This is a genomic window from Liquorilactobacillus ghanensis DSM 18630 (assembly GCF_001435235.1).
In the GTDB taxonomy this organism is placed as follows: domain Bacteria; phylum Bacillota; class Bacilli; order Lactobacillales; family Lactobacillaceae; genus Liquorilactobacillus; species Liquorilactobacillus ghanensis.
The window spans coordinates 57,672-147,235 of the sequence record NZ_AZGB01000003.1 but is presented as its reverse complement, the minus strand read 5'-3'; the positions used below and the strand labels follow the sequence as shown (position 1 = coordinate 147,235).

Sequence of the window (89,564 nt, the reverse complement as noted above, 5' to 3'; positions counted from 1 at the left end):
TTTAATTTTATGGAGAAAGGGCAATCCCTTTTTACACAAACTTCTTGACACTCCCTGCCTGTTTGATCAAAACTCAAAACTAAATGATATTTTTTTATCTTTTTTTTGATGTAATCAATGTCTTTAGCAATTGAACTTTTTGAAACCATATAATGATTAGAAAGAAAACTGTAACTAAAATGTTGATCATTAATCACTAATTCGTATAAGATATCCAGTCTACGATCATTTACTGAAAAATCAGTCTTATTTTTCTGATAGTTTCTAAAAAATAAACTCTTAATATCAATTGGTGAGGTTAATTTGATTTTTGAATTTTCAATAATCAGTTTTTGGGTACCATAAATAGAATTTATTTGAACAATATCATTCCGAATTGTCTTTTCACTGACATTGAAAGCCTTAGCAATTTCTGATAAATATAAATTCCATTTATTCTGAATTTTAAGGATCAGTTTTTTTTGGCGTGAATTCATATTTTTAACCTCCTTTGACTTTCATCGTAATCGTAATATCCATTCTTTAAAAGACCATTTTTTTTCACTCAAATACAGCAAAAAAGTAAACACTTTCAGAAGCAAAAACAACTCTGGCTTTATTATTAAATTCAAATTTAATTTCACTCAAATCCTTGTTTTTCAAAAAATCCAAATATACAAACCAATATTTTGGTTCACTTCATTTAGAAAAGTTCTGATAAAATTGATAATTTTAAGCAAAGTACTTTTATTGCAAAATAAAGAAGCCCTCCATAGAGGACTTCCAATTTTTATAACTTCAAATTGCGAGTAAATTAGACCACAATTAAAGATAAGTAAAACTAATCTTTAATTTACTTCCTGGTAAAAAAAGATAAACCCTATGAGTTTCAAGACATTGCCTTTAAATTCATTTAACTTAGCGACTAAATGATGTTATTTTTGTCCTAAGCTAGTATCAGTTATGAATAACAGAAGAATAAAGTTACCAACAAAAGTCAAATAATCTCAATAATGAGATTACTGCTGGTAATTTTAAAATTAGCATTACACAGACCACCAATTTAATAGAAAAATGAAGAATTAAGCCAGTTTAGTAAAAACGTTTTCACTAAATATATTTTTTATGAACATATATTACTAATATGATCAGTAATCCTAAAATAATAATAAAATTCTCGCTTTTTGATTTCATTTATGTTTTTAATGTGAGCGAATTAATTCGTCCCTTGAAGAACTTTAAACCATTAGCTTAATCGTTTAGCTTTGATCTTAATATTATCTTTACTTTACATTCATAATATGTAAAATAGCCATCTAATAAATATACAACGTACTTATTTCGTGTTATTATAACTATGAGGTGAGAATTATGTTAGATACGGGTGAAAAAAAAGTTTCAATCTCCGTCAAAACTAGTCCAGCAGATAAAAAACGAGCTGCTGAAATCTTTGATAGCTTAGGTCTTAACCTTTCAACTGCCATTAATATTTTTATTAAAAAGAGTATTGCTGAAGGCGGTTTGCCATTCGAGGTTAAAGATCCATTTTATAGTGAAGCCAATCAGGCAGAACTTAACCGCCGTTTCAAAAAAGTAACTAACAATCAGAATGTCCATCCCCATCAGCTTTTGGACAATGAGGAACAATAAAGTATGTCAATTGAATTCCTAGATGAAGCTTGGAATGAATATATTGCTTGGCAAAGTGAAGATCGAAAAACCTTAAAGCGAATTAATAATCTTATTAAATCAATTCAACGAGATGGTTTAGAATTGGGCTTGGGAAAACCAGAGCGTTTGAGATATCAAGATGGTTGGTCAAGAAGAATTAATAGCAAAAATCGCTTAGTTTACACAATTAGCAATGATCATTTAGTTATTGTCGCCTGCAAAAATCATTACAAATGAAGTGCATTTTAAAAAGTGCACTTTATTTGTGTTAACCAAAATCACTCGGATCTAACGTTATTAATATTTTAATTTCATCCTGTCCATAACAAGTTTGTTTTCGAATCTTTTTTTCAAATACCGATAGCTGTGACAGCTTTCCAACTTTATATTTAAAGTGATTAGGTCATTTGATTTACGACAACCAGTCAGTTATTATAAAATTATAAAAGGAATATTGTTCAACTATTATGGTCAGAATGAATTTATCCAAAGGAGAAAATTAAGATGTCAAAAATAAAGCACTTTTCTTCTTCGTTGATCGTGGCAATTATTTTTTCAATTTTAAGTTTGTATGTTTATCTAGCTGGTGGAAACACTGCCAATGCTTGGTTTGAATTAACTAATAATCCTAATGAAACAAGTATTAACGTTGGTTCTTCGTTTTTGCTACTTTTTCTAATTGTTAGTCTGGTAGCTTGGATCAATACTGGAGTTACCTATCTGAAACACAAAAAGAGCTGAACTTAGAAACAAGCTATTGTTTACCAAAAGCAAACACCCCTAATACATAAGTTATTAGCGGGTGTTTTAATATTTTGTTCCTAACATCAATGCTCGGAATATATATTCAGCAATTTTTTGCAACCGCTATCATCAACCACAAAAAAACAATCCACGGCTTCAACCATGGATTGCGCAATGCTACTTATCTTCAATCTGGCTCATAAATTCATGCAGGGCATCTTTCCACATTGGAAACTTGAATCCCGTCTCCTTAGCCAGGTGCATGACAGAATAATGCGGACGAAAGGCAGCAGTCGGGTACTCATCAGAAGACACCGGCAAAACTTTTACCGGCTGATCTTTCAAAATCTCGCAGGCAAATTCATACCAGGAACATGTACCATCACTACTGCACTGGTAAACTCCGTAAGCAACTTGATTGTCTACCAGATAGGTTATAAATTCGGCTAAAGTCCGGGTCCAAGTCGGGCGGCCAACCTGATCTGAAACTACCGTCAACTTATCATGCGTCTTGGCCAGATTCAACATGGTATAAACAAAGTTATGTCCCCACTGACCATAGACCCAAGCTGTCCGAACAATATAATACTTGTCGCAATACTGCTGGACTGCCTGTTCTCCTAATAACTTAGTCCGACCATATTCGTTGCGCGGACCTTTGGGATCATTCGGCAGATATTCGCCGCTGGTTCGCGTGCCGTCGAAAACATAATCAGTACTGATATAGACTAATAATGCATTGTACTTGGCACAAGCTTGAGCAATAATCTTAGTGCCGACTGCATTGACCAACTCATCAGTCTTTTTTCCTTCGCCTTCTGCCTTATCAACAGCAGTATAGGCAGCACAGTGATAGACGACCTCGGGACGATTAGCTGCAAAATATTGTTCCACCTGCTCAGCATTGGTAATATCCAACTGTTTGACATCAGCAGCTTGATACGCGATCTGCCGTTCATCCAATAAATGCTGCATTTCCTGCCCCAACTGACCATTGCCGCCGGTAATTAAAATTTTCACGTTGCTTCCTCCATTTTCTTTCATTGATAAAAGGCAACCAGTCGCTTGCTGCAGACCGCTTGCCTTCAAATTTATTATTTCAAAGCAGCGCGTTCCTTTAATGGACGCCACCATGCCTCGTTATTCCGATACCAATCGACCGTTTCTTTAATACCGCGGTCAAAGGTATACTCCGGCTTCCAGCCTAATTCAGTCTCGATCTTAGTCGGATCAATCGCATAACGCCGATCATGACCCAAACGATCTTTGACATATTCAATTTCATTTTCACTCAAACCTAATTGCTTAATAATCAAATGCACGATTTCATTGTTGGTATGCTCATTATGACCGCCAACATTGTAAACTTCTCCCGGACGACCCTTGTGCAATACTAGATCAATCGCTTTGCAGTGATCAGAAACATGCAGCCAGTCGCGGATATTCTTGCCATCGCCATAAATCGGCAGCTTTTTGCCGTCCATACCGTTAGAAGTCATCAAAGGAATCAACTTTTCTGGAAATTGATAAGGGCCATAGTTGTTGGAGCAGCGGGTAATATTAACATTCAAGCCGTAAGTCTCAAAGTAAGCACGAACTAATAAATCGGCAGATGCCTTGCTGGCTGAATATGGTGAGTTAGGTGCCAATGAGGTCGTTTCCTTGAAGTAGCCCTCCTGACCCAAAGTACCATAAACTTCATCAGTCGATACTTGTAAATATTTGCCAACGTTTAACTTCTTAGCTGTATCCAACAATGCTAAAGTGCCTTGAACATTCGTCTCAACAAAGACTTCTGGATGCAGAATCGACCGGTCAACATGACTTTCAGCCGCAAAGTTAACAATCGCATCAATCTGATACTGCTTGATCAAATAAGCGACTAATTCACGATTGACAATATTGCCCTTAACAAAAATATGCCGTGAGTCGTCTTTCAGATCATCTAAATTATGAATATTGCCAGCATAAGTTAATAAGTCCAAATCAACAATCTGCAAATCAGCATACTTATCCAGCATGTAATGGATAAAGTTGCTGCCGATAAAGCCGGCACCGCCAGTGACTAATAAATTCATTACATTTCCTCCCCGTAAACAAAGTTCAAATCAGCATCTTTTAAATTAGGATGGTGTTTGTCTTTTTCTGATAAGATCAAATGATCTAATGGCATTGGCCACTTGATACCGACATCTGGATCGTCAAAGGCAATGCCACCGTCAGCTTTAGGTGCATAGTAGCCGTCTACCTTGTAAGCCACATTGACATTCGGTGTCAAAGTAACAAAACCATGCGCAAAGCCTTTGGGAACTAATAACTGACGATGATTGTATTCACTCAAAATATAGCCTTCCCACTTGCCGTAAGTTGGTGAGCCCTTGCGAATATCAACCAAAACATCATAAATTACTCCGGTAACTGCCCGCAGCAGCTTAGTTTGCGCATGCGGTGCCAATTGATAGTGCATACCCCGCAAAACACCCGGTTCAACCGAAAGTGATTGATTGTCCTGAATAAAATCAATATCAAGTCCAGCTTCATGGAATTTGTTCTTAGTAAATGTTTCAGTAAAAAAGCCACGATGATCACCAAAAACATCCGTTTCGACGATCTTGACGTCCTGTAAATTAGTTGAAATAACTTTCAATTATGCCACCCCTTATTAATTTTGCTGTGCTAAACGAATTAAGTACTGACCGTAGTCGTTTTTCTTCATTGGCTGTGCCAACTCCAATAACCGTTCTCTATTAATATACCCCATTCGATAAGCAATTTCTTCCAAACAAGCAACTTTTAAGTTCTGCCGCTTCTGAATAGTTGCGATAAAACTGGAAGCTTCCAACATCGAATCATGTGTCCCAGTATCCAACCAAGCATAGCCGCGACCCATTAACTTGACATTGAGCTGACCATTAGCCAAATAAATCTTGTTGAGATCAGTAATCTCTAATTCACCGCGAGCTGACGGCTGCAAGTTGGCTGCATAGTCGACCACGCGATTGTCATAGAAATATAACCCGGTTACCGCATAATTACTCTTAGGCTGAGCCGGTTTTTCTTCTAATGAAACGGCCTGCATCTTGGAATCAAATTCAACTACCCCGAAGCGTTCCGGATCATTAACATGATAACCGAAAACTGTCGCCCCAGTTGTCAGCTTAGCAGCATCCTGCAGCATGTCAGCCATGCCGCTGCCGTAATAAATATTGTCGCCCAGAATCAGACAAACTGAATCATTGCCGATAAATTCACGTCCAACAATAAAAGCTTCTGCCAAACCATTCGGCTTTGCTTGGACGGCATAGCTCAAGTTGATACCAAAATCAGAACCATCGCCTAACAACTTTTCAAACATCGGCGTGTACTCCGGTGTTGAAATAACTAAAATATCATGAATTCCCGCTAACATTAAAGTTGATAACGGATAGTAAATCATCGGTTTATCATAAACCGGAATTAATTGCTTGGAAATACCGCGGGTAATTGGATAAAGACGCGTCCCACTGCCACCGGCTAAAATAATACCCTTCATTTTTTTGGCTCCTCTAATCGTTTAAATTGTAATTCCCTTTAATTTTACTATCTATTTGATAAATATGCACTCTTCAAATTAAAATTTGAGGCATAATTTTGAAATCATAGTACAGTTTGAAATATGAGCTGATTCAAAAATCACAGCAGCTAAATCATCTATGCCACAACAACTAATTGAACATTATTTAAACATCACCTTGATCAGTATGCAAAATCAGTTGTTCATTGGTTGTCATTACCAACTACCTAGTCCAAGGTACGCAGCACCAAATCTGTATTCATCGTCCTGCTAAATGAATATCTAATAATCAGTTTAGAATGCAAGTCAATAATCGTTGACAAATCCTGACTAAGGAGATTAGATTGCTCCTGCGTTGTCTCAAATTATACTAATTCTAATATACAAGTAGTAGTTCTTTTTTCTCGTTAACTTTCTAGTTATGTTCCTTTCTCAATTTTTTTCTTGGATCATTACCCAAAATTACATTTGAATTGTCATTAAAATAATAAATCAATAACTCCTCTAATTTTGCCACTGTAAGATCCTTTGAAAACACCATCGGTCACATCGATTAATTTACGCAATTGCAATGGATATCTTTGACCATTCTTTTGATCAACTCGATCATAGATAATCGTGTAATCGATAAATTGTATCCGATCTTTGCTGTATTTCAATCACTTTGCTTCCTTGATTCAAGTAATAAATTTTTCCAACGGAAACAAATACAAAAGCACTAGTTTCAATGTACTTTTTTGCGCAAATAATGTTTTCGATTAATTAAAATATCAGAATAAAAATTAAATTAATAAACGATTAAAAACTTTTACACCTAATTTTCATATTTTTTATAACTACCACTCTCCAACATAAACATACTCTTATATTTTCTTACGTCTAATTATTTTTTTGACATAATTTAATATTTCAAATAAGAGCTTTTTATTTATTGCCAGTTGCACAATTATTAAAATTAAACAAAATATCATGTAAAAATAAATATTTTTTTCAAAAAATAACAATAAAACAGCTACTGCAAATATAATGTGATTTGCTAAAAGATTGAATATATTAGCATTCAATTTATCAGCACTATGCATATCTCTATACCTTAAAACTGAAACTACTAAAAAAGAAATAACATTTGCAAGCGCTGCTCCATTTATTCCAAAAATTTTTACAAATATTAGACTTGCAATTATGTTCACTATTGCACCCACTAAAGTTGTTAAAAAAATAGGCACTGTCTTTTTAGACGCCGTATACATTGTTCCGATGAATGCTGAAAAACTAGAATAAATTACAGCTAACAACACTAGAGGTGTAACTTCCCAGGCAGAATAATAACTACCATTAATAAATAACCTAAAGATCGGTTTTAAAAGGGCTAGTATTCCAATTGAGCATAAAAACATAAAGCTTACAAAATAGTTAAAAACATTACTAATGAACTTTTTACTATTATCTTCATAAAATTCATCAACAACTGACATCTGCCATGATTGAAAAAAAATGTTTGATAGCATATTTAAAATATTCGGTATCTTATTAGCCATAGCATATAAACCATTAGCACTAGCTCCTATGAAAAAAAGAATAAAGAATCTATCAGATGAAGAATTTAACCACCACGCTAATGCATTAGGAATTAGCGGAATACTATAGATAATCATTTCCTTTAAAGTGAGCAATGAGAACTTTGAAAAGGAAAATAAATTCTTAAAATTTAACACTACCAATAAATATATACTAGAGATAGTTAACCCTAAAATCATTGATAACAAGTATCCAGTAACTCCCATTTTCCAAACTAATAACATTAATACATTTAAAACGCCTATCGAAAATGTATTCAAAATTCCCGAAACAGCAAATTGTTTTACATAATTTGCTGCCCTGGCATAATTTGAAATTAAAGATGATACCATTGAAACTATTAATAAAATCAATGCAAGTAGATATTTTTTTAGTGGAAAAAACAAATTTATACCCAAAAAGAAAAGAAATAAAAAAATGGAAATTCCAAAAAGAAATATTATTCCCGAGTTAAAAACTTTTTTTTTGTCAGCACTTCTATCAAGAGCATAACGAAAAACAGCGTCATATATATCTAAACAGACCAAAGGAGATAATAAAGAAACTAACGTTGTCAAAACATCTACTTCACCAAATTGATTTGTCGTTAAAGTATAAGAGTAGAGAGGAACCAAAATAAATTGTAAAGCCTTACTTCCAAAGTTCCCAATTGCAAATATCAGTGAATTATTAACTAATTTTTTATACTTATCCATTACTACTCCAAAATAATTATTTATTTATTTCATCTTTGATCTTTTCGTATTCATCAAAATTAAAAGATTCTCTAAAGTTGTCAAGCTGTTCTATATTTGACAATTCTCGATATGCACTCAAAACAGAATTAATATCATCATCTTTTAAAAGCTTTATATAATTTAAACTCTTAATCCATTCATAAGATCCAATAATCTTAGTATCCAGTGATTTCATAACTATACAAGGAGTTTGTGTAATTGCAGCAAAAATCATTCCATGTAGCCTATCAGTTATAAAAAGTCTTGCCCTAGAAACTTCCCTCAAGAAAGAACGTATTTCCAACTCTCTAGTCAAATCTGGTATTTCCCGATTCACTGTTGTGTCAAACAAGAACAATTTTTCTTTAAAAACTTTTTCTAAGTCATGTAGAAGAATAGCGCGTCCCGAAATGCCCAAATCAGTTTCCCTATCTGCACGTAAACACACAGTTATCTTTTCATCGCCTTTCGAAATTCCAGAATTAAAATATTTTCCCAACAAAAAAACTATATCAGGAACAAGAACTACTTTACAATTGAAATTTTTTTTAATAAATTCATATGAATACTTTTCGCGAGCAAAGAAAACCAATTTCTTATTACTGTTGTAAATTTTTTTGGATTTTTTTAACTCCTTTAAACCTTTTTTATCTGTTGAAAAGAAAACAGATTGAGGCATTGAAATTATTCTGCATTTTTTTAAATTTTTTATAACAATCCTTCTTGCTTTTTCTTCCTTCCAATATAAAGATCCAACATTTCCTCCTCCAGGCAAAAAAATTAAATCCTTTTCAGTACAATTTTTCTTTAAAAAATCTATCATTCTATAAATATCATTGAGATGGATATTCACTATATTATATTGAGGAAAGTTTTCCTTTATATAATATAAAGTACTTAGTACAATTGCTTGATCACCCATATTGCCATATTCAGGAATATTTAAATAAAATATATTTTTCCCCCTTTTTAAAGGAAAATCATTTTTTTTTAAACTATACATTATTCTATCAAAGTCATCTTTAATAATCTCTTTTAGTTTCAATAGTAATTCGGCCCCTTTCTAAAATAAGCAAAGCACAAAACAACTAATATTAATTATAATAAATAATTTTATCGCTTTCTACATACATTCATTTCTAACTCGGAGATAAGTTTATTTGAATAATTATCATCTATTTTTCTGCAAAAAGGATATCCGCTTTTAATAATCTCATCAAAATACTTCTCATTTAAAAATCTTATAGAACCTCTCCCAACATTTTTTCTAGATTTATCTTTCTTACTAGTAATTCGTATCTTTTCTAACAATTTTGGAATTCTAATTTCCTCACCACAGTTAAGAAAACTAGAGTCTAAAAATGTGTAATTAAATAAATTCCATTTTGGACTATATTCAACTGGTCCACCTATTAAGTTGTTCATACCAAACTTTGAATTAAAGATTATAGTGTGAAAAAACATTTCATCAGGTGCCAAAGAATGTTTGAAATAATTAATCAATTGTTTGTTACTTACCTTTGAGAGAACATACTTAGCGCAATCATTTGTAATTGCAAACCATTGTGATCCAAAATAAACTTTCAGTCTTTTTTTGCCAACTGAAATAAATGAGTTTTTCCTTTTTCTTCTGTATACTTCTGACATAAACAAATTATATATTCTTGAGAGAGTTTTAATATGATTCATATGATCAAAAAAATAATATTTTGTAATTTTAGAACTGCAATGGACACACCCATTATTCGTCATGCAATATGCATTAACTAGTTCTTTATTACGATGTGAAGAAAAAAAACGATTTATCTTTTTTCCATTCCATACTGGATAATCACTTCCAGAAAGGAAAACATAATGTGTATAGTCAGCATTTTTATTATACGCCGCTTTTAATAATGCAATCATCGCTTTAACCATATTAAAACCACCCCAAGAAATGTTAAAACGTTCCTTAATGATTTCAACATTTGTAAATTCATTTATTTTTTTTAATGTGTTGAGATCACTCTTTTTGTCTACATGCACAAATACATCTCCACCTGAAGTTTTCAGAACTTTTAATAAATCTATTAATGAATTACTTGATTTATACATAATTAATAAAAACGCCTGTCTGTACATGTAAAATTCCTCCCAAATACAATATAAAGCCCTTGACAATGCATTAATGCCTACTTATATTATTTCTCCAAAAAATTCAATTTTTATAGTTCAAATAATACTTAACATAACAAATAGGCACTAACTTCATTAACGTATCATTTAAGTTTTTATTAAAAACAATCTAATTATCATTGATTTATATAATTTCAAACCACCATCATGAAATTTTTGCATTTTTTCTGATTAGATTAAATGAAATTCAAGTCGATTTTACCTCATTTCAAAAAGTATTAAATAATCAACTAGAGAATGAATTCATTTATAATTATGAAACCGAAAAACTTAATCAAAAATCATTACTTTTTTGATGAATGATTTTTTTAATTTCATATTTTTTCATCAATATTTGTTCCAATCGTATAATAAATATTAAAATAAAAGATAACCGGATTAGTTTCATTTCCAAAAAAAAGAATATAATAATGATGGGCTTGTAGAAAAGCTTAAGAAAGCCAAAGATAACACAATTGAATATATAATTTTGAAAAGTATAGATTTATTATTATTATTCAATTCATGAGGAACATTAGACATTAATTCCATCGAAAAAATTAAAAACCAAAATGAAACTCGATACATACCTGTTACATTTAGACTAAGAAATTGAAGAATCACATATGACATCCAACAAAAAATCAAGAACAATGTATGTTTATCTTTCTTATCAGTTGCTAAAATAATTATAATAAATTCAAACACCCACAACAGAACAATTCCATGAATGGTCACTTCAAATAAGTGATTTTCTGTATAACCAGTATATTGTGGCAAGATGATAGCAACCACACGAATAATAAAAGAAAAAAATAAAGGAAAAGCCATCAACAAATAGTCCATCTTAAGAGAAGTCTTCCTCATAAAAGCATACATAATCATAATGAAAAAGAAAATTGCACTTGACTCGTGAATAAAATATGCCAACAAAATTATTAATGATCCCTTGACATATTTTTCATTTTTAAAGAAATTATAAGCATTAATGCAAATTGACATTGCCAAAAATTGTCTTACTAGATTAAAAGAATTCATATACAAACCACTACAAGCAAAGATTAGTGTTGCTATAAAAACATCTTTACAATGTAGATCAATAAAATGAGCAAAGTTTAAACATATTATTAAGGAAGAAAATATAAGTATGGTTTGATTAGAATTAAAAAAACAACTCAAAACCTTATTGATTAAAACATATCCATTTTCAACTAAACCATAATGCCCATATATAGTCATCCTAGGGAATGAATGAATGATATAGGAAAAGCTAAGAAATTTTGAAACATCATACGTATTTAAATAAAACTGAGTATCAGTTCCAACTGTTCCTGCTCTCAATGCTTGAACAATAAACAAAAGAAAAAAAGAAACAAAAAGAAATATTTTTTTACTTAGAAATTTTATTTCATATAGAAATCCACTAAAAAGGATAGAAGCAAGCTCGAAAATATACATTATAAAATCACCCCTTTTTTGTATAAAATACTTCTTACAAGATTAGTTATTAAAACTCTTCATCATACCTTTATGTATACCTTCCAAACATATCTTCATTCTATAGAATGAATTTTTTAATAATATTTGAAATAAAAATTTGGCACCCAACCTAAAAATTAATCTCAACTTTTCCAAGGAAATTACATTTTCATAAAGTATAATATATGTAGCATTCCTGTAAATATAAAACAATCTAAAATCTGGATCAATAGTATGTCCAAACTTTCTATTCACTCCGTTAGTCTCATGATTGAAGTGTATATTAGCTTTGTATAAATTTCTACCCATACTCAATGCTCGCCAGCACCACTCGTAATCTATAAAGTCTATAAAAAATTCACTCTTAAACTGACCAATTTCACAAAAGGCTTTTTTGGAAATCAACATACCAGAACTTATAAGTTTAGACACTTTAAAATATTCTTTTTCATCTGTATCTACATCTTGAATTGGACCTACAGCAACTATATCATGATCTTCTAACTCAATTTTTTTAAACGTATCTAAAAGTTTGTTTAGATTTTTACTTTCCATATTACTGTCCTGATCAAAAAAAATATAATAATCAAAATTTCTAAATACTTCTATTGCTTTGTTTTGAGCATAGCCTATGCCGTAATTCTTTTTTAGTTTAATTAGATGGACATTATCATTTAAATTAACTTTATTAATACTTTTTTCAATAATACCAATATTAGAGGAGCCATTGTCCACAATTACAATATTATATTCCGACCCTATAAACACATTTAAATTATTAACAAAATCATTAATCTTAGGGTTATAAGTCACAATAATAATAATAAGTTTTTCCATTTAATTTTTCCAACTGCTTTCTCGTTTTGATAAGAAACAAATAATATTTTTATCGACTTTAGTATCAAATTTTCTAGCAAACATAAATCCTCTTTTCGAAGCATCAATAAGTTTTTCTTTATCATCAATTCTCCAAATATAGGGTCTTCCTCTATTCCAATCTATATACCTTAAATTTGAGTATTCTAAGGTATTATTAAAATAAAATAGTTTTTTCCGAAAATAATCATTATTGTACAAAATTGTTTGAATAAACAGTTCATCAGACAACACTGCGTTTTTAAAGATTTTATAAACAAATTCTTCCTTGCTTATCAAGTACTCTAAAAATTCAGTATCAACGCTTACCCACTGACTACCATACTTTAAATCCAACTTGTACTTACTAAAAAGATCAATTTTCAGAATTCTCTGTAAATCGGATTCAAATTTTCTATAAATTTTCCAAAAATTAATGCTTACCCATTTTTTGGAACTTTTAAAAGACATTTCAGGCATAAAATGATAAAAAGATACTCTTTCAGTCGCTCTCGCATGTTGAAAGTTTTGTACCGTTTCAAATGCTACAAACTCTTGATTTAAATGGGATTCAAAGAAATTATATATTTCATCAACAGATCTTAATGGAATATCTTTTCCAGAAATAAGATGAAAATAACTATACGTTCCATTTTTTAACGCATACTTAAACAGTCCATATTCACATTTAATCATACTAAGTCCTCCCCAAAAAACATCCATTCTGGGTACAAAAAAGACTTTGCTTTGCTTAGTGATACCATTAAATAGTTTTGTATTAATTTTTGATTTTTTATCAATATGTACATAAATGTCTACGAACTTACTATCCAATAACATTATTAAAGTTTTTAATTGTTCAGCATTCGAATCAGCCATAATTAAAAAAGCTTGCTTATTCATTAATTTACTTCCTTATAGATTATTACAATTGTTTAAATAAAAAACATATTGTAGTTAATTATTAAATACGGTCATATATTGATTCAAAATTCATTATAAGTGATTCAACAGAAAAGTATTTTAACTGTCTTTTTTTTGAATTAATTCCTAATTTTGCAATTTTTTGTGGCGAGGATATTATACTACTTATTTTAAGTCTTAAATCTACTGTATCTCTTGGTTCCGCCAAAAGTCCATTATAATTATCACTTACCATCTCTGTAACACCTCCGTGGGCATATCCAACAACGGGTTTCCCACAAGCCATTGCTTCTAAAACTACAGTAGGTAATGGATCTGGATTAATGCTTGGTAACACTAATAAATTTAAGAAATTTTGAATCGCTGCAACATCTTCTCGAAATGGCAAATAAATAATACGAGAATTATTCTGCTCCTTTTTAATTCTCTTTTTTAAAGCAGACACTCTCCACTCTTGTCCTGAAAAGGCACTACCAATAATAAAGAGATATAGGGTAGGATGTATATCTAACAAAGGAATAGCAGCATCTAGAAAATCATCTTGTCCTTTCCATGCATTAATCCGCCCTATTACACCAACCCTGATTGAATTTCTCGGAATATTTAGCTCTTTAAAAAGATAACGATTTTCAACATTTGAACTAAATTTATTGGAATCAACACCATTATAAATAATTTCAATTTTACCAGATTCTATATTATTAGATTTAAGTAAATGGATTTTTACAGCCTTTGAAACAACTACACATTTATCAGCGTACTTCCCAATTAACCAACTAATAGTTTTAAAAACAAATTTAGGATTAATTATAATTTCATGAACATGCCAAAGTAATTTGGTATTTAATTTTTTCTTTAAATATATTCCCTCAAGAACAGCTGTCGTATTAACATGAATAATATCTATTTTTAATTTTCTTTTATTCAAAAAATCGATTATCCTTCTAGAATATTTAAAATAATCAACACTATAATTAATAATGCCTTTTAAATTAAAATATTTCCGACGTAATATCGGATAATTTATAACATACGTATTTATTCCCTTTTTCTGCAACTTTTCCTTTAAAATACCTTCATTTGGTAAAATAACAATCGGATTAAACTTTGTTTTATCTAATCCCGTGACAAGTTCTAAAAGAATCTTATCAGCACCATACATTTCTGCTCCGGCATGTAAATATAATATATTTTTCATCATTTCTTACCCATAATAGTAAATTCATAATCGTTTATAATTTTTTTCCAAGAATAATAATCTATAACTTGATGTTCAGAACTCTGATCATATTCCGAAATTTCCTTTTCTGTAAATTTAACTGTGATTTCCAGAATATTTTTCAAACTTCCTTTAACTTTATCCCAATATAAAGAAGTATCCCTTGCAACTTCTTGATTGAATCCCACATTATACAATAAATTTACTTTAGTGCTTGCCAAAGCTTCCAGAAGTGATGGGTTCGTTCCACCAACTGAATGACCATGAATATATGCTAAAGCATGCTCTCTAATAAACTTTAATAATTGTTGATCATAAACGGTTCCAACGAATTTTATTCGCGAATCTTTATCAAAATGAGTCTTTTCTTTTAATTCGTCATAAAATTTATTTTTTTCAACATTTGTGATGATAACTAAATCATTTTTAACATTGCTACTCATAAATTCTCTAATCATTGTTTCAAAATTATTTTCTGGAACAAATCGACCAACTATTAGAAAATAATCGTCTAAAATAATACCAAACTTCTTGTACCAATTCTGCACATTCTTATTTTCTTTTGATAAACTGGATTTTGTAATATCAGCACCATATGCAATAAATGTAGTCTGTGGATTATATTTGCTATATTCATCATGAATATATTTTTCAATTGTTCTACTATCACATATCAAGAAATCAGCATTTTTTACCATTAAACGCTCTGAATACTTCCAATACTGTCGAACGGGTTTAGACCACTTTGCCCTTTTCCATTCATGACCGTCTGGATTAACCCAAACTTTAAATCCATACTTATGAAATTTGTCAATATAGTTATGTAAAAATGGACCTATTCTACATGCCAAAATATAGACAATTCCATTTTGCAATTTATTTTCTTTAATTTCTTTCAAAGACCAATTTAAAGCCTTTAAATCATAAATAATTGCTTTTGCCCCGCCAACATTAGGAACACTAATTTCCTGACAATCAGCTCCATTATAATCATACTGTCTAACTTTTTTATTAAATGTCATGCATGCAACATGATATTTAATATCTCTATTGACTTGACGAGAAACTAAATTATCAACAAATGTTTCAAAACCACCATATTTTGCCGGTATCCCTTTTGATCCAACTATGAATACATCTTTCACACAAAAACTCTCCAATCAAATTACTAATTATTTCTAAAAACATCTCGCATATAAACTTTATTGCGTACCTCTTCCAAAACTGAATTATTTCTATTTACTAAAATAATATTACTTTCTTTTTTAAATCGGCAGATATCATTAACAACTTCACTGCCAAAAAAGACTGTCCATTTTTCAAAGTTGGTTCATAAATAATTACCTGTACACCTTCCCCTTAACATTCAAATGATTCATTACGCCTTGAATACTGCTTTGTCGAAAATTATCACTATTTGATTTCATTGTTAAATAATAGACACCAACAGTGATTTTTTTCCTCTACTGGATTGAATTGATTATTCTCTCCATAACTATAATAACCAGCTTTTTGTAAAACCCAATCAGCAATAAAATCTTTTCGGGTATCATTTGATTTTACAATTGCTTCAATCAAATTCTGTGGGACATCTTGATAGTTAGCTAACAATTGCTTTGTATCCTTTGGTAAACAGTATCCTCCATAACCAAAAGACGGATTATTGTCCTGTTTGCCAATTCTTGTATCCAAACAAACACCGTCAATAATTTGTTTAGTGTTTAATCCCTTGCTTTTAGCATAATATCCAACTCATTAAAGTAGCTGACACGCAATGCTAAGTAAGTATTAGTGAATAATTTAACTGCTTCTACTTCGGTAAATCCCATTATCAAAGTATCAATTGCATCTTCTTGCAACAAACCAGCAAAAGTTTCAGCTGCTTGTACCAAAGCCGAATCATTTTTATCAGTACCGACTACGATTCTTGACAGATAAAGATTATCATACAGTGCATGTCCTTCTCTTAAGAATTCTGAACTGAATAAAATCTTATCAGAATTCATTTTTTCACGAATCATTCTTGGTATAACCAACTGAAATTATTGACTTGATGATCATGTAAACTTACGAATTATACTGGTTAACCAATTTAATTACAGCTTCAACAGCTGATGTATCAAAATAATTTTTTTCGCTATCGTAGTTTGTCGGAGATGCAATCACTACATAATCTGCATCTTCATAAGTCAACCTTGCATCCAAACTTGCTTTCAAGTTTAAATTCTTACAACCTCTTCTAATATGCCCCATTTGGGAACACCATAATTTTAATTGTTTTTAACATAATACCTAAATCATATAGAAAGCCACTCTTGCGGATATACTTTAAATCAAGTTCCACCATTTCGTGGAAACCGACATCATTTCTACCACTGACTTGCCATAATCCCGTACAGCCAGGGATTACGTATAACCGCTGTTTATCATACTCGGTATACTCCTTTAATTCACGCGGCAGCGGTGGTCGCGGCCCAACTAGACTCATGTCACCAGCCAGCACGTTGAATAGTTGTGGTAATTCATCAATACTGTAGCGGCGGATAAAACGTCCAATTCTGGTTACTCGGGGATCTTGCTTGATTTTAAACATTGCTCCTTCAACTTCATTATATTTTTGTAGTTCTTTAAGCTTTTCTTCTGCATCAACACACATTGAACGAAACTTAAACATCATGAATCGTTTTCCACGATGTCCGACTCGTTCTTGTCGATAGAAAACTGGACCTTTGTCATCAATTTTGATGGCAATTGCGACCCCAATCAGCAACGGCGATAAAAGAATCAGTCCGCCTACACTTAAAATTACATCTTCCAAACGTTTAAGTGCATGATAGATATAACGATGATCAATTGCCGCTTGATCTAGAAAAGCCCGTCTTTCACGAATTCCGTACCTTAACATCCTCTATCCCCCTGCTATTTCTCACAGAAATTTTCTACAGAAATCAGTCATGGATTTATTATACACTGTATTTATCTGATTTTAAATATTATAATTCACTTTTAATTTACACAGTAATTTTTAAATACATTAAGAAAGTGTAAAATTAATAATAATTTGTTTACGTTCCTATCCATTTTCGATGAAAATTGCTAGAAATCGCTATAAATGTCGACGAGAATATTTTGATATATTAACTTACCTTCTTTTTGGGTAACAAAAAACACCGCCAAATCTTTTTGGCGGTGCTTTCTAGAAAAACTGTTTATGCTTTATTCATAATTCTTTTGTTGTTTTTATAAATCATTACTGTTGTTGCTTAAATTATTCATCAGTATTTAACCACTCCGTATATCGTGCCAGCAGCTCATTGTTATCAAATTGGCTGCTCAACTGATCCACGTGTTCCAGCAATCTCCCAGAACGATACGCTTTAAAACCGACGATCACTAGATCTTTTTGCCGTCTGAGATTGCGTTTGATTTTACGCTTATAGCGCATCAGTGAATAAACACGCTCTTTTTCAACCAGACCATCAGCTGCTTCTTCGTCTTCAGTAACATCCCAAACACTTCTGACCGGCAAGTGATCCAGTTTCAAGTTAAATTCCAATTGACCGATATACTCATGAACTTCATGACAGCTGGCAATTAATTTGTCAGCTTCGTCGTCTGATGGCTCTTGGAACTCCAACATGGCATATTCCTTGCCGTCCGCCATGAAGCTTAAGGCAGCCGACTGCCGGTAAAGCTGTGCATACATAATGTCTCGCCAAAGTGGATTCTCGTAAGTCATTACCAAGTCAGTTGTCAGTTGTTCTTTATTATCCTGCAACTCCATCCGTGGTAAATCGATCCGGTTCTTTTGATGTAATTCGTTAACAGTTTTCTCGTCTAAAAATTTTATTTTAGTTTCTTCGGGCATGATTGGTGTCCTCCTTGGTTTTATATGGTCAACTGCTTAAAACAAATCATACTTGCTGGTAACTTCTTTGTAACGGCGGATAAGCTGTTCGTTAGACATTTTTTCATCCCAACATTCTTTGGAAAAGCTATCCAGTAATTCGAGATGATAAAGTTCCAAGAATTTTTGCGGATGATAGCAATTAAATTCGTGAACTGATTCCAGACATCTGCGAAACAAAAAACTATCTTCCTCGATCCGGAACTCTGCTGCCAAGCAGTGTGCCAGCTGGTACTGCAACAGCATCATCTTTTGGGCGATCTGGTACTGCTTTTTGAAAACACTCTGATTAGCCTTGATCTCGATCAATGGTAAATCCAGTTTGTTTTCTTTAAAATTCAAACGCAATGTTTGCCGATCAGCCGGAAAATAAACTTGGCTTGCTAAATTATGCATTGCCACCCAACTAGTTGAATGTTGGGTAGCCCCACTGAGCGGAACAAACATTGCATTGCCATGAACAATTGCTAATGATTGAACCCGATCCTTTTGCAGAATCAGTTTTTGCATTGCCCGCAGCAATAATAATCCGATTGTTTGCTGCTTGAACCATTCATTCAGCAAACGTTTTGTTTCCTTGGGACTGCTGATTACACCATGGTGGCGGTCTACTAATAACGACTTGCATTTACTTGATTTTAGTCCCCGGCAATCAAGCAGCAGCAGCGTATCATTGCGATTGATCCCAGCTTTAGGATCAAAGTTAGCTCTTTCAAACAGCCACTGGGTTAAATCTTTTGAGGTGATTTCTTTCATCTCTAAACCCCTTTAATGTTTTTTTGGAACATTGACCAGCTTTCTAAGAATTATTATTAATAATTCCCTATATATTAGAATAAATTAAATCTAATTTTTTTGCAACGGCTTTTTTAGTTATAGCAAATTTAATTAATATTTCTATGTTGGCGGTTCCATAATTATTGGTTAACTTAGAGTTGTTCTTGGCCAAGAAACACCTAAATTAAAGGAGTAAATTCTATGTCAGCAGACAAACGACACCACCAGCCAGCACCAAATTATCAATCAGCCAAATTCTCTGCCGCCGATTACAGATTATTACGCGGTGTGATCAAATCGCTGGGTATTTCACCGGCTCGTTCCGACTATGAAGACTTATTGCAAGAAGGAGCTTTGATCTTACTGGAAGCCCGCCAAAGCGCTAAAAAGCTGCCGTATTTATCGTACAAGAAACGACAAAACTACTATTTCAGCCGGATCAGGTGGCGGTTGCTGGATATTTTACGTTCCCAGCAAACCAAAAAAATTACGGCTTTGAGTTTGGAACAAGATGACCCGAACCAAGATAACCAGCCGCTTGAAGCACCCGATCCGCAGGCAGCAGCCTTTGCTGATAATCTGCTGGTCGGTGAGTATGCTAAGCAGCTTTGGCAAATGTGCACGGCCAAAGAACAGCTCTACCTTGCCTACCGGCTGCAAAGCAAAAATATAACTGAGATTGCCCGCCTTTGCGGTGTTACCCGGCCAACAGTCTATCGTTGGAAGGAGGGTGTCGTAGCTAAGCTTAAGCAACTCAGTGAACAGCTTTAATTAAAACCAGTTAAGAACACAATAAGTGACGCAGACTAACTTGTCCGCGCCACTTATTGTATGTTATGACTCATCTTGTCGGCTCTGGTACCTGCAGCTGACGGTTGATCGTTGAACGACCGGTAGCATAATCAAATTCAACGCCCGGCTGTACGTTATAAATATAAACATTAAAGTTCAATGATCCGTCAAGTGAGATCGCCTGTAGGCGTACTCCGCGCGCCATCAATTCATTACTGCGAAAAATTGCCTGGGCAGCATAAATAACCTTTTGACCGGAACGCAGTGCTTCCCGAACCTTTGCTTCATAGATCGTCTGCAGCTTTTGATTGGCAAAGGCTGTCTGCGTGAATAAATTCTTGGGATTATTCTGATCTCCGCTGGGAAGAGTTGGATCATAGCTGCCATTTTGGGCAATTCCCTTAGACAACGAGTAGGCAATCAAATGCCCGCGATTAACAATCGGCTCCCGGTTTAAAAACTTCTGATGCCACCCCGTTGGCTGCACATATTGTCGAACCCGTAAACTGTCATTAGCCAGATTACGTGGTTCCAGATAAGCAACATTCGCGCCGGAAGTCCGGTTAAGGCTGTCAAGATTATGATACTCGACTTGATTCGTCTGCCAATCAGACGACTTTAACGTGCTCTTACCGCCATTTACTTCCACAACAGCTGATTTACCCGAAACATAGGTCAACTGTGCCAGATTGCTTTGCTGCAGCTTCTCAGCCGGCTGTTGGGACGACTGCTGTTGTTTTGGCGATTGTTGCAGTAATTGATTGACTGTTTGCAGCGGTTGAGCAGCAAACGATTTAAGCAACGAATCCGTACCGCCTACCAGCCAAATAACCGCTAAAATCAGTAAAGCTGCCAAACTAGCGGTTATTTGCGGCGTTTTTCGTTGTTTTTTTCTTTTACTCATCTTGTCTTCCTTCACTTAGATATTTCGTTTATTAAGTACTCATGATCAACAAAATGTAAAACTTAGTTTACCAAAAATTCATTAAATATTAATAATCGGTTGCTAAAATGTTACTTAAATTCAACTTATTGAGGTGATTTTATGCAACGATTCAGCGGCTTCTGGTTAACCCTATCCAGTTTGATCTGGATTGGTTTGCTATCGGCTTTTCATACTGATTTTATTAAGCCAATCACTGATATTTCAACGATTTCCAGTATTATTTTGTTAACTCTGACACAAATCATAACGGGTCTTTTTCTGCTAACAAGTCACCAATTTAATTCTTATTTTTTTCGCAGCCTTTGCCTTTTTCTTCTCTGCATCAGCCTAATCTCCATTCCTTTTGGTATCCTTAATGCTAGTCCAGCTTTATTAGTTTACGCTGCTAGTGGTCTGCTGATTAGTTTTTTCCAACTACTAAAACTACGAATCTAATTAACAAAAAACCAATTTCCTATTTTTTTACCCAAATAATTTATTCTATTTCAAGAAAGTGGAATTTTAAAGTTTAGTATTTAATAGCAAACGGGACTATGACAAACATTTGCTTTGTCACAGTCCCGCTTATTAGTTAGTTCTCGTTAAACAGCTAAATTAAAATTTTAAAGTCTGACCAACATAAATCTGATTTGCATTGCTGATGTTATTCAAAGCCGCCAATTGGCTAACTGTCATCCCATGATCCTTGGCAATTTCATACAAGGTATCACCAGATTTAATGGTATACGAGCCCGAGCTGCTTTGAGTTGTCGTTTTAGTCGAAGTTTGGCTGCTGGATGAAGTACTGCCGCTCAACTTCAAGACCTGACCAACTACAATCTCATTTGGATCGCTGATATTATTCAAAGCTGCTAATTGACTGACACTTAGACCGTATTTGCTGGCAATCTCCGATAATGTATCGCCGGACTTGATAGTATAGCTGCCGTTAGCTGTCGAACTGGTCGATTTTGTGCTGGTGCTGGTCGTTGTTGTCTGACTAGCAGTACCGTTTAATTTCAATACTTGACCAACATAAATATCATCCGGATCACTGATCTTATTCAGCGAAACAATATTTGCTACCGTTGTCCCATGAGTTGCTGCGATCCCATATAAGGTATCACCGGACTTAACTGTATAACTGGCTGCACTGCTTGACGTACTGTTTGTGCTTGAACTCGTGCTTGCCGTGCTGCTGGCTGCACCGCTTAATTTCAGCACTTGTCCAACATAAATTACGTTCGGATTGCTAAGGTTATTCAAGGAAACGATATTTGCTACCGTTGTTCCATGGCTGGTGGCAATGCCGTACAAAGTATCGCCGGATTTAACCGTATAGCTAGCCGCACTACTTGATGTGCTGCTTGAACCGGTGCTGGCGGTACCACTGGTTGCTGCCTGGCTTAATTTCAGCACTTGTCCAACATAAATTACGTTCGGATTGCTGAGATTATTCAAGGAAACAATATTTGCTACCGTTGTTCCATGATCGGTAGCAATCCCGTACAGGGTGTCACCCGACTTGACTGTGTAAGTTGCTGCCGTTGAGCTGCTGCTCGAACCAGTACTTGCAGTACCACTCGCTGTTGCTTGACTTAATTTCAAAACCTGACCAACATAAATCAAATTTGGATTGCTGAGATTATTCAAGGAAACAATATTTGCTACCGTTGTGCTATGTGTGGTAGCAATGCCGTACAAAGTATCGCCCGACTTGACCGTATATGTTGCTGCCGTTGAGCTGCTGCTCGAACCAGTACTTGCAGTACCACTCGCTGCTGCTTGGCTTAATTTCAAGACCTGACCAACGTAAATCACGTTCGGGTTGCTGATATTATTCAGCGTAACGATATTGTTGACCGTCGTTGCATGCGTGGTAGCAATGCCAGACAGCGTGTCACCAGATTTAACTGTGTAAGTTGTTGCCGTAGTTGAACTATTTGAACTGCTGCTGCTGGAACTGGTGCTTCCCAATACCTTCAAAACTTGACCAACATAAATTACGTTCGGATTGCTGATATTATTTAACGAAACGATCTTTGGAACTGTTGTACTGTAATTTACAGCGATTTTAGTCAAAGTATCACCGGATTTAACCGTATAATATGTGGTTCCGCCATTTGAAGTCGATGAACCGCCAGTATTATCACCGGTACTATCATTCAAATCAATATCGGTTCCGGTATACTTAAAGGCCAGACTATCCCATGCTGTCAAACCATACTCGTTAATTATTGACATCAAGCTTGAACTATAATTAGGATCAGTTGCATAGCCATCTTGTGAAATCAATTGAGTAGCTGTATTAGCATTTGTCTGACCAATCAAATTACTGTAACGTGAATTATCCAACAAAAATTCTGCATGATCAACAATGCTTTCATTATTGTTATCGTAAGCGCGGAAAGCAGCATAGACCGTATGGTAAGAGCCACTATAATATTCTGATGTTGGAAACATTACGGACTTGCCTGTCCAAGAACTGTCAGCTTTAATTCCGAATAAATTATGATAGTTGCTAGCCAATGATGAAGTACCCCAGCCACTTTCTAAAATAGCTTGGGCTGCTGTCAATGATGGCAAAATCTTATATTTCGTCCAGCTTTCAATTGCGCCTTCAATAATCCCATTTAAGAAATTCGAAACTTTGCTGCTATATTCAGCTGAGTTTTCCTGCTCAATTTTTGCAATTGCTGCTTGTAATTCAGCAGTTGGATCAGTTGTCGTTGTTGCCGTAGTTGAACTGCTGCTTGTTGCTGCTGTAGTTTTAGCCGTTGTTGCACTTAATACAGTTGTTTTGACGGTTGTATTAGTTGCAGCTGTACTTGAACTGCTTGCTGCTTTAGCTGTTGTCGAACTATCAGCTGCTTTGGTCGAAGCTGAGCTACTATCTGCCGCTTTGGTCGAACTGCTGTCTGCCGCACTTGTACTTGATGCTGTCGAACTATCAGTTGCTTTGGTCGAAGTTGAGCTGCTACTTTCATCAGCCTTAGTCGAAGCCGAATCGCTCTCAGCTGGTGTATCAGCCGACATTGTACTTATTGCCGGTTGGTCAGTTGAACTGCTATTAGCGGCCGTTGTACTTGACGTTGAACTATCAGCTGCTTTAGTTGAGCTACTGTCAGTTGCACTTGTGCTTGATGCCGTTGTGCTATCTGCTGCTTTAGTTGCTGTACTACTGCTTTCTGCAGTCGGATCAGTTGCCGCAGTTGAGCTACTGTCAGCTGCACTTGTACTTGGTGCTGTTGTACTATCTGTAGTTTTAGCAACTGTCGAACTGCTACTATCAGCAACTTTAGTTGAATCCGAGCTGCTGGTCGATGCTGAACTTGCCGCTTTAGCAGGCGCTGTACTTGTTGATGATGCATCGGTTGCAGCTGATGAACTGCTGTCAGCATTGGTTGAGCTAGAGCTAGCTGCTGAACTTACTGTTTCAGCTACTGTTGTACTTGATGCCGTTGTACTATCCGCAGTCTTAGTCGCTGTTGAGCTGCTATCCGCTGCCGAACTACTGTCAGCAGTCTTAACATCTGCTGCTTTGGTTACTGCTGTACTTGTTTTGTCAGCTTGACTAGTCGCAGTTTCAGCATTAGAACTAGAACTGTTCGAAACTTGCTGCTCACTGCTTGAAGTTTCACTGTCTGCTGCTACCGATGAGCTGGTTGCTGAGCTGGCTTTATCTGCCGCTGCTGTCGTAATTTTTAAACTACTATTATTAGCTGAATTACTTTCACTTGAGTCTTGACTACTTGAAGCAGCCTTGGTTCCAGCTGCTAGGGTTTGAACTGGTTTAATCTGCAATCCAACGAATAGTGACATTGTCGTGATCAAACCAACCGTCCAGAATTTCCCTGCTTTATACATTTTATAACGGTTTTTTCGTTCGTAAAAATCCTGCATAATGATTAGCTGCCTCCTAATTTAGGATACTCAATTTAAAAATTGAGTCTTAAGTTAAATTTAACATATGTAGTTCGATAATAGTTCAAATTGAGTATGATGTAACTAAGTTGTAATATAAATGGTCACCTGATCATCTGATCATCTGATAATTTGATTTCCCAAATTCAGATACTTTTTCTCGATCATCTTCCAAAAAGTCTGCTGATTTCGGCTGCGATGATAACGATTAAGCTCATCCAATAATTCAATAAAATCCTTAGCGGGCAAACGATACTCTGTTTGTTGTTGCGTCAACCGATTCTTCTTTAATACTTGACGCTGGTTAGAATCTGTAAATAAATCATAATCTATTAAATTAATAATAAATTCATACTTACCCATTGACATTTGACCCCCTTGTAAACTATTTTAGCATATTTCAGCTTAAATTTTCACGTGATTAAAGCGTTTCACCCAGCTTCAATTTTTATTATCAGCTTTCATTGGTAATTGTATTTTTATTACGTTCACTTTTTTACCCGTATTCATTTTTAAAGCATTTAAAAGATTATATACAATTATTGCCTGAGCTTGAAATTTTCAATTAAATTTGCCATCGTCATTATAATTCTGTTTTATATCTGCTACTATAATTACTTTTGCGTAATTCATGCACAGCATAAGATTTTAGATTTTCAATACTTTTTTTCACCCAAAGTGGATTAAACGTGATAAAATATATCCACTGGAGGTGTCAAAAGATGACAAATCATTTTCAAAAGGGTGATCCACTGCAAAACCTTGCAGCACGAATTCGGCAGGATATTGAATTTGTTAATCACCATCATGTAGATTATCTTCTTCTATCCCAAACCATCAATGAAGATTTGTCATGGCTGCGCAGACTTACTGTTGAAACCAATATAATTGATCGCGATCAATTAGGTGAATTTTATGACATCTTCATTTACCAACTGCGGTTTTTGCTGGACTCGCGCCCTACCTTGCAGACTTTGGAACGGTTAGAGGATTTATTAGATGAAACTTTCAAACAACTACATACTTAACATTTGAGTATAATAGTGGAATAAAAATCATTCATCAAATAATTTTTTTAATATTTATTTTACAAGCTCTTATTTATTTTGCCAGCGTTTGAAAGCGCTGGTTTTTTATGTCCCCCTATTATTTTTTAGGCTTCGACTCATTATATAATCGCATTATTAAAATGAAGATCGAACTGCCTTCATGTCCGTATTGATATCATTTGTTAATACGCTGTTTTGAATTGCTTGCGGCAACTTTTGATTGCTTACGATGTAGTCTATTTTTTTCATTGGAGCACTCAAATATATTTGATGCTTATTAAATTTTGAATCATCCACTAATAACATCGTTTTGTCAGAATGTTTAGCTGACGAAGAATATCGAAAATCAGTCGAAAATGGTATTTGTAAGATAAATTATTATTCAGAAATGGTACACCGGGTTGCCCTTGCCGTAAAAGAAAAACTTGAAAAAGAAAGCAGTAACAAGCAACTATTTATTTCTGATGTCAGCATTTGGGAGAAAGAATTAGTCGAAAAAGAAATCAGACAAAGATTACGCGTATTTGGCTCTAGTCAAAAAGCTTAAACAGCAAAAATTCTCTAAGGGGGGAACATAATATGGGGTTTTTGATAGACTTTTTTAGTCAACCAGCAATAATAGCTGCTCTTGTTGTCCTTGTTGGGTTAATAGCTCTTAAAAAATCTTTTACCGAGATTATTAGCGGAACCATAAATGCATTTTTAGGATTTATAATTCTTTTAGTTGGTGCAACAACGATTTCAGGAGCACTTAGTAATTTTGGAAAATTATTCCAAAAAGCTTTTAATATGCATGGCTTAATTCCAAGTAACGAAGCTTCAATTGCTGTTACAATTGCAAAATTTGGTTCACAAGCAACCTTTATCTTTGTTATTGCCCTGATCTTGAATATTGTTATTGCAAGATTTACCAAATATAAATACATCTTTCTTTCAAGTGATCATGCATTCTATATGGCATGCTGTGTAACTCCGGCAATGATTTTGTCAGGGATGAACTTTTGGGAAACAATTTTATTTGGTTCGATCGCCTTGGGCTCAATCTTATGCATCTTCCCTGCCATAGCTCATCCCGCGATGAAAAAAATCACCGGCAGAGATGATATGAGTTTCGCTCATTTTGGGACGATCGGCTACTGGCTGTCTTCAAAAGTTGGTGGATTATTTAAAAAGAATGCCAAATCAATTGATGAGATTAAATTTCCCAAGGGACTTGCATTTTTACAAGATAGCAATGTTTCAGTAATGATCGTAATGGCTATTTTGTTTTATTTAGTCACGATCGTAACCGGCCCACAATACATCAGAACAATTACTTCGACCAATCCTTATGTTTGGGCATTATTACAATCTGCTGATTTTTCTGCTGGAATAATGATTCTTGTAATGGGTGTTAATATCTTGTTAAAGGAATTATCACCAGCCTTTAAGGGATTCAGCGACAAAATTGTTCCCAGCGCTGTCCCAGGATATCCATTTGCAGTGTTATTTAAGGGCACAAGCAATGCTATTATCGCTGGATTCTTGGCTAGTTTAGCAGGTGGAATCTTATCCATGCTGTTACAAATCGCATTTCATATGAATGTCGTAATTCCTGGTTTGGTAACACATTTCTTTTGTGGTGGAATTGCAGCTATTTTTGGTAATGCGACTGGTGGCAAAAAAGGTGCATTAATTGGACCATTTATCAATGGCATCATTACCAGTTTCTTACCATTAATAGCTCTAAGTTTGTTTGGCACTTTAGGATTCAGTTCAACTTATTTCTCAGATAGTGACTTCCTAGTTATTGGAATAATTTTAGGTCTTTGTGCAAAGATAGGAAAATACCCATTGATGATCGCGACTACAGCAATTTTTGTTTTCCCATTCATTGCTACTGTATTCTCCAAACAAAAAGCTCCCGTTGTTGACCCAAATCGGAATGCCAAAACGGCTAAAAAAGAATTCAAAAACATTTAAACTAAGCTTAACTTGGTTTTCAAACAAAAAATCATAGCCATTGCTAAATAGATGGTTATGATTTTTTTACGTTGATAATATTATTGTGTATTTAGCTAATTTTACATGAAATGTCATTTCGAAACGGCTAGTTATAACCATTCCATAGTAATATAGAAGCTTATCACCAAAAATCATAAGCCTGTACTTACTGATATTGCTGAAAAACCCAATCTCAATAAATACAGACTCATTATCTGAACTCTCAAAAAGCAATAAAGAAAGTGATTTCAAATTACCAAATAACAACCATTAAACAAAATTAATTTCTACCTATTATATGTGCCAATTAATATAACTCAGTTCGCCGTTGATCAGCTGTCGGTAATATCTGGCGTACTTGACTAATTCGTTCGCGATCAATAGTTACCACCAATAATTCGTCTTTTTCACCGGCCTGATCTAAGACGACTCCTGCCGGATCAACTACCAAGCTACGGCCAATACATTTATTCGCTGCCGGCTGATCACAGGCTGCTACAAAAACGGTATTTTCCAAAGCACGTGCTGTCGTCAGGGTTTGCCAATGCTGGCGCTTTAATTTGCCTTGATACCACGCAGCCGGAACAATGATCAAATCCGCTCCATGCAAAGCTTGATAACGAGCAATTTCTGGGAATCTCAACTCATAACAGACAAACAACCCGATTCGACCAAAAGGTGTCGCAATTGGTTCAAACAGCTGATCACCCGGGGCTACCGTTTGTGATTCTTGGGCTCCAAAAGCATCATACAAATGTGTTTTATGGTAAACTCCCTGAATTTCCCCAGCGTCATCAACTACCACCACCGTATTTCTGACGCGCGAATCAGTTGCTTGAGTATTCTGTTCGCGAAAACCGAAAACCAGCCATAGCTGCCATTGATCAGCTAATTCCCGCATCGCACTGACAAAGGGTCCATGCAAACTTTCAACATGTCGCTGAGTTTGGGTCAAATCGGCATCCGGTGGTAAAGAACTCATAAAAAGCTCTGGGAAAACCAACAATTGTGCCCCAGTCTTTTTAGCTTTTTTTGCCATTTTGGCTGCCGTTGTCAAATTCTCTTCCTCATCTGTAAATGATTCAACTTGAGCTAATGCCACTTTAAACTTCATCTTTTCACCTCGCAGTCTTCTTTGGTTGCATTTATCATAGCATACCAACCCGCTCATTTCCTGCTAAATTTCCCTTACAATAACATTTTTATAATCAATTGATAACAAAAATGTCACAAATATTGGTCATTAATTGTTAATATATTTTAATAAAAACATGATTAATTTAAAAATGAATAAATTAATTACCGAATAAAAACATGCTGTTATTTAAGAGTAAATAAAAAAGCGGGCACTTCCCCGCTTCTTGTCTATGCCACACGTATTTTATTCTAACTTTAATTTCTAATAAAGGCAAACAATTTTTGCTTATTTGAAATAAAATTGTTTCTAAAATAATAACTTTTATATTTTGCTAATCTTTTAAGCAGTTGGCTTAATTTTTGCAGGAGTCAAGCTCATAGCATTCAAAGCTACTACTACTGTCGAAAGTGCCATTACTACGGCACCAACGGCCGGGTCCAAGACTATTCCAATTGGAGCCAAGATACCAGCTGCCAATGGCAACGCAACAATATTATAACCGGCACCCCACCATAAATTCTGAATCATTTTACGATTAGTCAGCTTAGCTAATGATAAGAAATTCAAAATATCTCGCGGATCGGACCTGACCAGAATTACATCAGCTGAATCCAGTGCAACATCAGTTCCAGCGCCAATTGCTGCGCCAATATCGGCCGCTGCCAAACTTGGGGCATCATTAACGCCATCGCCAACCATCATTACATGCTGATTTTTGGCTTGATACTGCCGAATAATTTTCTGTTTATCAGTTGGCAGCAAGCCAGCATGAAAATCTTTGATTCCCAGTTGTTGTGCGATCTGCTGGGCTGCCTGCTGGTTATCTCCAGTCAGCATTACCGGCGTAATTTGCTGGGCTTGCAACTGTTTGATCAATTGTGAAGCTCCGGTTTTGATTTGATCACCCTCCGCAATCATCCCCAATACTCGTTGCTGAGCATCCAAGAGAAAACTGATCGAATTGCCGTGAGCTGCCAAATCAAGAGCTGTTTTTTCATCAAATGCCAGCTGCTGTTTTTTTAAATAAGCCAAACTGGCGATCATATAGTTCTTGTCAGCAATTTCCCCGCTTAAGCCAATTCCGGGAAGTGTCTTAACGGCTTGTGCCGGAACAAAATTGACGCTTTTTCCCTTCGCAGCTGTTAGGATAGCTTGTGCCAGTGGATGCGAAGATGTACTCTCTAAAGCAGCAAACTTAGCCAGCACTTCTTGTTCAGTAATTCCTTGTGCCGGCAAAATCGCGTTGACTGTAAATTTACCAGCAGTCAATGTCCCGGTTTTATCCAAAAATACATGACTCAATTGTCGACTGGCAGCGACTGCCTGCCGATTGCGCAGCAGCAATCCATTTTGAGCCCCAATAGAAGTTGAACGCGCAACAACCAGCGGAATTGCCACTCCCAGAGCATGCGGGCAGGCAATCACAAAAACAGTTACCATGCGAGCCAGTGCCGTCGCCAACCCTTGCGGCAGCCAAATGAAGAATGCCAAAATTCCGACAATCAAAGCCGCATAGAAAAGATACTTGGCAACTTTGTCAGCTGTTGTCTCGGCCTTGGACTTAGCTTGCTGAGCCTGTGCGACTAGTTTCATAACTTGGGACAAATAACCCGATTCACCGGTACCAGTAATTTTGATGGTTAATGTTCCATTATTGTTGATCGAACCACCAATCACTTGATCACCAACTTTTTTCTTAACGGCGGCGGCTTCGCCAGTTACCAAGGATTCATTAAGTGCTGATGTTCCGGCTGTAATCACTCCGTCGGCCGGAACACTTTCGCCAGCTCTGATTTGAAGCAATTGACCTTCTTTTAACTGTGCAACTGCCATTTCAACAACTTGATCATCGGCTGTAATCACGTGCGCCGTCTTTGGCAACAAAGCTGCCATTTTTTGCAAAGCATTGCCAGCTCCCATCATGGCATTCATTTCAATCCAATGTCCCAGCAGCATAATTAAAATTAAAGTTGCCAATTCAAAAGAAAAATCCATTACCATCGTTGTGGGATGAAAAAAGCTGTTGGCAATAAAAGCATAAATACTATAGAAAAAAGCCACCGAAATTCCCAACGTAATTAAAGTCATCATCGCGGGCTCTTTACTGTGAATCTCTGCTTTAGCACCCTTTAAAAACGGCGCGCCGCCATAAAAATACAATGCTGCATCAAATCCAATAATCAGCAGATTTTTCACCCAAGAGTCTCCAAAATTGAAAACCGCCCGATCCAGTCCCATAATCGGAGCCAATAACAATACTGGCAGTGCTAATACCACTGAGACCCAAAACTTCTGCTTTAAATTCCCCATATGCATCATTTGACCACCGTGCATCATCATATCATGACCGTCCATTTTCATATGATCGTGATTCATTTTGCCCATATCATGGTCGTCCATTTGCATCTGGCTATGATCCATCTTACTCATGTCATGGTCATTCATTTTCATATGACTATGGTGATCCATCTTGCTCATGTCGTGATCGCCCATTTGCATCTGACTATGATGCATCTTGCTCATGTCATGGTCGTTCATTTGCATCTGGCTGTGATTCATTTTGCCCATGTCGTGGTCGTTCATTTTCATATGATCGTGGTTCATCTTGCCCATATCATGATCGCCCATTTTCATATGATCGTGGTCCATCTCGCTCATGTCATGATTGTCCTGCTGTTGCGTCGATTCTTTATCGTGCTTCATTCAGCTTTCCCCCTGATCTGCTAGCATTACGCTGACTATTTATTAATAACTTGCTGATTTTATTGTAGCAGTTTATGTTTACACTTGTAAACATAAATGATTGTTTTACCCAAAATAAATCTTCAACTAATGTTAAACTGCTGTCAGCTGCAATTATTTTTTCAAACTTTTTCAGCTAATTTCTTTCTTTTCATTACTACCGTATAACAGTTGTTACCAAAATGTAAATTACGGTCACAATAGAAGTAATTATAATTTTTGATTTTATGCTAGAATATAGTAGTTAATATTATTTATTTCAGACAACCTTATTTATACATATTGAATATTGGAGGAAAAAGCCGTGACGACTTTTTATCAAATAAAACAGCAACGCAGCAATCTTTATTTGGCCTGCCTAGCTGCTTTTATCTGTCTAATGACTATTAAGCTCAGCTATTTTGTACCGACTGTCTTAACTATGCGGACAATTTATTTCTTCGTTAAATGCCTAGCCGCAATTATTACGCTCAAATTTATTATCCTGGACGACTTTTCAGCTAAAATCAAACTGCTGGTAACCGGTATTATTATCATTTTTTATTTTCTAGCTAAGAAATCTTTAGATTCAAACATTTTTTACTACGCGATATTACTGATTGGTGCTGCTGATGTTGATTTCGATAAAATTTTAAAAACTTATCTATTAACAGTTTCCATCTCGATTTTTTTTATTTTGTTTTCTTGTCTAACCCAGATGATTCCGGAACAGATCGTTGCTCGTTCCAGTCAACTGCACATTTCCAGACTGTCATTAGGCTTCTTGACCCCAACTGATCTGGCTGCCCGCTGCTTTTATCTGATGGCAGCTTACTATGCTTGGCGCGAATTACTATTAAAAAACTGGGAAAAAGTCGTTTTCTTACTGTTTACACTGCTCATCTTTACTTTAACCAATGCCCGACTGGATTTATTAATGATGCTGCTGCTTTGGTTCATCGGGTTTAAACCAAGTTGGTTTAAAAATCTAATCACTAAATTAGAATTCCGCGGTTTGGCAATTTTAACCGCAATTTATATCTGCTTAAATGTTAGTTTGGCCTATTTTTACGATCCGCATAGCAGCTGGTTTCGCATCCTTGACCGACTACTTTCCAGTCGCTTAAGCTTGGGAAATATCGCCTTGCATCAACATGGTGTTCCCTGGTTTGGTCAATATGTAGCTGAGCACAGCAATGGTGGCTTGAGAGTACCAACTAATTATTTTTACGTTGATTCTTCTTATATCCGTTTATTAGTAATCTCTGGTGTCATCATTACTATTATTGTTTTGACCATTATCTTCTACTTGTTATGGAAATTTTGCCAAACAAAATCATACGGTCTATTAGCTTTCTTGCTGCTGACACTTTTAAGCTCAGCTATCGATCAGCATTTAGTTGAAGTTTCATATAATATTGTCTTGTTGGCAGCTTTCGCAACGGTTACTGCTCCCAAACAACCATTGACCTTATATTCACCGGATAGTTTTAATTCGTTTCCGCTTAATTATCGTTAAATTGTTTAGCGGCGGTCGACAAAAACACTTGCCAATCATTTGGAACAAGTAGTTAGTAATTAACAATATACTTGGTACTGATAGAAACAGCTTCTATCTAGTACCAATTTTTTATGGCATAAAAAAAGAAGCTGGAGCGACAACCCCATCTTCAAAAATAAATTCATTTTTCAATTTGTTTTAATGTTTATTTAGTTTGTTGTTTAACTTCTTTAACGGCTTGGGCTACCGCCTGTTGCTGATAAGCTGCAGTTGCTTGTTTAGCAAACTGCTGACTTAAAGCTTGCTGTTGGCTGGTCGACATAGTTGGATCTTTAGCCATGGCAGCAGTTAAACGAGCCTTTACCTGCTGAGCTACATACGTTTTCGCTGCAGCTTGCATTTGCGATTGTTTTTGCTTGATCTGCTTTTGCAAAGCCTTAGCTTGAGTTGTGCTCAAAACAAACCAGTCATTGCCGAGATTGAACGTATACTTGCGTTTGATCAACTTATTGTTATTGTTGGCAATTCCAAACCAGAACTTAGCTGCTTGACTGCGATACTGCCAGCGAATCGTCGTAACTTTAAGCTGTGCTTTCGCATTTTTACGCTGAACAACTTTAACTACTGATTTTTCAGGATCCGGGTTAGTATGCTGAAGTTTTTTTGGTTGATTACTGGTTTTATAAAGATAAGCTTTTTCTTTGCCAGCAGTTCCGATTGATTTATACAACAACATTGACGGTGTTGAACCGGCACTGGAAACCAGTGAATAATTTTGAGTCTGGCTAACACGGCGCATCCCAAAATGCTCGCGATCATTTCTGACCATAAGTACCATGGACAAAACCACCGCTATTGCACACAGTATACTCAAGGTATTTCGCAAAGCGGCCGGCTTAATGGCCGTCATGCAGATAAACAGCAATAAAGCGGCAATGATTACAGCTACAATTATCATTATTTACCAGCCCCCTTTAATGTATCTGTTTCATCTAATTTAATACTGTGCGGAACACGTGAACTGACGAAAAACGACACAACTAAACCAATTGCCCCAAAGACAACGGCTACCCAAAAGGCAGCATGATAACCATTAACGACCGCATCTAAGGCACTATTTTTATACTGCAGCGGCTGCTGACTCAACAAATGATGAGCTGGTTTTTGGTCATTAGTAACGTTTGTCAAGATACTGATCATAATCGCGGTCCCCATTGATGAAGCGACCTGGCGAATCGTATTATTGACCGCTGTCCCATCGCTCATTAAGCGTAGCGGCAAAGCGTTCATTCCAGAAGTAGTAATCGGCATCATCGCCATGGCGATCCCCGCCATCCGAATTGCATAGAGGACTATTACATACACATGTGGCGTGGTTTTAGTCACAAAAGCAAACGGAATCGTACCTGCTGTTAATAGGAACAAACCGGTAATTGCTAAGCGGCGAGCACCGATTCGATCAAAAATCTGACCGGTAATTGGGCTCATTATCCCCATCATTAATGCTCCGGGTAATAATGTTAATCCAGAATGAAAAGCTGATTCACCACGAACTGTCTGCAAATAAAGCGGCAAAACCATTTCGACACCGATCATGGCAATCATTGATAATGAACTCAGTAAAGCCGCAATCGAAAATTCTGGATTTTTCAATACGCGCAGTTCCAAAAATGGATTTTTTAAATGCAGCTGGCGATAACCAAATAAAACAATAAAGATTACGCCGACTACCATTGATCCTAAAACCAGCGGACTGCTCCAACCTTTTTCCCCGACTTCCGAAAAGCCGTACAGCAAACTGCCAAAACCAATTGTTGACAATAAGGCTGACAGCCAATCAAGTTTTTCATTGCGCAACGGTAACAAGCTGCGCATAAAGAAGAAGCCGGCTACAATTACAACTCCGACAATCGGTAAAATCATTCCGAACAAAGTTTCCCAGCGATAATGATCAATTACCCAGCCGGATAAGGTCGGACCGATTGCCGGAGCTAAGCCGATTACCAAACCGGCCAGCCCCATCGCGGCTCCACGCCGATTAGCCGGAAAAATCGTCAGCATCAAGGTCTGCAGTAACGGCATCGTGACACCGACACCAAGGGCTTGAATCAAACGTCCAATCAATAAAGTTCCAAAGTTTGGAGCTAAATAACAAGTTAATGTTCCAATAAAAAAAGTAATCATTGCCATTTCATAAAGTAATTTCGAATTAAATCTGCCAGTCAGCCAAGCACTAATCGGGATCATAATCCCGTTAACCATCATAAAACCAGTTGTCAGCCACTGAACCGTTGAAGCTGTAATATCAAAATGCTTCATTAACGTTGGAAAAGCAGTTGACAAGATCGTCTGATTTAAAAATGTACAAAAAGTTCCGACTAACAGCAAAGCTACTAGTAAGGCACGGTTATATTCTTTACCGTTTGCATCAAGTGCCTTTGCCATGTTTATACTTCCCTTCTCAAAGTAAATTATTTTTGTAAATCAAGTCTGAAAACTAATATAGTCTCATTTCATTTCTTTGTCAACTTACTTGACAAAAATGTTAAAAAATATACAATTAGAGTCAGAAAAATAAACAAATCAAAGGAACGGTGAAAAGTGAAAGAGACGAGTCCGTTAGCCAATCGTGATTTTATATTACGTATTAAAGAAATCATGAAACAAGACAATTTTCTCCTAGGAATTGGGGATATTTCGCGAGCAACCGGCGTTTCGCAGCGTAAATTGCGCTATTGGGAGCAACGTGATTATATTAAGCCCGCCAAATGTTCTGAAGATGGTCAGCACCGAAAATACACTTATTTTACCATGGCCAAAATCAGCCTGATCCAATCATATTTAGCAACCGGCTATACTTTAAAAGCGGCTGTTGCTAAAACCAAAGCACATGATCAGGTGACCGTTGCCATCCATAAACTGGTAAGAGAACGCTTAGTTGATATCAATAAAATTGAAGATGGCTATGAATTTGATTTAGGACCATTAGCTGACCAGCCAGAAATTCATGTTCATGCCATTATTAAAGCCGATCAACCAACACAGATGATTTTGAAAAAACAGAATTAAATTCAGCAGCAAAAAAGACCACGCAGCGATTACTGTTATTCAGCAACCAGCTATTTGGCCTTTTTTGTAAGCGGTTGACCAACTACTATGCCGGCTCGTCGCTCATGTTTTAATAAGTTATTCGCAACTTTCTTCTTGGGGGTAAGTACAGTTTTGACGAATTGAATTATCAAAACGCCTCTAGCTTAGCACGCAACCCGCGCAATAACTAGTCATTTTACTAAAAGTTAAACTTTTACAATAAAGCTTAACCAATCCCCTCACTTTAAATCAGTTGTTTAGCTGTTATCAGCTTATAAGCATCCCGGGCGATCATTAACTCCTCATCAGTCGGAATGACCAGCAACCGCGCACGGCTGGCAGCAGTAGCAAAATCGAACGGCAAGTCCCGTCGTTGATTCTGAGCTGACTGAAATTCTACTCCCAAACATTGCAAACGTTGACTGACTAATTCGCGCAAGTGACTATCATTTTCACCAATTCCGCCGGTAAAAACCAGCGCATCAGCTCCTCCCAACTCTAGCCAATAAGACCCAATATAATCACAAATCCGTTTAACAAACATTTTGACCGCCAAAGCAGCCTGCGGATCAATTTCAGCTTCGCGTTCAATTTCCCGCATATCACTGCTTGCTTCTGAAACCCCTAACAAGCCTGAACGCTGATTCAAAATCCGCATACATTCATCCATATTAGCAAAAGCATGATGTTTTAATAGATAAACCAAGATTGATGGATCGACATCACCGCTGCGAGTACTCATCATTAATCCCGTTAATGGAGAAAAACCCATTGAAGTATCACAACTTTTACCATTTTTAATGGCTGTCATTGAAGCCCCGGAACCCAGATGCAGCGTAATCAATTTCAGTTCGTTCAACGGCCGGTGTAACATTGTCGCGGCTTGCTGGGCAACAAACCGGTGACTTGTCCCGTGTGCTCCATACTTTCTGACTTTATATTTGCGATAATATTCCATCGGTAAAGCATATAGAAAATTTTCCGGTGGTAAATCTGTATGGAAAGCTGTATCAAAAACTGCAATTTGCGGACAATTCGGTAACAGCTGCTGTGCATCCCGAATGCCGGCAACGTTTGCTGGATTATGCAGCGGAGCCAATTCATTAATGCTTTCCAGCTTGCGCAGCATCCCCGGTGTAATTTCAGTTGACTGATGAAACAACTCACCGCCAGCCACAATTCGATGACCGACTGCCGCAATTTCCTGGTCAGCAGCGATCACTTGATATTTTTTCAATAATTTCAGTGCCAGCTCGACCGGTGTTGCTTTTTCAGTATAGTGTTCAGCAACCAACGATTTTTGCGGTAACTTGATCGTTACCAATTGCTTAGCTTCAGCTGAGTAATCGACCATAATTTTTGCCAGTCGTTTCTCAAGCGGCATTGCAAACAAACTGATCTTTAATGATGAACTGCCTGAATTGATTGATAATACTTTTTTCATTATTCAAGGGCTCCTCTAATCCTGTGATTATATTCACATAAGATAATAACATAATGGACTTTTTTGTCAATCACTTTTTATTAGTTAGTAGTAATTGCTATTATACAAGTGATTTCTTGCGCAAAAAAATAATTCATTTTAATGTTGCAAAAGTGTTGTATTTCACAATTAAAAGCGGTAACATATGGTTGTACCAAAAATAGTGATTTATTTCACAAATAAAGTCAAATTTACAATTTATAAGGAGGACTTATTCTATGGCGGTTACCAGAAAAGTTAAAAAAGCTCTTTCACCTGAAGAAAAAGCAAAGCAGTTCGAACAAGCAGAGGCTTATACAGGCGGTTTGGTGGAAAAAGCTTTAATCGCTGAAAAAGTTTATGCCAACTATACTCAAGCTGAAGTCGATAAAATCGTCGCATCTGCCGCACTAGCTGGCTCAGAAGCAGCTTTGATGCTGGCGCATGAGGCAGTTGATGAAACACAGCGCGGAGTGGTTGAGGATAAAGATACCAAAAACCGTTTTGCAACCGAAAATATTTATAATCTAATCAAAAATGAAAAAACAGTCGGTGTTCTGAGTGAAAACAAAGTTGCCGGTCAAGTAGAAATTGCTGCTCCTCTTGGTGTTTTAGCCGGAATCGTGCCAACCACTAATCCGACTTCGACCGCAATGTTCAAAACTTTAATGGCGCTTAAAACACGAAATGCAATTATCTTTGCTTTTCATCCGCAAGCGCAAAAATGTTCAGTTCACGCTGCGAAGATTTTGTATGATGCTGCTGTCGCTGCCGGTGCCCCGAAAAACATCGTTCAGTGGATCGAAACACCAAGTCTCGACAACACTACGGCTTTGATTCGCAATCCAAAAATTGCTTCGATCTTAGCTACCGGCGGTCCGGGAATGGTTAATGCAGCTTTGAAGTCCGGCAATCCTTCCATGGGTGTCGGAGCTGGAAACGGCGCTATCTTTGTCGATCACACTGCTGACTTGGATCGTGCAGTCGAAGATCTGTTATTGTCCAAACGTTTTGACAACGGCATGATCTGTGCAACTGAAAACTCGGTGGTAGTCGAAGCACCGGTTTATAATGCTTGGCTGAAAAAAATGCAGGCTAAAGGTGCTTATGTTGTTCCAAAGAAAGATTATCAAAAAATTGCTGATTTTGTTTTCAATGATCGGCACGGCGTTAATGGCCCAGTAGCCGGTAAACCGGCTACTTGGATCGCAGCACAAGCTGGCGTTGAACTGCCGGCCGGCAAGGATGTCTTGTTGTTTGAACTTGATCCGAAAAACATCGGCGAAAAGCTTTCTTCTGAAAAGCTTTCACCGCTGCTGTCAGTTTATAAAGCCAAGGATCGGCAAGACGGCATTAAAATCGTCAGCGCCCTGCTTAATTATCAAGGTGCCGGTCATAACGCTGCCATTCAAATTGGTTCGCAGGCTGATCCATTTATCAATGAATATGCTGATCAGACCAAAGCTGCCCGAATCTTGGTCAACCAGCCGGATTCACTTGGCGGTTTAGGTGATATTTATACCGACGCATTGCGCCCAAGTCTGACACTCGGAACTGGATCATGGGGGAAGAATTCATTGTCGCATAATTTATCAACTAAAGATTTATTAAATATCAAAACTGTTGCTAAACGGCGTAACCGGCCGCAATGGGTTCGGCTGCCTGAAAAAATTTATTACGAAAAAAATGCAATTTCTTATCTGCAGGACCAAGTTGAACACATTAGTCGCGCCTTTATTGTTGCCGATCCGGGAATGGTAAAATTCGGCTTCGTTGATAAAATCTATGATCAATTGGCTTTACGCGATGATCCGGTTAAGACTTCAATTTACGGAACTGTTAATCCAGACCCGACTTTAGGTCAGACCATCGAAATTGCTAAACAAATGGCACAATTCCAACCAGATACGATCATTGCTATCGGTGGTGGTTCAGCTTTGGATGCGGCTAAGATCGCCCGCTTCATCTATGAGTACTCGCTTGACCAGCCCGCTGGTTTCTTAGAAAGTTATGAAAAAGTCAGTGAACTCTTTACCCGGCTGCAGCAGAAATTTATTGATATTCGGAAACGAATCGTTAAATTCCATCATCAGCTAAACACTAAGCTGGTAGCTGTTCCAACTACTTCCGGAACTGGTTCTGAAGTAACGCCGTATGCGGTTATCACTGATGACAAGACGCATGTTAAATATCCGCTGACCGATTATGAATTAACACCACAAATTGCGATCGTTGATCCGGAATTCGTAATGACTGTTCCGAAACGAACCGTTGCCTGGTCAGGACTCGATTCACTATCACATGCGCTTGAATCATATGTATCTGTAATGTCCTCTGACTTTACCAAGCCTTGGTCATTACAAGCAATTAAGTTAGTCTTTGAGAACTTAGCAGAATCATACAAATTTGATCCGCAGCACCCAACTCGTGAAGGTGAAAAAGCCCGCGAGAATATGCATTATGCCGCTTGCTTAGCTGGAATGGCTTTTGCGAATGCTTTCTTGGGTGTTAACCACTCATTGGCACATAAAACCGGTGGTGAATTCGGCTTACCGCATGGTTTGGCAATTTCGATCGCTATGCAGCATGTCATTCGTTTCAACGGTGTAGCCGGCAAAGTTAAACGTACACCTTTCCCACGTTATGAAGTTTATCGTGGACAAAAAGATTACGCCGACGTTGCCCGTTTCATCGGATTACAAGGCAAAGACGATGCAGAATTAGTTGAGAAGCTTTGCCAGAAAATCGATAAATTGATGGCTGCCGTTGAAGTTACTCCGAAATTATCGGCTAATGGGGTTACTAAAGAACACTTTGAAAAATCACTGGATAAATTAGTTGACTTGGTTTATAACGACCAATGCACCCCAGCTAATCCACGCCAGCCAAGTTTAGCTGAAATCCGGCAATTACTGATCGATCAATTTTAATCTCCGTTAACTGACTCAAGTGGGCAGACAGCAGTTAACCAAATTACTAATAACCGTATATATTAAAAAAATGGAACAACGCAAACTAAAACTTGCGCTGTTCCATTTATTTTATTCGAATAATTTTGAAGTTGCTGTTTCAAATCACATAATTAATTATTGTCATTCTTATCGTTAGTGCCACCCTCATTATCTGCCTCACCGCTCGACCAGACTTTTACTGCATAGGCTGAGTTAAAAAGCAGCGCTGCTTGAAGGGCAACTTGCGACAATGAAGCTCCCAAAGAACCTAGTGAAGTTGTTCCATTAATTGCTTGCACAGCTAAGATTCCCCAATAAATAATATTGGCACCATTTACAACGATCCATAATGCCCAATTTTCCGTAAATTTTAAGATGTATAGAACCTGAGCAATTAAACTTACCACAAAATTTATTGAATCAAAGTACGGCAGCTGCCCATGCAACTGAGCCAAAACATACCAGCCAATTCCCCAAGCGATGAAGGAAGCAATAAATAAACTATTACGAGTCCGCTGATTGAAAGATCGTGTTTTTTGATCACGACCCCACATAAACCAGCCGATCGGTTGCGAAATAACATAGATAATATCCATTGCAAAGGAACCATATGCATGACTGATCCAAGCAACATAAGTCATTGCCAAACACTGAATAAATCCAAAAATAAAAGAAATCTTACGCCCTTTCATCCCATAAATTAAACACAGTACACCAAAAATTCCGGAAAGCATGCCAATGATACTGTTGGGAGCAATCACGTACACCCCAACTTGCAAGCAGATTAAAACTATCGTGTAGCCAATTTCAAAGGCTTTCCAGTTGGAAAACAATTGTTTCTTCAACCAGCTTAAAACATTTTCTTTTTCCAATTATATGTCCTCTTATTTTTAATCTCAGTTAATTTTATTTGTTAAGTTGATTTTTCAAGCGGCTCTCAAATCGGTCGCGTAACCCGGTTCGATCAATTGCTTTTAATATCACATATAACAATATTGTTTGAATAACAAAATCAATGGCGTTACGCCCCAATCGGCTCCAGAAAAGCACATTCCAAGCTACATGGTATGTTATATGAACCAGCCAAGTATCGATCAGTAAACTAATCGGCAGCAACAACAGCAGATTAGTAATGATGATCGACCAAATCCCCGGCTCTTTTTTGTGTAAAAACATCCCATAAACCATTCCACCGAGAAATGCCGTTATCAGAAACGGAAAAGCAAAAGTTCCGCCTCCCAACAAAGTACCGATAACATCGGAAGCCATTTCCAAGCCACCAGCTAACCACGGTCCTAAAAAGTACCCCATCAATGCTGTACTGATAAAGCCCAAATTAAATCCGACATACGATGGTCCAAAAGCGATTTTATAGAAAACAACATCAACTGCCAACAACATAGCTGACAAGGTTAAAACACTAACTGTTAAGCGGGGACTCTTCCAACTGATAAATTTATTATTTTCACTCATTTTCACCTATCTCCAAACTTTTTTAAACGATATAGATGAGCAGGTCTGCCAGGACCATTATTCGGCGCCGAACCAACTTCTTGGAAAAAATGCTGATGCGTTTTACGGAAATTGGAATTATCAATAGCCGTCACCGGTCGTTTTAAAAAGGCGGCATAAACAATTCGCACGGCCTTTAAGGTGAATATATCACCTAAGATCCGCAAAATATTCGGTTGATAATCCAACTTATTTCTGATCCGCAAACAAGCAATTTTCAATAGCCACTCATGATCAAAGGCCAAATGACCAAAATGATGATTTGCCTGCAAAGCATGATAAAAATTATTCTCCGTTTGTTGTTCAGTCAAGTTAAAACTCAGCTGTTCTCCCGTGAATAAATAATTATGCTGCGGATCAGTTTCCAACTGAAACCACTGAGCAGCAGTTGCTCCATATCCCGGATTTAAAGCCGGCATATCCGGCAAGAAAGTCATATAAGCCAAAGCAATTTGCCGCTGAGCCGAAACGGAACGCAGTGGATTAGTAAAGGTCTCCAACTGTTCGGTATAAAAGCGCGGCAACTCCAAACCGATTTTTTCGCGTACCAGCCGTAAAGCGGCTTGATCGGCACTCTCTGTTTCGCGCAAATAAGTTTCCGGCAATGCCCAATAGTCCTTAAAAGGAAAATCTGCTCGTTTAATTAATAAAACATTAACTTTTTGTGTCTTTTGATCAAAACTCCAAATAATATTAGTAATTGTTACTTCTGGCTGATTGATGATTTTCTGCATTTATTAACCACCTATTTTTCATTTGTTACTAATAATTATAGCGCAGAAAATAGCTGGCTCAGCAGTCAACAACAGAAACCATCAAGAATTCTTAATTGCTCCATCCAGCAAAAAACTGATATCTAATGGTTTTACATCATTGGTTAAACTGCCGCTGGAGATAAAATCAACTCCACAGCCATGATATTGGGCAATATTTTCGTCAGTTATGCCACCTGATGCTTCGGTTAAAATTCCCGCCGGAACTAATTTTTGCCACTCTGCGATCATTGCCGGCGTTTGATTATCAAACATAATTACATCCGGTTTCTGGTTAATAGCTGCCAACAACTGCTGCCGATTTTCCACTTCGACTTCAATCGGTGTCAGCGGTCCCGCCCAACGTTTAGCAGCTGCAATCGCTGCGGTTGGACCTCCGGCTAAAGCTAAATGATTATCTTTCAGCATTATTCCACCAGTTAAGCCAAAACGATGATTATATCCTCCCCCAACTGTTACGGCATACTTTTCAAACAAGCGTAATCCGGGAGTTGTTTTACGCGTATCAACTAGCTTGATCGAATCGTCAGCTAATCGCTTAACCATTCCCGCTGTTTTCCCGGCAATTCCACTTAAATGCTGCAACAAATTCAAAATAACGCGTTCACCAGCAAAAACTGTAGCTGCTGTTCCTGTCACTTTTCCAAGCTGCATCCCTTTAGTTACTTGTTGACCATCTTTGACAAGCGGCAAATAATCAGCTTTCCCTAGTTGATCGTAAGCAATTTGCGGTATCTGCTGGCCACAGATTATTCCAGCTTGTTTGGCAATAAAATAACCGCTGACTGGTTGATCGATCCAAGGTGCTGTACTCAAATCGCCAAATTCAAGATCTTCTTTTAAAAATTCGCTGATTCTTTGTTTAATCAAGAATTGATTCAGCATTTATTTCACTTCCTTGGAATCGACTGCCGGCAGCATTAAAACTGCCACGGCACCAACTAATAGAGCAGCCATAAAAATTCCGAAAATAACTGCAATTTTAATTTGATGATCGATCAAAATTCCCACAAACAACGGTCCAATAACTGCACCAATACGCCCAATAGCTTGAGCGGCTCCCGTCATCGTGCCCCGAACAGTTGATGCATATAGCGATGGTGTCAAAGCAATGATTGCTCCATATGCTCCTAAATTAAAGAATGATAAAATACATCCCGCTATGACAACTGCTACAGAACTGCTCGCTTGACCAAACAGAACTGCTCCAACAGCTGTTCCGGCCATATAAATTGCAAAAACATATTTGGTTTTGATCTTTCCTGCCAGCCAAGCAGCTGCAAAATATCCCGGCAATTGTGCAACTACCATAATTGTCGTATAACCAAAACTGGCAATTACACTGTTGCCGCGATCAAGCATAATACTAGGCAGCCACATAAACATTCCATAATAACTGAACATTACTGTTAACCAAGCTATCCATAAGAATGCCGTCCAACTATTAAAATTTTTTCGCAAAGTCTGGACAAAAAAAGTTTTTTGTTTAACCGGTTCATTAATTTCTTGAATGTTTTTTCTGATCATCAAAGCGAAGAACCCAGCAAATGCAGTTATAATCAATAATCCTCGCCAACCTAAAGATGCACTGAACGCAAATGACAAGAAAGAAGCCAGCAGCCAACCGACTGCCCAAAAGCTATCGGCCAAAATCAGCATTTGCGAACGTTTTGTATCATGGTAAAGATCAGCGATATAAGTTGCAGCAACCGGCAGCTCTCCGCCAAGTCCCATTCCAACAAAAAAACGAACTATTAAAAAATAAACAAAACCGTTCGCCGCGGCTAAAACCAAATTACCTAATGAAAAAGTCAAAAGACTAATAATCAATGTCCGCTTCCGACCGATGCGATCAGCTAAGCGACCAAAATAAAATCCACCGCAAATCATGCCAATTGTACTGACTGAACTAATCAATCCTGTCTGTGAATTGGTTAATTTCCAAGCTTGATGAACTAGCGGCATAATAAAGGATAGTAAACCGACATCCAGCGCATCAAACATCCAAGCCGTGCCGATAATTAAAAACGAAAAGAATGCAAATTTCTTGAGTTGTTTGCCACTTTCCAAAAAAAGACCTTCTCTCACATAAATTAAAAGTATATTTTACTTTTATTATGGAAAAATAAAAGTAAAAACAACCTTTATTGGCAGTTTATTACTTTAGCTTTAAAAAATCAACCCTTAAATATAGCTAATTTAATGGGAAATTATTTTTGTGGATTGTATTAAAGTTTTTAAAAGTGCTATTCTGCGGCTCATGCTGTCAAGTCAGTATAACAAAAAAATCCCAAAAAACGGGATTTTATTAAACGCTTTTTTAACGTAAAATGTCGATTAAGTTTTTATTTGCAGCTTGTTTTGCCGGCAAAAGTCCGAATAAAATTCCTACCAGTGCCGAAACACCAAAAGCCAGTAAAAATGAACTAAATGTCACAACTGCCTTAAAAGGTAAAGCCAAAGAAATACCTTTAGCTAATCCGACTCCGAGTAAAAATCCCAACAAGCCACCGGTTACCGTCAGCATAACTGCTTCCAGCAGAAATTGCAGCATAATCGTTCGCGGTTGCGCTCCGACAGCCAGGCGAATCCCAATTTCTTGCGTTCGCTCAGCAACCGAGGTATACATCATATTCATTACGCCGATTCCAGCAATAAATAACGAGATTCCAGCAATCGCACTGATAAAGACAGTTAAGGCATCAATTACCTTAGCAACGCTTTTGAGCATTGAACCAATATCAAAATATTCATAACTTCCCTGTTTGTGTTGCGAACCGTGTTTTTTTAAGTATTTGACAACTTGCTTGCTTTCCTGTGAAACATTAGCCCCGTGATTGAAAGTCATTTTTATAGTATTGCCGTTATCAAGCGTATTTTGCTGATAAAAGACGCGTTTGGGCAGTAAAAAGCTGACCTTATAACGACTCTTATTCGAACGATACACTCCCACTACTCGGTAAGAAATATGTTTGATCTCAACAGCTGTTCCTAAAGCATTGCTGCTGGAGCCATACTGTTTTTTAGCTGTTTTTTCACTGATCAGTGCTACTGGATTTGCTACTGCCAGATCATCTGCCGTAATTTTTCGACCAGCTAACAATTTAAAATCAGCTGCCGGTTTCTTCAGCAAAGTTATCCGCGTATTTGCAGCTTGATTGCCGACCAATGCGGTGGTAGTAACACGATGGACTGGGTTATTAACTTTAATATTGGCTACCTTACTAAACTTGCCCTTGATTTTTTCAAGATCTTGATGATTAAAACCCATGGCTGCTGTTGAATTATTGCTGTAATAATCAATTTCAGTGGTTTGTTTACCAGTCGAAGTTGCCTGCAGCTCGCTCAGCATTTTCTTCTTAACACCATTTCCTAACGATATAATCGTAATTACCGCGGCAATTCCAACAACAATTCCAAAGATCGTCAATAAACTGCGGCGCGGATTAGTTCGCAAGGAAAGCCATGAGGTCTTGAATAGCTCCCAAAACTGCATTAGGCCTTCACCCCAATCTTTTCATCAGATATAATCTTGCCATCCAAAATCTGGATCAACCGCTCCCCCTGAGCAGCTACTTTGCGATCATGCGTTACCATAATAATTGTCGTATTATTTTGCTGATTCAAGCGTTTAAAAAGTGCCATAATTTCTTTTGAGGTTTGACTATCTAAAGCTCCGGTCGGTTCATCAGCAATCAAAAATTTTGGTTGGGTAATAATTGCCCGGGCAATCGAAACACGCTGCTGCTGCCCACCAGATAAATTGGTCGGTTTTTTATGCTCACTAGCCGGCAACCCGACCGCTGTCAAAGCTTGAACAATTTGTTTTTTGATCAATTTGCGTTTTTGACCGGCATATAGCAATGGCAAGGCAATATTTTCGGCGATCGTTAAATTCTTAATTAGTTTGAAATTTTGAAATACGAAGCCAACATTTTGATTACGCAATTTGGAAAAATCACGTCGTGTATAATCATGAATCGGCTGATTCAAATAATAATAACTGCCTTCAAACTGATCATCCAAAAAACCGATAATATTAATCAAGGTGGATTTTCCAGCTCCTGACTGCCCCATAATCGAAACAAACTCCCCTTGACCAATCGTTAAATTAATATCCTTCAAAATATGATATTGGTTGCCGCCTTGCTGATAATATTTATTAATATTTTCGAGTTTAATCATCGGCAGCTACCTTACTTCCCTGTTTCAAATGCGCATCGGGATTCGTAATGATCGTCTGTCCCTTCAAATCATTATTATCAGTAGTTAAATAGCCATCTTGGCGCAAGCCGCTGACACTGATAACTTGACTGACTTTATGTTGGTTAGTAACAAAAACCTTGCCGTGATAAATTGCTGAAGTGGGAATCCGAATACCAGTTTGCGCAACAGCAATCTTAATCGTCTGCCCATCCATGTATTTACCAGAAACTGGTGCTGTGAATTGATACTTGGCTTCATTTTTGGTACTGTCAGCAGCTGCTGTTTTTGACAGATAAGCAACTTCAGTAGTTGTTTTTTCTTTAGTTGCTACAGCCGTGATTTGAATTTTGGTGCCCGGATTTAATTTGGCATAATTATACTCGGAAACTTGACTGGTAGCCTGCAAGTCAGCTGCTTGTAATTTGATCTGCGGTGTCCCGGTTGGTGTATAACTGAGATCAATCACACCGTTATAAGGTGCCTTCAAAGTACCATTAACTTTATTATTAAGCTGCTGCAGCTTCTGATTAGAACTCGTTAATTCAGCTTGCGTATCCGAAACAGTATCTTGGGCCTGCGTCAACTGCTGCTTTAAATCATTATAGCCGTCATCACTTGTATCAGTTGCTGCCAATTGCTGCTGCAGCTGCTTGACTTGGCTATTAGCCGAATTCAAATTCCGCTGCAGTTTATTGATTTCTTGCTGTTGGCTGGTAACTGCTTGGTGAGCCGAATCACTGTAAGTCGTTAGAAGCTCCTGCCCTTGCGTAACCGTCTGTCCATTTTGCACCTCGACTTGCTGCACCTTACCAACTGGATTCTGCAAAATTTGTGTTTTACTAGCCGCAACCTTCCCCATCAAGGTCAGCGGTTCTTGCTGTTGTAATTTAATTGTTCGATAAATCTTTTTGGCACTTGTCGTTGGATGATGGTGCAGTTTAACTCCTGCCACAATCAATCCAATAAAAATAACAACAATTACCGCGATAATTCCTAATTTTTTCTTATTCTTTCTCAATCGTTTCATCCCCCAAGATGCTTAAAACTACTTACGGCTCTCCACCCAATTTTTTAATAAATATATACTTGCCCAAATGCAGAGAATTACCACTACTGCATCAAATAAGACACTAGTAACGCTAACTATATCATTTGAAATTAAATTACTGATTTTTTCATCAACAAATGAAAATAAAAATAGTAAAACTATAAAACTAACTACTCCGACTAGTCGTTGATATTTTTCTGCAACGAAGTTTTCCAGTGTCTCTGTCAAAATCAATAGGAAAGTTAATTCAACAATCAGCGAAACCATCGCGTCTACAAAACTTACAACGACATTCATAACATCCGTCATTGAAAATGTGGCTTTGCTGATTGCCCGCTGAAATTCGATCGGCGTCATCAGCCAATTTCTTAAAATTAGGCCGGATAAGGCAAAATCAATCAGTGCCAGCAAGCCGATAATCAGTAAAAAGCCAGCTGTTTTCATCAGTAGATTGCTGAAATATAACTGTGAAGTACTGGCCGGCAGCAAGCGAAATCGATTACTCAACCAAACCTGATTGATGCTGGCAAATAAACAGATAAAACCGATGCCTAATAAGATAAAAGCAATTACAGTTTCCCCAATGGCAAAACTTGTCCAAAAACTACGATTGACCCCCAGTTTGAGCAGCATCCCCAATGGCCAAAACAAACTGATCGCCAGACCAGCTACCCCCAATAAACGAAAATCCTGTAAAGCATCCTTAAATAACAAACCGTATATTTTTTCTGTTTGACAGCAATTCTTTCGCCCCCTTGTTAATGTTCTAGATAAGTCTGTCGGTAATATTCTTCAACGCTTAAACCCTCTTGCTGGCGAATATCTTCAACATTCCGATATTCCAACATTGTCTGATCTTTTAAAATCAGTACATCATCAATTACTTGTTCCAATTCGCTTAGATGATGGGTCGAGATCAGCAACAGCGAATCATTATCGATCCATTTAACCAGACTAGAAATAATCTTATCACGGCTGAAAATATCAACCCCGCTCAAAGGTTCATCCAGCAAATACAATCTGGTTCGTCGAGCTAATGTCAATGCAATTACAAATTTTTCACGGTTACCTTTAGACAAACTCCCCAATCGTTGTAAAGGATCAATCCGCATAAAGTTCAGTAATTCATTAACCCGTTGAAGATCAAAATCTGGATAGCCCTGCTGATAAAAAGCAATAACGTCATTCAATGATATTTTGGAACGAAAACTGCTTAGATTATCTGAAAAAGAAATTAAACTTTTCCGTCGTTCATCGCTGACCCCATTCAAACAGACTTTCCCCTGATACCCCTTATTTAAATCACTGATAACTCGCATCAAAGTTGTTTTACCAACCCCATTTTCACCTAATAAAACAACTAACCGCCCCAACGGAATTTTGACGCTGATATCATTTAAAATAACCTTTGTCATTTTTTTATAACCAACATGCTGTAATTCTAACCCTTGTGCTGACATCGTTATTGCTCCCTCCTTTTGGCAATTTCTTTTTCTACTGCCGTGATAATTTCATTCCAACTTAAAAATGGCTGCAGGCTATCAAGATATTCAGCTGTTTTTTGCTTAACCCGCTGTTGTTTCAGCTCAACAATTTTACTACGGTCAGCTGTTACGAAGTTGCCTTGTCCCCGCCGCGTAATTAATATTTGAGCATCGATCAACTCTTTCAAAGCATTTTGAATTGTTCGCGGATTAGTCGTCAATTCTTCAGCTAATTCCCTAACTGAAGGTACCTTGCTGTTGACCGGATAACTCCCCCGAATAATTCGTTCAGCCAGCAGATCACTAACTTGCAGATAAATCGGCAAATTGGCTTTAAACTTCGTAATTTCCACCTTCAATCCTTGTATCACTGTGATACCTATATACTACACTAAGACAATGGAGCTGACAAGCAGATATTAAATAAAAATTTGCATTTACGAAACTTTATTTTTACAATGGGCAGTGACCTTTTTTATAGAAAGCGAGAAAAAATGCAGTCGCAAATAGTTTGGCTCCATTGCAAACCCCCAAATAAAACCGCCAGTCGCGCAGCGGATTAATTTATTTAGGAGGAAATATGGAAAATTCACTTACAAAAAAACATTTTATCAGCTGGCCGGTCATCGCCTTTTTAGATTTTGTGACCATAATCGGCTTTGATGATATTCTCTATCCCTTGCAAAACCAGGGACTCTCAGTTGTTTTCACTTGGGTCTTTATGGTTTTTGCCTTCGTAATTCCCTATGAAATGTCGGTCAGTCAACTAGGAGCAACTTTTACCGGTCAAGAAGACGGCGGCCTTTCATCGTGGGTACGTCACAGTACTAATGATACTTTAGGCTATTGGACTGCTTGGATGTACTGGGCAGCCAGTCTACCTTATATTGTTGATGTCGCCAACTCGGTAATTGTTTCTTTCAGTTGGTTGGTTTTAGGCGATAATTCATTAGGTCAGCGCATGTCGAATTTTACTTTCGGGTTATTAACTTTTGTTATTATTCTGATTTTTATTTTATTGCAGAACTTCTTCAAACGTTCAATGGAGGTTATGGCAACTATCGGCGGTGGCGCAATGTTTTTAATGACCGTCTTATTTGTAATTATGACCGGTTATTCATTGGCTCATGGTGGACAGATCGCCACTCATCCTTTCAATCTAAGCTCGTTTATCCCACATTTCAGTCTGCAATATTTTTCAACAACCGGTTTATTAATGTTTGCGGTTTGCGGTGCAGAGTTGGTTGCTCCTTATCTAATCAAGATGCGCAATCCGAACCGGGACTTTCCCAAAGCTATGTGGCTGGTAGCGTTCATGACTGCCTTTTTAACCGTTTTTGGGACTTTTTCACTGGCTATCTTCTTCAATGCCAATCATTTACCGCATGATTTGAAAATGAATGGATCTTATTATGCTTTCCAATTGCTGGGACAGCGTTTAGGGATGGGGAATGTGTTGTTATACATCTTTACTGTCGTCCAAGCTATTTATATGATGGCTCAGTTGGCAGTCTTATTAGATGCCGCCAGTTGGGTGATAGCCGGTGATACCGCGGCCAGTTTTATGCCGCACTGGTTAAGCAAACGCAATAAAAATGGTCGGCCGTTGCATAGTTACGTTCTGACTAGCGGCTTGTGCCTATTCTTATTGTTAATGAGCGGAACTTTGCCAAATATTAACGCTATTTTTAATTGGCTGCTGAATTTGAATGGAATCGTCTTTCCTTTCAAAAACTGCTGGATTTTTGTAGCCTTTATTGCCGTTCGCTGGCAATCCGAACGTTTCCATTCGTCATTTGTTTTTATCAAAAACAAAGCCGCTGCAATTGCAGTCGGCACTTGGTGTTTCATCTTTTCCTTTGTTTGTGCGCTAATGAGTTTCATCCCACAAGATGTAAAATTTGGAACAGCTGCCTATGATCACCAGCTATTGATGAATCTCTTCTCCGTCTTCGTTTTATTTGGAGTTGGTTTGATCATGCCATTGCTGGCACGTTTAGAAAATCGGCAACAAATTTCTGAAGAAAATTAATTCCAACAAAAAATCGTTTGCGTTGACTGATCAGCTGGTCAGCGAATGCAAACGATTTTTTTATTTGGTAGTTTTTTCAACTTGATATGATTTTTTCAATAAATAAAATAAATTAACCCCATTTAACAGTACTGCCACTAAGAAAATCAACCCTTAGTAAAGGCCGCCGGTAAACCATAGACAAGTTCCCACGATCACCACCAAAGCAACTGCGGTTCCTAATATATTATGCAGATAATGCTTACGCACATCAGCTGGGGTCCATAGCAAAACTGAAATTGCCCCGCCAATCAGCCCACCGATGTGCCCCGCAATATCCACTCCCGGTGTAAACAAGTTAAAAATTAAATTGGCAACAATCAACGTGGTCGCAGTGCGGCTGATTTCTGCAAATTGATGACGAAAACCGCGGACAACTTGCATCAGTGCTAATACTGCAAACAAACCAAACAATGAAGTGGATGCTCCTGCTGATATAACATTTGGTTTAAACAGTGCACTTAATAAATTACCGGTAAATCCGGTAAACAGATAAATCAGCAAAAATTTAAAATGACCGTAAATTTCTTCGACCAGTGAACCGGCATAATACAATGCTGCCATATTAAAAGCAATATGATAGACCGTAACATGCAAGAAAATCGGCGTAAATAAACGCCACCATTCACCAGCCATTAAATCAGGATTCCAACGGCCTCCCATAATTTCTAAAACGCGACCGCTAATGTTAAAGCTGCCGCTCAAAAAAAACTCAATCAAATAAACGACAATCGAAATTCCAATTAGATAATTAGTGACCCAATTACCGCTAAAATGCCTTCTAAACCAGCCATATACTGGATTTTGGCGTCTTAAATACCACTCAGGTAGTTTTACATCTCTTTTTGGTGTTTGCATGGCTTCAATTCCTTTTTTATTTGTATGCAAAAGGGGCTGTAACAAAAAATATTTTGTGCAGTCCCTCTCAATAATCGTAAATAAACAGTTTGTAAATTGCTTAGCTTTTTAACTCAATTGTTCATAGCTACTTGGTCCTTTTCACTAGGTAACCAATTTTTTCTAAATCACTGATCACTGCTAATCAATTACTGCTTCAAACAGTTTTTGACTTAACTCAATTTTAATCGGATCAGGATCGCTATTATAGAATTTTACCTGACCGGCAGTATTTTGCGAATTCAGTAAAGCGGCGGTTTCCAATAGTCGCTGCAATTCGCGAGCAGCCCCCGGACCACCATCAATAATCCAAGGTTTTGAACCGACGATTTTGCGAATAACCGGCCGCGCAAATGGAAAATGGGTGCAACCCAAAACGACTGCACTAACTGGTTTGAGCGGTGCCAATAATCTAGTTAAATATGCATTCAAAGCTACTGAATCCAATTCTCCGCGTTCAACAAATTCAACTAAATCAGGAGCTGGCACCGATATTAATTTAGCTGCTCCTTGATAACGATTAAGCTGTTTTTGAAATTTTTCCTCACGTAAGGTCAATTCTGTTGCCATGACCGCAATTCGTTGCTGCGGATAACGCTCGATTGCTGGCTTAACTGCTGGTTCAAGACCAACAACTGGTAGATTGGGATAGCGCTCACGAATTTGATTAACTGCTGCACTCGTAGCAGTATTACAAGCAATAACCAAAGCTTTTATGTTTTGTTTCATTAATTTTTCAACAACCGCAAAACTTAAATTACGCACATCTGCTGTTGTTCGTGTTCCATAAGGAGCATTCGCAGAATCACCATAAAAAATATAATCCTCATGCGGCAATAGACGATACAATTCTTTTAAGACACTGATTCCGCCAACTCCGGAATCAAATACTCCGATTGGCCGCGTTGTTTCAGCTGTAGCCATTTTTTCAACTTCTTTCACTTAGTATTACTTTTGCCCCTTGCTCAAAGCCGAATGCTGGGCAACATACTGTTTGATTGCCGCAGCTGCTTGTTGCAATTGTTTCATACTGGCAGCATAACTAATCCTAACATAACCTTCACCGCCAGGGCCAAAAGAAACTCCTGGAATTAAAGCGACTTTGGCTTGCTGAGCCAAGGAACGGACAAAAGTCCATGAATCTTGAACACAGCCAGCTGGAATTTTAGCAAACAGATAGAAAGCTCCATCGGCACTTGCCGTTTTAAAACCGGCTTCTGCCAATTCCTTAACCAGAAAAGCTCGTCGCTTATCATATTCTTTTTTCATTGCCAAGCTATCTCTTTGACCATTCGTCATTGCTTCTAAAGCCGCATATTGAGAAACCGTTGTTGGGGAAGTAACCATATATTGATGTGATTTAACAACTTGCTCTATAAAATCCTGCGGTCCTAAAATATAACCGATTCGCCAACCAGTCATGGCATGCGACTTAGATAATCCGGTTAACAAAATTGTTTTTTCCGGTAAAACCTCACCCATTGAAATATGCTTTTTTTGATAAGTCAATTCAGCATAAATTTCATCGCTAATTATCCAAAAATCATAGTCGCGCGCTACTTGGGCAATAGCCTCTAATTGCTGCCGCGAATAAGTTACGCCCGTTGGATTGCAGGGATAATTTAAAACCAAGGCTTTGATTCTAGCTAACGGATGTTCTTCGATAACCTGCCGCAAGCGGTCGGCAGTCAAAACAAAATTATCCTTGCTGGTGTCCACTAAGATAACATTACCTTCGTTGATTTTAGTATCAGGAATATAAATTGGGAAAATCGGCGTTGGAACGATTACCGTATCATCTGGATTAATAATTGTCTGCAAACTAGCAGCAATTCCTTCAGTCGCCCCAATTGTTGTGACTACCTGTTCCGGCTGATAATGCAAATTAAATTTTTTATTATAGTAATCAGCAGCCGCTTTGCGTAAAGCCGGCAGTCCAGCATTCGGTGTATAATGCGACTTATTAGCTTCAATTGCTTTAATTGCAGCTTGTTTGATATGATCAGGCGTATTAAAATCCGGTTCACCTAAAGTCAGTTTAATAATTCCCGGAATGGCACTGACTTCGGTATCAAACTGTCGAATATCCGAAATCGCAATTTGTTCGATTTTAGTATTAAATTTATCGTTTATCATGGCTACTGCTCCTTGTATTTGATAGTTAATATTATTATACCACGATGTCCGTCAGAAACGATTAGCTATAGATTATTGTTTAACTAAAGATTCACGCTTAAAACAAAATAAATCGGCTGAACAAATCAAATTGATTAATTCAGCCGATCTTTTTATTTGTAAATTATTTGCAGTTTATTTTAAAATCATTAGCTGGGCTTAACAAACGTTTTAGCTACCAACCCTTTCAAACGTAAAACAATCGGCAGCAAAACCACGATTTTAATTAAAGCCGGCAATAAGAATGGAACCAGCCCTGTCAGCAAAGCTTGCTGCCAGCTTAAATGCAAAACCGGGATCATCCAAAGTGAACCGATTAATAAATTGAGCAGTGCACCACAACAATTAGCCAATAAAATTTGTTGAGCGGATCGATCGGATCTAGTCAGCCAAGCAGCCGTCACTAGCTGATAAACAACAAACGATACCAGATAGCCACCGGTCGGCCCAAGCAAAGCAGCTGTTCCGCTGCTGAAACCAGCATAAACCGGCAAACCAACTACCCCCAACAATATGTAAACCAATATTACTTGAAAACCGTCAATTAATGGTAGTAATGACGCAATAATTCCTACCGCAAAAGTTTGCAGTGTTAGTGGAATCAATGGTAACGGAATTGTTATTTGTGCACAAACAATCATTACTGCCAACATCATCCCATCAAGAACTACTCTTTTTAACTTAGATGCTTGCATTTTTTTCACCCCATTTAAGAATAAGCTTAATTTACCGTATTTTTTAAACTTTGTCAACTTATTTTTAGTTTTAGGTTTACAATAAATGAATTAAAAAAGGAACTGAGTTAATTCTCAATCCCAAGTAGTTTGCTTAATTAAAATTAGATTTCAGCAATCTGATTTTTATCGCTAATAACCCATGCCGCTTAATAGCCTCAGTCGAATAAGATTGAGCCAGCTCCGTAGAAGTCAACCCAATTGCTGCCGCAGGAAATTTTTGATAGACTTCGTCGATCGTTCGACATTTTTTAATACTCCACACACTCGTCAAAATATAGTCGTCATCATTTGACTCGCGATGAATTGCTAGTGTATCTCCAACCCCAAAATGTTTCATCTGCTCATCATTAAGAAAAACTTCAACCGTTTTTGAACCAGTAGAAATTTTCTCAAACAATTTGTCATTCAATCTGATATCCACTAATACCGACCTCCCACAAATGCTAATCGACACGCGGGCCGTTCGTTGAAATCACCACAAGCTGCCCTCATCAACTCAAACTGAGCATTCAATTAAAGGTAACGCTAGAACATTCAGCTAATAAAGAACCATATAACTGAAACTTTAACTTTTTTTGTTCAAAAATGCAAGTAAAATGCTAATTTAAACTTTTATTTAGCATTTTTCATACAATAATTGGTCAGATTAGCGGATAACTTCATCACCAGCAACTTGAATTTTAGTTGTTTTAGGGAAAATAGCTCTTTCAGCTGGCGTTAGCGGTTGATCAGTAATAAATAAAGACACCCGATCTGGTTTGCAGATGCGGAAATATGAAGTATTTACAAATTTTTGATGTTCAGCTACTAAAATAACTCGCCGTGCCCGTTCGACAGCCCGGCCAACTATTTTAGCATCTTCTTGTTTCAGAATATAAATTCCATGCTCATCAATTCCGGAGGCTGCAATAAAGACTGTGTCAAAAGCTACGTTGTCTAGTTCTTGCAAAGCCTCATCCGAATAAAAAAACCGGCTTTCATGATCAAACGTACCGCCTAAAGCTTTAACCGTCACTTTAGACTGTTCGGCCAAAGCCATACAATTATCAAGTGAGTGAGTAATAACAGTTAGCGGCAGATTAAGATTCTGGCAGGTTTTTAATAAAATTGTTGATGCATCAATAAAATAAACGTGATGTGCATGAAAATGATTGACTGCTTCTAAAGCAATCCGCGTTTTTTCTTTGGTAAATAATGATAATCTTTTTTGAAAATTTAAAACCTGATTACCGAAGTCCAGCGGTAAGATGCCTCCATGGGTGCGTTTGACTTCACCACGTTCAGCCAACAGTACAATATCACGGCGAGCCGTATCTTGCGAAACCCCAAATTCGCTCATAATATCCTTAGTTGTTAATTCCTGACGTTCTTCCAATAACTGTTTGATCAATTCGATTCGCTTTTCTTGACTCATATAATCCCCACTCGTTATCAAATTTTAAAATCACTAATAATTATATTACAAACACGCATTATAAGCAAAGGCAATTTCATGTTCACTTACGAAAACGGTTTAAAAATATAAAAAGTCAGTAAATTATTGATTACTTGCTAAAACAGCTTTCAAATAAGCACTATCAACTCAAATGAATTAACGATTTTTGTTTCAAATAGCAACCTAAGTGATTAAAATTAGCAGCAAAAAAAAGCCATTCGCTCAATTAAGAACGAACGGCTCATAAATTTTGGAACCTATCAGCTTTTACAGAATGCTTAAAAAGCTTTTTGCAATGGCGGAACAACTTGCTTCTTCCGGGAAACAACGCCTGGCAAATCAACTTTGTTATCAACCAATTTTGCATTGAAAGCTTTTTCGACTGCCTCTTGCGGTTCGCCAATTGCTAATAAACGAGTATTGCTATCCAAAATATTAGTAACCATCAACAAGAATAAATCGTAGCCCTGAGCCTTATTTTCAGCTGCAATAGCTGCCCGCAATTTTGCCTCGCGAGCAAAAACTTCGTCCAAGTCCACTGTGTTTACTTGGTTAATCCGGATAGTCTTGCCACCCATTTCAAATGATTTAGCATCAGCGGTAATTAATTCTTGCTCAGTCTTGCTGGCTAAATTAGTACCGGCTTTTAACATTTCCAAGCCATAAGTTTGATAATCAACCCCGGCAATTTTAGCCAATTCTTTAACTGCAGCTTCATCTTCTGGAGTTGTGGTCGGTGATTTGAATAATAAAGTATCAGAAATAATTGCTGAAAGCATCAAACCAGCTAATTTAGCCGGAACAGCAACTTTATGCTGCTTGAAAAGCTTAAGCAAAATCGTGCTGGTACAGCCAAGTGGTTCTGCATGATAATACAACGGAGCAGCAGTTTCAAAGTTAGCGATCCGATGATGATCAACTACGTGCGTAATTTGAACATCCTTCAAATCAGCTACACTCTGCTGAGCCTCATTATGATCGACCAGCATTACCGCATCAACTTCTGGTTTAGCTGCGGTAATAATCCGCGGAGCCGGTTCAGAAAAATGTTTTAAAACAAACTTGGTTTCATCATTTAACTCACCTAATGCTACCGCTTCGGTATCGTAACCTAATTGATTTTGCAAATAAGAAAATGCCTTTGCTGCAACAACAGCATCGGTATCTGGACTTTTATGTCCAAAAACTAATTCTTTCATTTCTAAGTCTCCAATCTATATTAAACCTTCACTATCGATTTAACCTTTTTGGCTGATTTCTGTCAAGCGTGAAAGGTAATCCTTCTCACTCAAATATTTGTCAAAATCACTCATAATGTTTTCAATTCGCGGAATTTGATCCTTATCACGCCGAAAAACAAAAGCCAAATCAAAAGAGATTGCTGGTTCAAATAAAGCCGTCCAAAATTTTTTCTGACTTTCAGCTTTATGTGCAATTACGTATGAATAAGGCAAAGCAGTTGCTACTCCGGTAATATTGGCAAAATTAAACAACTGTGACGGAGTGGCAAAGTGAGCAACACTGACCGGCTTATCAAGCAAGGCATTTTTATATGATTCCCGAATCAGACTATTCAAGTAATATTTAGGCGGATAAGTTACCCACTTTTGTTCCAAAGTATCACGCAGCCGAATTCGTTTCTTTTTGGACCACTGCGGTTCATGATGAACAAACAATAAATCCTCAGTTAAAATTTTGCGGGTTTCATACGGTTTCCAATTTTTAATGCTATCATCCGGCAAATACATAATTGCTAAATCGATAGTATTATTTTCCAACCGTTCCCAGATTTCCTTTCGCGTCAGCATATGAAAAATCAGCTTTACTTCTGGATTTTTCAAATAATACTGAACTGCAAACTGAATGAATACCTGGTCTTCAATCGAAGCTAAAACACCAATGCTGATTTCACCTTGGGTCGCACTAGTCGATTGCTGAATCTCATCTGAAGCTTGATTAAGCGTTTCGTAAATCTGATGAGTCGCATCCAGCATCGTATAGCCTGCATCCGATAAATGCAGTTTTTTCCCGACTGAATAAAAGAGCGGTGCTCCTACAGTTCGCTCTAATTTCTTAATTTGTTGTGTCAAAGCTGGTTGTGTAATTCCTAAAATTTGAGCTGCTTGTGTATAACTCATTGTTTCAGCTAATTGTAAAAAATAGCTGAGCGTTTTAGAAGAAAAGATGTTCTCCTGTTTTGTTTTCATATTCCCATTCCCCTTGGGCATTATTAAATAAAATACCGCTTTATCTTAATAGATTCTCTAATTTCTTATTAATAATAAAACAAAACTATTTAACTTGACAATATAAAAAGCCGATTTAATCGCAAATAATTTTGTAAACGCTTAGTCTTATTATAACAGAAAATTTATAAAGTATCGGAAAAAAATCCAGATTTATGTTATTATACTAAACTTTATATTCCTAAAAAACTAATCGTCTGTTTTTTAATAAACTTAAGTCCGCGTGAAGCGAATCTTTGCTATCCACTAAAATCGAAGACACCCCTTTTTTAAAATTGGTATATGTGTTAAGTTATTGCTCGTAATGAAAAACATCAATAAAAAGAGGAGATCATCGATTATGCGAATAGAAAGAGATTCAATTGGTACACTAGAAATTCCGAGTCAAGCTTATTATGGAATTCATTCTCAAAGAGCTGCACAAAATTTTGCGGTTACCACCCAAAAAGTTCATCCTCTGCTACTTAAAAAATTAATTTTAATTAAAATGGCTGCTGCTGAAGCAAATTATGCCGCTGGTCAGTTAACCGAAAAAAAATATCAAGCGATTACGCAAGCCGGTCAAGAAATTAGTCAGAACTTTGCCCACTACCAAACTGCATTTATCACACCGGCAATCCAAGGTGGTGCCGGTACCAGCACCAATATGAATGTCAACGAAGTCATTGCTAATCGAGCCCTCGAATTACTGGGACATAAAAAAGGCGAGTACAAATTTCTTCATCCAAATGATGATGTTAATCGCAGTCAGTCAACCAATGACACTTACCCAACCGCTGCCAAGTTAGCCTTATTAGAACTAATCAATCAGCTAAATCAGCAATTGGATCGCTTAATCCAAGAATTTCAACGATTAGCTGCCGCTCATCAGCAGACAATTAAATTAGGTCGAACACAGCTGCAAGATGCCGTTCCAACAACTTTTGGCGCCAGCTTCACTGCATACGCCAGTTTACTGCAACGCTGCTCAAAGCGCTTGACAACTGCTAGTACCGAACTGCTGTCAATTCCATTAGGCGGAACTGCTATTGGAACCGGCATCAATACCACCCCAAAATATCAGGAAAATATCGTCGCCGACTTAGCCAAATTAACTCAATTGCCGTTGCGACAAGCTACCGATCTGCAAGATGCCGTCCAAAATACTGATAGTTTTCTAGCAGTTGCTGACGCCTGCAAGAATTTAGCTGCTGCCCTGGGAAAGATCGCCAACGATCTTCGCTTGCTGGGCAGTGGTCCACAAGCCGGTTTAGGTGAATTAGAACTTCCTAAAACTCAAGCAGGTTCATCGATCATGCCCGGAAAAGTCAATCCGGTTATTCCCGAAGTCGTTAATCAGATCGTTTTTCAAGTAATTGGCTATGCAACCACTGTCACTATGGCAGTTGAAGCTGGACAATTGGAATTAAATGCTTTTGAACCGGTTATGTTTAAAGATTTATTTGATGCAGCTGAATTGTTAACAAAAGGCATTACGACTTTGATCAACCATTGCCTGCAAGACTTGAAAGTCAATCAAGTTCGTTGCCGTTCTTTAGTTGAAAACTCGGCTGAGATCGCTACCGTATTAGCGCCTAAAATTGGCTATGCAGCAGCGACTGCGATTGTTAAGACTGCTCTGAAAGAACGAGTTAATATTCGAACACTGCTCAAACAACAAGGTTTTGCAGCTGCTGAGATCGATCAACTGCTAAGCAGCCAAAATTTGCTGAACCAAACCAAAAAAACGATGCAGGCAGATGCGCTGTCAACTACTACCGTCTAAATTAAGTAGATTAATCTGATTTCTTAATTTTATAATAAAATTAAAGCTTATTTTTTATATAAACTTCTAGTTAATATTAGAAGTTTATTTTTTATACCCTTGAGTTAGTTTACTCAAGTTTAGCAATATATCCTTGCTATCGAAAATAAAAAGCCTTTTTGAAAAAAATACTTAAACAGCATTTTCTCCAAAAGGCTTTTATAACAAATTCTAAATTACTTAATCTTCTAAATAGCCGCGGTAATCAGCAACATGCAATAAACGTTCAGCATTTTTTACCCGATCTGGTGTTGGCGGTTCAATCCCTTCCAACGCATATTTAATTCCCATTTCATGATATTTAGGTACACCAAGTGTGTGATATGGCAATACTTCAACCTTTTTGACATTTTTAAGAGTCTTAATATAATCACCCAATTGTGCAAGATAATTATCATAATCAGTTCTTTGTGGAATTAAAACATGACGAATCCAAACCGGTTTGCCAATATCGGAAAGATACTGGCACATATCTAAAATGTTTTCATTTCGATATCCAGTTAACTTGCGATGTTCATCTGAGTTGATGTGTTTAATGTCAACTAAAAGAATATCGGTAACTTCCATCAATTGCTTAAATTTGCTGAAAAATGGTTCACGGCGAGTAAACGGCTGGCCACAGGTATCAAGACACGTATTGATTCCTAATTTTTTACATTTAGTGAATAATTCGATTGCAAATTCGATTTGAACCAGAATTTCACCACCACTAAGTGTAATGCCGCCTTTTTTACCCCAAAATTGGCGGTATGGCAATGCCATTTTTAAAATTTCATCACTAGTCATTTGAGTGCCGACATTTTTCTTCCAAGTATCTGGATTGTGACAAAATTGGCAGCGCATATTACAGCCTTGGACAAATACTACAAAACGAATTCCGGGACCGTCAACCGCACCAAAACTCTCTGTTGAATGAACATAACCGACTACTTGGCCATCACGCATCGGAACCGGCCGCTGACGCAGCGCGTGTTGCGTTACATGTTTTTCTCCTGCCATAAGCAAGTCCTCCTCAATTCTATCTCTTAAAACCTGAATTACTTAATTCAAAAATAAATACCGGTTGATCATGCTTATAATCAATCGGCATTCATTTTTAGTTCTGCTTCGCTAACTTACTTATCCAATTAATCTATTAAGCACATATTGAACTTTTCAATCAACGAAATATTTTACTACATTGTCTGATGGAATGTCCGTGAAATAACATCATCTTGTTGTTCCTTGGTCAAATCAGCAAAGTAAACGCAATAGCCTGATACGCGGATCGTCAAGGTTGGATACTTCTCTGGATGTTTCTGAGCATCCAACAAAGTGTCACGATTGAAGACGTTGATGTTCAAATGATGTCCGTTATTCTTCATATAACCGCTGATCATATTAACCAAAGTGTCAGCTTCCAAAGACTCATCATGTCCCAAGGTTGATGGAGTAACCGCAAAGGTATTTGAAACACCATCAGTAGCATATTTGTAAGGAATTTTGGCAACTGAAAGCAATGATGCTAAAGCTCCACTGGTTTCTGCACCATATGCTGGGTTAGCACCTGGTGAGAATGGATCGCCCTTTTGCCGACCATTTGGAGTTGTACCAGTGTTTTTACCATAAACAACATTTGAAGTAATGGTCAAAACAGAAGTTGATAACTTAGCTCCACGATAAAGATGATGTTTGTTCATCTTGGTATACAGTGATTTGACTAACCAAACAGCAATCTTATCTGCCCGATCATCATTGTTACCATAGCGAGGGAAGTCTTGATCAGTCTTGAAATCAACTGCAATTCCATTTTCGTCACGGATAACTTTAACATGACCATACTTAATTGCTGAAATTGAATCGGCAGCAACTGATAAACCAGAAATTCCGGTAGCGAATGTCCGATCCAAACGAGTATCTTTCAAAGCTAACTGAGCTGATTCATAATAATATTTGTCATGCATATAATGAATTGTGTTCAAAGCATTGACATAGATATCAGCTAACCAATCCAACATCGGGTCAAATTTCTTCATGAATTCATCATAGTCGATATATTCACTGGTAATCGGTTCATAAGCCGGTCCAACCTGTGCTTTACCAATTTCATCTTTACCACCATTGATGGCATATAGAACTGTTTTAGCCAAGTTTGCCCGTGCACCGAAGTACTGAATTCCATTAGCAATTGGTTGTGCTGAAACACAGCAAGCAATGCCATAATAATCAGTGCCCCATTGTTTAACCATCAAGTCATCATTTTCGTACTGGATGGTTGAACTTTCAACTGAAACTCCAGCTGCGTATTTCTTGAAAGGCTCTGGTAATTTTTCTGACCAAAGCAAGGTAATATTTGGTTCCGGAGCTGGTCCCATATCTTTCAAAGTATTCAAGAAACGATAAGCTGTCTTTGTAACATGGTGACGACCATCCAATCCCATTCCAGCTATAGAAAGAGTTGCCCAAATTGGGTTACCAGAAAATAGTGAATTATATTCCGGTGTCCGAATGAAGGAAACCATCCGTAGTTTCATTGTGAATTGGTCAATTAATTCTTGAGCTGCCTTTTCAGTTAAGACACCGCGTTCCAAATCACGTTCAATGTAAACATCCAAGAAAGTATCAATCCGACCAATTGACATTGCAGCACCATTTTGCTGCTTGATAGCTGCTAAGTAGCCAAAGTAAAGCCACTGCATTGCTTCTTGAGCATTGGTTGCCGGTTTAGAAATATCGTAACCATATGAAGCAGCCATTTCTTTGATCTGGTTAAGAGCCCGAATCTGCTCAGAAATTTCTTCACGCATTTGAATAACATCATCGGTCATTTCATGATCGCCATAATTATCCAAATCATGTAATTTTGCTGCAACTAAACGATCAATTCCGTAAAGTGCAATCCGTGGGAAATCACCAATAATTCGCCCACGAGCATAAGCATCCGGCAAGCCGGTAATGATCTTGTAATGACGTGCACGGCGAATTTCTGGAGTATAGGCATCAAAAACACCTTGGTTGTGTGTCTTGACTAAATCACTGAAAACGTGATCAGTTTCGGGATCAATTTTAAACCCATAAGCATTTAAAGCATCTTTAGCCATTCGGATACCGCCAAATGGCATCAATGCTTTCTTCATCGGTTTGTCGGTTTGTAAGCCAACAATTTTTTCAAGTTTTTTGTCTAAATAGCCTGGTGCATGTGAAGTGATGGTTGAAACTACTTTTGTATCAGCATCAAGCACACCGCCAGCTGCTCTTTCTTTTAATTTCAAATCAATCAATTTCTGGTTCAACGTTGTTGTTGCTTCTGTTGGCCCTTCTAGGAAAGATTCATCACCGTTGTACTGCTTAAAGTTTTGTTGAATAAAATCACGAATATCAATTTCTTCCTGCCACTGACTGCCCTTAAAGCCTTCCCAGGCAGTACTATTATCAACTGTTTTCTTCAACTGTTTCATCTCTAATTGCCTCCTTAATTGCAAACAAGTAAACGCTTTCTTACAGTTAAAATATACCACTAGAAAATATATTTTGCAAGCTAATTCACAATAATCTGTGAATTATCTAATCAACAATTAACTGGAGTCTATTAATAATTATAAGACCTTAAAAATAATTATTTAAAACCTTTTTGTGAAGAAATCTGCCCGTAAAATCAGCACTTGAAACCAAAATCAGTTGTGATTATTTACAATTAAATAGTAAGCGTTTTAAAATGGATTTTCAAAAAAAGCAGCGAAGAGAAATAATGAGAGATTTCTTCGCTGCTGAAATAAAAATTCCATTTATAAATTCGCCTTCAGCGTTAGATTTTATAAAACTTCATGAATTGTCACGACACCCACAACTTCTTTTTGATCACCTGTCACGATCAAGTTAGAGATATTATGACTAGCCATTAATTTCCAGGCTGCTTGGTTGCGCTGATTTTGATCAATACTGATAAATCCCTTGGTCATATAGTCAGCCGCAACTGATTTTTTAACTGAAGAAACTTGCAGAAATTTTTTCCGAATATCCCCATCAGTCACGATCCCGATTATTTTACCGCCAACTTTTTCAAGAACCAGCGTCAGTCCGATCCCATAGTTGCTGATCGTATAAATCACTTCATTAATCGATGTATCTTGATTAACATAAGGAACTTTGGTATACATAACATGTTTGACGCGCTGCAGCAGCATCTTGCCAATACTGCCGCCGGGATGATATTTTGCAAATTCTCGGCGTGAAAAATTCTTCTGTTTTTCCAAGGCGACCAACAAAGCATCCCCAAAAGCCAAAACAGCAGTTGTTGATGCTGTTGGTGCCATCTTAGTTAGATCAACTTCTCCAGTGACCCCTAAATCAAAAACCAATTGGCAATTTTGAGCTAAAGTTGAATTGACATTTCCGGTTAAAGCGACCGATTGCAGTTGATCAGGAAAAATTTGCTGTAAGGCAAACAAGGCCTGCAAAACTTCTTGTGTCTCACCGCTATTAGACACAAATAAAACCAGATCATCAGCAGCAACCCGGCCAAGGTCGCCATGATAAGCCGTTCCTGCATCAACTGCAAAACTCGGCGATCCGATTGATGACAGCGAGGCGGCAATTTTTTCAGCAATCAGTTGTGATTTACCGGTTCCGATTAAAATAATTCGGCCTGTTACCGCTGCCGCTTGTTCAACCAGCTGATCAAAGTTTTGATCTAATTTTTCAGCAACTTTGGCTAAAGCCTCTGCTTCCTGATCAAAAACTTTCTGGGCAATCTCATAGTAAGCCATCTGCATCCCAGCTTTCTTTTTGCTGCTGATACTGTGCAAACATGTCAGCGGCGGCAGTTAAAATCGGGCGCATTTTACTCAAATATAATTGATTATCAGCATCAGAAATTGCTGTTGGTGGATTAGGATGAACTTCGGCAAAGATTCCATCAACGCCAATCGTCAAAGCAGCACGCATCAATGGAAAAGCAAAGTCCCGGTTACCACCGGAGTGATTACCATGACCACCAGGAACCTGAACTGAATGTGTTGCATCATAAATAACTGGATATCCTAGTTGGCGTAACTGCAGCAAATTAGTAAAATCAACGATCTGCTGATGATAGCCAAACATTGTCCCCCGCTCAGTCAATAAAATCTTATTGCTGTAGGGAGTAATTTTATCAATCGCTCCTTGTAGATCACCAGCGGCCATAAATTGTGCTTTCTTAACATTTACGACTCGGCCGGTTTTACCGGCAGCTACTAGCAAATCAGTTTGACGACTTAAGTAAGCCGGAATCTGTAAAACATCAGCAACTTCGGCAACTGGCTGACATTGAATAGACTCGTGGACGTCAGTCACGACCGGAACGTCATATTCTTTTTTTATGCGCTTCAAAACAGCCAATCCCTTTTCTAGACCAGCTCCGCGATCAGAAGAACCAGAACTACGATTAGCTTTATCAAATGATGATTTGAAAACAAAATTAATCTTAAGTTCAGTTGTTAATTGTTTAAGTCCTTCAGCAACCTGCGCGCAAGTTTCATAAGATTCAATTGCACACGGGCCGGCCAACAAAGTCAATTGTCGGTTACTGAAATGATAGTCAGAAAAAACTTCAGCAATATTGCTCATATTAGGAGCCTCCTTCTAAATCAAACACTGCAACAAAACAAGACTACTGTTTTAAATTTAGCATGAAAATCCATAATAGTCGCTAATATTGTCCTAACCTGAAAAATAACTTAGCTATAAAATGACTAACTAAGCCAAAAATTATAGCGCCGGCGTGCTGGCAAAATTAAGAATTGCAATTATAGTTCCCCGTAATTTACAACAACTAATTGCGCCATCAAATTCGCGCATAAACCATCACTACCAGCAGGTATTATTCCAAATAAATCTGCTGCAGGCGCTTCAGTTTGTCCGGTGTCAGATCCATAGCCGCTGCTAGATAATTTTGCAAACTGGTATAATGCTGCAAAATTGCCTGCTGAGCTGCATCAAGTGATTCGGCATAGACATTAAACGAAGCGTTCATCTTTTTGATAAATTCGGCAGCTTGATCTGCTTGCAGTTTTTTGCGCAACTGCTGCTCATCGTTTGCGTTATAAACTACATTTGTCAATAAATAATCCTGCCGAATCAACTGATAATCAACTCCCAGTGCTGATAAAATTAAAAAACCGGCAATCCCCGTCCGATCTTTGCCAGCAGCACAATGGAACAACAATGATTGGTTCGGTTGATCGTTTGCCAATAAATCATTGAACATACAGCGAAAAGCCAATTGTGAATGGGGATTAAGAACCATCATTAGATATGGTTCCTGGTAATCAAACGTCTTCTCAGCCTGAGCTGCCAATTCATTCGGTGGCAAATCGCCTTCTGTTTCACCTTCGCTCACCGGGTAAACGGGATAGGAGCGAAAAATTGTTTTCGTTGGAATTTTGTCAGGAGCATAATCTTGTTCCATCGGTGAACGCAAATCAATATCATACCGCAAACCATAATGTTTTAATTGAAATTCACCGCGACGGGTAATTTGACTCATATCACCTGATCTCAATAACTTATGCCACCGAATAGTCCGGCCATCTTGTGTCGGATACCCCCCCAACTCACGTAAATTAATACTGCCATGAACCGCTAAAAGTCTTTCTGAATGCATTTGATCCCCTCCTCTTTAATTTCATTGTAAACTTTACCAAAATTAAAGCCAAATTTGCTTAATTGGTTTTTCCCAGCAACCATGATGTCAGCGGTCGGGCTTTGTTCAACGTCAGCTTGATCAAATTACCGACAAGCAGCGCTGAAAACAAAGTTCCTTCACGGACACCGCTTAAATTGTGCAAAAAGACTAAACAAATCGCGGCCCCAATTAATGACATTGCAATATCCGAAACTACCCGAAGCTTACCATATTCAACTGCAAATCGGCGGCTGACAGCCCGAACAAAGGCATCACCGGGTAACATGGCCGTGTCAGCTATCACTTCAAAATAGGCACCCCAACTAATGATTAAACAACCGATCACCAGCAGCAATAAAGACTGCCAATAATCACGCAATACTAACTGCTGCAGCCATGACATCGCCCAATCGATCAAATCACCAAAAACAAATGATAAAATTGTTTCGATCAATATTTCCGACCATTTGATAACCGGCAATTCCAGCAATAGTTGACAAATTATTAAACCGATGCTGAAAATAATGGTCCATTCACCTAAAGAAAGGTGATCAATGACTAGTGATAAGCTATACGGAATTGCTGCCAGTGGTGATGTTCCCAGAGCAGCTTTGGTTACTACAGCTACTCCGCACGCATTAAAAAATAAACCAATCAGTAACAAGCAGTAACGCCACAACAGCAGTTTAAAATTATTTTTGCGCATCATATCACCTACCACCGAGATTATTTTTTAACAACAAGGCCACTAATTCAGCTAACTGGGTTTTTTGTTTCTCAGTGAGCGGTGCCAACAGCTCTTGACCAGCCAGCAAACCATGTGCGCGTAATTTTTCAGCCATTTTTTCTCCAGCGGAAGTTAAAAAAAGTTGATGCGCACGACCATCTTGCGGCGAAACTTTACTCTGCAGCAGTTGACGTTCTCTTAATTTCATGACTGATTTTTGCGCAGCCTGATGTGTCACACACAAAAAATCTTTTAAATCCTGCACCCGCCTGCCAGGATATTGGGCAAAATATAATAGAACTGCTGATTGACTGGATGTCAGCTGTTGAACTGCTAAATCACGATCACGCCGGTTGCTTAGCTGATTGCCCAATTGAATCAACTGCCGCTGTAAAATAAATTCATCGACCACTTTTATTCCCCTCTTCTTAGTTTCACTCAAATTAATTATACAACCGATTGTATAGTTTGCCAAAAAAAGACAGCAATCATTATTCAATTGCTGTCTTGGGTCTGTTTATACATTAAAATATGATCAATGCTGCCAGTTGGTCGGATCCTGACGCCAAGCTTGCAGCAACGTCAAATCAGCAGTACTTAATTCCTGCTGTTCTTGAGCTGCAGCAATTAGTTCTGTATAATTTGTCAAAGTTGCAAACGGAACTTGCGCAGCTGTAAAATTCTGATCGGCCGCTGCCAACTGATAACTGAAAATCCCAGCAACACCAATAACTTCAGCCTGTTCTTTTCGAGCGGCAGCAACGGCTTTTAAAACACTGCCGCCAGTCGAAATCAAATCATCAATCAAAACCGTTTTTTGCCCAGGTTGCAATACTCCCTCGATCTGCCGTCCTTGTCCGTGATCTTTGGGTTTGGAACGGACATAGATCATTGGTAGGTTCAATAAATCGGCTACCCAAGCGGCATGCGGAATTCCAGCAGTTGCCGTCCCGGCGATCACTTCAACTTGCGGAAACTGAGCCTTAATCAATTCAGCTAAACCAATCGCAATCTGACGACGAACTTGCGGATAACTGATCGTTAACCGATTATCACAATAAATCGGGCTTTTAATACCACTCGCCCATGTAAACGGCTGTTGCGGTGAAAGTGAAACAGCCTTAATCTTTAGTAAATCAGCGGCAATTGCTTTCATTAGTTATTCCTCCATAATTTTGATACAGTCTGATAAGCAGCAAACGGATCAGCTGCTTGCGTAATTGAACGACCGACAACCAGACCACTGCTGCGCTGCTGTGCTGCTTGGTCGGGAGTCATGATTCGTTTCTGATCATTAGTTTGATCGCCAGCTAAACGAATTCCCGGGGTGATCCGTAAAAAATCAGCGGCCGTTGCGGCTTCAATCGCAGCTGCTTCCCAAGCGGAACAAACTACGCCTGCCAAACCGGCTGCCTGAGCCAATTGGGCATAATGCAAGACACTGATTTTTAACGGTTGCTGCACCAGTTGCTCTTTTTCCAGCATTGTCTGATCAGTTGATGTCAACTGCGTAATTGCTAAAATTCCCGCCGTTTGATCACCATTGCTGCCATCTAACAATCCGGTTTTAGCTGCTTGCATCATCTGCGTACCACCACTGGCATGAATTGTTGTCAGCTTGACACCTAATTTTCCCAATACTTTCATTGCCTGTTCAACTGTATGCGGTATATCGTGACATTTAAGATCTAAAAAAACGTCATGCCCATTGGCAATCAATTCACGAACAATATCCTGACCTTCACTATAAAACAGTTCCATCCCGACTTTCAGAAACAAATTTTCATCTTGGGGAAATTTAGCCAGGAAACGGCGAACTGCTTGCCGATCAGGAAAATCTAAGGCAATAATCGGTCGCTTAATTTTCATTTCGTTGACTCCTTACTTCGGCAATCAAGCCACTTAGACTTTCAATGTTAAAATCAGTCATTTTCTGGGGTAAATCAGCTATTACTTTCGGGAAAACTAACGGATCATGAAAGATCGCCGTCCCGATAGCAACTGCACTGGCACCCGCCATAAACATTTCTAGAATATCTTCGGCATTGCTGATGCCACCCATCGCAATGATCGGCAAGTCTACTTTTTGACTAACTTGATAGATCATGCGGACCGCAATCGATTTAATCGCCGGACCAGATAGACCACCAGTTCCATTGGCTAATACCGGTTGTCGCGTTTTCAAATCCAGCCGCATCCCTAAAAGCGTATTGATCATGCTTAAACCATCGGCACCACCGGCTGCGGCTGCTTGCGCAATTGCTACAATATCGGTTACATTAGGTGAAAGTTTAACATAAACCGGTACTCGGCTGACTTTTTTGACGGCAGCTGTTACCGCTTGAGCACTAACCGGATCAGTTCCAAACTGCATCCCGCCTTGTTTAACATTCGGACAGGAAATGTTTAATTCCAAGGCATCGACCATTCCCGAATCACTCAAGCGCCGGGCCGTTTCAGCATAATCAGCTTCTTGCGTACCAGCAACATTGGCAATTACCGGCAACTCCGGATACTTGGCTTTTAATTGCGGTAATTTTTCCTTTAAAATCACATCAACTCCGGGGTTCTGTAACCCGACTGCATTTAAAACTCCACCGGGAACTTCAGCAATTCGCGGCATCGGATTGCCAACTCGGGGCTCAAGGGTCGCTGCTTTGATGATAATTGCTCCTAATTGATTCAAATCAAACATCTCTGCATAACGATTATCACCAAAAGCAAAACATCCACTGGCCGGCATGACTGGATTTTTTAAATTTAATCCTGGTAGTTTAACTGCTAAACGCTGTTCACTAGTTTGACTCATAGCTGCACCTCCGCGGCTGAGAAAATCGGTCCTTCTTGACAAATATGCTGATTTAAAGTGCCGCCGCCAACTGAAACCATACAGCCGGCACAAGCCCCCATTCCACAGCCCATTCGGCTTTCTAATGATAGTTCCACCGGCATAGTCTGCTTAGCAAATCTTTGCTGAACAGCTTTCAGTAAACCTAATGGCCCGCAAGCAAAAACCTGCTGGCAGTCTGTGGCATTAAAAGCCGCCAAAAGTGTTCCAACATTGCCCTGAATTCCGGCAGAACCGTCATCAGTTGCTAATTGTAATTTTCCAGCTGCGGCAAAAACCTGTGTGCCAAAAATTTGTGTTTGGGTTCGGAAACCAACCATTGTCGTGACTGAGCAACCCTTTTGTGCCAAAAACCGTGCTAAATACATTAATGGCGGTAAACCGGTACCACCGCCCACCAGCAGTACCCGATCCCCGGAAACAAGTTTTTGGGTGGCAAAACCATTACCCAATGCCCCTAAAATGCTCAACTGTTCTCCAGTTGTTAAAGCCGCTAATTGGGCCGTTCCTTGACCAACAACTCGATAGATCAAACTTAATTTACCAGCAGCTTCATCAACAGCGGCAATTGCCAGCGGTCGGCGCAACTGCTGTAAACCATTAGGAATGGCAACCATTACAAAACGTCCAGGCAAATATCCAACCAATGGTGCGGCAGCTTGCAGATCCATCTGAAAGACATCATTTGTCAAACGCTGCTGCTTAACTAACAAAAATTTTTTAACACTTGGCATAATATCCTCCTATGATAGTGCGTCCGTAGCAAACGTCCGATTCTCCAAAGCTCTGATCAAGGCTTGTGCTGTATTCAATGAAGTCAGCAAAGGCACATTATGCGCAATCGCTAATTGTCTAATTCGGAAACCATCTGAGGTTGCTGCATGATCATGTCCCATAGTATTAATTACCAACTGAACTTTCCCGTCTTGAATCAGCTTTTTAATATTCGGTTCAGCAGCCTGTTGCTCGCTAAGCTTAGCAACCGGGACGACACGCAAACCATGCGCTTGTAAAAACTTGGCAGTTCCCGCGGTTGCCAGCAACTGATAACCGATTTGGCTGAAGCGTTTTGCCAAAGGCAAGACCGCTTCTTTATCGCTGTGTTCGATCGTTAATAAGACGCTGCCGCTTAATGGCAATTCCATTTTGGCACCGGCAAAAGCCTTCAAGAGAGCTTTTTCAAAGGTATGGTCGCTGCCCATAACTTCACCGGTCGATTTCATTTCCGGTCCCAAGTAGCTATCAACATCTGCTAATTTACTAAAGGAGAAAACCGGTGCTTTAACATTGATCGTCTTGCTTTCTGGATACAATCCCGGCTGATAGCCCAGCTCTTTTAATGATTTACCCAAAATCACTTGTGTTGCGACCTGTGCCATCTCAATTCCCGTAATTTTGCTGAGGAACGGAACTGTCCGGCTGGCACGCGGATTAACCTCTAATACATAAGCCTGATCGTGATGAATAATAAACTGAATATTCATAATTCCAACACATTTCAAAGCAACTGCTAATTTTTGCGTAGCTGTCACGATTTGTTGTTTGATGTCAGCAGTAAATGATTGCGGTGGGTAAACTGCCATTGAGTCACCAGAATGGACCCCGGCATGTTCAATATGTTCCATAATCCCTGGTAAGAGGACATCTTGACCATCGCAAATTGCATCGACTTCACATTCACGACCTTCAAGGTAAGCATCAACTAAAATCGGATGATCAGCGGCAACCGCAACGTTTTGCTGCAAGTACGCTTTCAATTCAGTTTCATTATTAACGATCTCCATTGCCCGACCGCCCAAAACATAACTCGGTCTAACTAGAACCGGATAGCCGATCTCAGCCGCTTTTTCCAAAACACCTGCGGCAGTTGTCGCTGTCTTACCGATTGGTTGCTGCAAGTGCAGTTGTTTGATTACTTCATCAAATAATTCACGATCTTCAGCTCGATCTAAATCGGCTACTGCTGTTCCTAAAATCTTAACACCGTGATCTGCCAATCCAGCAGCTAAATTAATTGCTGTCTGCCCACCAAATTGAACAATTACTCCTAACGGTTGCTCCAAGTCAATAACGTTTAACACATCTTCTAATGTCAGCGGTTCGAAATAGAGTTTATCCGAAACCGAAAAATCAGTCGAAACCGTTTCTGGATTACTATTCATTACGATTGCTTCATATCCCATTTTTTGAATAGCTCTAACGCTGTGAACCGTGGCATAATCGAACTCGACCCCTTGACCAATTCGAATTGGACCAGAGCCAATTACCAGAATCGACTGCTTACTTGTTGGTTGACTTTCATTTTCCTGATCATAGGTACTATAAAAATATGGTGTTTGCGATTCAAATTCGGCAGCACAAGTATCAACCATTTTGTAAACTGGTTTTATTTGCTGCTGTAAACGAAAATCACGAACTTGGGCCGCTGACTGGTGCCAGAGTCGACCAATCGTGTAATCACTGAAACCGTATCTTTTAGCTTGAAGCAGGGTTTGGAGATCAGCTGGATTTTGTTTAAGTTGGACTTCAATTTCAGTTAAGTGCTTGACAATATCTAAGAAATAACAATTGATCTTGGTCAACTCATGAATTTCTGACAGCGTGTAGTTGCGGCGAAAAGCCTCAGCCAGATAAAAGAGCCGGTCATCTTGCGGATGCATCAATTTTTCTTCTAATTGATCATCACTAGCTGCTTGAGCAGTCGTTGAAATTAAATCACGTTCATCAATTTCCAGTGAACGAACTGCTTTTTGTAAAGCTTCTTCAGCTGTCCGGCCGATTGCCATAACTTCACCGGTTGCTTTCATTTGGGTGCCTAAGCGGCGATCGCCTTTCGGAAATTTATCAAATGGCCAGCGTGGAATCTTGGCAACGACATAATCCAATGCTGGTTCAAATTCAGCATAGGTTGTGCCCGTAACCGGATTAATAATCTCATCTAAATTCAAACCGACCGCAATTTTAGCGGCCATTTTAGCAATCGGATAACCGGTAGCTTTCGAAGCTAAGGCTGATGAACGGCTGACACGTGGATTAACTTCAATTACGTCATAATTAAAACTGTTTGGATCCAGAGCTAACTGCACATTGCAGCCGCCCTCGATTTTCAAAGCACTGATAATTTCCAAGGAAACATCCCGCAGCATTTGATACTCACGGTCACTTAAAGTCTGCGTTGGTGAAAAGACGATCGAATCTCCCGTATGAATTCCAACCGGATCAAAATTCTCCATACAGCAGACAACCATCGTATTATCATTATGATCACGCATTACTTCAAATTCGATTTCTTTATAACCCATGATGCTTTTTTCAATTAAACATTGTGTTACCGGCGACAAATCCAAACCATTAGCCGAAATTTCAGCTAATTCAGCTGGTGTATCACATAAACCGCCGCCGGTGCCGCCCATCGTAAAGGCTGGCCGCACAATCACCGGATAACCAATTTCAGCTGCAAAATCTAATGCGTCCTGTGTTGTATTTACTGTTTTGGAAGGTGGTACCGGTTTTCCCAATTGTTTCATCAATTCCTTGAATAACTCACGATCTTCGGCTTGATTGATCGCCGTCAGCTTGGTCCCCAATAATTCTATATCAAGTTCTTCGAGAATTCCGGTTTTAGCCAGCGACATCGCTAAATTCAAGCCAATTTGACCTCCAAGTGTCGGTAAAATTGCATCTGGATATTCTTGACGGATAATTCGCGCTACTGATTCAGTCGTCAGCGGTTCAAGATAAACCCGGTCGGCGATCTGATTATCAGTCATGATCGTTGCTGGGTTAGAATTAACTAACACCACTTCATAACCTTCTTCACGCAAAGCTAAGCAAGCCTGCGTTCCGGAATAATCAAATTCAGCTGCTTGACCGATAATGATCGGACCAGATCCGATGACCATTATTTTATGAATATCAGTTCTTTTCGGCATGACGTTCTTCCTTTCTTAAATCGATCATTTGCATAAAATCATCAAAAATAGTAACCGCATCATGCGGACCCGGCGCTGCATCTGGATGGAATTGAACACTGAAAGCCGGGTGCTGCTTATGATGCAGACCTTCAACCGTTTGGTCATTAATTTCTTGATGAGTGACATTCAAAATTCGATTATCAATTGAAGCCGGATCAACCGCATAACCATGGTTTTGCGAAGTAAAGAAAATCCGCCCGGTCGCGATTTCTCTAACTGGATGATTAAAACCGCGGTGTCCGAATTTCATTTTAAAGGTATCAGCGCCATTAGCCAGTGCAAACAGCTGATGCCCTAAACAGATTCCAAATAACGGCAGTTTTTCTTGCAACTGACGAATCATCGTCAACACCGATTCTGGCATTGATTTAGGATCACCAGGTCCATTAGACAGCAGCACACCATCGGGATGCAGCTGTAAAATTTGTTTAGCTGTTGCCGTATATGGCATAACGATCGTGTTGCAATCCCGCTGAGCCAACTCACGCAGAATGCTGTGCTTTAGTCCAAAATCAACTACAACTACATTGCGTTTGCTGCCGGGATTTGGATAAGGCCGGCTAGTTGCGACCTGTTGATTTAATTTAATCGGCTGTGGTGACTGCAAATCAGCTATGGCAGCTTGGGCTTGATCTTTGGTAGCTGTTAATTTACCGCGCATCGTTCCCTTAGAACGTAGCTTTTTAGTAATTGCGCGCGTATCTATACCGGAAATCCCCGGAATATTCATTTGTTTTAAAAAATCAGCAAAAGTTCCCTGCTGACGCCAATTACTGGAAACTCGTGCCAGTTCGTGACAAACAACACCGCTGCAAGCCGGTTCAATTGATTCACAATCATCAAGGTTCACACCGTAATTGCCGATCAGTGGATTAGTAAAAACTAAAATCTGACCAGCATACGATTGATCGCTGACAGCTTCTTGGTATCCGGTCATTCCGGTGGTAAAAACAACTTCACCAGCACGCAATTCGTCCGAACCAAAACCTTCACCGGCATAAATACTGCCGTCCTCTAAAACTAAATAACGCTGCATGTCAATCCTCCTTTTGATATACTGCTTGACCAGCAACAAAAGTCAACTGTGTCTGGCCATAAACTTTTTCCCCCGTAAATGGGGTGTTTTTCCCTTTAGAATAATAATCTTGGGCTGAAATCACCGTTGGATGCTGCAAATCAAAAACGGCGATATCAGCGATCCGCCCCGGTAACAACTCGCCTGCTTGATGTAAACCAAATGCTTGTGCCGGTTTAATTGTCAGCAGCTCCAGCAGTCGTTCCAAAGACAGCTGGTGGGTTTTAACCAATTGAGTATATAACATGCTAAATGCTGTCTCACTGCCGGTAATTCCAAAAGCCGAACCACAAAAACCGCCAGCTTTATCAGCTTCGGTATGCGGGGCATGATCAGTTGCAATCATATCGATCGTTCCATCTGCCAATCCGGCAAGCAAAGCCTGGCGATCCGCTTTGGAACGCAACGGTGGATTCATTTTATAATTGCTGTCATCCGCCGGAATGTCTTGATCAGCTAATAAAAGATGATGCGGTGAAGCTTCACAAGTAACTTGAATCCCCTGTTGTTTAGCCCAACGAATCAATGCCACACTTGCTTTGGTTGAAATATGGCAGGCATGGTAATGAACACCAGTTGCTTGAGCCAAGATCAGATCACGAGCTAATTGTGACGATTCACTCAAACTTGACATTCCCGGTAAATTTAATTCAGTTGCTTTGGGTCCCGCATTGATTACCCCGTTGAACAATAAAGACTCATCTTCAATATGTTCAGCCAGCGGCAGCCCGACTGCGGCAGCTTGCTGCATCGCCCGATACATCACCTCAGCTGATTGAATCCCGCTGCCATCATCACTGACGGCAAATGCTCCCGCCGCTTTCAATGCAGCCAAATTATTAACGGCTTTTCCTTGCCGTCGCTGGGTAATTGCAGCATATTGCAAAATGTGCACAACTCCATCTTGCTGGTTTAAATCAATTACAGCTTTTAGATTTGCTGGGGTATCAGGAACCGGATCAAGGTTAGGCATCGCACCCACCGTGGTAAAACCACCGTGAGCAGCAGCTAAACTACCAGTCTTGATGGTTTCTTTTTGCGAGTAACCCGGCTGACGATAGTGCACATGGACATCAACCAACCCCGGTGTTACTAATAAGTTTTGCAAATCATACTTTTTAACTTCCGCAGTTGACGGCAGCAAAGCCGCTAATTCAACTCCAATCGCCGCAATTTTGTCATCTTTCAGCAGCACATCCAGCTGCTGAAGATGTCCAGCTTGATAAACCATTCCATTTTGCAATAATGTCAGCATTTTAAATTCCCCCTAGTTTACGTCCGTTAATGACCGCCTCCAGCATCGCCATCCGAACAAAAACGCCATTGCGCATTTGTTCAGCAAAACGCGATTTAGGTGCTTCCACCAAATCTGAATCAAGCTCGACACCGCGGTTAATTGGACCGGGATGCATGATAATCGCATCGTCTTTCATTTTCTGATAACGTTCTTTAGTCAAACCATATTGCTGATGATAAGCTGTCACATCAAACTGATCTTCGCTTTGGTGGCGTTCATGCTGTACCCGCAGTAACATGACTACATCCATTTGTTCAATCAGCTGATCCAGTGGCAGATACTGACCATATTGGCCAAATTCAGCGGCATCATACCAATATTGAGGACCGGAAAAATAAATTTCTGCACCCAAGCGCTGCAGCAACTGCATATTACTGCGTGCTACCCGTGAGTTTGTCAAATCACCGATAATCGCAATTTTCAAACCGGCAAAATGACCAAACTGTTCTTTAATCGTTAACATATCCAATAGCGATTGCGAAGGATGCTGACCACTGCCGTCCCCAGCATTAACAATTCCTAAATTCAATTGCTGCGTCGGAGCTAGATCCAGCAGTGGCAGATAATAATCGTTTTGGGGGTGGCGAATAACTGCCAACTGGACTCCAATTGAATTAAGTGCCAACAGTGTGTCATAAAGCGATTCACCCTTTTTAACCGAACTAGTAGCTGGGTCAAACGGAATGACGGTCAATCCTAATTTGCGTTCAGCCATTTCAAAACTGCAATGTGTTCGCGTACTGTTTTCAAAAAATAAATTAGCCACGTAGACGGGCTGCTTGAATTTTGGCGGCTGACCACCATTCTTAAAATAACTGGCACGTTTGAGCAATTGTTCAACGATCTTCAGTGGCAGATCTTCAACAGAAACAAAGTTAGACATCTTGACACATTCTTCAACTTGCGGCATTTTTATTCGCTCCTTTTATTTTTCGCTGCTGGCTTTTGCTGGCAGAATTAAGTTCAAAACAATTCCAAAGACGGTTGCTAATGCTATGCTGGTTAACTGAAACTTACCCAATTGCAAATATGTTCCACCAAGTCCGATTACCAAAATAACTGAAGTAATTACCAAATTTCGTTTTAATTCATAATTCACATGATTATCAACTAAGATCCGCAAACCATTTGAAGCAATCATCCCAAATAAAAGGAAACTGATTCCGCCGATTACCGGACTGGGAATTGATTGGATCATGGCACTGATTTTACCAACAAAACTGAATATAATTGCAAACAATGCTGCTCCACCCAACACCCAGACACTATGAACTTTAGTCATTGCCAAAACTCCGATATTCTCACCATAAGAAGTCGTTGGCGGGCCACCGACAAAACCGGCAATAATTGACGATAAACCATCACCAAACAAGGTACGGTGCAGCCCAGGATCTTTAAAAAAGTTGCGCTTGGTTAATTTGTTCAACACCATGATGTGACCCATATGCTCAGTCATCGTTACAAACGCAATTGGTGCCATCCCAATAATTGCCGCCGGGTACCATTTGAAGTGGTAATTAATAAACATGGCATCAAACGCCGGCAAAGAAAACCATTTAGCTGCTACAATCGACTGCAGGTTTACAATTCCAACAATCATAGCCATAACATAACCAGCAACGATTCCCAGCAATACCGGAATCATACTAGGAAAGCCCTTCAAATACATATTAAAAATAATTGTGATCAGTAAGGTAAAAATTGCTACGGCAAAATACTTTAAATCATAATGCGAATTATTCATCATCGCATCATTGGCGGCCGTCGTTGCTAATGACAAACCAATGACCACAATGATTGGTCCGACAACAACTGGTGGCAAAACATGGTCGACCCAATTTGAACCAAACTGGGAAATGATCAATGAAACCACTACATAGACCAAGCCTGCAGAAATTGCTCCTTGGGCAACTGCCGGGTAGCCATCGGTTTTCATCAACGCCTGCATAGTTACCACAAAAGCAAAGCTTGAACCCAGATAAGCCGGTATTTTAGCCTTAGTACACAAAATATATACCAATGTTCCGACACCGGAACTGAATAAGGCAATGCTCGGGTTAATGCCAATCAGCAGTGGAACCAACACGGTAGCACCGAACATGGTAAATAAATGCTGAACTGATAAAACCAGCCAATGTAAAAATGGTGGTCGATCTTTAATATCTAAAATGGCTTCTTCATTTCGAAATTCTTTTTTGGGTGATGTTTGCAAAGTATGTCTTCCTTCCTGTACAAAAAAACCTGAATCAAGGCTGATCCAGGTTAGCTTAAAGTCTGTCCGCACTAGGTATTAGGCGAAGATCTTCAACCTTTTTGCTCTCTCTGGAGTCAATTAAAATGGTTGGTACATTATTTTTTTAATTTTTTTATCTCAATCGAATCTTTACCATCAATTTCTTCAACAGAAACTGAAATTTCTTCTTCTAAGGATGTTGGAATGTTTTTGCCAACAAAATCGGCACGAATCGGTAATTCGCGATGTCCGCGATCAACCAGTACCGCCACATTAATTTTTTTCGGACGTCCCTGATCCATTAAAGCATCCAATCCGGCACGAATTGTTCGTCCGGTAAACAAAACATCATCAACTAAAATAACCTGCTTGCCGGTGATGTCAAATTTCAGCTGCGGTGTTTTAACAACTGGATCGTTTTCCTCAGAAGCATCATGCCGATCGTCTCGATACAAAGAAATATCAAGTTCACCTACTGGAACACTGTCACCTTCTAATTGCTGCAGCCGTTTAGCAATTCTTTGAGCCAAATAAATGCCGCGTGTTTTGATTCCAATGATAACTAAATCAGAAATTCCTTTGTTCTTTTCAATGATCTCGTACGTCATTCGTGTTAACGCCCGTTTCATTGCTAGTGAGTCAACAACTTCTTTAGTCATGGTCTTACCTCTCCTTTTCTGTCCAAAAAAAGACCGCTTAATCTATAATAATTAGACTAAGCGGTAGACAAATGTCTTCTTCGAGCTCAATTAAGACGCTGCCTTCTTAGCCTCACGGGACTAATTTTAAAGGACCTTGATTGCTTTAAATTTACTTGAAATTTTCATTTTTGTCAAGCTTTTCCAAAGTTTTTTGGAAAATTTCCGGTAATGGTGCTTCAAAAATCATTTCTTGGTGAGTCCGCGGATGTTCAAACCCTAATTTACCGGCGTGTAAAAATTGACCGTGCCCTTTTAAGGTTTTAGTCGGACCATATAAAGGATCTCCAGCCAGTGGAAAACCTAAATAACGCAAGTGAACCCGGATTTGATGCGTTCGACCAGTTTCAAGAACACATTTAATCAGCGTAAAGTATTGATAGCGTTTGATCACACGATAATGTGTAATCGCTGGACGACCGTCAGCAACCACTGCTTGTTTTTTTCGATCGCGGCGGGAACGTCCCAGCGGTGCAATGATCGTTCCTTGATCATTGGGCATTCTGCCATGTACCAGCGCCGTATATTCACGTAAATTTTTCTTAGCTTTTAGCTGCTTTGCCAAAGCCTGGTGAGCCAGATCATTTTTGGCAACCATCAGCAAACCCGAAGTATCCTTGTCAATTCGATGGACGATCCCCGGCCGATAGGTACCATTAATAGTTGACAAGGGGCAATGATACAGCAAAGCATTAACCAAAGTATGGTTAGGATGCCCAGGTGCCGGATGAACAACCATTCCTTGCGGTTTATTTACAACTAATAAATCAGCATCTTCATAGACAATATCCAACGGAATATTTTCCGGTTCTAAACTCAAATGCTGAATTGGCGGTGGTGTCAACTTAAGCCGATCACCAGTTCGCACCTGATATTTGGCAACTACTTGCTGATCGTTTACCAACAAATCACCCGCAACAATTAAACGTTGCAGTTGACTGCGAGAATAATCAGGAAATAATTGCGCAGCCACTTTATCTAAGCGGCCGGTTTGTTTGGTAATCTGAACTTCTTCACTCATGCCGACCATCTCGTAAAATAGCTAACAATAAAATAACAACACCCACACTTAAGGCAGCATCAGCAACATTGAACACTGGAAAATTGACAAACTTCAGTTCAAACATATCAACCACGTAACCGATCCTAAGCCGATCAATAAAATTACCCAAGGTTCCACCGATCATCAAGCTGATTCCTAAAGCATAAAGCCAATCATGCCAATTTTTTTTAAAAAGATATCCTAAAACAGCTAAAGCGGCCAACGTAATAATGAAAAAAAACAGCTGCTGACCAGTTAAAATATTCCAAGCAGCACCATAATTACGAATATGTGCCAAAGCCAGAACATGATTGATAAAGTTTACACTTGTATTAAGCGGGATGTTGTGAACAACATAATACTTAACCAGCTGATCCAGCAAAACAACGGCTGCCATCAGCAAAAAATAAATCGGCATTAAATCTGCTCCTCACTTTCCACTCAAAAAGATAATTACTTAATTATAACCTAACTTAAATCCAGCATAAACTAAATATTTTTAAATAACTACCAGTTTTTTAGTATTTGCACCAAATGCTAAAAAACTGCGGCAAGATTAGCCACAGTTTTTTACAAGAATAGTTATGATTAACTGCTGAATTCGTTAAAGCGAATTTAATTCAAAATGCTTTCAAGAATTCATTCCTCAAGCTACAACCTAGTAAAGACCACTGATCGTGCCATCATCAGCTAGATCCATTTTGCTGGCTGCCGGAACTTTCGGCAAGCCTGGCATCGTCAAAACGTTCCCCGTCAAAGCAACAATAAAGCCCGCACCTAACTTGGGTACCAGTTCACGAACATGAATCGCAAAATCAGTTGGCGCCCCAATCAACTTAGGACTATCTGATAATGAATACTGAGTTTTTGCCATACATACCGGTAATTTATCCCAGCCTCGTCGTTTAAACTGACGCAGCTGCCGTTTGGCTTTTGCACTGAATTCCACCTTTTGACCACCATAAATCTGGGTCACAACTTGGTTGATTTTTGCTGTCAAATCCATATCAGCTTGATATAACGGTACAAACTGACTGTCCTGCTTAGTCAGCCGGAGCACTTCTTTTGCTAAGTTAAGTGCACCACTGCCACCATGAGCCCAAACATTTGCTACTTCGGCCGGTGTATTATTTTGTTGGCACAGTTCTTGTAATTTAGCCAGTTCTGCTGCTGTATCAGCCGTAAACTGATTGATTGCAACTACGACCGGAACACCATAACGTTTCATGCTGGCAATATGCCGCTGCAGGTTAGCAAAACCAGCCGTCAATGCTGGAATATTTTCCAACTGTAACTGATCTTTAGCAACGCCACCGTGCATCTTCAAGGCCCGCACTGTTGCTACAATTACAACAGCATCTGGTGTTTTACCCAACACGGGAGCTTTAATATCCATAAATTTCTCGGCACCTAAATCGGCACCGAAGCCTGCTTCAGTAACTGTATAATCTGCCAATTTCAAAGCCGTACGGGTCGCCAATACACTGTTGCAGCCATGAGCAATGTTAGCAAACGGTCCACCATGAATAATTGCCGGCGTATGCGCTAAAGTCTGAACTAAATTAGGTTTGATCGCATCTTTTAATAAAAGTGAAATAGCCCCAGTAACATGTAATTGGTCAACTGTTACTGGTTTTTTATCATAAGTATATCCAATTACAATGCGGCCGATCCGGCGTTTCAAATCTGCCAAATCTTCAGCCAAGCATAGAATTGCCATTAATTCACTAGCTACAGTGATATCAAAGCCATCTTCGCGCGGTACTCCCGAAGTTGGACTGCCTAAACCAATTACAATATGTCGTAAAGCCCGATCATTAATATCCAAAACCCGTTTCCATAAAATCCGGCGCGGATCTAAATTCAAACTATTGCCTTGATAAATATGATTATCGATCAAAGCTGCCAGTGTATTGTTGGCAGTCGTCAAAGCATGCATATCACCTGTAAAATGCAAGTTGATATCTTCCATCGGAACTACTTGTGAATAACCACCACCAGTTGCGCCGCCTTTCATCCCCATAACTGGTCCTAAAGACGGTTCACGCAAGGCAATGGCTGCTTTTTGGTGTAACTGTGTCAAAGCATCACCAAGGCCAACCGTAACTGTTGATTTGCCTTCTCCAGCTGGTGTCGGATTAATTGAAGTCACCAAGACTAATTTGCCGAATGATTTTTCAGCCTGCTCGGGTGTTAATTTAATTTTAGCTTTATAATCGCCGTATTGTTCAATTTGATCAGAAGTCAGCCCAAGTTTAGCTGCAATCTGCGTAATTTTTTCCATTTTTGTCTGCTGTGCAATTTCAATATCTGTCAATGGTGAAATCCTCCCCTTGGTTGATGATTTCAGTATAGATTAAATTCCGTCGATTGTCATTAACTTATCCTTAAAAATAACTTTTTTATAATCTAAAACCGGACATTAATTTATTTTTTCAAAATATCATACAGTTTTTGCCGATCTCGGGGATTGATAATAATTTGTTGTCGGCGATATTTAGTTGCAAAAGAGAGCAACCAACGCCGAGCTTGCAGATCCTTGATGTCAGCTAAAGCAAATCTTTTGGTGTTTTGCGGAATAACTGTATGTAAAATCAGTTCTGTTGGTGTAATTTCAACTCGTCGGAAAAAGAGCTGCACACCAGCGACTACTAAAAACAACAAGAAAACCAGCACTGTCCAAATTTGAAATACCGTAATTTCCAGCCACAATAAAATACTGATTAGTAAAACGATCAAACTATATGACCAGCAGATAATTGATGTCGGTAAATCTGGTTGATAAAAAAAATATTTTTTCATTAATTATTTTCCCGCCTATCTAATCCTAATTACTACTTTTAGTATAATCAAGTAGCCGATTGCGGCTCAAATTTAATCCTTCAATTTGGCAAATCTTAATCTTTATGTGTGGATTTTCTTTGACCCCAATATTGGAATAAATCCGTTCGCAAGGCTCCATTATATAATTTACGGCGTTTATTAGCCCGCTGTCCATAAAAATTCTCAAACATCAAATCACTCGTTAAAATATACTTACTCCAAGTCGTTAATGGTCGAAATACAGTTCCCATTTGCTTGTATAATTGCCGCACTCCAGTTTGGTCACTTAAGCGCTGACCATAAGGCGGATTGGCCACAATTACCCCATTTTCCAAAGTTGTCTTGAAATCCTTGAGCGCTTGCTGCTTAAAAGTTATCTCTTTACTCAAACCAGCTTGCCGAGCATTCAGCCGGGAAATAGTAATCATTTGACCATCAATATCCAAACCATGAATTTCAAGCTTTCGATCATAGTCAGCCAGATCAGCTGCTTGTTCGCGAACTTCTTGCCCTAAAGCCGCCGGAACCCAAGGCCAGGCTTCACAGGTAAAATGTCTTTTAAAACCTGGAGCAATATTGTGTCCAATTAAAGCAGCTTCAATTGGCAGAGTTCCCGAACCGCAAACCGGATCAATAAACGGTTTTTCCGGATACCAATGAGCTAAATAAATTAAGGCAGCAGCAAAATTCTCTTTTAATGGAGCTGGTCCTTTTTCAATTCGATAACCACGTTTAAATAAACTGGCTCCAGTCGTATCTAAAGTCAATAATACCTGATCTTTATTAATTGCTACTTCCAGTGGAAAAACTGCTCCAGTCTCTGGTAAATGCCCATGACGATGATAAACTTGGGCTAGCTTGTCAACCACAGCTTTTTTGACGATTCCTTGAACATCTGGAACACTGTGCAACTTTGATTTTTGTGAACGACCGGCAACTGGGAAGGCAGCATCCATCGGCAACAACTCATCCCAAGCAACTTGTTTGGTTGCTTCATATAATTCATCAAAAGTCTGGGCTGGGAACTCAGCCATAATAATTTTGACCCGATCGGCAGTCCGCAACCATAAGTTAGTTTTTAAAATATCTGCAATCGTTCCGCGAAAACGGACTCGGCCGTTTTCAACTTGAACGTGATACCCTAAATGACGTAATTCATTGCCAACGACACTCTCAATTCCCGCAGCACAGGCCGCTATTAAATTAAATTCTTTCATATTACTCTCCATTTTCCAAAATAAAAAAGGTAAGGAACACTTAGATCCCCTACCTTTCCTGTAATTGTAAGTCTCTATAAGCCACGTTCCGTACGTCATCTGATCCAGGAACCAGAATCGGTGGTAATCATCTATCTCCAGACAAATGTCTGCCCCCATGCTTAGTTCATTTCCGGCATGAAGCGCCCCTACCATAATTTGGGTTACCTGCTCGTGGGGTTTACCGCGTTCCATCAGCAATGTTTCCATTACTGCTTCGTCACTGTGGCACTTTTCAAAACTACTCAGGCATAGCCGAAGCCTTAGCCTTTTTATTTGCCGTTACCTAAAAGGTACCTCGCCTTATTTTTTCAGCGAGCACGATCACTACAAGCATCTCAGCTTGTGCAAGCTTGGACTTTCCTCAGTCTGCATAAAGCAAACCGCGATCACCAGAAACTTACAAACAATTTTTAATTAATCATTAAAAATGATTATTTTGCTGATCATCACTATTTAATTGGGCACCGAAAACGTGCCGCTCTAAATTTGACAACCGCTTCAAGATATCCATGTTAGTTACATTTGAAACCGGTCGGTTGGTCTGACCAGTTTTGCTGACTGACAACTGCTTAGTCAATTCATCAACCTGACTGACTAAACGATCATTCTCCATCTGCAGTCGTTGTGTTTCCTTGGAATAAGTTTCATAGTCCTTAATGACATCATCCAAAAACTCATCAACATCAGCTGGATCATACCCCCGCATCTTTGGACGAAAATGTTTATCAACGATATCTTTCGGAGTAAAATTTATCTTTTCCACAGAAATGCACCTCATATTCATCTGGAAACTCTATCTATTATAACAAATTCAGAAACTATTGCAAATCTTTTTGCGCAGATTCTTCCAAATAATCTTGACTGCTGACTTCCAACCAATCCATATCAAGCAAAGTTAGGTTATAAGTACGCCGCTGCTGATATTTTTTTACCGCTTGATAAGCATACTGGCACTTGCCCGGATATTGCGGATCATAAACCAATAAAGCTTCATCCGTATGCTGCAGCATAAATTGCTGCCAATTTCGTAATTGCTGCGGAGCTGTATATGGCTGGCGGCTGACTTCACCAGTGAAATCAACTTGTTGTTTAAGCTGATCCAGTGCTGCTTGTTTTTCCGGTTTCCACCGATTACCAAATTCAGCATATGGCAGCAATAGAGCAACTTTTAAATCTGGTTCCGTTTTTTTCAAAGCTACTGCTGCTTCGGCACCCCACTGTTCAATTCCTGGTTCGCCACCTAACAATACCCATTTTAAACCATTGAAAACTTTTTGCTGCAATTGAGCTTTTAATAATTCCCGCAAAATTTTTATTCGCTGGTCGGTTGGTTGAAAAATATTCATTTCATAATTACGATAGCCTGTCAGCCATAATTTCATAAAATTCACCTACTTTCTATATTCTAACACGTTATTGGTCTTTGTGGTCAAAGCAGCGGTTTTTGCCAACTTTCAGCCAAGTTGGTATAATAAGTCAAATGGGAGTGAATAGCATGGTAATCCATTATCCGAATGGTCAATCTTATCGACCGCTGACAAATTCAAAATACGAAAAAAAACCACGTTCAACTAAAAATGAAAAAATTATTTTTGGAAATCGTGGTATGTCTTTAGAAGACGAATTAAATGCCAGCAACGAATACTATCTAAAGAACCAGCAAGCTGTGATTCACAAAAAGCCGGTTCCAATTCAGATCGTCCAAGTTGACTATCCTAAACGCAGTGCAGCAGTAATTAAAGAAGCTTACTTTAAACAAGCTTCAACAACTGATTATAATGGCGTCTATAAGGGATATTACTTAGATTTTGAAGCTAAAGAAACTCGCAACCAGACTTCATTTCCGCTCAACAATTTTCATTCACATCAAGTTAAACATATGCAAGCTTGTGTTCAGCAAGGAGGTATTTGTTTTACAATTATTAAATTTTCCTCGACTCAGGAATTGTTTCTCCTGCCGGCAGCAGTTTTATTCCGCTACTGGGAAAAACGAACAACCAATCGAAAATCGATCCCCAAAAAAGTGATCAGCAGCCAAGGATTCCCCATCAACTATGAGTATCAGCCACTGATACCTTACCTAACTAAGGTTGACTTGCTGATCGAAGAACTGAAGTAAAGAAGGAGTAAAGCATGAACAAGCAAAATTCAAATTACTCACGAGCCAAACGGCAACAGCCGGGCAAACGACCTGTTAAAAGAAGGCGTCCACTGCCTAAAAAAGTCAAACGCGGCGGTCCAATCGGTACATTTTTCAAGCGAGTATTTCTCAGCTTGATTATTTTATTGGAAATCGGGATTGCTCTAGGAGCTACCCTCTTTTTTATGTATGCTAAAAATGCCCCGGCACTTAGTGAACAAAATCTGCGCAGCAGTGGTACCACTACCTTTTACGATGCAGATAATAAAAAGATCATGAGCTTGGGCACGGAAAACCGCCGTTATGTTTCCAGCAGTCAGATTCCGCAGCAATTAAAAGATGCAGTCGTTTCAATCGAAGACCGGCGTTTTTATAAACATCACGGAATTGATCCAATTCGAATCGCTGGTGCAGCTATCGCCAATGTAACCGGTTCTTCAAGTGGCTTACAGGGTGGCAGTACCTTAGATCAGCAATTAATTAAATTATCTTATTTTTCAACTAAGCGTTCAGATCAGACTTTAAAACGCAAAGCTCAAGAAGCTTGGCTGGCATTAAAACTGGACAATGCCTACAGTAAAGATCAAATTTTAACTTTTTATGTTAACAAGGTCTTTATGGGCTTTGGTAATTATGGCATGCAAACGGCGGCTCATTATTACTATGGCAAGTCACTTAATCAATTAGACTTGTCTCAGACCGCTTTAATTGCCGGAATTCCAAATGCGCCTACGGATTATAATCCTTACTCTAATCCTAAATTAGCAACGCAACGGCGAAATGAAGTTTTGAATGCAATGGTAGAAAACAAAAAAATTACTACTGCTCAAGCCGAACAAGCCGAAGCTGAGAATATTTCAACCGGCCTCGTTCAAGAACATAATAATCAAAATACTAATAACAATGAAAAAGTTGCTGATCCATACATTAAACAGGTTATCGAAGATCTGAAATCTAAGGGCTACAATCCTTATACTAATTCACTTAAGGTTTATACCAATCTTAATATGAAAGTTCAGCAGCATCTTTATCAGTTAGCTAATACCGACAACTATATTTCTTATCCAGATAACCGACTGCAAGTTGCTTCAACCATTGTTAACCCGAATAATGGAGCAATTGTCGCTATGATCGGCGGCCGCCAAACCGGCAATGTAACTTTCGGTCTTAACCGAGCAGTTCAAACCGACCGGACTGATGGCTCGACGGCTAAACCGCTAATGGATTATGGCCCGGCAATTGAAAATTTGAGTTGGGCAACTTATCAGAAATTAAAAGATACTAAGTACATTTATCCAGGAACTAATATTCAGCTTTACGATTTTGAC

The 89,564-nt window shown here is 38.5% G+C and carries 82 protein-coding genes, 1 other RNA gene and 1 pseudogene (1 of these 84 only partly in view); 14 read left to right on the top strand and 70 right to left on the bottom strand.

Going from position 1 to position 89,564, the window contains the following annotated elements:
• Nucleotides 1-476 (bottom strand): HTH domain-containing protein (locus FC89_RS01615; protein ID WP_157060628.1); only part of this gene is annotated, 476 nt, incomplete at its 3' end.
• Between the two features lie 874 nt (nt 477-1,350).
• On the opposite strand from FC89_RS01615, the gene FC89_RS01610 reads away from it, so the two are divergent.
• The 3 genes from FC89_RS01610 (at nt 1,351) to FC89_RS01600 (ending at nt 2,391) form a co-directional block, all read left to right on the top strand.
• The gene (locus tag FC89_RS01610; RefSeq protein WP_057870798.1) at nt 1,351-1,629 is read left to right on the top strand and encodes a type II toxin-antitoxin system RelB/DinJ family antitoxin; all 279 of its coding nucleotides are present in this window, start codon (nt 1,351-1,353) and stop codon (nt 1,627-1,629) included.
• Between the two features lie 3 nt (nt 1,630-1,632).
• Entirely contained in the window at nt 1,633-1,887 is a 255-nt protein-coding gene (locus FC89_RS01605; RefSeq protein WP_057870797.1) for a Txe/YoeB family addiction module toxin, read from the top strand.
• 267 nt (nt 1,888-2,154) lie between these two features.
• Complete coding sequence (locus FC89_RS01600) at nt 2,155-2,391, top strand: hypothetical protein (protein ID WP_057870796.1); 237 nt, start codon at nt 2,155-2,157, stop codon at nt 2,389-2,391.
• A gap of 180 nt (nt 2,392-2,571) precedes the next feature.
• Here FC89_RS01600 and rfbD read toward each other — a convergent pair whose 3' ends face one another.
• From rfbD to FC89_RS01515, 17 genes and pseudogenes are all read right to left on the bottom strand, one after another.
• Nucleotides 2,572-3,414 carry a dTDP-4-dehydrorhamnose reductase gene (rfbD, locus tag FC89_RS01595; RefSeq protein ID WP_057870795.1) on the bottom strand — a complete coding sequence of 281 codons (843 nt, stop codon included), beginning with the start codon at nt 3,412-3,414 and terminating at the stop codon, nt 2,572-2,574.
• Nucleotides 3,415-3,488: 74 nt separating this feature from the next.
• Entirely contained in the window at nt 3,489-4,472 is a 984-nt protein-coding gene (gene rfbB, locus FC89_RS01590; protein ID WP_057870794.1) for a dTDP-glucose 4,6-dehydratase, read from the bottom strand.
• Nucleotides 4,472-5,041 (bottom strand): dTDP-4-dehydrorhamnose 3,5-epimerase, encoded by a 570-nt coding sequence (gene rfbC / locus FC89_RS01585; protein WP_057870793.1) that lies wholly within the window; start codon nt 5,039-5,041, stop codon nt 4,472-4,474. Before rfbC ends, rfbB begins: the two co-directional genes overlap by 1 nt.
• 15 nt (nt 5,042-5,056) lie before the next feature.
• Nucleotides 5,057-5,926 (bottom strand): glucose-1-phosphate thymidylyltransferase RfbA, encoded by an 870-nt coding sequence (rfbA, locus tag FC89_RS01580; RefSeq protein WP_057870792.1) that lies wholly within the window; start codon nt 5,924-5,926, stop codon nt 5,057-5,059.
• A gap of 500 nt (nt 5,927-6,426) precedes the next feature.
• Nucleotides 6,427-6,606, bottom strand: a complete 180-nt coding sequence (locus tag FC89_RS01575) for a hypothetical protein (protein WP_057870791.1) — start codon at nt 6,604-6,606, stop codon at nt 6,427-6,429.
• Between the two features lie 204 nt (nt 6,607-6,810).
• Nucleotides 6,811-8,220 (bottom strand): oligosaccharide flippase family protein, encoded by a 1,410-nt coding sequence (locus FC89_RS01570; protein ID WP_057870790.1) that lies wholly within the window; start codon nt 8,218-8,220, stop codon nt 6,811-6,813.
• A 16-nt stretch (nt 8,221-8,236) separates the two neighbouring features.
• Nucleotides 8,237-9,286 (bottom strand): polysaccharide pyruvyl transferase family protein, encoded by a 1,050-nt coding sequence (locus FC89_RS01565; RefSeq protein ID WP_057870789.1) that lies wholly within the window; start codon nt 9,284-9,286, stop codon nt 8,237-8,239.
• Nucleotides 9,287-9,354: 68 nt separating this feature from the next.
• On the bottom strand, nt 9,355-10,362 hold the full coding sequence (locus FC89_RS01560) for a beta-1,6-N-acetylglucosaminyltransferase (RefSeq protein WP_057870788.1): 1,008 nt from the start codon (nt 10,360-10,362) through the stop codon (nt 9,355-9,357).
• 438 nt (nt 10,363-10,800) lie between these two features.
• Nucleotides 10,801-11,853, bottom strand: a complete 1,053-nt coding sequence (locus tag FC89_RS01555; protein WP_057870787.1) for an EpsG family protein — start codon at nt 11,851-11,853, stop codon at nt 10,801-10,803.
• Between the two features lie 42 nt (nt 11,854-11,895).
• Nucleotides 11,896-12,711 (bottom strand): glycosyltransferase, encoded by an 816-nt coding sequence (locus tag FC89_RS01550; RefSeq protein WP_057870786.1) that lies wholly within the window; start codon nt 12,709-12,711, stop codon nt 11,896-11,898.
• Nucleotides 12,712-13,632 (bottom strand): beta-1,6-N-acetylglucosaminyltransferase, encoded by a 921-nt coding sequence (locus FC89_RS01545; protein WP_057870785.1) that lies wholly within the window; start codon nt 13,630-13,632, stop codon nt 12,712-12,714. It lies immediately after the preceding gene.
• A 61-nt stretch (nt 13,633-13,693) separates the two neighbouring features.
• Nucleotides 13,694-14,851: a glycosyltransferase family 4 protein gene (locus tag FC89_RS01540; protein WP_057870784.1), complete on the bottom strand. Its 1,158-nt coding sequence runs from the start codon at nt 14,849-14,851 to the stop codon at nt 13,694-13,696.
• Nucleotides 14,851-16,017: a beta 1-4 rhamnosyltransferase Cps2T gene (cps2T, locus tag FC89_RS01535; RefSeq protein WP_057870783.1), complete on the bottom strand. Its 1,167-nt coding sequence runs from the start codon at nt 16,015-16,017 to the stop codon at nt 14,851-14,853. The genes FC89_RS01540 and cps2T overlap by 1 nt, the downstream gene beginning before the upstream one ends.
• A gap of 23 nt (nt 16,018-16,040) precedes the next feature.
• Nucleotides 16,041-17,101, bottom strand: a pseudogene (locus FC89_RS01530) (nucleotide sugar dehydrogenase); the annotation flags it as partial.
• A gap of 10 nt (nt 17,102-17,111) precedes the next feature.
• Nucleotides 17,112-17,777 (bottom strand): sugar transferase, encoded by a 666-nt coding sequence (locus FC89_RS01525; RefSeq protein WP_057870782.1) that lies wholly within the window; start codon nt 17,775-17,777, stop codon nt 17,112-17,114.
• A gap of 363 nt (nt 17,778-18,140) precedes the next feature.
• Nucleotides 18,141-18,740: a hypothetical protein gene (locus FC89_RS01520; protein WP_057870781.1), complete on the bottom strand. Its 600-nt coding sequence runs from the start codon at nt 18,738-18,740 to the stop codon at nt 18,141-18,143.
• A gap of 36 nt (nt 18,741-18,776) precedes the next feature.
• Complete coding sequence (locus FC89_RS01515) at nt 18,777-19,535, bottom strand: hypothetical protein (protein ID WP_057870780.1); 759 nt, start codon at nt 19,533-19,535, stop codon at nt 18,777-18,779.
• A 222-nt stretch (nt 19,536-19,757) separates the two neighbouring features.
• On the opposite strand from FC89_RS01515, the gene FC89_RS01510 reads away from it, so the two are divergent.
• Nucleotides 19,758-20,327 carry a sigma-70 family RNA polymerase sigma factor gene (locus tag FC89_RS01510; RefSeq protein WP_057870779.1) on the top strand — a complete coding sequence of 190 codons (570 nt, stop codon included), beginning with the start codon at nt 19,758-19,760 and terminating at the stop codon, nt 20,325-20,327.
• Nucleotides 20,328-20,397: 70 nt separating this feature from the next.
• Here the strand turns inward: FC89_RS01510 and FC89_RS01505 are convergent, their stop codons facing one another.
• The 3 genes from FC89_RS01505 to FC89_RS01495 all read right to left on the bottom strand — a co-directional run bounded on the left by FC89_RS01505 (nt 20,398) and on the right by FC89_RS01495 (nt 25,560).
• The gene (locus FC89_RS01505) at nt 20,398-21,252 is read right to left on the bottom strand and encodes a DNA/RNA non-specific endonuclease (RefSeq protein ID WP_057870778.1); all 855 of its coding nucleotides are present in this window, start codon (nt 21,250-21,252) and stop codon (nt 20,398-20,400) included.
• A 636-nt stretch (nt 21,253-21,888) separates the two neighbouring features.
• The gene (locus FC89_RS01500) at nt 21,889-25,176 is read right to left on the bottom strand and encodes a LysM peptidoglycan-binding domain-containing protein (protein WP_057870777.1); all 3,288 of its coding nucleotides are present in this window, start codon (nt 25,174-25,176) and stop codon (nt 21,889-21,891) included.
• Nucleotides 25,177-25,317: 141 nt separating this feature from the next.
• Complete coding sequence (locus tag FC89_RS01495; protein WP_057870776.1) at nt 25,318-25,560, bottom strand: hypothetical protein; 243 nt, start codon at nt 25,558-25,560, stop codon at nt 25,318-25,320.
• A 359-nt stretch (nt 25,561-25,919) separates the two neighbouring features.
• On the opposite strand from FC89_RS01495, the gene FC89_RS01490 reads away from it, so the two are divergent.
• The 3 genes from FC89_RS01490 (at nt 25,920) to FC89_RS01485 (ending at nt 28,208) form a co-directional block, all read left to right on the top strand.
• Nucleotides 25,920-26,225 carry a hypothetical protein gene (locus FC89_RS01490; RefSeq protein ID WP_057870775.1) on the top strand — a complete coding sequence of 102 codons (306 nt, stop codon included), beginning with the start codon at nt 25,920-25,922 and terminating at the stop codon, nt 26,223-26,225.
• A gap of 331 nt (nt 26,226-26,556) precedes the next feature.
• Entirely contained in the window at nt 26,557-26,793 is a 237-nt protein-coding gene (locus tag FC89_RS12490) for a class II fructose-bisphosphate aldolase (protein ID WP_235804358.1), read from the top strand.
• A gap of 32 nt (nt 26,794-26,825) precedes the next feature.
• Nucleotides 26,826-28,208: a PTS ascorbate transporter subunit IIC gene (locus FC89_RS01485; RefSeq protein WP_057870774.1), complete on the top strand. Its 1,383-nt coding sequence runs from the start codon at nt 26,826-26,828 to the stop codon at nt 28,206-28,208.
• A gap of 328 nt (nt 28,209-28,536) precedes the next feature.
• Here the strand turns inward: FC89_RS01485 and FC89_RS01480 are convergent, their stop codons facing one another.
• Together FC89_RS01480 and FC89_RS01475 are read right to left on the bottom strand one after the other, a co-directional pair.
• The gene (locus FC89_RS01480; RefSeq protein WP_057870773.1) at nt 28,537-29,343 is read right to left on the bottom strand and encodes a carbon-nitrogen hydrolase family protein; all 807 of its coding nucleotides are present in this window, start codon (nt 29,341-29,343) and stop codon (nt 28,537-28,539) included.
• Nucleotides 29,344-29,706: 363 nt separating this feature from the next.
• Complete coding sequence (locus FC89_RS01475) at nt 29,707-32,016, bottom strand: copper-translocating P-type ATPase (protein WP_420864998.1); 2,310 nt, start codon at nt 32,014-32,016, stop codon at nt 29,707-29,709.
• A 397-nt stretch (nt 32,017-32,413) separates the two neighbouring features.
• On the opposite strand from FC89_RS01475, the gene FC89_RS01470 reads away from it, so the two are divergent.
• Nucleotides 32,414-33,607 carry a hypothetical protein gene (locus tag FC89_RS01470; protein ID WP_187329645.1) on the top strand — a complete coding sequence of 398 codons (1,194 nt, stop codon included), beginning with the start codon at nt 32,414-32,416 and terminating at the stop codon, nt 33,605-33,607.
• Between the two features lie 187 nt (nt 33,608-33,794).
• Here the strand turns inward: FC89_RS01470 and FC89_RS01465 are convergent, their stop codons facing one another.
• Nucleotides 33,795-34,547, bottom strand: a complete 753-nt coding sequence (locus FC89_RS01465) for a DUF4811 domain-containing protein (protein WP_057870772.1) — start codon at nt 34,545-34,547, stop codon at nt 33,795-33,797.
• Nucleotides 34,547-36,034: an MDR family MFS transporter gene (locus FC89_RS01460; RefSeq protein WP_057870771.1), complete on the bottom strand. Its 1,488-nt coding sequence runs from the start codon at nt 36,032-36,034 to the stop codon at nt 34,547-34,549. The genes FC89_RS01465 and FC89_RS01460 overlap by 1 nt, the downstream gene beginning before the upstream one ends.
• Nucleotides 36,035-36,190: 156 nt before the next feature.
• Between FC89_RS01460 and FC89_RS01455 the strand changes: the two genes are divergently transcribed.
• Nucleotides 36,191-36,658, top strand: a complete 468-nt coding sequence (locus tag FC89_RS01455) for a MerR family transcriptional regulator (protein WP_235804357.1) — start codon at nt 36,191-36,193, stop codon at nt 36,656-36,658.
• Between the two features lie 265 nt (nt 36,659-36,923).
• Here FC89_RS01455 and FC89_RS01450 read toward each other — a convergent pair whose 3' ends face one another.
• Nucleotides 36,924-38,123 carry an acetate/propionate family kinase gene (locus tag FC89_RS01450; protein WP_057870770.1) on the bottom strand — a complete coding sequence of 400 codons (1,200 nt, stop codon included), beginning with the start codon at nt 38,121-38,123 and terminating at the stop codon, nt 36,924-36,926.
• Nucleotides 38,124-38,380: 257 nt separating this feature from the next.
• Between FC89_RS01450 and adhE the strand changes: the two genes are divergently transcribed.
• The gene (gene adhE, locus FC89_RS01445; RefSeq protein ID WP_057870769.1) at nt 38,381-41,071 is read left to right on the top strand and encodes a bifunctional acetaldehyde-CoA/alcohol dehydrogenase; all 2,691 of its coding nucleotides are present in this window, start codon (nt 38,381-38,383) and stop codon (nt 41,069-41,071) included.
• Between the two features lie 152 nt (nt 41,072-41,223).
• On the opposite strand, the gene pnuC is transcribed toward adhE, so the two are convergent.
• The 11 genes from pnuC to FC89_RS01390 all read right to left on the bottom strand — a co-directional run bounded on the left by pnuC (nt 41,224) and on the right by FC89_RS01390 (nt 50,468).
• Nucleotides 41,224-41,964, bottom strand: a complete 741-nt coding sequence (gene pnuC, locus FC89_RS01440; RefSeq protein ID WP_057870768.1) for a nicotinamide riboside transporter PnuC — start codon at nt 41,962-41,964, stop codon at nt 41,224-41,226.
• A 34-nt stretch (nt 41,965-41,998) separates the two neighbouring features.
• Nucleotides 41,999-42,565 carry a folate family ECF transporter S component gene (locus tag FC89_RS01435; RefSeq protein WP_057870767.1) on the bottom strand — a complete coding sequence of 189 codons (567 nt, stop codon included), beginning with the start codon at nt 42,563-42,565 and terminating at the stop codon, nt 41,999-42,001.
• 2 nt (nt 42,566-42,567) lie between these two features.
• Nucleotides 42,568-43,338, bottom strand: a complete 771-nt coding sequence (locus FC89_RS01430; protein ID WP_057870766.1) for an NrtR DNA-binding winged helix domain-containing protein — start codon at nt 43,336-43,338, stop codon at nt 42,568-42,570.
• A gap of 81 nt (nt 43,339-43,419) precedes the next feature.
• Nucleotides 43,420-44,259, bottom strand: coding sequence for a carboxylating nicotinate-nucleotide diphosphorylase (gene nadC, locus FC89_RS01425; RefSeq protein WP_057870805.1), 840 nt, complete (start codon nt 44,257-44,259; stop codon nt 43,420-43,422).
• A 3-nt stretch (nt 44,260-44,262) separates the two neighbouring features.
• On the bottom strand, nt 44,263-45,381 hold the full coding sequence (locus FC89_RS01420) for an MFS transporter (RefSeq protein ID WP_157060630.1): 1,119 nt from the start codon (nt 45,379-45,381) through the stop codon (nt 44,263-44,265).
• Between the two features lie 316 nt (nt 45,382-45,697).
• Complete coding sequence (locus tag FC89_RS01415; RefSeq protein ID WP_415617043.1) at nt 45,698-46,801, bottom strand: ABC transporter permease; 1,104 nt, start codon at nt 46,799-46,801, stop codon at nt 45,698-45,700.
• A 71-nt stretch (nt 46,802-46,872) separates the two neighbouring features.
• Nucleotides 46,873-47,562 carry an ABC transporter ATP-binding protein gene (locus FC89_RS01410; RefSeq protein WP_057870763.1) on the bottom strand — a complete coding sequence of 230 codons (690 nt, stop codon included), beginning with the start codon at nt 47,560-47,562 and terminating at the stop codon, nt 46,873-46,875.
• On the bottom strand, nt 47,555-48,601 hold the full coding sequence (locus tag FC89_RS01405) for an efflux RND transporter periplasmic adaptor subunit (protein WP_057870762.1): 1,047 nt from the start codon (nt 48,599-48,601) through the stop codon (nt 47,555-47,557). The genes FC89_RS01410 and FC89_RS01405 overlap by 8 nt, the downstream gene beginning before the upstream one ends.
• 27 nt (nt 48,602-48,628) lie before the next feature.
• Nucleotides 48,629-49,309 (bottom strand): hypothetical protein, encoded by a 681-nt coding sequence (locus FC89_RS01400; RefSeq protein ID WP_157060626.1) that lies wholly within the window; start codon nt 49,307-49,309, stop codon nt 48,629-48,631.
• Between the two features lie 80 nt (nt 49,310-49,389).
• Nucleotides 49,390-50,091, bottom strand: coding sequence for an ATP-binding cassette domain-containing protein (locus FC89_RS01395; RefSeq protein WP_057870760.1), 702 nt, complete (start codon nt 50,089-50,091; stop codon nt 49,390-49,392).
• Nucleotides 50,092-50,093: 2 nt separating this feature from the next.
• Nucleotides 50,094-50,468 carry a GntR family transcriptional regulator gene (locus tag FC89_RS01390; protein WP_057870759.1) on the bottom strand — a complete coding sequence of 125 codons (375 nt, stop codon included), beginning with the start codon at nt 50,466-50,468 and terminating at the stop codon, nt 50,094-50,096.
• A 227-nt stretch (nt 50,469-50,695) separates the two neighbouring features.
• Between FC89_RS01390 and FC89_RS01385 the strand changes: the two genes are divergently transcribed.
• Nucleotides 50,696-52,147 carry an APC family permease gene (locus tag FC89_RS01385; RefSeq protein ID WP_057870758.1) on the top strand — a complete coding sequence of 484 codons (1,452 nt, stop codon included), beginning with the start codon at nt 50,696-50,698 and terminating at the stop codon, nt 52,145-52,147.
• A 153-nt stretch (nt 52,148-52,300) separates the two neighbouring features.
• Here FC89_RS01385 and FC89_RS01380 read toward each other — a convergent pair whose 3' ends face one another.
• The 8 genes from FC89_RS01380 to FC89_RS01345 all read right to left on the bottom strand — a co-directional run bounded on the left by FC89_RS01380 (nt 52,301) and on the right by FC89_RS01345 (nt 59,637).
• On the bottom strand, nt 52,301-53,044 hold the full coding sequence (locus FC89_RS01380) for a rhomboid family intramembrane serine protease (protein ID WP_057870757.1): 744 nt from the start codon (nt 53,042-53,044) through the stop codon (nt 52,301-52,303).
• A 180-nt stretch (nt 53,045-53,224) separates the two neighbouring features.
• Entirely contained in the window at nt 53,225-54,007 is a 783-nt protein-coding gene (murI, locus tag FC89_RS01375) for a glutamate racemase (RefSeq protein ID WP_057870804.1), read from the bottom strand.
• 24 nt (nt 54,008-54,031) lie between these two features.
• Nucleotides 54,032-55,216, bottom strand: a complete 1,185-nt coding sequence (locus FC89_RS01370; RefSeq protein WP_057870803.1) for a pyridoxal phosphate-dependent aminotransferase — start codon at nt 55,214-55,216, stop codon at nt 54,032-54,034.
• Between the two features lie 191 nt (nt 55,217-55,407).
• Nucleotides 55,408-55,953 carry a biotin transporter BioY gene (locus FC89_RS01365; protein WP_057870756.1) on the bottom strand — a complete coding sequence of 182 codons (546 nt, stop codon included), beginning with the start codon at nt 55,951-55,953 and terminating at the stop codon, nt 55,408-55,410.
• A 133-nt stretch (nt 55,954-56,086) separates the two neighbouring features.
• Complete coding sequence (locus FC89_RS01360) at nt 56,087-56,416, bottom strand: ASCH domain-containing protein (protein ID WP_057870755.1); 330 nt, start codon at nt 56,414-56,416, stop codon at nt 56,087-56,089.
• A 225-nt stretch (nt 56,417-56,641) separates the two neighbouring features.
• Nucleotides 56,642-57,409: a DeoR/GlpR family DNA-binding transcription regulator gene (locus tag FC89_RS01355; protein ID WP_057870754.1), complete on the bottom strand. Its 768-nt coding sequence runs from the start codon at nt 57,407-57,409 to the stop codon at nt 56,642-56,644.
• 299 nt (nt 57,410-57,708) lie between these two features.
• Nucleotides 57,709-58,629: a manganese-dependent inorganic pyrophosphatase gene (locus tag FC89_RS01350; RefSeq protein WP_057870753.1), complete on the bottom strand. Its 921-nt coding sequence runs from the start codon at nt 58,627-58,629 to the stop codon at nt 57,709-57,711.
• Between the two features lie 39 nt (nt 58,630-58,668).
• Nucleotides 58,669-59,637 (bottom strand): LysR family transcriptional regulator, encoded by a 969-nt coding sequence (locus FC89_RS01345; protein WP_057870752.1) that lies wholly within the window; start codon nt 59,635-59,637, stop codon nt 58,669-58,671.
• Nucleotides 59,638-60,016: 379 nt separating this feature from the next.
• Between FC89_RS01345 and FC89_RS01340 the strand changes: the two genes are divergently transcribed.
• Complete coding sequence (locus FC89_RS01340; RefSeq protein WP_057870751.1) at nt 60,017-61,441, top strand: aspartate ammonia-lyase; 1,425 nt, start codon at nt 60,017-60,019, stop codon at nt 61,439-61,441.
• Between the two features lie 219 nt (nt 61,442-61,660).
• Here the strand turns inward: FC89_RS01340 and pflA are convergent, their stop codons facing one another.
• The 25 genes from pflA to FC89_RS01220 form a co-directional block, all read right to left on the bottom strand.
• Nucleotides 61,661-62,425 carry a pyruvate formate-lyase-activating protein gene (pflA, locus tag FC89_RS01335; RefSeq protein WP_415588987.1) on the bottom strand — a complete coding sequence of 255 codons (765 nt, stop codon included), beginning with the start codon at nt 62,423-62,425 and terminating at the stop codon, nt 61,661-61,663.
• A gap of 230 nt (nt 62,426-62,655) precedes the next feature.
• Nucleotides 62,656-64,917, bottom strand: a complete 2,262-nt coding sequence (pflB, locus tag FC89_RS01330) for a formate C-acetyltransferase (RefSeq protein WP_057870749.1) — start codon at nt 64,915-64,917, stop codon at nt 62,656-62,658.
• A 354-nt stretch (nt 64,918-65,271) separates the two neighbouring features.
• Complete coding sequence (locus FC89_RS01325; RefSeq protein WP_057870748.1) at nt 65,272-66,225, bottom strand: KpsF/GutQ family sugar-phosphate isomerase; 954 nt, start codon at nt 66,223-66,225, stop codon at nt 65,272-65,274.
• Complete coding sequence (gene kdsA / locus FC89_RS01320; RefSeq protein ID WP_057870747.1) at nt 66,212-67,063, bottom strand: 3-deoxy-8-phosphooctulonate synthase; 852 nt, start codon at nt 67,061-67,063, stop codon at nt 66,212-66,214. Before kdsA ends, FC89_RS01325 begins: the two co-directional genes overlap by 14 nt.
• A gap of 253 nt (nt 67,064-67,316) precedes the next feature.
• A complete protein-coding gene (locus tag FC89_RS01315; protein WP_057870746.1) occupies nt 67,317-68,099 on the bottom strand; it encodes a tyrosine-protein phosphatase in 783 nt (260 codons plus the stop codon).
• A 58-nt stretch (nt 68,100-68,157) separates the two neighbouring features.
• Nucleotides 68,158-68,829, bottom strand: coding sequence for a YczE/YyaS/YitT family protein (locus FC89_RS01310; protein WP_057870745.1), 672 nt, complete (start codon nt 68,827-68,829; stop codon nt 68,158-68,160).
• A 1-nt stretch (nt 68,830) separates the two neighbouring features.
• Nucleotides 68,831-69,259 carry a MarR family winged helix-turn-helix transcriptional regulator gene (locus tag FC89_RS01305; protein ID WP_057870744.1) on the bottom strand — a complete coding sequence of 143 codons (429 nt, stop codon included), beginning with the start codon at nt 69,257-69,259 and terminating at the stop codon, nt 68,831-68,833.
• A gap of 123 nt (nt 69,260-69,382) precedes the next feature.
• Nucleotides 69,383-70,003, bottom strand: a complete 621-nt coding sequence (gene pyrE / locus FC89_RS01300) for an orotate phosphoribosyltransferase (RefSeq protein ID WP_057870743.1) — start codon at nt 70,001-70,003, stop codon at nt 69,383-69,385.
• Nucleotides 70,003-70,716 (bottom strand): orotidine-5'-phosphate decarboxylase, encoded by a 714-nt coding sequence (pyrF, locus tag FC89_RS01295; protein WP_057870742.1) that lies wholly within the window; start codon nt 70,714-70,716, stop codon nt 70,003-70,005. The genes pyrE and pyrF overlap by 1 nt, the downstream gene beginning before the upstream one ends.
• Nucleotides 70,706-71,656: a dihydroorotate dehydrogenase gene (locus tag FC89_RS01290; protein WP_057870741.1), complete on the bottom strand. Its 951-nt coding sequence runs from the start codon at nt 71,654-71,656 to the stop codon at nt 70,706-70,708. Before FC89_RS01290 ends, pyrF begins: the two co-directional genes overlap by 11 nt.
• Complete coding sequence (locus tag FC89_RS01285) at nt 71,653-72,429, bottom strand: dihydroorotate dehydrogenase electron transfer subunit (RefSeq protein ID WP_057870740.1); 777 nt, start codon at nt 72,427-72,429, stop codon at nt 71,653-71,655. The genes FC89_RS01290 and FC89_RS01285 overlap by 4 nt, the downstream gene beginning before the upstream one ends.
• A gap of 9 nt (nt 72,430-72,438) precedes the next feature.
• The gene (gene carB, locus FC89_RS01280) at nt 72,439-75,627 is read right to left on the bottom strand and encodes a carbamoyl-phosphate synthase large subunit (RefSeq protein WP_057870739.1); all 3,189 of its coding nucleotides are present in this window, start codon (nt 75,625-75,627) and stop codon (nt 72,439-72,441) included.
• Nucleotides 75,611-76,705 (bottom strand): carbamoyl phosphate synthase small subunit, encoded by a 1,095-nt coding sequence (locus FC89_RS01275; protein WP_057870738.1) that lies wholly within the window; start codon nt 76,703-76,705, stop codon nt 75,611-75,613. Before FC89_RS01275 ends, carB begins: the two co-directional genes overlap by 17 nt.
• A gap of 1 nt (nt 76,706) precedes the next feature.
• Nucleotides 76,707-77,999, bottom strand: coding sequence for a dihydroorotase (locus FC89_RS01270; RefSeq protein WP_057870737.1), 1,293 nt, complete (start codon nt 77,997-77,999; stop codon nt 76,707-76,709).
• A 1-nt stretch (nt 78,000) separates the two neighbouring features.
• Nucleotides 78,001-78,951 carry an aspartate carbamoyltransferase catalytic subunit gene (locus tag FC89_RS01265; protein WP_057870736.1) on the bottom strand — a complete coding sequence of 317 codons (951 nt, stop codon included), beginning with the start codon at nt 78,949-78,951 and terminating at the stop codon, nt 78,001-78,003.
• Nucleotides 78,952-78,966: 15 nt separating this feature from the next.
• On the bottom strand, nt 78,967-80,253 hold the full coding sequence (locus FC89_RS01260; RefSeq protein ID WP_057870735.1) for a solute carrier family 23 protein: 1,287 nt from the start codon (nt 80,251-80,253) through the stop codon (nt 78,967-78,969).
• A 137-nt stretch (nt 80,254-80,390) separates the two neighbouring features.
• Nucleotides 80,391-80,933, bottom strand: a complete 543-nt coding sequence (pyrR, locus tag FC89_RS01255; RefSeq protein WP_057870734.1) for a bifunctional pyr operon transcriptional regulator/uracil phosphoribosyltransferase PyrR — start codon at nt 80,931-80,933, stop codon at nt 80,391-80,393.
• Between the two features lie 151 nt (nt 80,934-81,084).
• Nucleotides 81,085-82,002 carry an RluA family pseudouridine synthase gene (locus FC89_RS01250; protein WP_187329644.1) on the bottom strand — a complete coding sequence of 306 codons (918 nt, stop codon included), beginning with the start codon at nt 82,000-82,002 and terminating at the stop codon, nt 81,085-81,087.
• Nucleotides 81,986-82,432: a signal peptidase II gene (gene lspA / locus FC89_RS01245; protein WP_057870732.1), complete on the bottom strand. Its 447-nt coding sequence runs from the start codon at nt 82,430-82,432 to the stop codon at nt 81,986-81,988. Before lspA ends, FC89_RS01250 begins: the two co-directional genes overlap by 17 nt.
• A gap of 240 nt (nt 82,433-82,672) precedes the next feature.
• On the bottom strand, nt 82,673-84,331 hold the full coding sequence (locus tag FC89_RS01240) for a formate--tetrahydrofolate ligase (protein ID WP_057870731.1): 1,659 nt from the start codon (nt 84,329-84,331) through the stop codon (nt 82,673-82,675).
• A gap of 110 nt (nt 84,332-84,441) precedes the next feature.
• Nucleotides 84,442-84,816 carry an EbsA family protein gene (locus FC89_RS01235; RefSeq protein ID WP_057870730.1) on the bottom strand — a complete coding sequence of 125 codons (375 nt, stop codon included), beginning with the start codon at nt 84,814-84,816 and terminating at the stop codon, nt 84,442-84,444.
• Between the two features lie 95 nt (nt 84,817-84,911).
• Nucleotides 84,912-86,054, bottom strand: coding sequence for a THUMP domain-containing class I SAM-dependent RNA methyltransferase (locus FC89_RS01230; protein WP_057870729.1), 1,143 nt, complete (start codon nt 86,052-86,054; stop codon nt 84,912-84,914).
• A 72-nt stretch (nt 86,055-86,126) separates the two neighbouring features.
• An RNA gene (gene rnpB, locus FC89_RS12265) (RNase P RNA component class B) lies at nt 86,127-86,494 on the bottom strand.
• A 23-nt stretch (nt 86,495-86,517) separates the two neighbouring features.
• Nucleotides 86,518-86,859, bottom strand: a complete 342-nt coding sequence (gpsB, locus tag FC89_RS01225) for a cell division regulator GpsB (RefSeq protein ID WP_057870728.1) — start codon at nt 86,857-86,859, stop codon at nt 86,518-86,520.
• A gap of 55 nt (nt 86,860-86,914) precedes the next feature.
• Nucleotides 86,915-87,478 carry an SLOG family protein gene (locus tag FC89_RS01220; RefSeq protein ID WP_057870727.1) on the bottom strand — a complete coding sequence of 188 codons (564 nt, stop codon included), beginning with the start codon at nt 87,476-87,478 and terminating at the stop codon, nt 86,915-86,917.
• 113 nt (nt 87,479-87,591) lie between these two features.
• On the opposite strand from FC89_RS01220, the gene recU reads away from it, so the two are divergent.
• Together recU and FC89_RS01210 are read left to right on the top strand one after the other, a co-directional pair.
• Nucleotides 87,592-88,215 (top strand): Holliday junction resolvase RecU, encoded by a 624-nt coding sequence (recU, locus tag FC89_RS01215; RefSeq protein ID WP_057870726.1) that lies wholly within the window; start codon nt 87,592-87,594, stop codon nt 88,213-88,215.
• 14 nt (nt 88,216-88,229) lie between these two features.
• Nucleotides 88,230-89,564: the 5' portion of a transglycosylase domain-containing protein gene (locus FC89_RS01210; protein WP_057870725.1), read on the top strand. Its footprint extends 1,005 nt past the window's final position; only the first 1,335 of its 2,340 coding nucleotides appear in the window; it begins with the start codon at nt 88,230-88,232; the stop codon falls past the right edge of the window.

What these genes read in the sequence shown, in the direction of transcription:
- FC89_RS01610 (WP_057870798.1), top strand. Translation starts at nt 1,351, where the DNA reads ATGTTAGATACGGGTGAAAAAAAAGTTTCAATCTCCGTCAAAACTAGT.
- FC89_RS01605 (WP_057870797.1), top strand. Translation starts at nt 1,633, where the DNA reads ATGTCAATTGAATTCCTAGATGAAGCTTGGAATGAATATATTGCTTGG.
- FC89_RS01600 (WP_057870796.1), top strand. Translation starts at nt 2,155, where the DNA reads ATGTCAAAAATAAAGCACTTTTCTTCTTCGTTGATCGTGGCAATTATT.
- rfbB (WP_057870794.1), bottom strand. Translation starts at nt 4,472, where the DNA reads ATGAATTTATTAGTCACTGGCGGTGCCGGCTTTATCGGCAGCAACTTT.
- rfbA (WP_057870792.1), bottom strand. Translation starts at nt 5,926, where the DNA reads ATGAAGGGTATTATTTTAGCCGGTGGCAGTGGGACGCGTCTTTATCCA.
- FC89_RS01570 (WP_057870790.1), bottom strand. Translation starts at nt 8,220, where the DNA reads ATGGATAAGTATAAAAAATTAGTTAATAATTCACTGATATTTGCAATT.
- FC89_RS01560 (WP_057870788.1), bottom strand. Translation starts at nt 10,362, where the DNA reads ATGTACAGACAGGCGTTTTTATTAATTATGTATAAATCAAGTAATTCA.
- FC89_RS01555 (WP_057870787.1), bottom strand. Translation starts at nt 11,853, where the DNA reads ATGTATATTTTCGAGCTTGCTTCTATCCTTTTTAGTGGATTTCTATAT.
- FC89_RS01550 (WP_057870786.1), bottom strand. Translation starts at nt 12,711, where the DNA reads ATGGAAAAACTTATTATTATTATTGTGACTTATAACCCTAAGATTAAT.
- FC89_RS01545 (WP_057870785.1), bottom strand. Translation starts at nt 13,632, where the DNA reads ATGAATAAGCAAGCTTTTTTAATTATGGCTGATTCGAATGCTGAACAA.
- FC89_RS01540 (WP_057870784.1), bottom strand. Translation starts at nt 14,851, where the DNA reads ATGAAAAATATATTATATTTACATGCCGGAGCAGAAATGTATGGTGCT.
- FC89_RS01525 (WP_057870782.1), bottom strand. Translation starts at nt 17,777, where the DNA reads ATGTTAAGGTACGGAATTCGTGAAAGACGGGCTTTTCTAGATCAAGCG.
- FC89_RS01520 (WP_057870781.1), bottom strand. Translation starts at nt 18,740, where the DNA reads ATGCCCGAAGAAACTAAAATAAAATTTTTAGACGAGAAAACTGTTAAC.
- FC89_RS01515 (WP_057870780.1), bottom strand. Translation starts at nt 19,535, where the DNA reads ATGAAAGAAATCACCTCAAAAGATTTAACCCAGTGGCTGTTTGAAAGA.
- FC89_RS01510 (WP_057870779.1), top strand. Translation starts at nt 19,758, where the DNA reads ATGTCAGCAGACAAACGACACCACCAGCCAGCACCAAATTATCAATCA.
- FC89_RS01505 (WP_057870778.1), bottom strand. Translation starts at nt 21,252, where the DNA reads ATGAGTAAAAGAAAAAAACAACGAAAAACGCCGCAAATAACCGCTAGT.
- FC89_RS01500 (WP_057870777.1), bottom strand. Translation starts at nt 25,176, where the DNA reads ATGCAGGATTTTTACGAACGAAAAAACCGTTATAAAATGTATAAAGCA.
- FC89_RS01495 (WP_057870776.1), bottom strand. Translation starts at nt 25,560, where the DNA reads ATGGGTAAGTATGAATTTATTATTAATTTAATAGATTATGATTTATTT.
- FC89_RS01490 (WP_057870775.1), top strand. Translation starts at nt 25,920, where the DNA reads ATGACAAATCATTTTCAAAAGGGTGATCCACTGCAAAACCTTGCAGCA.
- FC89_RS01485 (WP_057870774.1), top strand. Translation starts at nt 26,826, where the DNA reads ATGGGGTTTTTGATAGACTTTTTTAGTCAACCAGCAATAATAGCTGCT.
- FC89_RS01480 (WP_057870773.1), bottom strand. Translation starts at nt 29,343, where the DNA reads ATGAAGTTTAAAGTGGCATTAGCTCAAGTTGAATCATTTACAGATGAG.
- FC89_RS01475 (WP_420864998.1), bottom strand. Translation starts at nt 32,016, where the DNA reads ATGGACCACGATCATATGAAAATGGGCGATCATGATATGGGCAAGATG.
- FC89_RS01465 (WP_057870772.1), bottom strand. Translation starts at nt 34,547, where the DNA reads ATGATAATTGTAGCTGTAATCATTGCCGCTTTATTGCTGTTTATCTGC.
- FC89_RS01460 (WP_057870771.1), bottom strand. Translation starts at nt 36,034, where the DNA reads ATGGCAAAGGCACTTGATGCAAACGGTAAAGAATATAACCGTGCCTTA.
- FC89_RS01450 (WP_057870770.1), bottom strand. Translation starts at nt 38,123, where the DNA reads ATGAAAAAAGTATTATCAATCAATTCAGGCAGTTCATCATTAAAGATC.
- adhE (WP_057870769.1), top strand. Translation starts at nt 38,381, where the DNA reads ATGGCGGTTACCAGAAAAGTTAAAAAAGCTCTTTCACCTGAAGAAAAA.
- FC89_RS01435 (WP_057870767.1), bottom strand. Translation starts at nt 42,565, where the DNA reads ATGAGTGAAAATAATAAATTTATCAGTTGGAAGAGTCCCCGCTTAACA.
- FC89_RS01430 (WP_057870766.1), bottom strand. Translation starts at nt 43,338, where the DNA reads ATGCAGAAAATCATCAATCAGCCAGAAGTAACAATTACTAATATTATT.
- FC89_RS01420 (WP_157060630.1), bottom strand. Translation starts at nt 45,381, where the DNA reads ATGTTTGATGCGCTGGATGTCGGTTTACTATCCTTTATTATGCCGCTA.
- FC89_RS01410 (WP_057870763.1), bottom strand. Translation starts at nt 47,562, where the DNA reads ATGATTAAACTCGAAAATATTAATAAATATTATCAGCAAGGCGGCAAC.
- FC89_RS01395 (WP_057870760.1), bottom strand. Translation starts at nt 50,091, where the DNA reads ATGTCAGCACAAGGGTTAGAATTACAGCATGTTGGTTATAAAAAAATG.
- FC89_RS01385 (WP_057870758.1), top strand. Translation starts at nt 50,696, where the DNA reads ATGGAAAATTCACTTACAAAAAAACATTTTATCAGCTGGCCGGTCATC.
- FC89_RS01380 (WP_057870757.1), bottom strand. Translation starts at nt 53,044, where the DNA reads ATGCAAACACCAAAAAGAGATGTAAAACTACCTGAGTGGTATTTAAGA.
- murI (WP_057870804.1), bottom strand. Translation starts at nt 54,007, where the DNA reads ATGGCTACAGCTGAAACAACGCGGCCAATCGGAGTATTTGATTCCGGA.
- FC89_RS01365 (WP_057870756.1), bottom strand. Translation starts at nt 55,953, where the DNA reads ATGCAAGCATCTAAGTTAAAAAGAGTAGTTCTTGATGGGATGATGTTG.
- FC89_RS01355 (WP_057870754.1), bottom strand. Translation starts at nt 57,409, where the DNA reads ATGAGTCAAGAAAAGCGAATCGAATTGATCAAACAGTTATTGGAAGAA.
- FC89_RS01350 (WP_057870753.1), bottom strand. Translation starts at nt 58,629, where the DNA reads ATGAAAGAATTAGTTTTTGGACATAAAAGTCCAGATACCGATGCTGTT.
- FC89_RS01345 (WP_057870752.1), bottom strand. Translation starts at nt 59,637, where the DNA reads ATGAAAACAAAACAGGAGAACATCTTTTCTTCTAAAACGCTCAGCTAT.
- FC89_RS01340 (WP_057870751.1), top strand. Translation starts at nt 60,017, where the DNA reads ATGCGAATAGAAAGAGATTCAATTGGTACACTAGAAATTCCGAGTCAA.
- pflA (WP_415588987.1), bottom strand. Translation starts at nt 62,425, where the DNA reads ATGCGTGATGGCCAAGTAGTCGGTTATGTTCATTCAACAGAGAGTTTT.
- pflB (WP_057870749.1), bottom strand. Translation starts at nt 64,917, where the DNA reads ATGAAACAGTTGAAGAAAACAGTTGATAATAGTACTGCCTGGGAAGGC.
- FC89_RS01325 (WP_057870748.1), bottom strand. Translation starts at nt 66,225, where the DNA reads ATGGCTTACTATGAGATTGCCCAGAAAGTTTTTGATCAGGAAGCAGAG.
- kdsA (WP_057870747.1), bottom strand. Translation starts at nt 67,063, where the DNA reads ATGAGCAATATTGCTGAAGTTTTTTCTGACTATCATTTCAGTAACCGA.
- FC89_RS01315 (WP_057870746.1), bottom strand. Translation starts at nt 68,099, where the DNA reads ATGCATTCAGAAAGACTTTTAGCGGTTCATGGCAGTATTAATTTACGT.
- FC89_RS01310 (WP_057870745.1), bottom strand. Translation starts at nt 68,829, where the DNA reads ATGATGCGCAAAAATAATTTTAAACTGCTGTTGTGGCGTTACTGCTTG.
- pyrE (WP_057870743.1), bottom strand. Translation starts at nt 70,003, where the DNA reads ATGAAAGCAATTGCCGCTGATTTACTAAAGATTAAGGCTGTTTCACTT.
- pyrF (WP_057870742.1), bottom strand. Translation starts at nt 70,716, where the DNA reads ATGAAAATTAAGCGACCGATTATTGCCTTAGATTTTCCTGATCGGCAA.
- FC89_RS01290 (WP_057870741.1), bottom strand. Translation starts at nt 71,656, where the DNA reads ATGAGTCAAACTAGTGAACAGCGTTTAGCAGTTAAACTACCAGGATTA.
- FC89_RS01285 (WP_057870740.1), bottom strand. Translation starts at nt 72,429, where the DNA reads ATGCCAAGTGTTAAAAAATTTTTGTTAGTTAAGCAGCAGCGTTTGACA.
- carB (WP_057870739.1), bottom strand. Translation starts at nt 75,627, where the DNA reads ATGCCGAAAAGAACTGATATTCATAAAATAATGGTCATCGGATCTGGT.
- FC89_RS01275 (WP_057870738.1), bottom strand. Translation starts at nt 76,705, where the DNA reads ATGCAGCGTTATTTAGTTTTAGAGGACGGCAGTATTTATGCCGGTGAA.
- FC89_RS01270 (WP_057870737.1), bottom strand. Translation starts at nt 77,999, where the DNA reads ATGCTGACATTATTGCAAAATGGAATGGTTTATCAAGCTGGACATCTT.
- FC89_RS01265 (WP_057870736.1), bottom strand. Translation starts at nt 78,951, where the DNA reads ATGCCGCAAGTTGAAGAATGTGTCAAGATGTCTAACTTTGTTTCTGTT.
- pyrR (WP_057870734.1), bottom strand. Translation starts at nt 80,933, where the DNA reads ATGACTAAAGAAGTTGTTGACTCACTAGCAATGAAACGGGCGTTAACA.
- FC89_RS01250 (WP_187329644.1), bottom strand. Translation starts at nt 82,002, where the DNA reads ATGGTCGGCATGAGTGAAGAAGTTCAGATTACCAAACAAACCGGCCGC.
- lspA (WP_057870732.1), bottom strand. Translation starts at nt 82,432, where the DNA reads ATGCCGATTTATTTTTTGCTGATGGCAGCCGTTGTTTTGCTGGATCAG.
- FC89_RS01235 (WP_057870730.1), bottom strand. Translation starts at nt 84,816, where the DNA reads ATGAAAAAATATTTTTTTTATCAACCAGATTTACCGACATCAATTATC.
- FC89_RS01230 (WP_057870729.1), bottom strand. Translation starts at nt 86,054, where the DNA reads ATGAAAGAATTTAATTTAATAGCGGCCTGTGCTGCGGGAATTGAGAGT.
- FC89_RS01220 (WP_057870727.1), bottom strand. Translation starts at nt 87,478, where the DNA reads ATGAAATTATGGCTGACAGGCTATCGTAATTATGAAATGAATATTTTT.
- recU (WP_057870726.1), top strand. Translation starts at nt 87,592, where the DNA reads ATGGTAATCCATTATCCGAATGGTCAATCTTATCGACCGCTGACAAAT.